The organism is Leifsonia sp. AG29, from assembly GCF_009765225.1.
Taxonomy (GTDB): Bacteria; Actinomycetota; Actinomycetes; order Actinomycetales; family Microbacteriaceae; genus Leifsonia.
In genome coordinates, this window is the sequence record NZ_VMSF01000001.1 from 2,607,181 (window position 1) to 2,717,888 (window position 110,708).

Genomic DNA, 110,708 nt, shown 5'->3' on the forward strand with positions numbered 1-110,708 from the left:
GGTCGGCACCCGCGACGGCGGTCGAGCCGGCAGAGAGGAGGTTCGCGCTGGCCGACGCCTCGATCGGCGCGGCGACGTTGGCGTTCGCCGCGACACCGAGGTCGACCGGGGCGACCAGCCCGAGGCCGAGGTTGAGGTCGGCGTTGAGGTCGAGGATGGAGGCGACCTCCTTGTCGGGGAGCGGCGTCGCGCCTTCGGCCGCCAGCTCGTCGGCGGAGAGGGGTTCGAGGTCGGCGTTGCTCGCGTCGTTCATCTGTTGCTCCGTCTCCGGCGCACGGGGCGCCCGGTCGAATGCAGTCCCGCGATCGGTGGTGATCGCATGATCTGCGCAGTACGCGAAGGACCTTACACGCGTGATCTTCTGCGTCGAGATCGTTCACATTCGGCTTCTCTCGTGCTATGCACAGCCCTTCCGTGTAAGGTGAAGTGTCCGGCCCGGCGAAGAAGACCCCGGGTTCCGGAGTTGATCACGCGCTTCTGATCGTGCGACGCGGCGTTTCCCGCCCGCGTTTCGCGTCCGGGCTCCGCGTGCGGCCCTCCTCATCGGGGCGGAGGGAACCGCAGCCATCGACCCATCCCCCCACGACGAAGCGACCCGGCTCCTCCCGGAGCCCCCCAGACGTCCGTACCGACTCCCGGTGCGGCGACCGGAACCGATCCCTCGGTTCCCAAAAGAAGGAAAGAAGAAACGATGGCCTCAGGCACCGTCAAATGGTTCAACACGGAGAAGGGGTACGGGTTCATCGCCCCGGATGACGGCACTGCCGACGTCTTCGCCCACTTCAGTGAGATCGCGGCCGACAAGGGCGAGTTCCGCAACCTCGCCGAGAACCAGAAGGTCGAGTACGAGATCACCCGCGGACCCAAGGGTCTCCAGGCGGCGAACATCCGCCCGCTCTGACCCCCGAGAAGTGCCCGGCCCGTGCGGCCGGGCACTTCCCTTTTAAGCCGGGAGTCGAGCCCGGATGCGCCGCCCTGACGCGGGCCCTTCGGCCCTGCTCCGGCGGGGCCGCCGTCGCCAGACTCGCAGGCGTGACTCGAGACGGTTCCCGCCCCTCCATGCGCGCCTGGCGCACGACCGGTGCGCCAGGAGGGCTCGAGCTGACCGCGCTCCCCGTCCCCGTGCCGTCCGGCACGGAGCTCCTCGTCCGCGTCGAGGTCTGCGGCATCTGCCGGACGGACCTCCATGTCGTCGACCACGAGATCCCCGTGCATCGCGAGCGCGTCGTCCCAGGTCATCAGGCCGTCGGCGTCGTCGAGGGCATCGGTCCGGCGGTCACGGCCTTCGCGGCCGGGGATCGCGTCGGCGTCGCGTGGCTCCGCCGCACGTGCGGCCAGTGCGACTACTGCCGCCGCGGCGCCGAGAATCTCTGCCCGGCCTCCGAGTACACGGGATGGGACGCCGACGGCGGATTCGCCGAGTACCTGACCGTGCCCGCGGCATACGCGTACCGGCTCGACGGTGCCATCGACCCCGTCGAGACGGCTCCGCTGCTCTGCGCCGGCATCATCGGGTACCGGGCGCTGATGCGCGCCGCCCTCCCTCCCGGCGGCACGCTCGGCATCTACGGGTTCGGGTCGAGCGCGCATGTCACGGCGCAACTGGCGATGGCCTCCGGGGCGACCGTGTACGCCATGACCCGAGGCGAGCAGAACCGGTCGCTCGCGCGAGAGCTCGGCGTGGCGTTCGTCGGGGGTGAAGCGGACGAGCCTCCCTCCCCGCTCGATTCGGCGATCGTGTTCGCGCCCGCCGGGGAGCTGGTCCCGGTGGCCCTCCGGGCGACGCGCAGCGGCGGGACCGTCGCGCTGGCCGGCATCGAGATGACCGACATCCCGTCGCTCGCCTACACCGAGACGCTGTTCCGCGAGCGGGACCTGCGGACGGTGACCGCCAACACGCGCGAAGACGGGGCGCGCTTCCTGAGACTCGCGCAGAGCCTGCGGCTCCGGCCGACGGTGACCCGCGTTCCGTTCGAGGGCCTCGGCGACGCGATCGCCGCGCTGCGCGACGGCACCGCCCGCGGCTCCCTCGTCCTCGGGGTGGGCCCGGGTCGCTGAGTCCCGGGCGGCGCCACGCCGGTGCGGGAGGGGCGAAGGTCCCCGCCTCCAGCGGCGACCGGTTCTAGCGTCGGGCTATGAGCCTCCATGACCCGCGCTGCGCCGCGGCGGACCCCGGGGTCTGACGACGTGAACTTCGGTCTGCTCGCTCTGGTCGTCGCCGTCGGATTCGCCGGGCCGCTTCTCGCGGCTCGCGACTCCTGGCATGTGCCGGTCGTGGTGGGCGAGCTGGCCGCCGGGATCGTCATCGGGGTCTCCGGCCTGCGGCTGGTCGACCCGTCGAGCGATGACTTCACCCTGCTCGCCGACATCGGATTCGGCCTCACCATGGTGGTCGTCGGCTCGCAGATCCCGATCCGCGACACGTCGCTGCGCGGGTCCATCGGTCGCGGCATCCTGGGCGCCCTCGCTGTCGGCGTCGCCGCCGCCGTGCTGGGTGTCGGGATCGCAGCCCTGTTCTCGTCTGGCCACGCGGCTCTCTACGCCGTCCTGCTCGCCTCCTCGTCCGCGGCGCTCGTCTTGCCGATGCTGCGCTCGGTCGGCCTCTCCCGGGGGTCGCTCGGTCAGCTCGTCGCCCAGATCGCCGTGGCCGACATCGCCTGCATCGTCGCGCTGCCGCTCGTCGTGGCTCCCGCCCGCGCCGGAGGGGCGGCGCTCGCGGTGGCCGTCATCGCCATCGCGGCCGCGATCCTCGCCGTGGTGCTCGTCCGCCTGCAGCGGACGGGGGCCAGGCGCCGCCTCCACATGTACTCGGAGCGCCGCCGCTTCGCCCTCGAACTCAGGCTCAGCCTCCTCGTGCTGTTCGCCTTCGCGGCGATCGCCCAGTTCGCCGGGCTCTCGATCATGATCGCGGGCTTCGCGGTCGGGCTGGTGCTGTCGGCGGGGACCGAACCGCACCGGCTCGCCCGCCAGCTGTTCGGCATGACGGAGGGGTTCTTCGGGCCGCTCTTCTTCGTCTGGCTGGGCGCCTCCATCGATCTGCGGGCGCTCGGCGCTCACCCGGCCATGATCGTCCTCGGCGTGGTGCTGGGGGTGGCCGCGGTCGCCGCTCACCTCGTCTCCCGCGCCGCCGGGCTCCCGCTCGGGCAGGGGGTGGCCTCGGCCGGCCAGCTCGGCGTGCCCGTCGCCGCGGTCACGCTGGGCATCCGCACCGGCGCCCTGCTCCCGGGCGAGGACGGCGCGATCCTCCTCGGCGCCCTCGTCAGCGTCGGCTTCGCGACCCTCGCCGTCGCGACGCTGGCGAGACGGCAGAAAGCCGCCGGCGCCCCGACGGCGAGGGACCTTCGTCCCTGACCGGCGCCCCGGTCGTCCTCCGATCCTGAGGGAGGCGACAGGAGGCACGCAGTGGAACACATCGCGAACGGCGCGGGCACCTACCTCGGGTGGGGGCCTTTCGTCATCCAGCTCGGCAACCTGATCGTGATCGTGGCGATGCTCGTGCTCTTCGTGCTCGCGATCACCCTCCCGTTCCCGAAGGCGAGGCGGCGGAGGTGAGCACCCAGCTGAGGACGCCGCCGGCCGCGGGCGACGAGGAAGAGATCCACACCTGGACCGGCCGCCTGCGCCGGTGGCTGGTGCGCCGCCTGCCCCCGAAGAAGCTCCTCCCGCAGGAGCAGCCCAGTTACGTCGCGTCGTGGATCTACGTCTTCGGCATGGGCTCGCTCGCCGCCCTGGCGATGGTGATCCTCTCCGGGCTCGTGCTCAGTCTGAACGGGCCCGCCTGGTACCACGTGTCCGCGCTCGGCCACTACACGAACAGCGTGCACCTGTGGAGCGTCGAGCTGTTCTTCATGCTCATGGTCGTGCACCTGTGGGGGAAGTACTGGATGGCCGCGTGGCGGGGCGGCCGCGCACTGACCTGGATCACGGGGATCCTCGCCTTCGCCGTATCGATCGGCGCCGGCTTCACCGGCTACCTGCTGCAGACCAACTTCGACTCGCAGTGGATCGCGTTCGAGGGGAAGGACGCGCTCAACGCGGTCGGGATCGGCGCGTGGTTCAACGTGGCCGACCTCGGGCAGATGTTCACGTGGCACGTCGTGCTCCTGCCGCTCGGGGTCGCCGCGATCGCTGCCCTGCACGTGCTGCTCGTGCGGGTCCACGGTGTCGTGCCGCCGCTCGACGCCGCAGAGACCGACGACCAGCTCGTCCGGCCCGGCAACGAATCGGAGGGCGCACCGTGAGCCGTTCACCCGACCTGTCCTGGCGCGCCCGCGGCGACCTGTTCAGCAGGCCGTGGGCCGGGCGCATCCGCGACTACGACCTGATCAAGGAGGTCACGGTCGGCTTCATCGTCGTGGCGCTCGTGTCGCTCGGCCTGGCCGCGGTCTTCGGCTCGCCGGACGAGCAGAGCGTGACGTTCCGGTCGTGGTCTACGAGCGACCCGGTCGACTTCGCCACGACCGCCACCGCAGAACTGGCCGGCACCAGCGATACGGCCCAGTACGGGCCTCCTTACAACAGCACGCCCGATGCTACGCAGACCCTCGGACCGCTCGACCTGCAGAGCTTCTCGGGGGTGCGCCTCCCGATCGACACGGCCCAGGCGTTCGTCCTCCAGCCGCTGAAGACGCTGCCCGGTCCCTCTGCGGCGGTCGCTCGCTGGCAGAGCGCGAGCGAGGCGCAGCGCACGAAGTGGACGGCGGCCTACGCCAAGGCCCTCACCGCTGACAAGGGCGGCGGCCTCCCGCGCGCGACCGCGGCCGAAGGGCCGGTCCCCGCCCTCATCGGAGGGCTGACCGCGATGGCGCGGAGCGGCGCGCTCGACGGGGCGCTCTCGAGCCAGAGCGGCTTCTACGGGACGAACTACACCCCGTCGATCCTCTTCCTCGGTGACGGGCAGTACTTCCAGACCCTCGCGTCGGACCGGCATCTGACCGGCGACCAGTGGGGGATGATGAACGAGACCGGCAACTACCCGGGGCAGCCCTGGCTGTGGCTCTTCTCGCTGTTCTACCAGGTCGAGCCCTTCGCCTCCGCCCCCAACGCCGACCTCGTGGTCGTGCTCATCATGGCGCTCCTGACCGCACTCCTCGCGCTCCTGCCGTTCATCCCCGGGCTGCGGACCATCCCGAAGTGGATCCCGCTGCATCGGGCCATCTGGCGCGACTACTACGCCCACCGGGCAGCGCCGGCGGCTCCGGTCGCACCCCCGGCGGAAGGGCTCGCGCCCGACCCTCTGGAGGCGGCGGCCGCACCGCGGAGTGGCGGCTTGTGATCGCTGGCGGCCGGGCGCACACTGTTGACGCGGTTCGCGCCTGCCCGGCGCTCCGCTGACACCGGCGAGGGGAACCATGACCGAGGCACTGCACCACGACGACCCGGCCGTCGGCCACCCCTCCGGGTACACGGACATGTCGGAGATCGTCACCGACTGGTCGCAGCTGTGGCCCAAGCGCGCCTACCTGCTGCGCTCCCCCGACGGGCACGACTACCTGTCGACGTTCGGCGGCCCCGGCGAGCAGGAGGGGTCGGCGACCTTCTTCGTGCACGCTCCGGGCTACGACGGCGAGATGACCCTGAACCCCGGCGACGGGTGGACGGTGCTGCGGGCGGCACCGGAGCAGTAGGTTCCGCCCAGCCCCGGGGGCGCCTACTGCGGGTAGGGGGTCTCGCCCCGGTCCAGCATGCCGACGAGCTTCGTCAGCCGGTTGAGCCGGCTCGTCTCGCTCGGTGCGGTGACGACACGGTGGATGACCGCGTACCGGTTCTGCCGGTTGAGGCGGGCGAAGAGCTCGGCCGCGGCGGGAGAGGCCTCGAGCGCCTCCCGGAGATCGTCGGGGACCTCGGCCGTCGACGAGCCGGCGTAGGCGCGCTCCCATCGCCCGTCGGCCCGGGCGCGCTCGATCTCGGCGTGCCCGCGCGGGCGCATGCGCCCCTCCACGACCAGGGCCTCCACGAGGGAGATGTTGCGCTTCGACCACAGGGAGGCGGCGCGTCTCGGCGTGAACCGCTGGAGGAACGTGGCGCCGTCGCGCCCGCGCTTCTGCCCGTCGATCCAGCCGCTGCAGAGCGCCTCCAGAAGCGCCGCGTCGTAGCCGAGCGAGGTCGGCTCGGTCGTGCCGCGCTTGGCGAGCACGAGCCACACGCCGTCGGAGACCCCTTCGTGGCGCTCGAGCCAGGCGCGCCAGGCGGCCGCATCGGCGAGGATCAGCTCGTCGGTCATGGCACGACCCTAGCGATCACCGCCGACACCGCCCGGTCCGCCGGGCTCGCGCGCTCGCTCGGGCGTCCGACCCGCCCGACCCCACGAGGTGCTCGTAGATGCTGCCGACACGCCGCGCGGTCGCGCACCTGCGAGCACCTCGAAGGGTCGTTCGGCACATGCAGGCCGGGCGCGGACGCCGGGACCTTGGACCCTCCGGTCGGGCCGCCGGGCCTCCTAGCCTCGGATCCAGGTGGTCCGCGCTCAGCCCACCACCTGACCGACAGAGGGAGCGCAGAGCCATGCAAGCCGTAGCCGGAGACTTCATCGTGATCTCGTCGAAGCACGACGACGAACCGAACCGCGTGGGCATGATCCAGGAGGTGCACGGCGAGGACGGCGCGCCGCCTTACGTCGTCAAGTGGGAGGACAACGGCCACACGACCACGCTCTTCCCGGGCCCCGACGCCCACATCGAGCACCGGCCGGAGGACATCACGGGCGTGCACCCGTAGCCTCCGGCGCTTTCACATGAACCAGACGGCCTGATTGGACGAGGCGATGACATTCGCACCCGCCCCCAGCGCGGCGATCACATCCTCCTTATCGCACACCAGGCCGCCGGCGATGAGCGGGAGCGCCGTCTCCTCGCGCACCCATGCGGTCACCCTCGGCATGCAGCCCGGCAGGATCATCACCGCATCCGGTTCCGACACCTTCACCTGTTTGGGGAGGTTGTTGTAGCTCAGTGAATCGACGAGGAAGATCCGGTGCACGGCGAGAAGCCCGTTCTTTCTCGCGGCCTGGACCATCGTGGTCTTCGTGCTCAGGACACCGTCAGCGGCCGTGTGCGCCTTGAGGAAGTCGACGACCACGGGCTTGCTCGCAAAGCCGTCGAGAAGATCCACATCGACGAAGACCGTCTTCCCCGCCTTCTTGAGCGCGGCCACGATTCCCGGGATGGTCATGACGGTCCCGAAGAGAACGAAGACGACCGGGCAGGGCGCAGACGCGGCGGCGCGCAATCCGGCCGCGTCCTTGACGCTGGCGATCACCGGGTGAAGACCGAGCAGTTCGTCGATGCGGGAATCGTCGACTGCGGCCGGCCTGGGTTCGCTTATCGTTCCGTGCACGGTTCCATCCCTCTTTGACCACGACGTCGGCGGGCCAGGGAGGCTCGCGACGACTCTGTCGCGGGAGATTCTACGCGACCCTCCGCGCCGCTGATGCGCGGGGGGACGGCTCCGCGGGCGTAGAAGTCGGCACGCTTGCTCTCTCGTCGTGTCCGTGTTACCGTCGACCGACCTACCACAACTGAACACATGCCCCGGCCAGCGCCGGGGCGGTTGCTTGAGACTCAGAGAACAGCGACTCCTCCCTTTGGGGGATCGCTGTTTTTTTGTGCCCGAAAACAAGACGCAAGGAGAAAGAGACCGTGCTGGAGACGCAGGAACTGGAAATCGACGACAAGAGCGCGCTCGCCGGCAAGCGCCTGACCCGCGAGGAGATCGTCGACGCTTACATCGAGATGCTCGGGAGCGAGCGGGTCATCACCGACGAGCAGACGCTGAAGGACAACAGCGCCGATCGCTACTACAAGGTCGAGAACATCTTCGGGATCTACTCGCTTCCCCTGCCGGCCGCCGTTCTCAAGCCGGCCTCTCCGCAGGACGTGGCTCGAATCCTCAGCTTCGCGAACGACCACGGGATCAACGTCGTTCCCAAGACCGGCGGCTCCGCGACAGAGGGAGGCCTCGAGACCGTCGTCGAGAACTCCATCGTCCTCGACGGTTCCGGCATGAACCGCATCCTCGACATCGACATCGAGAACATGCAGGCGACGGTCCAGTGCGGCGTCCGCCTGGAGGATCTGGAGAACGCGGTGCGGGAACTCGGGTACACCACGGGCCACTCCCCTCAGTCCAAGCCGCTCGCCCAGTACGGCGGACTGCTCGCGACCCGCTCCATCGGCCAGTTCTCGACGCTCTACGGCGGCATCGAGGACATGGTTGTCGGCGTCGAGACGGTCTTCCCGAACGGCGAGATCTGCCGGATCAAGAACGTGCCGCGCCGCGCCGCAGGCCCGGACATCCGGCACCTCGTCATCGGCAACGAGGGAGCGCTCAACTTCATCACCGAGGTGACGGTGAAGATCTTCCGCTACTACCCCGAGAACCACCGGTTCTACGGTTACCTGCTCGATGACATGAAGACCGGATTCGAGATCCTTCGTGAGGTCGTGGCCCAGGGCTACCGGCCATCGGTTGCGCGTCTCTATGACGGCGAGGACGGCCTCTACCACTTCAAGCACTTCTCCGAGGGCCGGTGCGTGCTGATCTTCGTTGCCGAGGGACCCAAGGCGATCGCTGATGCGACCGGCGCGGCCATCGAGGAGATCGTCGCGTCGTACGACTCGGCCGATCGGGTCGATGCTCAATTGATCGAGGACTGGTTCAACCACCTCAATTGGGATGTCTCCAAGATCGAAGAGGAACGGATCGAGATCCGCGAGACGCTCGTCAACGGCTTCACCACCGAAGTGTCCGCCAACTGGAGCGCCATCCACGACATCTACCAGAACGCGCTGGCGCGGATCCGCAAGGAGATCCCCGCAGAGTTCACCCTCCTCGGAGGCCACTCCAGCCACAGCTATCTCAACGGCACGAACATGTACTTCGTCTACTACTACAAGGTCGATGTCGAACCCCAGCTCGAGCGCACGGTGTATCACGACCCGATTCAGAACATCATCGTCGAGGAGACCCTCAAGCTCGGTGGTTCCATGTGCCACCACCACGGGGTCGGGAAGCACCGCACCCACTTCCTTGCCGACGAGTACGGCTCCTCCCTGTCGATGCTCGAGGCGCTCAAGACCGCGTTCGATCCCAACGGCATCATGAACCGCGGGACGATCTTCCCGCTCGCCAAGTAGCCCGAACACTTCCGCGAAGACGAGGAAACATCCATGACTCTCGATATCTCCGACTTCCAGATGGACTTCTTCTCCCTGAAAGGCAAGAACGCCATCGTCACCGGAGGCAACACCGGATTGGGCCGAGCCTTCTCCGTGGCTCTCGCCAAGGCCGGTGCCAACGTCCTGGCGGCGAGCATCATGCCGGACGACGACACAACTCGCGACCTCGTCGAAGCCGCGGGCAGCCGATACGTGTACACGCGATCCGACATCACGGCTCCAGGCGCACCCGCAGACGTCGTCCGGACGTGCGTCGCCGAGTTCGGCTCCGTGGACATCCTGGTGAACTGCGCGGGCCGCAGCATCAACGAACCCGATGTGACGAAATACACGCGCGAGCAGTGGGACCCGATGGTGGCACTCAACCTGACCGCCGCGTTCGAGATGTCGCACGAGTGCGCCAAGCACATGATCCAGCAGCGCAGCGGCAAGATCATCAACATCTGTTCGGTGTTCACGTTCCTGGGCGGCCAGTGGTCGCCCGCGTACGCAGCCACCAAGCACGGCATCGCTGGATTCACGAAGGCGTACTGCGACGAGCTCGCCCAGTTCGGAATCCAGGTCAACGGCATCGCGCCGGGCTACTACGCCACCGAGCTGACGGCGGCGACCCGAGCCAACTCCGAGACAAATCAGCGGGTGCTCGACCACATCCCGGCCGGTCGCTGGGGCGAAGTGCAGGATCTGATGGGCGCCACGGTGTTCCTCGCCAGCCGCGCATCGGACTACGTCAACGGTCACATCCTGACCGTCGACGGCGGGTATCTGGTCCGCTGACTCGCGACCTCGACCGGGACACACCATGACAACGAAGTACATCCTCGGAATCGACGGCGGCTCGCAGAGCTCGAAGGTCGTCATCTTCGACACCGACGGCCGGGTCGTCTGCCAGGCTGTGGAGGACCTACAGCCGATGTACACGCCCGCGCCGGGCGTGGCCGAACACCCCGGCGACGACCTGTACGACTCCATCGTCGCGGCGGCCTCGCGCGCCATGGCGGCCTTCCCCGGTGATCCCGGGGATATCGTCGGGGTCGGATTGTGCACGATCCGCTGCTGCCGGGCGCTGACCCGCGCCGACGGGACCCTGGCCGAACCGGTCCAGAGCTGGATGGATCGGCGTCTTTCGGTCAACTACGTGCACAACAATCCCGAGGTCGCGCACGTGACCACCGCCTCCGGTTACCTCATGGGGCGTCTCACCGGGCAGCTCGTCGACACGGTCGCCAACTACATCGGGCCGTGGCCGGTCGACGTGCGAACGTGGGACTGGTTCAGCGATCCGAGCGTGTTCGACTCCTTCGACATCGACCGGTCGATGCTCTATCGCCTCCAGCTCCCCGGGGAGGTGGGGGGCGTGGTGAGCGAAGCGTTCGCCGCGAGCACCGGCATTCCGGCGGGCATCCCCGTCGTGCACACCGCGAACGACAAGGCCGCGGAGGCGCTCGGTGCGGGATTGCGCGACGAGACCACGGGACTCGTGTCCCTCGGCACCTATATCGCCGGCATGGTCGTCGGGCGCGATTACGTCGAGTCGCCCCGGAGCTTCTTCACGAACTTCGCCTCGGAGCCCTACCGGTACATCTACGAATCCGGTGGCATTCGTCGCGGCATGTGGACCGTGTCGTGGCTGCGAGATCTCCTCGGCTCCGAGGTCTCGGACGGTGCGCGATCGTCAGGAATCAGCGCCGAGGAGCACCTCAATCGACTGGCCGCCAGCGTCCCCCCGGGGAGCGATGGCCTGATGTGCCTCCTCGACTGGCTGGCGCCTCCCGACAAACCGCACCGGAAGGGCGCTTTCATCGGCTTCGACGAACGTCACGGAGTCGCACACATGTACCGGTCCATCCTGGAAGGCATCGCCTACAGCATGAAACGGGCGATGACGGCCATGGAGGACGAGCTCGGGATCCGGGTCGAGCGGCTCGTCCTCTCGGGCGGAGGCTCCGCCAGCGACCTCTGCATGCAGATCTTCGCCGACGTCTTCGCCATCCCGGTGCTGCGCAACGAGGTCCGCGACGCTGCCGGCCTCGGTGCCGCTATCTGCGTCGCCGTCGCTTGCGGGATCGATGCGACGTTCGACGAGGCCGCTCAACGGATGGTCCGGAGAGCGGACACCTTCTATCCCGATCCCAGCACGGCCCGGCTCTACGAGGAGTTGGGCAGCGTCTACGCCGATATCCGCGACCACACCGATCCCCTGCTCGAACGCACTCACCGCATCCTGTCCAACCAAAGGGAGAAATAAGAACATGTCCGCAGCCGTGAAATCAAGGAAGATTTTTCAGCTCGCCCTGCTGATCCTGTCAGCCGGATCGATCTACCCACTCGTCTACCTCCGAGAGAATTTCCAGTCGTCGATCCTGTCGGTCTTCGGGATGAGCAACGCCGAGCTCGCGAACCTGTATTCACTTCTCGGGATCATGTTCGTGGTCGGCTATTTTCCCAGCGGATGGCTGGCCGACAAGTTCCCGACGAAGTGGCTGCTCATCTTCTCGCTCACCCTCACCGCGGCCACGGGCATCTTCTACGCCCAGATTCCCGACAAGTCCCTCCTGGTCTACGTGTTCCTGGTGTGGGGCTTCTCCACGGTCTTCACGTTTTGGAGCGCACTGCTCAAGGCCGTGAACCTTCTCGCCGACAAGAGCGAGGAAGGCCGATTCTTCGGCGCCCTCGACGGCGGACGCGGGGTCGTCGAGGCCACGCTCGGCAGCATCGCGGTCGCGATCTTCGCTGCAATCGTCGGCCACAGCACGAATCTCGCGCAGACCAAGGCCGGACTTCAAGCCGTCGTCTACATGTACAGTGGCGTGCTCATCATCATCGCCATCCTGCTGTTCTTCGTCTTCTCCGGCAATGAGGAGCGATCCGTGCGGCGGACGGACGGCGGCCGCCCGGAGTCGACGTTCCGGGCGCTCCGCGAGATCGTGAAGGTGCGCGAGGTGTGGGTGATGTGCGTCGTGCTGTTCTGCGGGTACTCCCTCTTCTGGAGCTACTACTACTTCAACGGCTTCCTCACCACCAATCACGCGGTGTCCCCGGTCTCCGCCGGCGTGGTCACGGTCATCGTGCTCTGGATGCGGCCCGTCGGGGGCTTCGGAGGCGGCTTCATCGCCGACAAGCTGGGTCAGGGCCGAGTCCTGGCGGTGGCCATGGTCATCGCATCGCTGGGGCTGGTGGCGCTGGCCATGATCCCGAGCAGCGCTGCCGTCTTCTTCGTGTGCGCGCTGGTCGTCTTCGTCGGCCTGTTCCTCTACGTCATCCGCGGCGTGTACTGGTCACTTCTCGCTTACTGCCGGGTCCCTCTCGCCGCGACGGGTATCGCCATCGGACTGATCTCGCTGATCGGCTACCTGCCGGACGTCATCCTGCCGATGATCAGCAGCGCCATCTACACGGCGTATGGCAAGGATGTCGCCGGCGCGAACAGCCTCTACTTCATCATCACAGCAGGGATCGGACTGGTCGGCGCAGTGGCGGCCGGCTACTTCGCCGTCCTGATGAAGCGGCGGAAGGCCGCCGAACCCCTACTGGACGCCGCCGCGGAGGATCGCGCGACCGTTCAGCAGTAGGTTGCGGTCCGACCGGGAACAGCGGGGCGGGTGCTAGCGGCGGATGCCGGCAGCACCCGCCCCCTCTCGGTTCAACGAGGTGCTCGCAGATGCTGCTGACACGCCGTGTCGCGGCGCAGGTGCGAGCACCTCGACCCGACTGAGCCGCCCGCCGGGCCCGCACCCGAGGAGGCGGTAGTCAGGTCTGTCCACTTCTTGGGTCCCCCTTCCCGGCGTACGGTGGGCGAACACTCGCCACCGGGGCGAGGAAGAACGGGCAACAGAACGTGCACACTGCAACCTCCCTGAGCGCCTCATGAGCGGCGGCACCGAGGCGAAGGCGAGCGTCTGGTCGACATGGCACCAGCGGTTCGTCGTGGAGGAGCGCTACCTCTCGGCTGACGCGCGCCGCCGGCTTTACATCACGTCCGCGGTGCTGGCCGCCGTGGGACTCGTCTCCTTCCTCGTCCTGCTGGTCGGCGTGATGACGCACACGGGCTACGAGCGCCTCGATCTGCCGGTCGAGCGGTGGTTCGACGCCCAGCGCTCGGCCCCGGCGACCGGGTTCATGATCGCGCTGGCGATCGTCTTCGGCCCCGTGGCGATGCCGTTCGTCGTGCTCGCCGTCGTGGTGATCTGGACCCTGACCGCGAAGCATTTCTGGAGGCCCCTGCTGCTCGCCGGCGGCATGCTGACGGGAGTGGTGCTCGCGCAGATCCTCGCGCCGATCGTCCGGCACCCGCGGCCGCCGATCGCGGAGATGCTGTTCGGCCCGGACCACACTTTCTCGTTCCCGTCGGGTCACGTCCTCGGGACCTCGGACTTCTTCCTCATCCTCGCGTTCCTCCTCGCGAGCCGCATCCAGAGGCGTTGGTTCACGGTCGTGGTCTTCGTGCTCGCCGCCGCCGGAATCGTCTTGCAGGTGGTGAGCCGCCTGTACCTCGGCTACCACTGGATCAGCGACACCACCGCCTCCGTCGCCCTGTCGCTCGTCGTCCTCGGCGGCGTCATAGCGCTCGACACGCGCCGGACGGTCAGGGTCGAGGGGGAGCCGGTCAAGGGCGAGCTCTCGCAGAAGCAGGTGCACGGGACATGAGCGTCGACGCCGGCGACGTCAAGCGGGAGGCGAAACGCGCCGCCCGGACGGCCGCGGACAGCAAGGTCCTCGAGATCCTGGCACGGGTCGGTTTCGGCGCGAGCGCGCTCCTCCAGGTGCTGCTCGGTGCGCTCGCCATCCAGCTGGGCGTCAACCACTTCGCGGAGGCGGACCAGACGGGCGCGCTCGAGGCCGTGTCGAAGGTGCCGGGCGGCGTGTTCGTGCTCTGGATCAGCGTGGTCGGGCTGTTCGCGCTCGCCCTCTGGCTGATCATCGAGGGCGCCCTCGTCTTCCGGGGATCCAAGGGCAAGAAGTGGGCCGTGCGGCTGAGCTATTTCGCGAAGGCCGGCGTCTACATCGCCATCGGGCTCACGGCGCTGGCCTTCGCCGACGGCCACCCGACGAACGGCCGCACCACCGCCACGTCGATGAGCGCCGGGATCATGGCCCTTCCCGGGGGTCCCCTTCTGCTCGGCCTCGCCGGGCTCCTGACTGTCGCCGTCGGCGGCTACCTGATGGCGAAGGGCGTGCGGCAGACCTTCACCGATGACATCGTCATGCCGACCGGACCCGCGCGGATCGGCATGCTCGTGCTCGGAACGGTCGGCTACCTGGCCAAGGGCGTGGTGGTCGCCATCGCGGGTGTCCTGTTCATCGTCGCCGCGATCAAGGCCCGGCCCGACGAGGCGACGGGCCTCGCCGGGGCGATGGAGTCGATCGGGCAGTTCCCCGTCGGCGCGCCCCTCCTGTTCGTCCTCGGCGCCGGTCTCATCGCGTCGGGCATCTACAACGCGGTGCGGGCCTGGCTCGCCCGGTTCTGAGCGGAGCGCCCGCACAGACTTCGCGACAAGCCACACGGGAACCGGAGCGCATGGAATCCATGCGTTATGGTCGGCCGCGTGAGGCGAAGCGCGGGGGAACCAGGATCGTCGAGGCGGAAGCCCGTGTGGACCGCCGTCGCCGCGTCGTCTCTGCTCCTGGCCGCGCTGACGGGCTGCGTTCCGTCCGCACCGGCTGACTCTCCGACCAGCGGTCGTCCGACCGGTAGCGCCGTGCCGACTGCTTCGTCGACGCCGACCGCCGCGCCCCCGTCATCAGCCTCGCCGACCACCGGCCCTGGCTCGACGTCCGGACCGTCGCCGTCCTCGACGAGCACTCCCCGGCCTCCGGTGGACGCCGCAGGAGCCAAAGCGCTCGCGGTGCAGGCGTGCCAGACGATCGCATCCGGCTTCGCAGCGAACAACGTCGCCGCCGCAGCGCCGCTCGCCGCACAGGCCGCTGCGAAGGACCCGCGCTGGGCGCCGCTCGCCGCCGATCTCGACTTCATCCAGCGGAACCCGATCGACCCGAATACCGGGGAGGGGCCGCAGAAGACCGCAGAGGACGCCGCCGCGGCGGCGCACGACTGCTTCACCCTCGCCGGCGTCCAGGTGAGTCAGGACTGATGGGCGCGATGTCCGGAGGCGATCGACCGCGCCGCGGCGAACGGAAGGCGACGATGAGACCGAAGCGCGCGTGGAGCCGGCTGACCGGGGCGCTCGTCGCCCTCGGACTCGCCGTCACCCTCCTGGTGGCACCGGCGGCTCAGACGGCACCCGCCGCTTCCGCGGCGCCGGCCGAGGTCACCTGCGCCACCAGCTGCACCAACGTGCCGGCGACCGCGCAAGCGGCCGCCGAGTCGCTCCTGAACTCCTGGAGCAGCGGCAGCCTCGTCGTCGAGTCGCCCGAGGCGGCGATCATCCCGAGCGAGCTCCAGCCCATCGCGAACGGCACCATCGGCGCGACCCCGCAGTGCAACGTCGATGCCCGCACGCTGCAGCTGCTGGTCGTCGTCATCCGCAACTACGGCTCGGTGCAGATCAGCGACCTCAACCGGCGCTGCGCCAACGACGGCGTCGCGACCTGCGCGAGCAATCCGACCTCGTACCACTGCCTCCCCTCGACGGGCACCGAGGCCGTCGACATCACCTACGTCGGCGGGCAGCGGACGCGCGGGAACGATGACGCATCCGCGATGCTGCTCCGGTTCCTCGACTCCTTCCTCCCCCAGGGGTCGCGAGCGGGCCAGGCCGCGAACAGCAACGGCTGCGGCAACTACAGCATGCCCGCCCTGCTCAACATCTCGCGGTTCGCCGACTACTGCACGCACCTCCACGTCGACCTCGGCCCGACCACCACGCCGCTCCGCCTGACACGGACCGACAGCCTGGTCCGCCTCAGCGGCACCACCACCGTCTACCTGGTGAGCGGGAACCAGCGGTTCCGATTCGCGTCGGCGGACCTGCTCGCCCAATACACGAACCTCGGGCCCGTCAAGGACGTCTCGGCGGCCACATTCAACTCGTATGTCGACGGGCCGACGGTGCAGCGGACCATCCGGACCTCGGACGGGTCGATCTACCTCATCGACGCCAACAAGCGGTACCGGTTCTCCGGGTGCGCCCAGGCGACCGACTTCGGCCAGCCGTGCGACGGCATCCCGACGATCTCCCTGGGTCAGCTGAGCCTCATCCCCGACGGCGGCTACCTCGCCAGCCTCGTCAAGCTGCCGGACGGCAGCATCTGGCTGATGCAGGGGGGACAGCGCCGGCAGACGCCGAACCCGGCGGTCCTCGCGCCCTACGGCATCCCGGCGACGACCACGAGCCTGTCGAACTTCTCGATCGGCTCGGTCCAGGTCGGTCTCCCCGTGGTGGGAGTGGGGGCCTACACGGACGGTCAAGGCAACGTGACCGCCGTGACCGCAGGAGGGACGTACTCGGTCACCGCTGCAGCAGCGGCCGGCACTCTGCCGTCGCGGTCCGTCCCCCTGCAGGTCGAGTCGTACCAGCGGCTCTACCCGAGCGGCAGCCTCCCCCTCCGCCTCGCCTCCAGCGGGCGCTTCTTCGTGGCGGTCGACGGCGGCTGGCTCGAGGTCGGGGCGACCAACTTCGGCGGCCTGGACTATTTCACAGCCGGGACCGACGGTTCCTGGACGGGCCTCCCCCTCGTCGCGACGACGGCCTCGCCGCTGTTCATCCGGGAGCGCTCGAGCAGCCAGGTGTACCTGATGAGCGGCGGGATCAGGCAGGCGGTGGCCGATCAGTCGGCGCTGAACTGGATCTCGGTGACCTTCGGCGTGCCCGCCACCGTCTGGGTCGCCGCCGACGGCGCACTCCGGGGTCTCGCGCCCGCCGAGGGTCCGATCGTGAACGAGACCGGCACGCAGAACAACTACCTGATCGACGCGGGCAAGAGGTACAAGATCCGGGACTGCGCGCAGCTCGCCGCCTGGGGGCGGACCTGCGGCCAGATCCCTTCGCTGCCCACCGCGACGATCACCCAGTACCCCCTTGTCGGCACCCTGACCGATCTGGTCAAGCAGCCGACCGGGACGATCTGGCTGGTCCAGGGCGGCCAGCGCCGCGAGACCCCGGACCCGTCCGTGCTCGCCATGTACTGGATCCCCGCGACGACGACGACGCTCTCCTCCGGCGTCATCGGCTCGCTCCCGGTTGGTGCGCCCGTCCTGCGCGCCGGGATCTACAGCGACGGCGGGGCCAACGTCGCGAACGTGACCTACGGCGGCACCTTCTCCATGGCGGGCCTGACCGGGCCGCTCGTGACCGCGGCCACCAAGCTCCAGCCTGCGTCGTACCAGCAACTCGGCGCGACGGCAGCGCTTCCGCCCGCCATGGTCAGCGACGGCCGCTACTTCGTGGCGGTCGACAGTGGATGGCTGGAGGTGTCCGCCGCGACGCTCGGGGGACCAGCGGCCTTCACCGCAGCACCGTCGAACGCCTGGACCGGGATGCCCTTCTCTGCCAAGGTGACGGCGCCGTTCTTCCTGCGGGCTCCGGGCTCGAGCAGCATCTTCCTCATCTCCGGGGGCTACAAGCAGCCCGTCGCCGATCAGGGCGCCGCCAACTGGCTGGCCGCCTACTACGGTCTCAGCAACAAGGTGTGGGTCGCGGCCGGGGATGTGCTGAGCCGGTTGAAGTGACCGCGAGGCTCACCCTCCGTACGTCGTGACCGTCTCCGGGCCCTGATGGGTCGGGGTGACCGCACCGCCCGTCTCGTTGACGACGTGGTCGATCGTGCCTGCCCCGTTGAGGGACACCGTGCTGAGATCGTGCAGCGTCACGCCCGGTGTCACCGGCACCTCGAACGCGTGGCTCGCGTGGAGGGTGGGGTCGACGTTGGTATAGATGTAGCTCCCCGCTCCCCACAATTCGTGCCGGAGCACGGTGTCGGCCACCTTGTAAGCCGGGTACCCCAGCACGCCGTCGTGCTGCCACGCCGCCTGGTCCGGGGCGTCGTAGGGCAGCTCGTTCTGGAAGAAGACGGTCCGTCCGTCCTCGCCGTTCCAGATCACATTGTCCTTCTGGAAGTGCTCGACGAAGAGGCCGGTCGCGGTGACGTCGTCGCCGTTCACGATGAGCCCCGTGTCGGAGGTGTTCCGCGTCCACCCGACGCCGGTGCCGTGGTCGGCCCTCCAGAGCCACAGGTCGTCGAGCAGCACGTGGTCGCTGTCGACCTGCACACCCACGGTCGCCTTGCCCTCGTGCGGGCCGCCGATGCGGAGGAAGACGTCCTGGAGCGAGATCGGATCGGCGGCGCTCGAGCCTCCGCGGCCGCGCTGGTGCTCAGTACCGACCTGGACGAGCACCGGCGAGTTCACTGCCCCCGCGTCGACCGTGATGCCGGCGACGTCGACACCGGGAACGTCGTCGATGGCGAGCGGCGTCGAGCCCGTGTCCGCGGTCAGCGTCGCCAGGCCGAGACCGAGGACGACGGTTCCCGCGCGCTTGACACGGATCGACTGGTCGATCGAGTAGACGCCCGGGGTCAGGAGGAGGTTCTTCCCTCCGGCGAGCGCCGCATTGATGCGGCTGACGGAGTCACCCGGCTTCGCCACGAAGAAGGTCGACAGGGGGAGCACGCGGCCCGCAGACCCGCCTGCGGCCCAGGTCGTCCCCGACGAGTTGGTCTTCGCGGGAGGCACGACGACGGACAATCCGTCGCCCCCCTGCACGAGGTACGGCTTCTCCCGCGACGCCGGGGTCGCCATCAGCGTCGTGTAAGGCGGGTTCGGGAAGCTCTGAGCGGGCGCGCCCTGCACTCCGGAGAAGACCTGGTTCCACACGGCGTTCGACCACCCGCCGATCGTGCTGTCACGGGTGTAGAACTGCTGCTGGCTGCCGTTGACCGCGGTCGCGGAGACCTTCGAGTCGGCGACGAAGCCGCCGCTCGCGTACTGCGGCCCGGCGGTGCAGTAATCCATGAAGGAGAGACCGCCACCCGTGACATCGACCCGGCGCATGGGAGCAGCCTGGGACACCGCCCAGAACTCCGTGTTCGTCTGGCAGCCGGAGCCCCCCGCGACGGCGATGTGCAGGTTGGAGACCGACCGCCAGAAGTTGTCGAGGGCGATGCACCCGCTACCGTCGGTGAAGCAGCGGTTGTAGACATCGACCGACCCGTTGATCGTGACATCGTCCGGGGAGGCACCGAGCCCGGCGACCTCCGTGTCGTAGCCGACCTGGAAGCGCAGAGGGTTCGCGGGGGTGCCGTATGTGCCCGGAGCGAAGAGAAGCGCGTAGCGACCGGTGCCCATCTCGCTGTCGACCTGCTGGGCTGCGATGGCGTCGACCTTCGCCTGGATCTGCGCCTGCGGCATGTCCGGGGTGAACACGATCACGTTCGGTCCCAGGTCGCCGCCGAGCGGTGGCGGCGCCGCAGCAGCGGACTGCGCGGAGATCGCGCCGGTGAGCGCGATCGCGAGAACGGCCACGGCCGCCGCGGAGCGACGCGTTCGGGACCCCGATGATGTAAGGCGACTGCGCACGGATGGACCTACTTCCTCGTAGACGAACGCGACGGCCCCCGCACGAGGGACCTGCTGAACTCTAGAACGAGTGGACCGAGTTGTCCACCGGCCGGACGAGGCGCAGTCCCCGCCGCCCGGGTGACGCAGTAGGCTGACCGCGACCGGCACCCGAAGCCGGTTCAGGGGGTCGCCATGATCGCACCCGGAGGACCGGCGCAGCCGCGCGTGCCCTTGTGGGCGCCGCTCTACGGCGCTTCGTTCGGCGAGGCCTTCGTGCGCTACTGGAGGAAGTATGCGCGCTTCGACGGTCGAGCCAGCCGGAGCGAGTACTGGTTGTGGGCGCTCGCCGATGCGCTGATCTTCCTGGCCCTATGGCTGCTCGTGGTGCTCGGCGCGCTGGCCGGGTCGTCCGTCGACGCCGAGGGCAGCTTCACGCCCGGCCCGGGGATCGCCGTCGGCATCATCCTGCTCGTCGCCTGGTGGCTCGCGACGGTCATCCCGGGACTCGCGCTCGGTGCGCGGCGTCTGCACGACGCCGACCTGAGCGGACTGCTTCTGCTCCTCCTGCTCATCCCCAGCCTGGGCGGCTTCGCGATCTTCGTGCTGACGCTCCTGCCGCCCAACCCACGGGGAGCCCGGTTCGACCGCCCTGACACCGGGGTGCCCGGCTAGGCCGGCCCCCGACCGGCGTCAGGCCGACCGCACCAACCGGTAGCCCGCGGCGCGAAGCGTGTCGGCCATGTGCTGCGCGTACCACTCCGGCCATTGCTCGTCGAAGACGCCGCCCAGGTCCTCCTTCTCGTGAACGCCGTGCGCCTCGGCGGCCTGACGGAGGTGGTCCAGGATCACCCCGACCGTGTCGTCCGGCTCGGCGCCGCCTGCTGCCCCGCTCATCGGCCCGGCAGCCGCTTCTTGATCTCCTGGATGATCCACCCGTTGCCGTCCGGGTCCTCGAAGGAGGCGAAGGACGAGTAGTCGGCGCGCTCCGGGTGCGGACCCGGCAGACGGCCCTTCGTGCCGGCCTGGTGGAAGATGCCGGTCTCGTCGTGGAAGAGCTCGGACACGGCGACCCCGGCGGCGACGAGCGCGTCGCGCGCCTCCTCGATGTCGTACACGGTGAGCTGGAGGCCCTGGATGGAACCCGGCGCGGCGGTCGTCACCCCCTCGCCGAAGATGATCGACGCCTCCGACTCCGGCGGGGTGAACTGCACGACGCGGTACCCCTCGTGGATCGTGAAGTCGGCGTCCTGCCGCCAGCCCAGTGACTGGTAGAAGGCCTTAGCCCGGTCCACGTCGGTGACCGGGAGAACCACCACTTCGAGTTTCATGTACATTCTCATTCCGCCTTTCGTCGGGATGCTGCGCGTTGTTCGAGCCGGTAGGTCTCGAGGAGCCGGAGCCAGATCTCGCTCACGGTCGGATAGGAGGGAACGGCATGCCAGAGCCGGTCGATGGGGACCTGACCCACGATCGCCGTCGTCGCCGCGTGGAGCAGGTCGCCCACGTCCGGTCCGACGAGGGTCACGCCGAGGATGACCCGGCGGTCGTCGTCCACGACCATCCGCGCCCTCCCGGCGTAGTCGTCGGCCCGCACCACGGCGCCGGCGACCCACCCGATGTCGTAGGCGGCCACGCTCACGCGATAGCCGGCCCGCCGGGCGGCTGCCTCCGTCAGTCCGACGGAGGCGACCTCAGGCTCGGTGAAGGTCACCTGCGGCACCGCCTCGTGGTCCGCCGTGGCGACGTGGCCGCCCCACGGCTCGTCGAGGACGGTGTCGCCCGCGGCCCTCGCGGCGATGACGTCGCCGGCGATCCGGGCCTGGTACTTGCCCTGGTGCGTCAGGAGCGCCCGGTGGGTGACGTCGCCGACGGCGTAGAGCCAGTCGTGCCCGGGCAGCCGCATCGTGTCGTCGGTCGGCAGCCAGTCCCCCGGGGTCAGCCCGACGGTCTCCAACCCGATCGCCTCGGTGCGCGGACGGCGGCCGGTCGCGACGAGGATCTCCTCGGCGACCACGGGCTCGCCGTCGTCCGTCTCGACCCGGACTCCGTCGTCGCTCCGCGATACCCGCGCGAAGCCCGTCTCGAGCCGCAGGGTCACGCCCATCCTCTGAAGGGAGTCGGCGACCACTTCGCCCGCGAACGGCTCCATCGACGTCAGCAGACCGCCCCGCGAGATCACGGTCACGGCGCAGCCGAATCCCGCGTACGCGGTGGCCATCTCGCACCCGACGACGCCGCCCCCGAGGATGACGAGGCTCTTCGGCACCGTCTTGACGCTCGTGGCATCGCGGCTCGTCCATGGTTCGCTCTCGACGAGGCCCGGAACGTCCGGGACGACCGGGTCCGAGCCCGTCGAGACGACGACCGCCGCGCGGGCGGTGACCTCCGTCTCGGTTCCATCGGATGCGGTGACGATCACCACCCTCTCGCCGGCGATGCGCCCGTGTCCGCGCATCAGCGAGATCCCCGTCGAGTCCACCCAGTCCACCTGGCTCTGATCGGACCAGTCGTGAACGAGACGATCCCGGCGGCGCAGGATCGCCTCCACGTCGAGCTCACCGCTGACCGCCTCGGCGGCACCCTCGACGGCGCGCGCTTCTCGGACGCTCTGCGCGGGACGCAGCAGCGCCTTCGACGGGATGCACGCCCAGAAGGAGCACTCCCCGCCGACCAGCTCGTGCTCGATGAGCACCGCGGTCAGGCCGCCCTGCACCGCCCGTTCGGCGACGTTCTCCGCGACCGCGCCGCCGCCGATGACGACGACATCGAATTCGCTCTTCTCCATGCTGGCCCCCAGGCTGTCCGTGGATGCGGCCCTCGCATCACCGGGGCCGGCGGATTCATGAGCGAGGCTCAGCATAAAACCACCCCACTTACCGGTCAATCGATCGGGCCCGCCGCGCTCGCGGTCGCATCGCGCACGACGTCGAGCACCATGCGGAAGCGCGCCTCGCCGGACATCATCCGTGCGAAGGCAGCGCCCGCGTCGGCCAGCGGCCTGCGCTCGACGATCGGCGCGATCCCGTGCGCGAGCGCGAAAGCGAGGTTGTCCGCGTTGTCGCCGGGCGTCCCGGTGAGGCTGCCCACGACCGAGCGCCCTCCGAAGATGAGCGACGTCGTCGACACCTGGATCGGGTCGGCCGCGACGCCGACGACGACGAGCCGGCCGCGGACGGCCAGCCCGTCGACGAGCCCGGACATGGACGCGCCGTTCGCCGCGGTGGCGATGATCGCGTGCGCTCCACCGAGCTCCTGCAGCGCGGCGGCCGGATCGGCCACGGAGGAGTCGATGTAGTGTTCGGCACCGAGCTGCACCGCGAGTCCGCGTTTGCCCTCGCCCCGCGCGATCGCCGCGACCCGGAAGCCCATCGCCGCGGCGTACTGGAGCGCCAGGTGGCCGAGACCGCCGATCCCTTGGACGGCCACGAGCTGGCCCGGGCGCGCACCCGAGTCGCGCAGCGCGGTGAACACGGTCAGCCCGGCGCACATCAGCGGCGCGAGGACGGCCGCGTCGACACCCTCCGGGACAGCGACGATGCCGGTCGCCCGGACGATGACCGACTCGGCGTAGCCGCCGTCCCAGGTGTCCCCGAGCACGGGCTGGTCGAGGCAGAACGTGAACTCGCCCCGGCGGCAGTTGGCGCACCTCATGCAGGGGCCGCCCAGATAGCCGACGCCGACGCGGTCGCCGATCGCCCAGCCGGTCACCCCCTCCCCGATCGCCTCGATGCGGCCGATCACCTCATGGCCGGGCACGATCGGGAGGCCCCGGTCTCGGTGGCCGATGAGGTTGAGGATGCCCGCGACATCGCTGTGGCACACGCCGCAGGCCTCGACCGCGACGCGCACGGTCCCGGGGCCGGGATCTCTCCGATGAAGGGTGACCGGCTCGAAACCGGACAGGTCTGTCGCCCGGACGGCGGAGTAGTCGGAACTCATGATTCTCCTTGGAGTGCGGTAGGGACAGTGTGCTGCGCCGAGTGGTCGTGCGGGAAGCGGATCCGCAGCAGAGCCGCGCCGACGCAGGCCAGGAGGACGACGGCGGCGCCGACCAGCAGGGCCGGCCGGTAGCCGTCGGTGAGCAGGGGCGTCACGAGCAGCGGGCCCGCCACCTGCCCGGCGCTGTAACCGGCGGTCAGCACCGCCACAGCGCTCATCACGCCGAGGTGGCGCCCGGTGGCCAACGAGAGCGTCGTCACTCCGACGAAGGTCGCGCCGAAGAGGACCGCCCCCGTCACCGCGGCGACCGAGGAGGCGGACAGCGCCGGGAGCGCGATACCCACGGCCTGGATCAGGAGTGCGCCCGTGAGCAGCGTCGGCCGCGACACCCGGAGGCTCAGCCAGGTCCACACCGCGCACGACGGCACCGCCGCAAGCCCCACGATGATCCAGACGCTGTCGGAGAGCGGGCCGGGAGAGCCGGCATGCACCGACGCGACCAGGAAAGTGCCCGCGATGATGTACCCGGCCCCCTCCAGGACATAGGACGCGGCCAGCAGGGAGAACCAGCGGTGGCCGGGGCGCGCGCCGGGGCGGGGCGTTCCGACCCGCGAACCCGGTCCTCGTTCGCCGACGAACCAGCCGCACGCCAGCAGTGCGGCCGCCAGGGCCGCGGAAGCGAACCAGGCCGTGCTCCAGTCGCCGAGGGCGGCGACCACGGCGACGAGGAGACCGGAGACGGCGATGCCCGCGCCGATCCCACCGTAAGCCCAGCCGACGAGGTGCTGGTCGCTGCTCGTGAGCTCGGCGAGGATCGCATTGCCGGCGACCATGAAGACGATCGCGCTGGCGACGCCCGCGACCGTGCGGATCGCCGCCCAGGTGACGAGGTCGTGCGCGAGCGGCATCGCCAGCAGGGACAGCACGAGGACGACGCCACCGATCCGGAGGGCGGACCGTCGGCGGCTCACGACGGGCACCGCGATCCCCAGCAGGGCGCCGATCAGGTAGCCGAGGTAGTTGCCGGTGGCCAGGAGGCCTGCACCTTGCGGCGTGAGACCGGCCCCGGCCTCCATGAGCGGGAGCACCGGGGTGAAGACGAACCTCCCCACTCCCATGGCGGCGGCCAGCACCGCCCCGGTGCTGGCGACGGTGAGCCAGCCGGACCGGCGGCGGGCGCCTTGCTGCGCTGACATGCAGCCTCCTATCGTGGATGCGTGACATCTACGATAACATGGATGCGTGGCGTCTATAATCGGCAGCATGGAATTGCCCCAGAGCACTGAATGGGCCCTGCACTGCTGCTGGCTCCTCGCCCAGACCGACGAGGGCGTCGTCCTCTCGCGTCGTCGCCTCGCCGAGTTCTTCGAACTGCCCGAGCCGTACCTGGCGAAGGTGCTCAAGCAGCTCGTCGACGGCGGCATCCTCACCTCGGTGCCCGGCGCCGGCGGCGGGTACCGACTCGGGCGACCGGCGTCGCAGCTCACGGCCCTCCAGGTCGTCACGGCGATCGACGGAGGCGGCTCGCTGTTCCACTGCACCGAGATCCGCCAGCGCGGACCGGTCGGCCTCACGGCCGAGCAGTGCACGCAGCCCTGCGGCATCGCCCGCGTGATGCACGAGGCGGAACTCGCGTGGCGGCGACAGCTCGCGGCCACGACCGTCGCCGATCTGATCGAGAACGCGGCTTCGGCCTCCCAGGCCAGAGCGGCCCGCTGGCTCGGGCCGCTGGCTCGGCCGGAGATCGCCGGTCGCGCCCACCAGCAACCATCCGGCAACGAACGAAAGAAGGAAAGCCGATGAACGACAGGATGCGGACCACCACCCTCGGGGCGGACGGACCGGAGGTCGGGGTGATCGGGCTCGGCGCGATGGGCATGAGCTTCGCCTACGACATGGCCTCGGAACGGGACGAGGCCACCTCCATCGCCGTCATCCACGAAGCCCTCGATCTCGGGATGACGCTCATCGACACGGCGGACGTCTACGGGCCGTTCACCAACGAGGAGCTCGTCGGCCGGGCGCTGGCCGATCGCCGCGACCGTGCCGTGCTCGCGACGAAGGTGGGCCTGGAGGCGGTGGACCCCACCGGGGGCCCGGGAGGATCACCCGTCACGCGGAAGAACGGACGGCCGGAGCACGTGCGGGCGGCGATCGACGAGAGCCTCCGCCGCCTGCGGACCGACCGTCTCGACCTGTGGCAGCTGCATCGCGTCGACCCGGACGTCCCGATCGAGGAGACCTGGGGCGCCATGGCGGAGGCGGTTCGAGCGGGCAAGGTGCGCCACCTGGGGCTGTCGGAGATCGATCTCACGGTCGAGCTGATCCGCCGCGCTCAGGCCGTGCACCCCGTCGCGGCGGTGCAGGGGGAGTTCTCGCTCTGGACGCGCGACCTCCAGGCCGACGTGCTGCCCTACCTGCAGTCGGAGGGGATCGCCCTCATCCCGTTCTCCCCGCTCGGCCGCGGATTCCTCACCGGGCGGTTCTCCTCATTCGACGAGCTGCCCCGCAACGACCAGCGCCGTCGGCTCCCGCGTTTCCAGGAGGAGAATCTGGCCGTCAACCTGCGGATCGCCCAGACCGTCCGCGAGCTGGCGGATCGGATCGGCGTCACTCCGGCCCAGCTGGCCCTCGCCTGGATTCTCGCCCAGGGCGAGCACATCGTCCCGATTCCGGGAACCAAGACGCCTAAATACCTGCGCGACAACGCCGGTGCCGCTGGCGTTCGGCTCGACGCGGCGGACCTCGGCGTGCTCAACGACCTCCCCGCACCGGTAGGCGCTCGCTACTGAGGCCTCGGCGTCAGGCGTGCGCCTCCTCGGCGAGCCCGAGGAGGCGCATGCTGTTGCGCCACAGACTGTCGAGCTGCCCCGGGTCGTTGTAGAGCTTCGCCAGGAGCACGAGCCCTTCGATCTGGGCGACGATCGCCTTCGCCGCCTCGCGGAGATCGGCGACCTGGAGCTGGCCGGCCGCCTGCGCCTCCCGGAGCGCCGCCTCGACGATGTCGATCTGCTCCTCGAAGATCTGCTGGAGCCGGTCACGGACGGGGTCGTCCTCCGAGCTCAGTTCGAGCGCGAGGTTTCCGAACAGGCAGCCGACCACCGCACCGGTGCCCGCCAGGGCCTCGCTCTGCATCTCGGCGGTCGCCACGAACAGGCCGCGGAGCCGCTCGACGATGGGTTCGGGGGCGGTCAGGATGCTCCTCCACACGCCTCGCTGCCACTCCCAGTGCTCATTCACCACCTCGAGGGCGAGCGCCTGCTTCGACGGGAAGAAGTAGTAGAAGCTCCCCTTCGGCACCCCCGCGGCGGCGCAGATCTCGGCCACGCCGATGCTCGAGTACGACCGGCGGCCGAACAGATCGGCCCCCGCGGCCAGAATGCGCTCCCGCGCGTCCGATTTGCGTCCCATGCTTGCAATTATACGACCAGTCGTCTATAACTGTTCTCGGTCAATAGTTGACCGACCATCTAGTAAGGAACGACACAACATGCACGCACGCAAGGTCGCCGTCATCACCGGCGCATCGCAGGGCATCGGCGCCGGACTCGTCGAGGGCTACCTCGGTCTCGGGTACGCCGTCGTGGCCAACTCCCGATCGATCGCCCCGCGCGACGAGGAGAACCTCGTCACGGTCGCCGGCGACATCTCCGACCCGGAGGTCGCCGAGCGCATCGCCTCCACCGCTGTCTCCCGGTTCGGCCGGATCGACACCCTCGTGAACAACGCCGGCATCTTCATCGCGAAGCCTTTCACCGAGTACACGCAGGAGGACTTCGCCACCGCGCTGGGGATCAACCTGGGCGGCTTCTTCCACATCACGCAGAAGGCCATCGCCGACATGCTCGACCGCGGCTTCGGCCACGTCGTGAACGTCACCACCACCCTGCAGGAGAGCGCGAACTCCAACGTCCCGTCGGGCCTCGCTTCGCTGACCAAGGGAGGCCTCGCCTCCGTGGTGAAGTCGCTCGCCGTCGAGTACGCGGCCCGCGGCATCCGGGTCAACGCGGTCTCCCCCGGCATCATCAAGACGCCGATGCACGCCGAGGAGACGCACGGGTTCTTCGCCGGGCTGCACCCGATGCAGCAGATGGGCACCATCGACGACGTCGTTCGCGGCGTCCTCTACCTCGAGCAGGCGCCGTTCGTGACGGGCGAGTTCCTGCACGTCGACGGTGGACAGAGCGCAGGGAACTGACCATGAGCGAGCAGAGCAGCATCCTCGAGGGCGTGCTCGAGGTGTGGGCGCGGGACGTCCGCGAGCACAACCCCGAGCGGGTGGCCTCGTACTTCACGGAGGACGCCGTCTTCCAGGGCTTCGACCCCCGTCACACGGTCGGGCGACCGGGAATCACGGCCTACTACGACAAGCAGCCGGTCGGCCTGGACCCGGACTACCGGGTGCAGGAGGTGCGCCCTCTCGGCGACGACGCGTTCCTCGCGTTCGTCGACATCGACTTCGCCCGCCCCTCGGGGGAGGTCATCCCGACGCACCTCACGCTCGCTCTCGTCCGAGACGGCGCCGAGTGGCTCATCGAGCAGTACCACGTGTCGAAGATCGGCGCGTAGGCTGCCACCGATCCGGAGGGAGAAGGCGATGGAGTTCTTCGTCGACATGGTGACGACCGTCCCGGACGGCACCACACCGGAGGAGGTCGCCGCGATGCGCGAGCGCGAAGCGGCGCGGGCCGCCGAGCTCGCGCACGAGGGCAGCCTCCGCCGGCTGTGGTGGCCGCCTCTGGCCGAGGGCGAATGGCGCAGCTGGGGCATCTTCTCCGCGTCCGACGCCTCCGCCCTCGAGGAGGCGCTCGCCTCGATGCCGCTGCGGGCGTGGCGACGGGACACGGTCACCCCGCTCACCCCGCACCCCAACGACCCGGGGCTCGGGCGGCCGTAGTACCGCGGGTGGGCCGGCCGCCGACGGCGACCGGCCCACCGCTGCGGCGGCGCGCCTACTCGGTGTCCGGGCGCTGCCCCAGCGGTCTCCGGCCGCGCAGTGCGTAGACCGGAAGCCACACGGCGAGCGCCAGAAGGGCCATCGCGAGGGGGATGTGCACCGCCGTCATCGCATCGTTGCCGTCGTCCGTGATCATGCCGCCGAGGTGCGCCTCGCCCGCGACCAGCGCGACGAGCAGGATGCTCCCGACGACGAGGAGCAGCTGGCGGCGGAGGAACACAAGCGCCCAGACCGCGGTCAGAGCAGCCAGGATCAGCGTCGCCCAAGCGCCGATGTCGTGGATGTGCACCCACGCATCGGGCCGCTTGTCCGACGAGAGGAAGATCCCCGCCCACACGCCCTGCAGCACCACCCCGAGGGCTGTCAGGGCGGCCAGGACGGCGAGGATTCGACGTGCGGTCTTCGAGGTCGTCTGGGTGGTCATCGATCGGTCTCCTTGTTCAGGGGGTCGGTCATCGGTGATCGTTGTGCTGCGCGACGGCGCCGCCTCGCCCACCGTAGGCACGGTTCCTCCGAACGCCCCTCATCCGGGGGTGGACGAACACCTCCGGGCGACCGTCATCACCTCCCGGCGGGGCTTCCCGTTCCCCCGCAGACCGCGCATCACCGGGCCAGCGGCCGTCCGCTTCACCACCCGGAATGCTGAGTGAAGTCTCATCGCCCTCTCAGGTCGGGTCAGAACCTTTCGCCGTCTTCGTCGTTCGCGACCGCTTCGACCCAGTCGATCGCGTGATCCGAGAGGTACAGCCCGTCCGGCCCCCGACCACCGACCCACCACTCCTTCGAGTCGACGACACCGCCCGCGGATTCGATATCGGCCACGACGCCGGCCGGGATCGCCTCACCGTTGTGGTCGATGAGCCACCGCCGCGCGGATTCCGGGAGGCGCGGCCACCACTCCGAGATGTCCATGCCGCCAGTGTGGGCGCCGGTCGGCGACCGCGGCAACGGATCACTTGCGCCGCTGGACCCCCTCCGGAGCGCGGGGGCCTCCGCACCCGACCGCGAGGAAGGCCGTCCCGAAGCAGAGCTCGGTCCAGGAGACGGCGTCGAGCTCCTCATCCAGCGCACGCCGGATCGCCTCCCACGGCCGCCGTGCGACCCATTCGTCGAGGGAGGCGGAGGTCGGCACGACCGCGGAGCCGAGTCTCGACAGCCAACGGGGCATGCCGTCGGGCAGCTTGAGATCGAGCACGGCCCAGCGTCTTCCGGTGTTCAGCGCGGCGGCGCCGTGCGCGATGACAGCAGCACTCCCGGGCACCTGCGTGAGGGCGTAGGTCGAGAGGATCCCGCCGACTCCGCCCGGGAATGCGAACTCGGCGGCGTCCGACTGCACCAGGGTCACGTTGCTCCACCCGTTCGCGTGCACCCGGGCCGCGGCCCGCGCGAGCATCGCGTCGGTCAGGTCGACGCCGATGAGGCGGCCGGAGGACCCGATCGCGCCCTCGACGAGCCCGAAGTTGAGACCCGTCCCGCAGGCGACCTCCACCACCGTGTCTCCCTCTCGCAGCCCCAGCGCGGCGACCGCTCGGAGGCGCTGCGAGTGCTGCGGGTATCCGGGCACCGGGTAGAGCCGGGAGGTCGTGTCGTAATGCGCGGCTTTGCGGCGATAGGTCTCGATGAGGCGCTCTCTCGTGCGGTCCGGCGTGCTCATCGCGATCCCGCATCCTCGCGGGTTGCACCCTCCACCGCGGCCTTGACCCCCGCCATCTCGATCGCACCCACCCGCTCGATGCTGTGTCGCAGAGCACGACCGGGGAAGGCGCGCAGGATCCGTGGCACGTCCACCTCCACCCACATCAGGGCGACGGTGTGCCGGTCGCCCACGGCCGCCAAGCGCATGCCCCATCGGGAAGGCATCGTCCACATCGTGCCCGCGAAGGTCAGGGAGGTCGGAGGCACGATCCCGGTCACGCGCTCGACGCGCCGGTGCCCCAGCCCGGCGTCCTTCGCCCGCTGCTCGATCCAGCCGCCCGGCCGCAGCGCGCCTCCCCCGCGTACCCGGCAGTCGACCACGGTGGGCGCCCACTCCGGCCACCGCCCCACATCGCACAGGTAGTCCCAGACGTCGCCGATGCTCCCGGCGACGATGACGCGGCTCTCGGTTCGGATCATCAGGCGGCCCTCGTAGCGTTACACGAGGTGGAAGTGCGCAGGGTTCACCCGGGGCACGACAGCACTGCTGGGTGCGTCCCCGCTCAGGGCTGCACGATGGGGAACCACAGAGGGAACTCGTCGAACATCGCGAAGAGTCGCGACACGGCGTCGCTGTCGCCGGACACCGCCGCGTCTCCCGATGCGACGGCGTCATCGAACGGGGCTCCACCGAAGAGCAGGGAGGCGAGCCCGCTCTTCGTCGAGCTCACGGATGCCTGCACCGGGCCGGCGGAAGCACCGGCTGTGTAGACGAGCACGCCGTTGCGCAGCTCGAGCAGGTAGGTCGTGGGGCCGCCCGGAGCGTCGGTCAGCGTCCAGGCGATGGCGACCGCGCTGTCGCCCGCCTTGCCGGCGTCGAGCTTGATGCCGGCGAAGTCGAGGATCATCTCGGGCGTCATCGCGGCGAACACGTCGGGCGTGGCCAATTGGATCTCTCCGAGGTCACGGACGCCGTGCCTCAGCTCGAAGGCGCCCATGAGGTACTCGTTGCGCCACGTCGGATTCTCGGACTGATAGCCGAGTTGTTCGAGCGCGTCGGCCTGCAACAGCGCGGCCTCCCGGTTGGCGGGGTCGGCGAAGACGACGTGGGTGAGCACCTCGGCGACCCAGCGGTAGTCGCCCGCGTCGAAGGAGGCGCGCGCCTTGTCGAGCACCGCCTCCGCTCCTCCCATGAACTCGACGTAGCGGGGACCGGCATCGGCGGGCGGCAGTTGATGGAGGTGCGCCGGGTGCGAGTCGTACCAGCCGAGATAGCGCTGGTAGACCCCTTTGGCGTTGTGGCTGAGCGATCCGTAGTAGCCGTGGCTGTACCACTCCCGGTCGAGACCGCCCGGGAGCCGGAGCTCCTCCGCGATCTCGGTCATGGTGAGCCCGCGATTGGCGAGACGGAGGGTCTCGTCGTGGATGAACTTGTAGAGGTCGCGCTGATCCGCGAGGTATGCGCGGATGTCGGCCCCACCCCAGCGCGGCCAGCCGTGCTGGCCCACGACGACATCGGTGGCGTCGCCGAAGAGGCGGATCGACTCGTTGAGGACCTTCCACCACGCTGCCGCGTCGCGCACCTGCGCGCCGCGCAGCGTGTACAGGTTGTGCATGAGGTGGTTGAGGTCCTCGGCCGCGCAGAGGAGGCGCAGCTCCGGGAAATGGATGAGGAACTCCGCCGGGGCTTCGGTGCCGGGCGCCATCTGGAAGACCATCTCGACCCCGTCGACCGTCCGCGTCTCGCCGGTCTCGCGCACGAGGTCGGTGGGAGGCACGAGGGTGGCGCTGCCGAGGTTCGCGAGGGCGTTCGCGAGCCCCGCGTCGACCTGGCCTTGCGGTCCGGGCGGGAGCATCAGGCCGTACATGTAGATCGCCCGGCGCGTCATGGCGGTCCCGGCGAACACGTTCTCGGCGGCCGCCTCGTACAGGAAGCCGTGCGGCGCGATGACGGGGATGTCGGTCGCGTCGCCGACGATCGCGCGCGAGCCGGCGAAGTGGTCGGCATGGCTGTGCGTGTAGACGAGCGCAGTCACCGGCCGGTCGCCGCGGTGGCGCCGGTAGAGCGCCAGGGCCGCTGCCGCCGTCTCGCTGAAGCTCAGCGGGTCGATCACGATGACACCCGCATCGCCCTCCACCAAGGTCATGTTGGCGAGGTCGAGCCCGCGCACCTGGTAAACCCCCTCCATGACCTCGAAGAGGCCGGAGTGGTGGTTCACCTGCGCGTGCCGCCAGAGGCTCGGATGAACGGTGTCGGGTGCGTCGGCGGAGGCGTCGAGGAAGTCGTGAGCAGCGAGGTCGCGCACCGTGGCTCCCCCGGGCCCGATGATGCGCGCATCGTCGAGAGTGCCGATGAAGCCGCGGGCGGCGTCCTCGTAGTCGCGTCTGTCACCCAGCGGCAGACCGCGACGTGCGGCCTCGTTCCGCGCACGGGTGTGCTCCGTCGCCGGCTTCGGCGCCAGGTTCTCGTCGTCGTCCACCATCGCTCCCCTCGTCGGCGTGTGACATCGCGGCCAGGCTAGCGGCGCCGTCGGCCCAGCGGGGAGTCCCGATCTCGGGCTGTGCGATCGGTCGACGGCCCTGCTCACCCGAAGTGCCGCGCCGGCACGTGCACCAGGTTGACGCCGGGAGCGGATTGAGCCTCCCGCAGGACGACCTCGAGGTCCTCGAGCCGCCGCACGGGCCACCCGCGGGCCCCGAACGCGTCGGCGAGCGCCGGCCAGTCCGGCTGCGTCAGGCGCACCCCGATCGGCGCAATGCCCCGGTCGGCCTCGTTCTGCTCGATCTCGCCATAGCCTCCGTTGTCGTAGCAGACCACCGTGAGATCCACCCCCTGCTCGACGGCCGTGGCTAACTCCTGCACCGCGAACATCAGGGCACCGTCGCCGACAACCGCTACGACCGGCCGAGCCTCGCTCCCACGTGCCGACTCGGCGACCGCGGCACCGATGGCCGCGGGCAGCCCGTAGCCGAGCGTCGCGTAAGCCGGGGTGTAGAGGAAGGCGTGAGGTTCGTCCTGCCGGACGGCGCTGGCCATGCCGAGGTAGGTGATCTGGGAGGAATCGCCGGCGACGATCGCATCGCTGGGAAGGACGGCGGCAATGCGGCGGGCCGCCGTGTCCGTGGTCTCGCCGAATGCGCCGGCCTGCTCCGCGCACAACGCGCGGACGGCGTCGACGTCGCACCGCGCACCGGGCCGGCCTGGTCCCGCCGGCGCCTCTCCGATGGCCAGGGACAGTTGGGGCACGACGGCCTCCGCGTGGCCGACGAGCACCACATCGCCCGCGACGTTCTTCTGCCCTTGGCTCTCGAGGATGTCGACTCGGACCACCGGGCCGGTGGGGGCGATCACCCCGCCCCACAGCTCGGCCTCGCCGATCTTGGCGCCCACGATCAGTACGCCGTCCGACCCGTTGACGAGCTCCTGCGCGGCCGCCAGGCGGAGCTCTGCCCCGACCGAGAGCGGGTGCGATTCGGGGACGGTGCCCTTCCCGTTGAGGGTGGTGACCACGGGGGCGCCGAGCCGCTCCGCGAGCGCCGTGAGCGCTGCGCCGGCGCGGGTCGCGCCTCCACCGGCGACGATCACGGGATGCGTCGCGTCGGCGAGGATGCGGGCGGCTCGCGCCACCCCCTCAGGGTCCGCTGTCACGAGAGGCGGCGCCGGGCGCGCCTCGCGGTCGGAAGCGGGCACGTCGGCCGCACCCTCCAGCACGTCGAGCGGCAGCTCGATGTGGACCGGCCGAGGACGCCCTGTGCGGAACAGGCGGAAAGCGTCGTGGACGGCCTCCACCGCCTCGGCCGCCGACCCGACCCGGCGGCTCCACTCCACGATCGCCCCGCTCGCCGCGGTCGCGTCCTTGGTCTCGTGCAGCGTCCCGACATCGGCGAACTCGGCACCCCGGGCGACGCCGGGCGACAGGATGATGAGCGGTCGCGACTCGCAGTACGCGGTCCCCGCGGCCGACAGGGCGTTCAGGAGGCCGGGTCCGGACGTCGTGATCACAACACCCGGCATCCCGGTCCGCTGCGCCCAGCCGTCGGCCGCGTACCCCGCGCCCTGCTCGTGACGGGAGGTCACGGCGCGAATCCCGAGGCGAGGGAGGTGCCGGTAGAACTCGAGGTTGTGGGTCCCGGGAATCCCGAAGACCGTGTCGACCCCATAGGCGCGGATGGTCTGCAGCACCGCGAGCCCGGCGTTGTCGAGCGCCACCCCGGCCGCCTCGGCGGCCCGGAGCTCGCGGTCGTCCGCACCGGCCGGACCCGCGGAGGCGGTGGCAGCGGCGCTCGTCGTCGTCACGAGAGGCTGCCCGCGGCGACGACGGCGAGGCTGTGGCGACGGACCCCGTCGATCCAGGTCTCGAGCACGCGGATGGCGCCGATCTCCTCGGCGGGCACCTCGTCGAGGTCCGCCGAGAGCACCGCGAAGTCGGCGCGCTTGCCGACCTCCAGCGAGCCGAGGTCGTCCTCCCGCCCGATCGACCGCGCGCCCTCGATCGTGTGGCCGCGGAGCGCTGTCGCGACGTCGATCCGCAGATCGTCCGGCCCGAGCTTGTGCCCGCGGCGGGTGACCCGCGTGACCGCGACCTGGATCGCCTCGAGCGGTCGCGGCTGCGCCACGGGAGCGTCCGACGAGAGCGTCACGGGCACACCGGCCCGCACGAACTCTCCGAGCGGGTTGAAGCGCTCGCCGGGCGTGCCGATGGCGTCCTCCACTCCCTCGCCCCAGTTGTAGTAGTGCTGGGGCTGGTTCACCGGGCGGATTCCCGCCACCGCCATGCGCTCGATCTGCTCGGGCGTCGGGAGGCCGCAGTGCTCGATCCGGTGCCGCGCGTCCGGCCGCGGAACGGCCGACTGCGCCTCCTCGATCGCCGAGACGACCATCTCGATGGCGGTGGGCGACTGCGCGTGGGTGGCCGTCTGGAGGCCCGCGGCGTGCGCCCGCGCGATCAGCGCCGCGTACTCGGCCGGCTCGTGATAGAGCTGCCCGGTGCGGCACGGGTCGCCCACGTACCCGTCCGGGAAGTAGGCGGTCCAGCCGCCGAGGGTCCCGTCGGCGTACAGCTTGATGCCCGCGACGCTCAGCTGAGCGTTGCCGAACTGGCCGTGGAGCCCGATCTCCAACGCGTCGTCGAGGAGGTGCGAGAGCAGGTACAGGGAGGCGCGCAGGTGCAGTCCCTTGCGCTCGGCCAGCCGGAGGTAGGTGTCGAACTCGCGGCGGGAGACCTGGGCGTCGCCGATCGTGGTGACGCCTCCCTCCAGGAACTCGCGCTGCGCCGTCGCCAGCTGCCGGACGTGCTCCTCCGGGGCGTCCCCCAGGTGGAAGTTGGGGCCGTGGTGCCCGATCTTCACCCCGTGGACGCCGGTGAGGATGTTGCACGCGGCGTCCGACAGCTCGCCGGTGAGCTCGCCGTCCGCGTCGCGGAAGAACTCGCCGCCCTCGGGGTCGGGGGTGTCGCGCGTGATGCCGAACGTCTCGAACGTGAAGCTGTTGACGACGCCGCCGTGACCGGAGGCGTTCATCAGGTAGACCTGGCGGTCCGTCGCGACCTGGTCGAGTTCGAACCGGGTCGGGTGCCGCTGCTCGGCGAGGTTGCGCTGCTCGTATCCGTAGCCCCGGACCGGGAGATCGCCCGGCGTGGTCTCGGCCGCCTCCCGGAGGAGCGCCACGATCTCCGGGATGCTGCCCGCCTTGGACGGCCCGCAGTCCACCCAGCTCATCATCTGCCCGAGCATCAGCGGGTGCGCGTGCGGGTCGATGAAGCCGGGGACGATCACCGCGTCGCCGAGGTCGTGGAGGCGCGGCGGCGCGGCGGCGTACCGCTTCGCCGCCTCCTGGCACTCCTCCGGGGTTCCGGTGGCGGCGACGAGGCCGTTGACGATGAGCATCGCCGTGGCGACGGTGTCGCCCGGGTCGAGCGTCCGGATGCGGCGGGCGACGACGATGTCGGCGCCCTGCTCCTCGAGGGAGCGGTCGGGCAGGGAGAGCTTGCGCATGCGAGTCCTTCTCGTCAGTGGGCTGCCGGGACGGCGGCCGGACGGTTGACGGGGGTGAGGGGTGCGCCGTCCGTGAACAGCGCGATGACGTTCCGGGCCTGCCCGGTCGCGTACGCGCGTCCCGTGCGGGACGACAGGTAGGCGACGTGCGGCGTCAGCACCACGTGAGGGTGCGACCGGAACGGGTGGTCGAGGGCGGGAGGCTCGGCCGCGACGACGTCGAGACCGGCGCCGGAGAGGTGGCCCGAATCGAGCGCCGCCAGCAGCGCCTCCTCGTCGATCAGTCCGCCGCGGCTGACGTTGACGAGGACCGATCCCGGGCGCATGGCCGCGAGGAAGTCGGCGTCGACGAGCTGCGCCGTCTCATCGCTGAGCGGGAGGTGGAGCGACAGCACATCCGACTCCGCCAGCAGCTCGTCGAGCCCGACCCGGCGGATGCCTGCCGCCGCCAGGCCGCCGCGCGCCTGCTCGTCGTCGGGGAGCATCGGGTCCGTCCCGATGACCTCGCCGAACAGCGGCGCCGCGAACCCGGCGAACCGCCTCCCGATCCGGCCGAGACCCAGCACGCCGACCGTGCTCTCGGTCGTCGCCTTCGGAGCGTGCGGGAGGCCCCAGCCGCCGTCCCGCGTCCCGCGGGCCGCGCGGTCGATCGACCGTGCGGCGAGCGCGAGGCCGAGGGCGTGCGCCGCGACCTCGTCGGTGGCAGCGCCGACGAGGTTGGCGACCCAGACGCCCGCGGCGGTGGCCGCCTCCACGTCGACGTTGTCGTAGCCCATGGAGAGCATCGAGATGATGCGCAACGAGGGGAGGCGGCGGATCAGGTCGGCGTCGACGGCGGCGTAGCCCACCATCAGCGCCTCCGCGCCCTCGGCCGCGGCGACGATGTCGTCGGCGTCGCGCGTCTCGAGGCGCACCACGTCGAAGCCGGCGGCCTCCAGCAGCTCGATGCCGGGGGCCGGATCGATGTCGTCGGTGTCGGTGTAGACGGCGAGGGGTCGGTCAGCGGACATGGCTGAGGAACCTCTTGGTGCGCTCGTGCTGCGGGTTCTCGAAGAACTCCTCCGGCGGGGCCTGCTCGACCAGCACGCCCGAGTCGAACAGCGAGACCTCGTCGGCGGCGCGGCGCGCGAATCGCACCTCGTGCGTGACGACGATCATCGTCATGCCCTCCGCGGCGAGCTGCTCCATGACATCGAGCACCTCGCCGACCAGCTCCGGGTCGAGGGCGGAGGTGGGCTCGTCGAACAGCATGACCTGCGGGTTGAGCACGAGCGCGCGAGCGATGGCGACGCGCTGCTGCTGGCCGCCGGACAGCTCGGACGGGTAGTGGCCATCACGGTCGGCGAGGCCGACCCGCTGGAGCATCGTGTAGGCGCGCTCCTTCGCCTGTGCCTTGTCGACCTTCTGCACGTCGGTGAGCGCGAGGGCGACGTTGTCGAGCGCGTTCATGTGCGGGAAGAGGTTGAAGCGCTGGAAGACCATCCCGATCTGCCGCCGCTCGACCGCGAGCTTGCGCTCGTGGTGGTACTGCGGCCGGTCGACCGGGCCCGTCGCGCCGATGCGCTTGCCGGCGAGGAGGACCTCCCCTTGATCCGCCGCCTCCAGCAGGGCCATGAGGCGGAGCATGGTCGACTTGCCCGAGCCGCTCGGGCCGAGGACCGCCTTCACCTCGCCCCGGTGGATCTCGAACTCGACGCCCTTCAGCACCTCGAGGTCCTCGTACTTCTTGTGGAGGGACCGCACCTGGAGCGCGGGGACCGCCGCCTCGACGGTGTTCATGCGTTCACGCCCTTTCGTTCGCGGCGGACCCGGGTCGCGGCGATGAACTCGGTGTCCGTGGCGATCGGGCGCAGCAGCTTCTTCGCGCCGCGCGACGTCCACAGGAACCGCTTCTCGATCCGGCCCTGGATGAGGGTGATGATCGTGACGATCACGAGGTAGTAGATGATGGCCACCGCGTAGTACTCCGCGTAGCGGAAGGTGACGTTGACCCCGACCTGCGCCGTGGTCAGGAGCTCCTGCAGCGAGATGACCGAGGCCAGCGACGAGTACTTGACGAGTCCGATGAACTCGTTGCCGGTCGGCGGGAGGGCGGTCCGGATGGCCTGCGGGAGGATAACCTTCCGCATGACCGAGGCCGGGGTCATGCCGAGCGCACGGCCCGCGAGGCCCTGGCCCTCGTCGACGCTGCTCAGGGCCGAGCGGATGATCTCGGCCATGAACGCCGCCTCCACGAGTCCCAGCCCCACGGATGCCGCGATGAAGGGCGAGTACCAGTCGGCCTTCAGCAGCGGGATCAGTTGCGGGAGCGCGTTCCACATGATCAGCAGCACGAGAAGGGCGGGGATGGCGCGGAAGAACCAGATGTACGCGCCGGAGACAGCGGTGGCCCACTTGCTGGCGGAGGTGCGCCCCAGCGCGAGCGCGAAGCCCAGCAGGGTGGCGATGATCAGGGAGACCACCGCGACCCCGATGGAGAGGAGCGCCCCCCACAGGTACTGCGGGTTGACGAGTTGCTGCAGGAAGATCTGCGGATCGAAGCCCATGACGGCGTCCTATGCTCTCGGGTTCGCGACGGTCACTTGTAGACGTCGAGCGAGGCGGTGTCGAGCTTGTACTGCTCGGCGATCTTCTTGAGGGTGCCGTCCTGGTAGAGCGCCTTGAGGCCCCTGCCGACGGAGCCGCTCAGCTTGTCGCCCTTGCGGGTGAAGACCCCGAACGTGGTCTCCGCCGGAAAGACGCCCTTCGCTACCGCGAGTTTGCCCTCGTTCTGCGAGGCGATGTAGGCGGCGCCGACGTTCGTCTCGACGAGCACGTCGGCCTTGCCGTTCACGACCGCGAGCACGGTCTGGGCGGTCTGCGGGTAGTCGCTGTGGCTGATCGGCTTCTTGCCGTCGGCCTCGCACTTCTTCGACAGGGCGGTCACATCGGCCGAGTTGGCCGAGGCGGCCTGCGTCACGACGCGGAGGCCGCAGAGGTCCTCCTGCTTGCGGAGCTTGCCGGCGAGGCCCGGCGCCGCGACGGCCGTCGGCCCCGCCTGCATGTAGGGCGAGGAGTCCGAGATCGCCTTGCGCGCATCGCTCTGGTAGAGGCCGCTCCACACGATGTCGCACCGGCCCGCGTTGAGCGCCGGCATGAGCCCGTCGAAGGAGGTGATGTTGAACTTCGGCGTGACGCCCCAGTGCTTGGCCAGCGCACGGACGCCATCGGCGTCGAAGCCCACCACGTCGCCGCTGGAGCCGTTCTTGTACGACTCGAGCGGGGCGTACTCGGGATCGATGCACGCGGTGAGCGTGCTCGCGTCCATGAGACCGGCGGGAGCCTTCGCGGAGGCGCCGGAGGAGGCGGAGCCACCGGCGGCCGGAGAGCTCGAGCAGGCGGTCAGGACGAGGGCGGCGGCAGCGATTCCCGCGAAGCCGAGGACACGCAGTTTCATGGTTCTTCTCCAATGAAGAGGCCGGGAGTGGGTGTGTCGATGATGCAGGAACCGACACCGGCGTGTCAACACCATTTTGCTGTTTTGGTCGCCTCAGAACGAAAAAGTGATCTGTCTGTGACACGCTTTTGCTCTTTTCCATCTCTGGGTGAGCACGGAACTGCAAATATGTGCAGCAACCGCCTCGGTGCGCTACCGTGAACGAGTGGACGAGATCACCGAGGGCGCGATCGCGCTCCTGCGCCGCGACGGCCGCGCCTCCTACAGCGACCTGGCGCGCCGGCTCGGGACCACCCGCGCCAACGTGGCCCGGCGCATCTCCCCCCTGCTCGAAGACGGTTCGCTCCGGGTCATCGCGGCCGTCCACCCGCGCCTGCTCGGGCTCGACGTGCTGGCTCACCTCATGGTGCGGGCGGAGGGCGACATCTACGCGCTGGCCCGTGCTATCGCGCAGATCGAGTCGACGGTCTTCATCTCGGAGATCACAGGCCCGATGCAGCTCGTCCTGGAGGTCCACCTCACGTCGCTGGCGGAGCTGCAGGCGGTCGTGCGGCAGGTCCGCCGGATGGACGGCGTCGACGAGGTGGCCGTCATGCTCTACGAGCGGATGCTGCGCAGCTTCTTCCTCGGGGAGGAGCCCCGGCTCATCCCGCACTCGCTCGACGAGGTCGATCTTCAGATCATGGAGCTCCTCCAGCGGGACGGGCGGCTCGGGTACGCCGAGCTGAGCGACCAGGTCGGCCTCTCGATCAGCGGCTGCCGGACACGCCTCACCCGGCTGATCGAGTCCGGCGCCATGGCGATCGGCGCCGTCGTCCGCCGCGAGCGAGCGGACGCCGAGGGCCTCGCCTTCGGGTTCGGGATCGTGCTGGACGGCGATGACGACGAGGTCCTTCAGCTGCTCCTCGCCGAGCCGATGCTCGAGTTCCTCGCCTCAGGGGTCGGCCGGTTCGATCTGGTGGCGACGATCACGTTCCGGAATCTGGAGGAGTTCACGAGCCTCCTCGCCCGCCTCCGGCACACCCCGGGCGTGAAGGTGGTGGACGAGTGGATGCACGCTCGCGTCCACGAGGAGCGCTACCAGAACAGCCTCAACCGCATCCGGGCGGCGCGGGAGGAATCGGCGAACTCCCGCTGACCGAGGGCCCTACCGATCGGACTCGATGGCGAAGGTGTTGCCGTCGGGGTCGCGGAACCAGGCGATCCGTCCTCCTCCAGCCCGGGCGGTGATACCCCGGTCGTCGTGGTCGAGCCCGTCGTAGCGGGCGAACTCGACGCCCCTCGCGGCGAGCTCGCCGACGACGGCGTCCAGGTCGTCGACGTACCAGGTGGCCACGGTCGCCTGCGAGGTGCCCGCGGTCGTCGACTGGTAGACGTTCAGCGCGTGCCGGCCGCCGGATCCGTAGATCCGGCTGCCCTCCAGGATCGCCGCGCTGGGACCGCGACCCACCACGGGAAGCCCCAGCCTGTCCTCGTAGAACTCGGCAGCGCGGTCGATGTCGGAGACCGCGACGGAGGCGCGCACGTCGAAGTCGCTCAGGCGCATGCCGTCACCCCGCCTCGTGTCGCCTGCGATTCAGCGTGCCCGGTCGAACCGCGCGCCCTCCGCCTTCGAGGGCAGCACGTAGAAGACGAGCAGGATGATCGGGCCGGCGAGCGGGATGAACCCGAGGAACCAGAACGGACCGGCGAGGTTCGCGTCGTGCAAGCGGCGCCACGTCAGCGCCAGGCTCGGCACGAGGATCACGAGGACCCAGACGATGTAGACCACGATCAGCAGCCAGCCGAAGAAGCCGAGACCGCGGCCTCCGTTACCGACTGTTCCGAGGGTGAGCAGCAGGATCTCGTAAACGGCGGCGACGAGGATCGCGAAGAGGAACCACCACCAGAACTCGCTGCGGCTCGCGCGCCCGGTGAAGTCCGAATACTTCTTGAAGAACCGGCGGATGGCCTCGGCGAACGAGGCGCCGTACAACGGCTGCCAGAGCGGAACGCCGGTCGAGTCCTGAGGTGCGGTCATGCGCGGATCCTTCCCCGAGCGACGATTCGCGGTTCCCCTCCCGCATTTCCAGGATACCGGCGGGGTGGGGGCTTGCGGCAAGGGCCTGGTCGGGGCAGAGAATCGTCTACTGTGACTGTCACGGCCGCGCACATCGTGGTCGGCCGTCGATCGGTACGTGTCGATGACTCGGTCGACGCGCGAGCTGGTGCTCCTCGCGCGCTGACCGGCGCCGTCACGGCGCTCGACGCTAGCGACTCAACGCCGTCAGAGCACCCCGGTTCGTCAAATAGACCGACTGATCGGTGAGCAGATCGAGTTGCTTCAGCCGGGCGAGGGTGTTCGGGCGGACGCGGCTGAACGCGACGCTCACGTCGTGCGCCGCCAGCCAGCCCTGCAGCGTCTCGAAGGACTCCGCCCCGGTGACGTCGATGTCGGTGACCGCCTCCATATCGATGACGAGATGCCGCACCTGGTCGCCGGCGCTGGTGACGGCGCTCTTCACCGCCTGCGTGAAGACGTCGCCATTCGCGAAGAACAAGGGTGCGGCAAGACGGATGACGATGACGCCGGGGGCGGTCACGGTACCGCGGGGGGCGTCGGTCAGCAACGACTCGCCGGGATCACCGCTCGATTCGAGGACGTCGATGGCCGGGTTCGCGGCGCGCTTGGCGAGATTGATCAGAGCCAGGACGAAGGCCACGACGATGCCCGCGATCGATCCGACGAGCAGCGTGACCACGAAGCACACCACGCCGATCAGGAACTCGAACTTGTCCTTGCGCCACAGCACCACGAAGTCGGCGAACCCGAGCAACGGGACGATGGCGACGGCGACAATGGCACCGATGGCGGGAGAAGGGATGTCTGCCAGGAGCGCCGTGCCGAACAGCAGCAGAAGCAGTGTCCCCAGGGCGAGGACGAAGGACGGCAGCTGAGTGCGTGAGCCGGCCTGGTCCATCGCCGCCGTGCGCGAGGTGGACGATCCGATGGTGAAGCTGGCGGAGGCGCCGGCCATGATGTTGCCGACACCGAACGCGAACAGGTCCCGGTTGGGGCTCGTGGGGTAGCCGTGCTTCTCACCGTACGCGCGCGAGACCAGCAATCCCTCCGCCGTGGTGATCATGGTGAGGGCGATCGCCGACGGGATGAGCGCCAGCCACATCGACTAGTCGATGATCGGCCAGGTCAGTTTCGGCGGCCCGGCCGGGATCTCCCCGAGGACGGCGACGCCCGCGCTCTGAGCATCCGTGACGACGACGATCACGGTCGCGACGATGAGCACGGCCAGCGCCCACGGAACGACGGGGAGCAGACGACGACCGAGGACGAGCACGACGACGGACCCTACCGAGATGAGCACCGACCAGCCGTTCGTGGTGCCGAGCCCGCTGACGAGGGCGACGACTTTGTCCACGAACTCGGCGCCGGAATCGATCTTGACGCCGAGCATCTTGGCGATCTGACTGACCATGATGTCCAGCGCGAGACCGCCGACGAATCCGACGAGGATCGGCTTGGACAGGAAGTTCGCGAGGAATCCGAGCCGGAACAAGGACAGGGCGAGGAAGAGGACGCCCACGATCACCGCTTGCGCCAGCGCCAGCGTGGCGTAGTCGGCACTCCCGGCGACGGCCAGGCCGCCGATCGAGGAAGCCACCAGCGCGGCCGCCGCAGCGTCCGGCGACGCGACCAACTGACGCGAGGACACCACCAGCGCATAGACGACGGTCGGGAAGACCAGCGCGTACAAGCCGGCCGTCGCCGGGAGGCCGGCGATCTGGGCATAACCGATGTTCAGGGGCACGGCGATCGCCAGGAGGGTCACCCCGGCCAGGAGCTCTCTTCCCAGATTGCGTCGCGTCAGGCCCGCCAGAGGTCTCTCGAACGCCCTTCTCGTCCCCACGGTGGTCAGTGTGACAGTCCCCCTCCCGTCAGGCCAGGGTGCATTACCCGGGACCGCTGACTGACACCGGGGCACCGGCGAGGTTCGTATACTGGGTGTCATGTCCGTCCGATCCTCCCTGCCCTCCGGGCGCCTGGAGGTGGTCGGCGCGCTCAGCGCCGGCGTGAGATGACGCTGCCCCCGGCTCGGGTCCCCCGAGCCGTTCGATGCCGCATGCCCCGACCGGGCACGGCCATTAGACAGCGACTCTCCACAGACAGGACTTTTGACATGATTCCGCTCACCGACGCGCAGCTTCGCGCCTCGTTCGTCAACGCGACCCTCCGCGAACGCACCGCGATCGTCCCTCCACCGGGGCTCGACGCCCTGAACTGGGACGACCTCGACTACCTGGGCTGGCGCGACCGCAAACTGCCCAACGTCGGCTACGTCGTCACCGTCGTCGACGGCGAGCCGGTCGGCATCCTGCTGCGCAAGGCCGACGGCGGCGTGCGGGCCCGCCCCCAGTGCTCCTGGTGCGAAGACGTCCACCTCCCGAACGAGGTCGTCTTCTTCATCGCGAAGCGCGCCGGCAAGGCAGGCCGCGACGGCAACACGATCGGCACGCTCGTGTGCGCCGGGTTCGAGTGCTCGGCCAACGTGCGCAAGCGGCCACCGACCGCCTACATCGGGTTCGACGTGGAGGCGGCACGCCGGCAGCGCATCGAGGTGCTGCGCGAGCGGGTGGGCGCCTTCGCCCGCAACGTCCTCGGCCAGGGCTGAACCGCGGCTCGGGCCGGCGCAGGCGCTAGCGCGCGCCCCACACGGGGCGCGCGCTGGACGCGCATTCGCGCAGCGGTGCGCTGTCGAGCACGACGCGCGACTCGGGCACGCCGAAAGCGGGCCACTGCACGACGAACTCGAGCGGGCCTTCGGGCGGGAGCGGCCACAGCCAGAGATCGTCCTCGAAGCGCCAGATGTCATCGGATCCGCCGCCTCCGCCGCCCGAATAAGTCAGGGATGACGCCTCCGGCGACTCGCCCAACATCCCCGGATGGTCGGCGATCAACTGCTGACCGTCGCCGAGGACGACCCCGAAGCGCAGGCGCTCGGGGTCGGGCCCGAAATGGTTGTGGATCCGCGCCTGCATCTGCCGCCAGTCCGCGCGGCTCGCGCCTCCCCGCCGGATGCGGCGGTCGATGACGAACTCGACACCGTTGCTGTAGACGCGCGCGAATGACAGGACGAGAGCGACGGTGTCGGTCAGAGCGATGGTCTCACCGGTCGGGTAGATGGCGGGAACCTCGTCGTCCGAAGGCTTCCGCCACGGCGTCGGCGGCTGATCGGCGTTTTCGGTCTCGTCTTCGGGCGGGTCCGGCGGGAAGAAGTTCACGATCACCAGCCGACCACATCGGATACCACCCGAGCAAGACCTGCCGCGGCCGGTCTCCCGGAGGAGCAGATCACGGCCTTCCGGAACGCGAGCTCCGGCGTTGCGGGCCCTTCGGCTCTGTCGGGGAGGAGCGGCGTGGGTCGATGATCACGGCATGACATGGAGCGTCGAACGACAGGGCGGGGTCGCCGGTTTGGCGTCGGTGGCGATCGGGCTTCTCGCGGAGGTGTTCGAACGCGGCATCGCCCGCGGTGGCACGGATGCGGCGACGCTCCGGCATTTTCAGGAGCAGGCGGGCGCCGTGCGGATGCAGACGCTGCTCTTCGTCCTCGGCGCAGCGTTCTTCTTCTGGTTCTTGGCGGGGTTGAGATCGCGCGTGGCCGCGGCCGAGGGCGCGGGCGGTTCTCTCGCCGTCCTCGCCTTGGTAGCGGGAGCCGCCTCCAACACTGTTTCGCTCATCGCACTGTCGGTGCAGGAGGCGCTGACACTCGAGACTCCTACGACGTCGCTCGCAGCGCTCGACGACGTGCTCTTCCTGATCGCCGGTCTGCCGCTCGCCGTGATGCTGGCGGCTGTCGCCATCGTGGCGTTCACCCGTCACGCGTTCGCCCCATGGATCGGCTGGCTGTCGATCGGTGCGGCGGTGCTGCAGATCGTGCCCGTGTTCGGCACGGTCGCCGGCGGCGGCCCGCTGGCACCGGGAGGATGGATCTCCGCTTTCCTGCCCTACCCGCTCTACCTCGTCTGGCTGACCGCCGTGTCCGTGCTGATGACGGCTAAGCCGATCTCGGAGGGTGCTCGCACGCGCGAGGCGGTTCCCGCGTCGATGGGGAGCTAGGAGACCGGCGTCCTCGCACGGACACCGTGGAACGCGCGGATCGCTGCGGCTGCCGCGGCGGGCGCCTCGAACCCGGCGAAATGGCCGCCGGCCGGAGCCTGGACGAAGTCCCGGAGATCGGGCGCTGCCCGCTCGGCCAGCGATCGCGGGAAGCCCGCCATCACCGGCTCGTTCGCCAGGTACACACCCACCGGCGCCGCGATCGGCGGCCGTGGCGGGTTGTGCTCGTAGTCGTAGTACTGCTGGAACGACGAGCCGATGCTGTCGGTCACCCAGTAGAGCGTAGCGATCGTGTAGAGGATGCCGGACTCGACAACGCGCTGCCAGGCGCCGTCCTCCCGGGCGTCGATCCAGTCGTGCCACTTGTCGGCGATCCACGCGAGCAGTCCGGCCGGGGAGTCCGCCAGCGCGGCGGCGATCGTGTCCGGACGGGTCTGCATGATCTCGCTGTAGCCGCCGTCGGACCGGTCGTAGACGTCCAGGGCCTCCAGATAGCGACGCTCGGTCTCGTCCTGCGCCTCCACCTCTGCCGGGAACGGGCCGCTCAGCAGCTGGATGCCCACGAGGCTCTCCGGGTGGTCCACCCCGAGCCAGGTGGAGGCTCCGCCACCGATGTCGCCGCCGAACGTCGCGTAGCGCTCGAAGCCCAGCACTCCGGACATGAGCTCGTGCAGCGCGTCGGCGATCGCGCGCCGCGTGAGCGGCGGCTCGAGCCGCTCCGAGTAGGTGAAGCCGGGGAGAGACGGGATGACGACGTCGAAGTCGTCGCGGAGCAGCTCAGCGAGCGGCAGGTATTCGACGAATGCGCTCGGCCAGCCGTGCAGGAGCAGGAGCGGCGTGTGCTCGCCCGGTCCGGTCCCGCGCAGGCGCGCGTAGTGGAGGCGGTGACCCGCGATGTCGACGAGGTGCTGCTCGACCTGGTTCAGCCGCTGCTCTTCGGCTCGCCAGTCGAACGCGAGCCAACCGTCGACGAGCGACCGGAGTTCGTCACCCCCGAGGCCTCCCTCCCAGCCGGATCGCGGAGATCGAAAGTGCCGGGTACGGCGCAGCCTGTCGCGCAGATCGTGGAGCACGTCGTCGGGCACGCGGAGGCGGAAGTCGTCGGTGGCCATTCAGCCACGCTAGCCGCCCGGCCGAGCGCATAGTGTCGAGATCGCGGGATCGGCTCCGACCTTATGGTGACCGAGCACATCGCACCGGTTCCCGAAGCGGGAGGGAGGAGCGCCCATGACGGCGATCGACACGATCTTCGACGCGAACGTGCGGGCCGTGATCCCGCTCGTCACCGCGTCGCTCGTCTCCCGCTACGGCAACTTCGCCGACTGCGAGGACGCGGTCCAGGAGGCGCTGCTCGACGCCTCCATCACGTGGCCGCGGGAGGGGCGCCCGCGCGACGTGCGCGGCTGGCTGCTCACCGCGGCGCGCCGGCGGTACATCGACGCGATCCGTTCGGACGCAGCGCGCCGAGCTCGCGAGGAACGCGACGCCGCGCTCGGCGCGCTCGGTGCGGAGGTCCGCGACAGCGACGACTCGCTCGAGCTGCTCGTGCTGTGCTGCCACCCGGCCCTGCAGCCTGCGGCCCAGGTCGCGTTGGCTCTGCGCGCGGTCTGCGGGCTCAGCACCTCCCAGATCGCCGCCGCCTTCTACGTGAGCGAAGCCACCATGGCTCAGCGCATCACGCGGGCGAAGCGGGCGATCGACGCCGCCGGGCGACGGTTCGGCCTGCCTGGGAGGGCCGAGGTCGTCGAACGATCCGCAGCCGTGCGCACCGCGCTCTACCTGATGTTCAACGAGGGGTATGCGCCCACGCAGGGCAATTCGCCCGTGCACGCGGAGCTCGTGTCGGAGGCGATCCGGCTCGCCAGGCTGCTCCATGCGGCGATCCCCGGTGAGTCGGAGACGATGGCGCTGCTGGCGCTCATGCTGCTGACCGACGCTCGCACCGAAGCCCGCGCCGACGCCGACGGGTCGCTGATCCCGCTGCCCGACCAAGACCGACGACGGTGGAACCAAGCCCGGCTGAAGGAGGGGCGACGCTTCGCCGCGGCCGCGCTCGGCGCCGGCCCCGCCACCCCACTCGTCATCCAGGCGGCGATCGCTGCCGTGCACGCGGCCGCGCCCGATGCCGATTCGACCGACTGGCGGCAGATCCTCGGGCTCTACGACGTGCTCGTCCGCATCGATCCGGGTCCGGCCCCGCGGCTCGGCCGGGCGGTGGCGGTCGGCATGGTGAGCGGACCGCTCGCCGGGCTCGCGGAGCTGGCCGACCTGGAGGCGGATGAGCGCCTCGCCGGGAGCCACCGCCTCCTCTCGGTCAAGGCCGCTCTGCTGGAGCGCGCGGGCGCGGTCGACGCCGCACGCGATGCGTACGCCGAGGCGCGTGAGCGCGCGACGAACGACGCGGAGCGCGCCTGGCTCGCGACGCGGGCCGAACGGCTTGCGGCCGGCCTCCCTCCCACCGCTTCGTCGACCTCGCTCGACGACCCCGTGCCGACCCTCGACCGAGGGCCGGCCTCCCCAGAAGAGAAGGAATCAAGGCAATGACGGACACCGCCCTCAATCAGTACCTGCTGCTCTACGTGACCGCGCCCGACGGCGAGCCGTGGAGCGAAGCCGACGACGACATCGCCGACTGGGTCGCCGCCGGCGAATCGACCGGCGCGCTCATCATCGGCGAGCGCCTGACCGGGAAGTCGGACGCCCGGATGGTGGCGAAGCGCTCCGGCCAGGTCACCGTGAGCGACGGCCCGTTCGCGGAATTCAAGGAGTGGTTCGCCGGCTTCGACCTCATCAACGCCGCCGACCTCGACGCAGCCGTGGAGATCGGCTCGCGCCACCCGGGAGCCCGGTACGGGAAGGTGCTCGTGCTGCCGCTGATGGACGCCGTCCAGTCCAACGAGATGCTGGAGGCGACGGTCCGGGCGCGGAGCGCGGTGGCGTAGCCGCTCACCGGTGCGGGCTCGGCGACCGCGACCTGCTCGCGTTCGCGACCGCCGGCCCGGCATGTCGCAGAGCGACGACGGGCGCGTCCGCTAGGTTCCTCAATGCGGACAATCGGTTGCCGCATATTGGGGGAAAGTCAATGAAGAAGCTTGCTGTCGCTGCCGCCTCGATCGCACTCGTCGCCGCACTCACCGGGTGCTCCGCGTCAGGCGCCGCGGCCCACACCGCGAAACCGACCGCGGCAGCGTCGGCCACGGCCCAGGCGACGCAGACCCACGCTCAAGCGTGCACCGTCGTGATGGACAAGCTGCGCAGTCTCTCGTCGATGCAGAGCGACCTCGCGTCCGCGATGACCGACCCGGCGAAGGCGCAAGCGATGCTCGACACCATGGCGAGCACCTTCACGAGCATGGATTCCAGCGTCACCAACCCCGAAGTGAAGGCCAAGACCTCCGCGGTCGCCTCCGCGTTCACCGACTACGCGACCTACATCAAGAAGGTCCAGGCGACCCCGTCCAGCCTCGACACCAATGAGCTCACCGCCAAGCTCAAGGCCCTGTCGAGCGCGTCGACGGCGGTCGGCCAGGAGTGCGCCGGCGGCAAGTAGCCTCGGCCGCGAGACTAGCGCTCTACCGCGAACCCATCCAGGAGCCGATCCACGAATTGCCGCCGCGCGGATCCTGGGACGGCTGTGGTTCGTCAAAGTGCGGATTCGGGCGCCCGGGCGTGGTCTGCGGCGCCTCTCGGAGGCGCATGGCGGAGACGATGGCGAACACGCTCACGGCAAGCAGGACGACGCCGGGAGCGACAAGGGAGTAGCCGACCGGGTTCCCCCGCAAGACCGTGATCACGCCTACCGGCCCGGTGAGCCAAGCCCCGAAACCAGACAGGCACGCGAGAACGACCAGCCACACGACGCGCCGCCGACGGCGCTGTGACCGTTCGAACTCTTTCATCAATTCGCTCATCGCGTTCCCCCCTTTTCGGAATCATATGCGCCACGGGCAGACCATCGACCTGCGAGGCGCAACCTTCGAGGAAGTGAACCGTCGTCAGCGGTCGGCGCTACCCTCGGGCACATGGACCAGCGCATCAGTCTCGTGACCCTCGGTGTGGCCGACCTGGCGAGGAGCCGGGCGTTCTACGAGGAGGGGCTCGGCTGGACGCCCGCAGAATCGCCGGAGGGCGTGGTCTTCTACCAGCTTCCCGGCATGGCGTTCGCCCTTTTCGGGCGCGACGATCTCGCCGACGATGCGCACCACCCGATAGACGGAACGTTCAGCGGCATCACGCTCGCTTGCAACCAGCGGTCGGAGGAGGATGTCGACCGCGTCTTCGCGGAGGCGGAGGCGGCAGGGGCTCGCATCCTGAAACCTGCCGAGCGTGTGTTCTGGGGCGGATACTCCGGGTACTTCGCCGACCCGGACGGGCACGTGTGGGAGGTCGCGTACAACCCGGGCTGGGCGCTCGCGGAGGACGGGACGCTCACCGTCACCTGAACTAACTCGGAGTCTTCGCTAAACTGGGTGAGTCGGGGGGGACTTGCCTATCGGGGCAATTTGTCTGGTTCGATTTCCAGAGTCCTCCACTGCGATTCCCGCGGCAGCACCCGGAATGAATCATGAGGGTACCCGGTTCACGATTCCCCGATCGCGCCTGCCGGGGGGAGCGTTTTGAGCAGATCCAAGGCGACCTCCGACAGGCTCCCCGGGTCAGCCCGGTACACCACGAGCATCATGCCGTCCGTGCCGTCGATCAGCGTCTTCTCCCGCGTCAGGCGGAGCTGCCCGACGATGGGGTGTCGCCACTCCCCCACGTTCGACTGCTGCGGCGCCGGCGACTCCTCCGCCCACAGCCTCCGGAAGCGGACGCTCCGCACACTCAGTTCACCGACCAGGGCCTGGAGGCTCTGATCGCCGGGCTCGCGCTCCGCTCGATACAGCAGGTAGCGGGTCATCGCGACCGTGACAGGCTCCCAATCGCCGCCCAACTCACGGATGCCGTCATCCAAGAAGGTCGACAGGATCAGATTCGTGCCCGGCTCGAAGAAGGCAGCCAGCGACCGGGCGTGCCGGTTCGACTCGAGGACGTCCATCAACCGCCCCTGAACGTACGCCGGGGTCGCCATTCGCTGAAGCGCGTGGGAAACGGCCGGTGGTACCGGCTCAGGACGGGACGAGGACTCGCCCCACGGCAGCCGGCGCCGCACGGCGTTGGCGCCCAGCGTGCGTCCCGGGCTGGCAGCCAAGAGGCCCGCGAGGGCGTCGCGAGTCTCGTCTTCACTCCGTGCGCGATCGAGCCGCGCCGCCCACTCGCGGACCATCGAGTCCTCCACGTCGCGGGCCCGGATCAGCAGCGTCCGATGGGGCACATCAATCTCATCTCCTCGAGAGCGTCAGGCGGGCCTCCGCGAGCCGCTGGCCCGACCCTAGCGGCCCTGAACGGCCACTCATATCGACCTGCCGGGTCGTTTGCGTAAGGCTCGGGCTGACGCCATCTCCCGGTCCAGAGCGCCGGGCTCCGCGGGTGCAGGATGAGCACATGAAGCTGACGCTCGACCTGCACGACATCTACAACCGGGGCGGCGATATCGATCGCGCCCTGCGCGCAGTCATCGCGGACGCTGTCGCGAAGAAGGCGCCACTGATCGAGATCATCCCGGGCAAGGGATCAGGCGCACTGAAGAAGCGAGTGCTGCGCTTCCTGGATCAGCCGGAGATCAAGGCCCAGTACCACCGAGTCGAGAAGGACTCGAAGAACTTCGGGCGCGTGTTCGTGCACTTCCGGTGGAAGTGAGGGACGAGCCCAAGACGAATTGGACAGCCTCCTGGTAGCGGCCATCGTCGGCCACGGGTCCCGAACGCGGCGAGGACCCCCTGGGAAGGCATCACGAGGCCCCCGGTAGCTCACTGTCGGCAACGAACATCGGCGGCATGTCTTCGGCGAAGGTGCTCTGTTATGACTGCTTGCTGAGAAAGTTCACAGCCGGACGCTCTCAGCTGTGGGGGCGTCCATTCGCTGAAAGGGATGACACGTGAAGCGCCACCCTCTGGTCGTCTTCTTCGTCGCAGCATTCGCATTCCCCTGGTTGCTCTGGGGAACCACACTCGCTCTGCAGGTCGGTCTCATCGGCTGGCACATCCCCGAGTCTCTCGGCTTCTGGATCGGGCTCCCGCTCGCCACCTACGGCACCGCGGCCCTGACCGGCGGGTGGCCGGCAGTCAAGGACCTGCTGCTGCGCCTCATCCGGGTCAAGGTCCGTCCGCTCTGGTATCTCGTCGCGATCGGACTGCCGGTCGGCATCGCCGCGGCGGCGGTCGGCCTCGGGACTCTGAGCCCGACCCCCGCGGCCGTCGGAGCCCTGATTCCGGCCAGCGCGATTCTCGGTGCGCTCCTCCTCAACTGCTGGGAGTGGTTGATCACCGAGGAGACCGCGTGGCGCGGTTACGCCCTCCCCCGGCTGCAAAGACGATTCGACCCGCTCACCGCTTCGCTCGTGCTCGGGGCCCTGTGGGCGCTGTGGCACCTGCCGTTGTTCTTCATCGCCGACAGCTTCCAAGCGCGCATCCCGTTCTTGGGCTTCGCGCTGTCCACAGTGGCGACGTCGGTCTTGATCGGCTGGCTGTTCAACCACGCGCGCGGTAGCGTCCTGCTCGCGGCGCTCTTCCATGGGTTCACGGACGTGTCGATCGCGTTCAGCGGCGTCCTGACCTCCGGGGCGGCGCTGTTCTGGATCACGGTCGGCATCCAGGTTCTCCTCGCCGCAGCGGTCTCCGTCGATCTCCACCGGCGAGACCGCCGCTCGCCCGAGCTCCCGGCGACCACGATCTGATCGACCCGGCAGACCGCTCGTCCCGTCATGCACCGAAGGCGCCCAGCGGCGCCCGGGAACGGGCGCGTCCTAGCCGTGATGATCCGGCCCGCGTCGACCGGGAGGGAGGTCCAATCCAGGACTACCCCAGCCAGGACTATGCCAGGGAGCCGCTGCGGGAAGTCGGCCACCCAGTGCCATCACGGCGCGATTTATGCGCTTAGTGGCGAACCAGCCAGTGGTGGAGCGCGCCCACCTCCCGCGAGACTGGAGCCATGACCCGAACATCTGCTCACGCTGTGTCCCTCACGCCACTGGGCGGCCCGACGGTCCTCATCGGCTTCGCCGGACACCGCTTCCTCGTCGATCCCACCTTCGACCCCGCCGGGGACTACCCGGTCGGCTCCCGGGTCCTGACCAAGACCTCCGACGCGATCGTCTCCGCCGACGAGATCGGGCCGGTCGACGCCGTTCTCCTCTCGCACGACCAGCACCCCGACAACCTCGACCGCGCCGGACGGGTCTTCGCCGAGAACGCCCCTCTGGTGCTCACCACCCGGCTGGCCGCCGGTCGTCTCCGCGGGCGCTGCCGCGGGCTCTTGCCGGGAGAGCGCGCCGACGTGGGCAGCGTGACCGTGACCGCCGTCCCCGCGCAGCACGGTCCCGACGGAACCGAGGACAAGACCGGGCCGGTGATCGGATTCGTCCTCGAGGCGCCCGACGCCCCCACGCTCTACATCTCGGGCGACAACGCGTCCCTGGACGTCGTTCGCGCCGTCGCCGACCGATTCCCCGAGATCGAGATCGCCATCCTCTTCGGCGGGGCGGCCCGGAGCCCGCTCGTCGACGGGTTCCTCACGCTGACCAGCAGCGAAGCGGTCGAGGCCGCGGCGATCCTCGGCCATCCTCGCGTCTTGGCCGCACACACGGATGGCTGGGCCCACTTCACACAGGACGGTTCGTCCTTCCGCGCCGCCTTCGAGGAGGCGGGCATCGGGCCCCTGCTGCTTGACACTAGTCCGGGCGTTCCTGTCCACCTCGACCGTTCCGTTCAGCAGGGGTGAGTGCATCCGCTCAACAGGCAGTCACTCACCCGCGACCGGCGCGGCTGAGAAAATGGAGCGCATGACCGAACCCGTCGTCAGGCGCACCGTCCTCCGTGAGACGCTGACCGACTTCGCGACCGGATCCGTAGAAGTACGGAGGATCACGCTGCAGCCCGGTGTCGTCGGAGGCCCGCATCACCACAACGGTCCCGTCTTCGGCGTCATCGAACGGGGCTCCGTCATGTTCCAAGTGGATGGCGGAGAAGAGCAGCTCCTCCGCCCCGGCGACGTGTTCTACGAGCCCGAGCAAGCCCTGGTCGACCGATTCGACGCCACCGACGAGGGCGTCACCTTCCTCGGTTACTTCCTCAGCCGACCTGGGCAGGACCCGGAGCTCATCGCAGGACCGCCCACCCGTTCACAACACTGAACGGGAGAGCCCGACCGAAGCTGTCACCTCGCTGTTGCCTCTGGGCCGCTGGCGGCCTTACTGTGCCGCGAGAGGATCACGATGAGGGATGCCGATACGCCCGAAGAAGGCTCACCGATGGGCAGCCCGCGCGGCCCCGGGTGCACGTGCGGCGCACCTGAACGCCGTCAATTCCTGCCGATCAGTCAAGCCGAGCCCGCCAGGTCGTCTCAATCGTCCCCCGCTTCGCACACGATCGAACAGGTGACCATCCCGGCGGGTGTCTTCGTGATGGGCGACTCCTCGGGCGACCGGAACCCCGGCGACGGCGAAGCACCGCTCCACGAGGTGACGCTGGACAGCTTCACGATCGACGCGACCAGCGTGACCAACGACGACTTCGGGCGGTTCGTCGACGCGACCGGATATGTGACCGAGGCAGAGAGCTTCGGGTTCTCGGCTGTTTTCCACCTGGCACTCGCCGCTTCCGCCGAGGACGTGGTCGGGCAGCCGCCGGAGACGCCGTGGTGGCTGGGTGTGCGCGGAGCGGACTGGCGCCACCCGGGTGGACCAGCCTCCTCCCTAACCGGTGTCGGGGATCATCCGGTGACCCATGTGAGCTGGAACGACGCCGTCGCATACTGCGCCTGGGCGGGCCGTCGTCTGCCCACGGAAGCGGAATGGGAGTATGCGGCCCGCGGCGGCCTCGCCGGCGCGAAATACCCGTGGGGTGACGCGGAGGTCGACGACAACGGCTGGCTTGCGAACATCTGGCAGGGCGTGTTCCCGATCGTCAACACGGAGGATGACGGGTACCTGACCACCGCTCCGGTCCGCAGTTTCGCCCCGAACGGCTACGGGCTCTGGCAGATGGTCGGAAACGTCTGGGAATGGTGCGCGGACTGGTATTCGCCCGACTACTACCGCCGCTCCCCCGCACAAGACCCGGCAGGTCCGGTGAAGGGGACTTCCCGGGTCATGCGCGGTGGCAGCTACCTGTGCCACATCTCCTACTGCAACCGCTACCGCAACTCTGCCCGGTCCCACAACACCCCCAACTCGTCCACAGGCAATATGGGATTCCGTACCGTCGCGCTCACTGTCGGGCCATAGCGATCCGGAGGCGTTCCTCCGGGTCGATGAAGTGGTCGTTGTCATCGGCTCCGACGTCGAGCTGCACCCAGTTGATCCTTCCGGTGAATCTGCTCGTGGCCGGCGTGTAGTCGGCCGTGACCGCTGTTCCCGATTCGTACCCGATGTCGGTCGTCTCGTCGGCGGAGAAGATGATCGCCTGGGTTTCGCCGACGCGGCCAGTCCCGACCTTCCGTCCGTCGTAGTAGATCGCGACCTCTCCGCCCTTGCCGAGACCCCCGCCGTCGTACGCGAACTCGACGCGGACCTGACTCTGTCCGCGCTCGAGGGGCTCGGAGGCCTCGATCCGGAACTCCTGGATGCCGAGAACGTTGTAGACGAACTTCGCGTGCCCCTCCTTGATGTAGAGACTCCAGCCTCCGAACCGGCCCCCCTGCGCGATGATCACGCCGTTCGCGCCGGCGTCCGGCACCTCCAGCTCCGCAGTCACCGAGAACGATCTGTTCTTGATGCTCAGGACGCTGTTCTCCGACAGCCGGCCCATCCCGGAGACGAGGAGCTGCGAGGTGCCCCGGATGAGCGTCGGCCGGCCGGCCAGCTCGGGGTTCAGTCGCTCGGCGCCGCGGTCGTCGATCGGCAGGACGTTGTACTTGGTCGCCTCGATCAGCCACAGCCGTTGGAGGTGGTGCAGGCGCTCGGGCTGTTCGACCGAGAGATCGTGCGCCTGACTGTAGTCGACATTGCCGTCGTACAGCTCCCAGACGTCGTCGTGGAACGCCGGGATGACCCCGCCGAGCATCACCCAGGGCGTGCGATGCTTCGTCACCGCGCTCCAGCCCTTGTGGTAGATCCCCCGGTTGCCGAACATCTCGAAGTACTGCAGGTCGTGGCGCTCCGGCTCGTCGGGGTGGTCGAACGTGTACAGCATGCTCGTACCCTCGATGCGGGACTGCTGAACGCCGTTGACGACCGTGGGTTCGGGGAGGCCTGCCGCTTCGAGGATGGTGGGGGCGACGTCGATCACGTGGGTGAATTGCGACCGCTTCCCGCCCTTCTCGGAGATCCCCGTCGGCCAGTGCACGATCGTGCCGTTGCGCGTCCCGCCCCAGTGCGAGGCGACCTGCTTCGTCCACTGGAACGGCGCATCCATCGCCCAGGCCCAGCCGACCGCGTAGTGGTTGTAGGAGGTCGGGCTTCCGAATTCGTCGATCTTGGAGGCCATGAACTCGGGGGTTTCCAGCGCGGCCATCCCATTGAAGTTGGCCATCTCGTTGAAGGCCCCGTTCAGCGTGCCCTCCGCGGAGGCTCCGTTGTCGCCGATGATGTAGTAGATGATCGTGTCATCGAGGATGCCGAGGTCCTCGATGGTGTCGATGACCCGGCCGATGTGATGGTCCGTGTGCTCCATGAAGCCCGCGTAGACCTCCATCTCGCGTTCCAGCACGGGCTTGAGCTCCTCCGGCATGTCGTCCCAGGCGGGGATCTCCTCGTGCCGCGGGGTGAGTTCTGCATCGGCGGGGATGACGCCCAGTTCCTTCTGCCGGGCGAACGTCTTCTCCCGCTGCACATCCCATCCGTCGGCGAACGCGCCGGCGTACTTGTCAGCCCATTCCTTGGGCACGTGGTGCGGCGCGTGGGTGGCGCCCGGCGCGAAATAGACGAAGAAGGGCTTGTCGGGCATCAACGCCTTCTGCGTCCGGATCCAATTGCACGCGTGGTCGGCCAGGTCTTCGGTCAGGTGGTAACCCTCCTCCGGGGTCGCCGGCGGCTCGACCGGGGTCGTACCGTCGTACAAGGCGGGATCCCACTGATTGTTCTCGCCGCCGATGAAACCGTAGAACGTCTCGAACCCGCCGCCCGCTGAGGGCCAGGCATCGAACGGTCCCATCGGTGACGACTGCCAGACCGGCACCTCATGGCACTTGCCGAACTGAGCCGTGGAGTAGCCGTTGAGCTTCAGGGTCATCGGCAGCGGTGCCTTCGTGTTGGGCCGCAGCGAGCTGTTGCCCGGAGCTGACGTCGCCGTCTCGGTGATGCTGCCCATCCCCACGGAGTGGTGGTTGCGGCCCGTCAGCAGTGCGGCACGGGTCGGAGCGCACAGAGCCGTCGTGTGAAACCGGTTGTAGGTCAGGCCGCCGGCGGCGAGGCGCTCCGCGTTCGGGGTGTTGCACGGCCCCCCGAACGCGCTCGCGGACCCGAAGCCGGCGTCATCGACGAGGATGATCAGGACATTGGGTGCGCCCGGCGGGGGCGCCAAGGGCTCGATCGGCGGGTAGACGGTATCCGGATCCTTGGCGTCGTAGGTCGTCGGGCCCGGCTGAGCGCGGTCCGGGATGGGCAGCATCGCCCGCGCGTGCCGATCGGGATTCATGACATCCACCTTCTTGCGCGCGCCCCTCGCAGCATGTCAGGCCTCGTGATCCCCATGATTCATCCCCTCGCGCCATTCGGCGCCCACGGCGCCGCGTCACCTCGAGGATGGCAGGACGTGTCGGGTGCGGCATAGGGCCATGAGTCCTGACCACATGCCGCTCCGAGGTCGCACGCGGCCCGCTTCTGCCCATGATCGAAAGGCCCAGAGGACGGGCACCGACTGGAGGGTGCTCTCGCTCGGGCGCTCGCGAGGCCGGATGTCGTACCCGGACGACCTGTCGCAACCGGCGGTTTCCACGCCAACGGGCCCGAGAGCCTCCTGTCGCGAACGGGTCGTTCGACACTGACCTGCGTCTGCCGCTGCCCGGTCGGCCGGCTCGTGCGAGTTTCGACTGACCTCTTGACAAGGCCCTGCCGAGTCGACCAATGTTGCTCGCAGAAATAGTGAACGTTCACTATCATCACGGGACGCCCGCACTTATGGGCATCTGTTCCGGCTAGGCCGGATCGCGCGCACGTTCGACGCCCGCGATGAACACCTGCGATCGACGGCAATGAAGCATTCGAAAGGAGAGCCGATATGCGGAACCTATTCCTGGGCTTGGTGACAGCGGCTGCGGTGACCGCAAGTCTCGTTGTTCCCGCAGCAACGCCGGCTGTAGCCACCACCACCACCGTCTCGTACGTCGACACGACGAAGACGACGTACGACAAGAACGTCATCATGGTGAACGGCAAGCCGTTCTTCCACAGCGGCGTCCAGTTTCGGTACGAGAAGCTGAAGTACACCTACGGGTGGACAGACGCGCAGCTCGAACCCATCATGAAAATGGTCGCTGATGACGGCTTCAAGGTCGTCAACATCCCGATCTGGTGGTCCAAGATCGAGACCTCGAAGGATGTCTTCGACTGGACCGATCTCGACAAATACATCGACTGGGCGAACAAGTACGGGCTCAAGGTCGAATTGCTCTGGTACGGAGCGGACTCGACCGGTATCAGTTACGCTCCGAGGATTCCAAGCTACGTGCTCAACACCTACCAGTACGTCGTGAACTCGAGCGGTACGCGGATTCAGCTCGGCACCAACTACCTGCTCGACAAGACCGACCCGAACCTGCTGGATCGGGAGAAATACGTGCTCGGGCAGGTGATGAGCCACATCGCGACGTACGACACCAACCAGGCGCTCATCGGCGTGCAGGTGGAGAATGAGCCGAACGTCGCCAACATGCAGTGGGGCGCTTCGACCGACCGCAGCTACAGCTCCTATAGCAACACGTTGTGGACGTCCGGTGGGTACACGAATGTCGCCCAGTTCCGCCGCGACGTCCTCATGAAGTACTTGAACGCACTGGGCCAGGTCATCAAGCAATCCGACCACTCGGTGTACACGCGGGTCAATGTCGTCGGCGACGCGATCCCTGTCGCCGAGAACGAAGCGCTGCGGTCAGCGGGCCAGTCGTACATCGACTTCATCGGCGGTGACCCGTACACAACGGACCTCGACACGCTCTACAACTACGGCCTCAGCGGCACCTTCGTTCAGGGCAAGAACCTGCCGATGATCATGGAGACCTACGCCGGGAGTTCGGTCGCGGACATCGCGAAGTTCAACGCTCTCGCCGGAAACGCGCCGATGAACATGTACGCCGCCGTAGACCCGGATTCCACCTCCGGCGTCTCGGACTCGGGTCTCTACAACTTCGACCCGACTACTCACGTTGTGACAAGGAAGACGGTGAGCTACAGCGTCGCTGCCTTGAACCAGGCACTGAACAAGATCAGCACCGACCTCGCGACTCGAGCACCGATCGAGGCTGGTGGGTCGACGCTGCAAACGTTCAATCGCAAGGCGACCACCTCGGTCACCAATCTCAGCAAGGCACTGGGGACGACCAACGTCGTGTTCTCGACGTCGCAGGCCGGTCAGGGGATCGCCGTCAAACGCGGCCCGAAAGAGTACGCGTTCTTGGCGACCAAGGCTTCGACCTTCTCTCTGCCCTCGAGCCTCGGCACCGTCAGTGCGGTTGAAACCGGCTCGTACGACTCGAACAACACGTGGAGCAGCGGAGGCGCCAAGAGCTACGTGAATTCGGGCGGGAACATCACGGTGCAGCTTTCGGCCGGAGAAGTCGTGCGCGTCACCTTCACCTGAGTGCTCTCCATGCTCGATCTAGGGTGTGGCGCTTCCCCGGGAGCGCCACACCCTAGATCGGTGCGGGACCGCTCGATCCGCGGACGACGATCCGCGCGATAGTGTCCAGCCCCTCGTCAGGCTCGTTCTCGCCGTGGATCCGAGCGAGCAGGATCTGCATGAGGCGCCGTCCTTGCCCCTCTTTGTCCACCGCGACGGTGGACAAGGTCGGGTCCGTATATGCTCCGAATTGCTCATCGTCCCATCCGAAGACACTGACGTCTTCCGGGACTCTGATGCCTCGCTCCTGCAGAGCGCGGATCGCTCCGAACGCGACGCAATCATTGGCCGCCAGGATTGCGGTCACCCCGGCTGTCGCAGGAAGGCCGTGAACCGCCTGGTACCCAGACCTGACCGACCAGTCCCCGGGCACCACGTCGTACGACGTCACACCGGACCGTGCGATCGCTTCCAGGTAGGCGTCACGGCGATTCTTGGCCGACGTCCACTCCATCGGACCGGCGATGTGAAGGAACCGGCGGTGTCCCATGTCCGCGAGCATCCTCACGATCTCCAGCGCCGGGTCGCCGTCGGCGAACGCACCACGAGATCGCATGTTCTCGTCGTATTCCTCCGCGACGACAATTCGGCTTCGCTGCGAGAGCACTCCGTCATCGTCGAGGCCTGTGAGCGATGTGAGCGACAAAACGCCTTCCACACGCTCGTTGGCCACGAGGGTGGCCACGCGGGCTCGGTCGGCGCGCTCGTCTCCTGCCAGGCTGACGATGTCGACGAAAAACCCACGCTCGCCCGCGGCAGCGAAGGCGCCTCTCAGGACAGGCGTGGGAACGAATTCTCCGATTCGGGGAAGGATGAGCGCGATACGGTTCGATCGGCGCGTCCGCATCGAACGGGCGATGAGATTCGGCCGGTAGCCGAGCTCCTTCACGGCCTGATGGATGCGCTCGACCGTTGCCGGCTTCATCCCGGTACCTTCGTCTCGAAAGTACCGGGACACGGTCTGATGGGACACGCCGGCCAGCTTCGCGACGTCGATCATGGTCGCCGCTCTTCGCTCGGGCATGGTCGCTTCTTCTTGCACTCGCCTTGATCCGCTGGAATGACTCGAGTCATCATGGCACACTCGCGCGGCGGGCGAGCCCACGGAATTTGGTCCGGCTGTGATGATGGTCTGCGGGCGGGAAGGCCGACGAAGGTCAGCTGGTCGACATGGGCGTAGGCGTGGCCACCGGAGAGGGCGTCCCCGTCGTGCTCGAGGAGTTCGACTGGCACTCCCAGATGCCGAATCGGCATCGTGTTCGTCAAAGGCACAATCCGAGATCGCAGTCCAGCGCCCCCTCCAGCAACTCCGGGACGAACCCAACGGAGCCTTAGGCAGGGTCTTCGCCCTCCGCCATCCGGCGGGCGGTCCACACGCCGACCCGGTCCCGCGTCAGGTCTCGATAGCGGAACCAGCCGTCACTGTGGGCGGCGACGAACAAGCGGCGCGTCACCCACCCCTCTCCTACTTCCAGCCACCACGAGGTCGCGTACTCCGCTGTGACCGAAGCCCCGTGCGCGAACATCGAGGCCGGACCGAACTGCACCGCAGCGTCATCTACGCGCGTCACGTCTTCGAGCCCGCGCCAGAGGTACCGTTGCGGCGCTGCGCCTTGGCCCGTGAGTTCCGTTGCAGCGGTAAGCGCCGAGTTCCCGAGCCCGACCAAGCTCAGCTTTCCGAATCGGCCTTGATGATCGCGTCGAGGAGTCCTGGGAACCGGGCGGCGAGCTCCTCATCGCGGAGCGAGGTCCAGCGACGGTTGCCGTCCTCGCGTTGACGGATTACGCCGGCCTCGCGGAGCACCTTGAAGTGATGGCTCAGCGTCGATGGAGCGACGTCGACATCGAAGGTGCCGCAGGCCCGCTCAGGCGACGCCCACAGCGTGCGGACGATCGTCATCCGCGTCGGGTCGGAGAGCGCGTGCAGCACGTCGAGAACGTCGAAGTTCGCGGGTTCCGGGTGAGCCAGCGCCATGCGGCGCCGTGATCTGGGCATGCATTCCTCCTTGCGCTTGCATCGATCATAGCAAGTTGTACTATATTCGTCATTCGACGTTTATCGAAGGAGTTGCGATGGTCACACCCACCCGATCCACGCGCTGGCTCGCCCTCGCCACCGTGCTGCTGGCGACATTCATGGCGCAATTCGACTTGTACGTGGTCAATGTGGCGCTGCCGGTGCTGCAACGACAACTCCATGCCGAGCACAGCGCGCTCCAGCTGATCGTCGGCGGCTACGCGTTCGTCTATGCTGCCGGCCTCATCACGGCCGGCCGACTCGGCGACAGGTTCGGGCATCGGACGGTGTTCCTGATCGGAATGGCCGCGTTCGGGTTGGCATCGTTGTGGTGCGGCCTCGCTCAGACAGGGAGCGGTCTCGTCGAAGCCAGGCTCGTCCAGGGTCTCGCTGCATCCGTCATGGTCCCTCAGGTCCTCGCGCTGATCAGCAGACTGTTCACACCCGCCGGGAGGCCGCGCGCCCTGTCCGCCTTCGGCGTGGTGATCGGCATCGGCGCGGTCGCCGGCCAGGTCGTCGGCGGTTTGCTCCTGCACGCCGACCTGTTCGGACTCCACTGGCGCCCGATCTTCCTGGTCAACGTCCCGATCGCGCTCATCGGTGTCGTCGCCGGTGCGTTGCTGCTCCCGCGACATGAGACCACGACACATCCCCGCTTCGACGTCCTCGGCGCGATCTCCCTCCCGGTCGGGCTGGCACTCCTTCTTGTCCCGCTGACGCTCGGACAGGATGCCGGCTGGCCGTGGTGGACCTCCGTCGCCATCGTGGCCGGCGCACTCGTCGTGGCCGCGGTGCTGATGTGGGAGCGACGACTCAGCATCCGCGGGGGCGAGCCCGTCCTCGATCCCCGGCTCTTCCGTCAGGCCGCGTTTGCGAACGGCATGGGCCTGAGTGCCGTCATCTTCGCCTCCTTCTTCAGCTTCGTGTTCACCCTCTCCCTGTTGTTCCAAGACGGGATCGGGCTCAGCCCCCTGGACGCCGGACTGGCGTTCGCGCCCCTCAGCATCGCCTTCGCGGTCGCCTCAATCCTTGCCCGGGGCTTCATCGCCCGCTACGGCGCGCGAGTGATCGTCCTGGGCACCGCACTGGCCTGCCTCGGCCTCCTCGCCATCGTGATCATCCTGGCCGCCGACCGGCACCCCACCACACCGCTGTTGATCGTTCCCATGGTCATCGTGGGCCTCGGCAACGGCACCGCAGTCCCCGTGCTCACCGGCGTCGTCCTCCAGGGCGTGAAGTCCGGTGCCGGCATGGTCTCCGGCATCCTCACGACCGCGCAACAGTTCGCCACGGCGGCCGGCATCGCCATCCTCGGTGCGGTCTTCTTCACCGCCCTGGGTACCAGCCGAGACCTCGGCGGCTACACGGGAGCCATGCTCTTCAGCACCACCGGAAGCCTCATCCTCGCCGGACTCGCCGTCCTCATCAGCGTGCGTCTTGTGAACGCCGCCAAGCCCGGCTCCCCGGCGCCACACATCACAGGATCTACTGCCGCGCGCCGCTAACCCCGGACCGCACCGAAAGGACCGCCATGAACCAGACATTCGGCCTCTATCCGGAGGCGTGGCTGCGACTGCACGCAGCCGACGCGACACGCCTGCATTCGAACCCAGCACGCCGACCCGAGGAGCAGGACGACGCCTGCGAGAAAGAACTGGACCGCCATGCCATCGCCCTCATCGTGGCACCCCCGCTCAACGACGGAAAGTGTAACTACTAGTATGTACATCATGAGCGCAGATACGAGGGATCTCCTGATCGAGTCGACCAGAGAGCTGATGTGGGATCGGGGGTACGCGGCGATGAGTCCGCGCGCGATCCTGGTTGCCTCGGGCGTGGGGCAGGGCAGCATGTACCACCACTTCAGCGGCAAGGAGCAGCTGGCGGCGGCAGCGATCGAGCGCAATGCGGAGCAGATGCGGGCGCAGGTGGCCGACGACCTCGCGGGTCCGGGAACCGCCGTCGAGCGCATCGGCCGGTACCTGCATCGCGAGCGGGAGGTGCTGAAGGGCTGCCGGTTCGGCAAGCTGGCTCAGGACCCGGATGTCGATGCCTCAGACGTGCTGCACGGGTCTGTCGATGAGATGTTCGCGTGGCTGCAGGATGCACTGGCGACGGTGGTCCGGGAGGGGCAGGAGGCCGGCGAGCTACCGGCCGGTCTCGACGCGGCACGTATCGCGGCGACGATCGCGGCGACGCTGCAGGGCGGTTACGTCCTGGCTCGAGCCGCACAGGATGGCGGGGCCTTTCACGACGCCGTCGACGGGCTGCTCGACCTGCTGGCCGCCAGTTCGGGCGGCGCCTGACATGCGGGTACTCGGCAGGGGTGGACCGGACGAGTCGGGACCCGCGTCGATCGTGACGGGCGCTGCGTGGGTGCGCGGTCTTGCGCGGCCGCCCGCACCCTCCCGCCTGGTGGTGGAAGAAGTGACGTTCGCGCCCGGCTCCTACACGGTGTGGCACTCGCACCCCTTCGGGCAATTGGTCGTCGTCACCGCCGGGAACGGCTGGCTCCAGAGCCGAGGGCGACCGGCCGTCGCGCTCTCCACCGGCGACGCCGTATGGATCGAACCCGGGGAAGAGCACTGGCATGGATCGACGCCCGAGACCCTCCTGACCCATCTGATCATCCAGGAGCACGACGACGGGGTAGACGCCCATTTCACCTGCGCCCTCGCCGACGGCTCGTATCCGCCCGTGACTGCACGGGCGACTGAGAACGAAGGACCCACCGCATGATCGCCGCCCAGTACGAAATCCTCCTGCCCGCCGACTACGACATGGAAGTCATCCGGCGCCGCGTCCGTGAGCGCGGCGCCGCGCTCGACGCCCGGGCAGGCCTCGGGTTGAAGGCCTACCTCGTCCGGGACATCGCCGAAGGCTCGGCTGTGAACGCGTACGCTCCGTTCTACCTGTGGCGCGATCCCGCGGCCACGGCCGCATTCCATTGGGGCGGTCAGGGTTTCTCCGGAATCGTTCGCGACTTCGGTCGGCCTGTCGTGCGGACGTGGATCGGCGGGGGCTTCGCGCGCGGCCGCGCATTCTCCGCGCAGCCCTCGCATGCGCTCCTGCGCACGAGAGCACTCCCGCCTGACGTCGACCCGGTCGAGGCCGCGGAGTTCCTCTCCAGCGTCGCCGTCGCGAGCCCAGGCGGGAACGTGCACTCCCACGCCTGGGGCATCGACCCGACCAGTTGGCAGTCGGTCGAGTTCACTTTGCTCACCGCCCACCCCGGCCAGACGACGGACGCGGAGACCGTCGTCTACACCGTGCTCCGCCTCTCATCACCCGAAATCGAGGCGCTGCGGTGACAGCCGGTCTCTCGATCTCGTCGTCCCCTGTCGTCGGAGGGACGGCCCGGTCCCGGGGAGCATGGGCGATCTATCTCGGCATGATCGTGGTGACCCTCGACGGGTCAGCTCTGAACCTGGCGCTGCCGACCATCGGCTCCGACCTCGGTGCGACCGCGTCCGGGCTGGAATGGGTCGTCAACGCGTACACCCTCCCGCTGGCCAGCCTGCTGCTGGTAGCGGGGACCATCGGCGACCGGACCGGCGCCCGGACCTTGTTCGTCGCCTCCGCCGGCGGGTTCGGCCTCGCCTCCGTCGCTTGCGCCCTCGCCCCGACGCTGCCGCTCTTGATCACGTTCCGCGCGATCCAGGGCGTCTTCGCGGCCGGGCTCCTGCCGATGGTGCTCGCGCTCGTCGTCAAGACCATCACAGACCCGGCAGAGCAGGCCAAGGCGGTCAACCTCGTCGCCGTCTCCGGTGGGATCGCCATAGCCGCCGGCCCCCTCCTCGGCGGGCTCCTCACCGACAGCATCGGGTGGCGCGCGGCGTTCTGGCTCACCGTCGCCCCGATCGCCGCAGCAGTCCTCCTCATCCTCCGAACGCCCGAGACCTCCCGTGGTGAACGAAGGCGCATCGACCTTCCGGGGCAACTGGCCGGCACCCTGGCGCTGACGGCTCTGATCGCGGGGATGGTCGAGGCCGCATCGGTCGGCTGGACCGCTCCAATCGTGCTGGCGCTCCTGGCGAGCGGCGTGATCGGGATCGCGGTGTTTATCAGGATCGAGCACCGCGCCAGCGAGCCGATGGTGCCCCTCGGGCTGTTCCGGAATCGCGCGTTCAGCGCGGCGAGCTTGGGCGGCTTCGCTTTTCAGTTCAGCGCATACGGGCTGCAGTTCGTGCTCGCGCTGTACCTTCAGCAGCGGTGGGACCTCACCGCGCTACAGGCGGGTCTCGTCCTCATCCCGTTCTCCCTCGGCAGCATCCTTGCGGCGGTGGGGCTCAATCCGCGCCTGCTGCACCGCGGCCCGAGATTCATGCTCCTCGCCGGCACACCCCTCGTCATCGTCGGTGCGCTCATCACCCTCGGCACCGCCGACACCGGAACGTGGAGATGGCTCATCGTCGGCAACGCCCTTGTCGGGATCGGGACGGGCATCTACTCGCCCAGTCTCAATCAGGTCGCCACCGCGAGTGCCGGCACGGCGCGCGCCGGTCTCGCCTCCGGGGTGTACAACACGTCACGTCAGATCGGTCAAGCCACCGGCATCGCCCTCCTGGGCTCACTCATCGCTCTTCCCGATTCGACATCCGGGGTGCGCGTCGGGCTCGCGATCTGCGCGCTCCTCGGCGCTCTCATCCTCGTGCTCACGGTCGTTTACGCACCGCGGGCCCAGAACACGACGAAGCCGTCGTCTCCGGTCTCATGCGAACCCTGATGGCGGCGCCGACGATCGTTGCTCCGGCCGCTGGAAGCGATCGGCGTCGGCTGTTCGCTCTCCACATCGACTATCTCGTCCCGCTCGCGCAGATCGACGCCCTGCTTCCAGCCCATGTGGAGTATCTCGACCGGTTCTACGCCGACGGTACCTTCCTGCTCTCCGGTCGCCGTGTCCCGCGAACCGGAGGATTCATCCTGGCGGCCGGCGCCAGCCGGAGCAGCATCGAGACGATCACGGCGCAAGATCCGTTCGTCCTGCATGAAGCGGCCCGCTACCAGATCATCGAGGTCGCTCCGACGAAGGCGTCGCCTGACATCCGAACCGTGCTCGAGCAACGCGGCGTTTGGTCGTGAACCACCCTTCGGAAGGATTGGGGTCGTGGCCGTGCACCTGGACCGCCGTGTCGGGAGGTGAGCCGCCGGATCACTCGATCGAAGGCACGCTGGCGTTCTCGATCAGGTGCAGCTGCGTCCCATCAGGGTCGACGAGGAATCCCGCTCGCTGGCCCCACGGCTGCAGGCGAACAGGATGGAGCCGTGGGGCCCCGACGGACTTCTCGGGGACGCCCGCCCCCTTGATCTCCCGGTACAGGCCATCGACGTCATCGACCCGGACGCTGCACATGAAGGAGCTCTCCTCGGGCACGAGATCGGGAAACAGGAAGTACTCCAGCTGAAGCTCCCCGCTGCGCAGAATCAGCCAGTCATGATCTCGATATGCCGGCTCGAACCCGAACGCACCGTAGAAAGCGATCGTGTCATCAAAGTCGCGGGACGGCAGATTCGGCACCGCGTGATCGGTCATGCGGGAAGCTTAGCGGCGGACTCGATCACCTGTATGTGGCCGCTGCTCTACCTCGGGAGCTCGCGAGACCGGATGTCGTAGCTGGACGACCTGTCCCAGTTTCCTGGACACCGGTCACCACGCGTCAAGTGATCGTTCGCCCGGGTCAGTCAATCCACAATCTCGCGCAGGAAGACCTGCGCCTCCCATGGCTCGCAGGACCCGTTCACTCGCGGCGGTTGCCCCTCGCGATTGCCGAGCACCGGTTCCGCCTCACGCCACGCGTCGGCGTTCGGAACGTCGTATTCGGCCGGGTCACCCGACAGGTTGGCGATCACCAGAAGTTGTCGGGTGCCCAGAGTCCGCGTATAGGCGAACACGGTCGGATGATCGCACAGAACGAGCTCGAAGCTCCCGTGCGAGACGATCGGTTCGCTGTGCCGCAACGCGATGAGTGCGCGGTAGTACGACAGCACAGAGTGCGGGTCTGCGAGCTGAGCCTCGGCGTTGATCCGGTCGAAGTTCGGATTCACCCCGATCCACGGCGTCCCTGTCGTGAATCCGGCATTCGGAGCGTCCGACCACTGAACGGGTGTGCGCGCGTTGTCCCGACTCATGACCCGCAATCCTGCGAGAACGGCGTCCTCATCCTGACCGCGCAAGCCGACCGCCTCAGCGTAGTGGTTCAGCGACTCGATGTCGCGGAAGTCGTCGACAGCGGCGAACGGCATGTTGGTCATGCCGAGCTCCTCACCCTGGAAGATGTACGGCGTACCTCGCATCAAGTGCAGCACGGTCGCCAGGGCGGTAGCGGATTGCCGCCAGTACTCACTGTCGTCACCGAACCGGCTCACGGCGCGCGGCTGATCATGGTTGTTCCAGTACAGACTGTTCCACCCGACATCGGCGAGGCCCTCCTGCCACCTAGCCAGCGAGGATCGGAGCTCCCGCGCGTTCGATGCGCGCGGGTCGAACTTGCCCGCGGCACCGTGGTCCAGCCCTACATGCTCGAACTGGAACACCATGTCGACCTCGTGACGGGAGGGATCGGTGAACAGCCGCGCCTCCTCGAGCGTCACGCCGGGCATCTCACCCACCGTGAGGAAGTCGCCCGCGCGGCCTGCGAAGACGCGCTCGTGCATCTCTTGAAGGAACTCGTGGATGCGCGGGCCCTGCGCATAGAACGGGAACCCGTCTCCGTGGACAGACCCGGGCGCGACCGCTCCGTCGGGGAGCGAGACCACTTTGGAGATGAGATTGATGACGTCCATCCGGAACCCGTCGACGCCCCGGTCGAGCCACCAGTTCATCATGTCGTAGACGGCCTCGCGCACCTCCGGGTTCTCCCAGTTGAGGTCCGGCTGCTTACGGGAGAACAGGTGGAGGTAGTACTCACCCGATGCCTCGTCGTACTGCCAGGCAGAGCCCGTGAAGAACGAACCCCAGTTGTTCGGCTCCGCGCCCGGCTCGCCGCCCACGAATCCGTCGCGCGGCGGCCGCCACCAGTACCAGTCCCGCTTCGGGCTGTCGAGCGACGCGGCCGACTCGATGAACCACGGGTGCTCGTCGGAGGTGTGGTTCACGACGAGATCCATCACGAGCTTCATCCCGCGCGAGTGGATGTCGTCGAGCAGCCGGTGGAAGTCCTCGAAGGTTCCGTAGACCGGGTCGATCGCACGGTAGTCACTGATGTCGTAGCCGTTGTCGTCGTGGGGCGACGCATAGATCGGCGAAAGCCAGATGACGTCGACGCCGAGTCCCTGAAGATGATCGAGCCGCTTGCGGATTCCCTCGAGGTCGCCGATGCCGTCGCCGTCGCTGTCTGCGAAGCTCCGCGGGTAGATCTGGTAGACGACAGCGGATCGCCACCACGGGTCATCGGACCCCGGGGCGTCGCTCTCCGGGGCATGGCCCGCGCGCTTCGTGGTCAGGTCGGTCATGGCGCTCCGTTCGGTTCGAGGTCGATGAGTACGAGCTGCCATGCACCCGGAGGCGGCAGTAAGACGATGGCGTGGGTCGATTCCATTCGCGCGGGCAGGTCAACGAGCCGAGGCGACCCCTCGGGATCGGCCACTCGCACGCGCGGCGTGCTGCCCGCAACGGCGCGGACACGCAACATTCCGGGCCCGATGTCGGGGACTTCCTCCTTTGGACCGTCCCAGAGGGTGTCCTGCTGACCGGCGAGATTGATCAAATGGATCACCATCCCGTGTGCCGTCTCGACGACCCGTCGCCAGACCGCTCCGGCGACGGGCGCACCCGTCACCTCCGCATCCGCGTACGAGACGTCGAGGTCATCGTTGTACGACCCGGCGTACGAGCCCGTGACATCGACGATCGCGGGGTCGAAAAGCAGTTCGTCGTGCTCAACCATGAAGTCGTACCAGCGACGAAGAAGCCCCGCCGTCGAATCTTCGACGACATGGTTTCGCACATAATACGGATCAACGAGGATCCGATCGGATTCTCCAGCGAGGAGCTGCGTGGCACCGTGCGAGAAGAGCGTGGCCATGGTGAATGCGGTGGCGCGGTCGGCCTCAGGAGCCTGCGCCGAGTCGTAGACGTGCTGATACGCCGCGATCGCGATCGGCTTGTCCCCGCTGGCCGCTCTCGCGCGCGTGACCACGGCGGCGAGCGATCCGAGAGTGAGGTGCGGATCCCAGACCTCGATGTAGACGGCGTCCTGCCGGCTCTTCGCCGTTGTCCAGGTCGGAAAGTCGTTGACGTTGTTGAAGACCAGATGGGCGTCGGGCAGCAGATCGCGCACCCGGCTGACCAGCACATCGAACGATCGGGAGACGTCCACCGCGAGACCGTCTGCTCGCCGTGCGTGCTTCGGGTAGCCGTACTGGTCGAGGTGGAACCCGTCGAACCCCACCGAGTCGACAGCAGCTGCCAGCTCGTCGCGGAAGTGCGACAGCCACGGCACAGCCGCGGGGTCCACGATGAAGAGGAAGTCGCCGAGCGCGTATGGCTCACCTCGGGCGTCGAGGAGCGCCCATTCCTTCCAGGCATCCCATTCGCGCGGACCCACCGCGTAGACGGCCGCATACCCGAGCGCGCGTGCCCCCGCCTCCTGTACGGCACCCACGAGGCGGCGCACGCTGGCCAGCGAGACCGGTTGTCCCAGCGCATCCTCGTAGTCTTCGCCCCCGCCGAGCAGATCGGCGTGGCGATAGGCCCAGTCGTAGAACTGCACATCCGTCAGGTGGAGGCGACGCACGGTGTCGACCAGACCGCGAGGGTCCCGACCCGGGGAGTAGTCGACGGTGAAGCCGTAGCGCAACCGACGGTTGTCCTCTGCCGCGACATGGATGGCGGTGCGGAGTCGGATGGACCCGTCCGTCCACTCGACGCCGTAGCCTCCGGGCGCCAGCGTCCCCAGAGAGACGACCGCGGGGTCATCGACGGTCCAGGAGCCCTGCTGCTCGCCGAGACGCCACAGCGTGAGGTCTCCGGCGCCGGAAACGCCGCGCAACTCCACCTGAACGTCGTGGTCGGGTCCGAACCAGGCACGGGTCGGCAGAAGCTCGCTCATCCCTTCACCGCCCCGGCGGTCAGGCCCTGCACGAAATAGCGCTGGAAGACGAGGAACACCACGATCACCGGGACGACCGCGATCACCGACGCCGCGAAGACGAGCCCCCACTGTGTCGCGTTCTCGCCCTGGAACAGCGCGATGGCGATCGGGAGGGTGCGACGCTCAGGAGTGTTGATGATCGTAAGCGCCCACGCGAATTCGTCCCAGCAAGACAGGAACGTGAAGATCGTCGCAGTCGCCAGCGCCGGCTTCGCCAGGGGCATGGCCAGCCGCCAGTACCGAGTCCACGCGTTGGCGCCATCCACCTGCATCGCCTGATCGAGCTCGGCGGGGATGGAGGCGAAGAACCCGCGGAGGAGGAATGTGTTCAGCGCGAGAGACCCGGCGACGTAGAACACGATCAAACCGCCTAGGGAGTCGATGAGCCCGAACAGCTTCGCGATGATGAATTGCGGGATGATCAGCATCATCGCCGGCACCACGAGCCCGATCAGCAGGATCCGGAACATCGTCTCGCGTCCCGCGAACCGGTACCGCGCGAACCCGTAGGCCATCATCGAGCTGATCAGCACCGACAGAGCGGTTGAGACGACGGCGACCACCGAGGAGTTGAGGAAGTACAGCCCGAAGTCCTGGGTGGTCAGCGCCTGCGTGTAGTTCTCCGTCGTGGCCGGGTTCGGGATGAACTGCGGCGGGACTGTCAGGACGTACGCCTGGCTCTTGAAGCTCGTCGAGAGCATGTAGAGGAACGGGACCACCATGATCGCGGCTCCGATGACAAGCACGGCGATCCTCGCGCCTGCTCCGAGCCTCCGCCTGGTCGTCAGGCGCGGCCGGGTGGGGGAGCGGGCAGCGCGCCGGCTCTCGACGGCGGAGGTCATGAGAGGTCCTCTCCGCCGCGGTCGCGGAAGACGCGCAGCTGGATGACGGCGAGCACGAAGACGATGACGGCGAGGATCACCGCGAGCGCCGAGCCGTAGCCGAAGTCGAGGTACTTGAATGCCTGGTCGTACATGTAAGTGAGGACGACGTCCGTCTGGCCCCCTGGTCCTCCCCCGGTCATGACCAGGACGGAGGTAAAGACGTTGAAGCCGCCGATGACGAGCATGACCGCGACGAACAGGAGCGACGGCCAGATCGCGGGGATCGTGACGACGCGGAAGCGTCGCCAGCGACCGGCGCCGTCCATGGTCGCGGCCTCCTCGAGCGATTGCGGTACCCCCTGGAGGGCCGCCAGGAAGATCATCATGGACCAGCCGACTCCCTTCCAGACGCCGAGGGCGCAGATCGCGACGAGGGCCGTCCAGCGCCCCGACAGCCAGGAGACATCGGAGTCCATCAGGTGCAGGAAGTCGTGGAGCGTGAAGTTGACGAGGCCGCCGTCCGCGAAGAGGTACTTGAACAGCAGCGACACCACGACCCAGCTCGTCACGACGGGCAGATAGAAGAGGACGCGGAAGACGGGCTGAGTGGGGCTCTTACGCTTCAAGAGGACGGCGATGAAGAGCCCGAGGACGATTTGCGGGGGCACCGTGAAGAGCATGTAGATGCCGCTGTTGGTCAGGCTCAGCCAGAAATGCGGATCCTGGAAGGCACGGACATAGTTCGTGAGCCCTAGGAAGCGGCTGACAGCGCCGGCCATGATCTTCCAGTCGAAGAAACTCATCTGCACTGCCTGCAGGATCGGCAGGAGGATCAGGACCGCGAAAAGCACGAAGCCGGGCGCAATGAAGAGGTACGGCGTCGCGCCTGCGCTGAGCCGACCCGCGGAGGCGCGACGCTTGCGCGCCTGCCCGCGCTGTGGCTCCCGCCCCGGGCGCCGAGGCGCGGTGGGGTCGACCCCCACCGCGCGCTCGGTCTGTTCTGCAGTGGTGCTCACGTCATCACTTTCCGGTCAGCAGCGGGTCGATCTGCTGGGCGGCCGCGGTGAGCGCATCCTGGACACTCGTGGTTCCCGTAAAGGCCGGGGTCAGCGCGGCACTGAGGATGCCGTCGACCTTCGCGCCCTGCGGTATAGCCAGCCGCGACTTGGCCGTCTTCAACTGGTCCGCGAAGGTGCTGAAGTACGGGTCGATCGCAGCCTGCTTGGAGGCGAACGCCGGGATGACAGTCATCTGGCCGGTCTTCGCCATCTCGATCTGGAACGTCTCGGACTGCGTGAAGCGGATGAACTTCTCCGCCGCCGCCTGGTTCTTCGACGAAGACGTGAGGACGATGTCCTCGCCGCCGACGACGCTGGTGGACGCGCCGTCACCCTTCGGGACGGGTGCGTAGATGGGCGAGAAGTCCTTGTACTGGCCGGCCCAGATCCCCTTCATCCAGGGGCCGTCGAGGATGGTCGCATACTTCCCGGTGGGCAGGCCATCGGAGGTGGAGGTCGCGCCCTGGTTGCCCGTGATCAGATTCGGGATCTGCCCCTCCTTGTACAGGTCGACCAGCATCTGGACGGCGGCGACGGACTGGGGGCCGTCGAGGTACCCACTCGCCTTCGTGAGCTTCGAGTTCGTGATCTCGCCGCCGTTGGACCAGATCCACGGATAGATGTTCCACCCACCGAGGCCGCTGTCAGCGAAGACGGAGATGCCGGTTCCCTTCAGCTTGGCCGCCATCTGCTTGAGGTCGTCGAACGTCGCGGGCGGTGCACTCATCCCCGCCGCGTCCAGCGCTTTTTGGGATGTGATGAGCACGCGCGTGTTCGTGTCGAGCGGCAGGCCGTAGTACTTGCCGTCGAACTTGTTCGTCGCGAGCGTTCCGGGGTAAGTCGCCTTGGACAGCGTGCCGAAATCGGACATGGAGTCGGACAGCGGAGTGAGGACGCCGAGCTGGGCGAGCTGCGGAACCCAGCCGATGTCGGAGCGGACGAGATCCGGGAGGCTGCCGCCCGCGGCGCTAGTGGTGAGCTTCTGCAGGAGGCTGTCGTAGGGGATGTCCACGTACTTCACGGTGACACCCGGGTTCGCCTTCTCGAAGGCAGGGATCAGGGTGTGGTTCAGCGCGTCCTGCTGGGTGGAGTTGCCGCCGTTACCGTACGAGCCCCAGAAGGTGAGAGTGATCGGGTGGCCGGAGGAGCCATCGGACGAGCCCGTCGAGCTGGCGGAGCACCCGCTCGCGATCAGCGCGACGGATGCCGCGAGGGCCGCCGTCGCGGCCAATGCGGTTGAACGCTTCATTGCAGTTCTCCTGTCGAAAGGGGGCGCTCGGTGCCGAGCCCCGCGTAGGACTTATTTCTATGACAAAAACAAAGGCGGTGTCAATATAGATCTTTTGCCCCGTTTTGCGCCCTTTTGGTTGATTGACGAAACAATCTCGGTATGCCAAAGTGAGTGAACCGACCGAAGGGGGACCAGTGACCGTCACTGCACCGTCATGGGCGCCGGACACGGGCGCCTCACGCTCCGTCGCGCTCGAGGTGCTCCTCCACGGCCCCCTCTCCCGCAGCGAGATCGCGCGTCGGCTTGACCTCTCCCCCGGTTCGCTCACCCGGCTCAGCGCGCCGTTGATCGAAACGGGACTCCTCGTCGAGACGGGCGAGCTGGCCGAGGGCCGGACCGGACGACCCTCCCGCCCCTTGGACATCGTGTCGAGTTCTCGTCACTTCATCGGCATGAAACTCATGGCCGACCGGCTCCAGGGGGTCGCCACCGATCTCCGCGCGAACGTCATCGCCACCGACATGGTCGAGTTCGCATCCCGGGATCCGGAGGCCGTCGCCGATGCGATCGCCGAATTGGCGCGACGCCTCGCCCGCGAGGTGCCGCTGGTCACCGCGCTGGGAGTCGGCCTCGGAGGCCGCATAGCGGGCAACTCGCGCGTCGCGAGCGCCGCGTTCCTCGAATGGGAGGACGTTCCCCTCGTGGAAATGATCGAGCAACGCGTCGGCATCTCCACCGTCATCGAGAACGATGTCGTCGCCTTCACCGAGGCGGAGCATTGGTTCGGGTACGGCCGCGGCCTCGACCGCTTCGCCGTCATCACTCTCGGCGCCGGTGTCGGATACGGTCTCGTCATCCACGACGGCATCGTGACTGACGATGACGCCGGCATCGGCCTCATCGGCCACTGGCCGCTGGATCCGTTCGGCCCGCTGTGCCCCGCCGGCCATCGCGGCTGCGCCCGCAGCGTCCTCACCCAGGCTGCGATCGTGCACGAGGTCGGCACCGCGCTCGGACGCGAGGTGAGCTACGACGAGGCTCTGACACTTGCAGCCGCTGGAGAACCTGCGGCGCGCCGCGTCATCGACGACGCAGGTCGGGGGCTCGGCCGCCTTCTGGCGGCTGTTGCGAACCTGACCATGCCGGAGCGGATCGTCCTCGGCGGCGAAGGCGTCCGACTCGTCGACGTCGCACGCGAGGCCATCGACCAGGGGGTCGCCGCCGACCGGGACCCGCGCGCAAAGCAGCTCGATCTGATCACCACCTCCGGCGACAACCTCGAGTGGTGCCGGGGTGCTGCGGTCATCGCGATCCAGACCTACGTGCTGGGCACGCACCCCGCGTCCGCCTGAGACCGGACTCGTGGAGGCTCGGAGCCAGACCCCCAGGGGAGCCCGCCGAGCCCGCCGGGCTCACTCGAAGTGCGCGAGCCACTCTCGGAGGATTCGCTCCAAGACCCTCCGGTCTCTCGGCGCCACCAGGTCCAGCAATCGCTGTTCGTTGGCGATGTGGTCGGTGAAGGCCGCATCGATGACCTCGAGCCCCCGCGCCGTCAGGGAGACGACCCGGCCGCGGCCGTCCTCCGCGCGGGGACGCCGCGTGATCAGACCGTCCGCCTCCAGCCGGTCGAGCCGCTTCGCCATCCCGCCGGTCGTGATCATCGTCCAGTCGGCGAGTTCGCCGGCGCTCCGCTCGTAGGGCGCTCCGGCACGTCGCAAGGTCGCGAGCACATCGAACTCGCCCTCGGAGAGGCCATGACGCCGGTAGACGTCGACCAGCTCCTCCGTCAGGCGCGCCGCGAGCCGATGCAGCCGCCCGAACACGGCTTGCGGGGCGACGTCCAGGTCGGGCCGCTCGCGCTCCCACTCGGCCGTGATCCGGGCCACCCGATCCGTTTCCCTCATGCAGGGAATATATCTTGCCAGAAAGCTATTTTAGCTTCCATGGAAGATATTCGACGATGGCTCCCCCTCGCCGCGATCGCCCCGATCGCCTGGGGGAGCACGTACTTCGTGACCAGGGAATTCCTGCCCGACGCACCGATCTGGGGCGCCACCATTCGAGCCCTGCCGGCCGGGCTGCTTCTCCTGGCGCTCGTACGAAGGCGGCCCCGCGGTTCCTGGTGGTGGAAATCGGCCGTGCTGGGCACCCTGAACGTGGGGGCGTTCTTCGTGCTGATCTACGCAGCGGCCCAGCTCATGCCCGCCAGCATCGCGTCGACCATCATGGCGTTCTCCCCCATCGCACTCGCGCTCATCGCCTGGCCGCTCGTCCACGAGAAGCCGAACAGAATGCGCCTCGGTGGCGCAGCGGTCGGCGTCGCGGGGGTGATGGTGATGCTGTGGGGCGGCACGACGAGCGTGAGCGGCACGGGGATCGCCGCGTCCGTCACAGCGATGGTCATGTCGGCGGTCGGCTTCCTGCTCGCGAAGCGATGGAACCCCGATGTCGGAGCACTGGCGTCCACCGCATGGCAACTGACCGCCGGCGGACTGCTTCTGCTGCCTGTGGCCGCGGTGATCGAGGGGCCACCTCCCGCCGTGAACGGAGCGACGATCGCCGGCTACGCCTATCTGAGCCTGGTGGCCACGGCACTCGCCTACGTCGCATGGTTCACGGCGCTCGGCCATCTGCGGGCGGACTCGGTCGGACTGGTGGGCCTCCTCAATCCTGCCGCCGGGGTCCTGCTCGGCGTCCTGATCGCGGGCGACACCCTCGAACTCCGCCAATGGGCCGGACTGATCGTCGTGCTCCTCGGCGTCGCGACCCCGTTCGCCGCGAAGCTCGTTCCGCCGCGGGTCACCGCAACTCGGCAAGGCTCATCGCGACCGCTCGCCGGACCCGCGGAATTTCCAGCGCGGCGCTCATGACGCCATTCCGTATCGCGCGCGCGGCAGGATTCCTCAAAGTAGCGACCCGCGTCGTCCGGTCGGTCAACCTGACGACCTCCGCCGCGACCGGACGCCGGCGCAGCTCATAGTCATCAAGCGACGCCTCGGGGGATCCGTTGAAAACGGCTGTCAGCCTCTCGGCGAGGTCCACGGCGTCCTGAATGCCCGTATTCATCCCCTGGCCGCCCGCTGGGCTGTGAACGTGGGCCGCGTCTCCGACGAGGAGCAGCCGACCATTGCGGTAGCGGCTCGCTAGCCGATGGTGCACGCGGAACCGTGATGACCAGACGACGTCCCGCACCGAGCCGGTGCGCGGACCTCGAACGGCGAGCAGAGCCTGGATGAATCCGGCGTCCGGCTGGTCAGGGGCTTCGTCGACGGTGGCGACGATCCGATGCCGACCACCGGGCAGAGGTGCGACGACCGCCAGGCCGGCCGGCGACAAGAACAACTGGACCTCGTTCCGCGGAAGAGCCCAGTCCAGCTGCACGTCGCCAAGGACGAAGCTCTGCGGATACTGAGCGCCCTCGAAAGGGATTCCGGCGGCCTCGCGAACCGTGCTCCGCATTCCGTCGGCCCCGACGACAAATGCGGCATCGACGTCCGTGTCGCCCTCAGCGGAGCTCAGCCGAACCCGAACAGCGGTCTCGGACTGCACGACTGCGCTCGCTCGTGTTCCCCAACGGACCCGCACTCCGAGCTCGTCGAGGCGGCCGCGGAGGATCTCCTCGGTCCGCGATTGAGGCAGCATCAGCGTGTACGGAAACGGGGTCGGCAACCCGGAGAAGTCCACACGGCCGAGGACGCGGTCCCGGTCACGCAGGGTGAACTCCGGGACGATGACCCCTTCCCCGACAAGGGATTCGGTGACCGCTGACTGGCGAAGCACCTCGAGAGTTCGAGCATGGATGACGGCCGCGCGGGACGTGTTGGCTCCCCGAGGGGCGGCGTCGACGACGACCACGGACACGCCCCGACGCGCCAACTCGATGGCCGTGGTGAGCCCAGCGGGCCCGGCTCCGACGACCAGAACCTCGACTCGATCCATGTCCGTTCCCCTCCGGTCAACGCGTGTTGGCCTACAGGCGTTGACTTTATCCATGCGCGCTGTCGAAAGTCAACAAGCGCTGACTATGATGAAGCGATGAGTGAGACCGCGAGACGATCCGACCGCAGCAAGGCCGCGATTCTGGCTGCCGCCCAGAGCCAGTTCCAGCAGCACGGCTACGAGGGCACCACTCTGCGCGCCATCTCCGCGGAGGCCGGGATCGATGTCGCGATGCTCATTCGCTACTTCGGCAGCAAGCAGGGGCTTTTCGATGCGGCAACCGACATCGACCTTGACCTGCCCGACCTGACCTCGGCCGATCCGGCGGAGGTCGGGAGCATCCTCGCCGAGCATTTCCTCACCCAATGGGAGGGGCCGAACGGTCCGGCACTCCGTGCATTGCTGACCGCCGCCCTGCCCGGCACAGCGCCTGCCGCACGCATCGCGGATGTTTTCCGGAGCCAGGTGGCGCCCGCACTTCGGTTGGCTCTCGCGGACGACCCCGAGTACGCCGATCGTGCGGCACTCGTATCCAGTCAGCTCCTGGGCTTCGCACTGGGCCGCTATGTCTTGAGGCTCCCACCGCTCCTCGGACTCAGCCGAGAATCAGCCACCCGCCTGCTGGGCGCGGCGATCCAGTCGACGATGAGCGGAGGATCGGATGATCACTGAAAGGACCGGCGACACCGCCCAGGATCCGCCGTCGAGGACGCGATATTCACAGATTTCTGAAATTTGTGTATTGTCGCTTTCGTGACGCCACCCCTGCGGGCTCGCTATTCCCAGACGAGGCCGGCTACACCATCGCCGCCCTCTGCGTCCTTCCATTGCTTCTACTCAGCACTGTTGTCCTGCTCGCCAGGAGAACGAGAACGACGCCCTGAGAAGATCGGACTGCTCCAATGCCCCGCGCACTCGGACTGCGGTCGGTCGCTAGTATTCTGTGGCGTGCCGAAGCCAGCGAGTCCGCCGCCCGAACCGCCGCAGGCATTGACGGAATTGATCGACGAGGTCTTCCGCACCAATGGGATGTTCCTCGCCGAGGGAGACGAGCTCATGTCGGCTCTCGGGTTGACCGGCCGGAGCTGGCAGGTCCTGGGTTTCCTCGCCGACGGGGCGGTGACCGCTTCAGAACTGGCCCGGCGCCGTGGACTTCGTCGGCAGAGCGTTCAAGAGGCGGTGAACAAGCTGATTGCTTCGGGACATGTCAGTCGTCGCTCGAATCCCGCCGACAAGCGCGCTCCGCTCCTGGAGTTGACCGCGCGGGGCCGCGCCACAATGGTCGAAATCGAGGCGATAAGGATCGAGTGGACGAACCGCCGGGCGGCTGCGGTGCCGGAGGAGGACTTGCGCGCAGCCATCGCCGTACTCAGAAAACTGCGCGAGACTCGATAGACATTCACCCCGTGTCGGAATTTTCCGTAATCAGAACTGGTGCCTCGCGCCGCCTATCCCTGCACCAGGCACACGATGTGGCCGTCCCGATCTCGAACGACGGCCATCGCCTCGCCCCAGGGTTGTAGAGCAGGCGGATCGACCACGACACCGCCCATACGGACCCATCGCGAAACAGCCGCTTCGAGGTGGGCGACGGTGAAGCTGATCGCCACCGCCGTATCGGAGGGAACGGCCGACCGCTGGTGCAGCATGATTTCGATGTCGCCTCCCGTGGACAGCGAAGCGATCTCCGAACTCAGTCGGCTCACTTGAAGCCCGACGATGTCACGATAGAAGATCAAGGACTCCGGCAAGGAGGTCACCGAGACGATGACACGCCTCACACGGGGAAGACTGCTCGCGAACGAGGTCGGGTTCATACCAGTCATCATGCATTTATGACAGGCAACTGTCAAACGCGTTTGGTCGGTCCGCTCTCGTCGTACGCCCCGGCCACGGCGGAGACGGCCGCGTCGATAACCTCGCCGACACGATCCTCCGGCAGTCGACCCGCGGTCACGAGCGCCCCGATCCCCTCCACCGCGGCGGCGGCGACGTAGACAAGCGGCCCGGGCGGGTCGCCCGGCGCTTCACCGAGGACCTGCGCCCCGAGGGCGAAGAACTCGGAGGCCGCGCGCTGCACGGGCGGCCTATCCGGCTTCGAGCCGAACATCAGGGCAACGAGGGGACCGTTGTTGACGGCGAACTCGACGTACGTCGTGAAGTACCGGCGCAGCCGTGCCCGCCGGTCCTCGGCTTCGGCGGCGAATCGCAGGGCGGCCGTGAGCTCCTCGAAGCCTCTTGCAGCGATCGCCGCGAGCAGTTCGTCACGGTCGGCGAAGTGCCGGCGGGGCGCCCCGTGGCTGACGCCGGCACGTCGAGCCAGCTCGCGCAGGGTCACCCCGTCCACCCCCTCCTGCACCAGAAGCCGCCGCCCGTCTGCGATCAGCGCCTCCCGAAGAGACCCGTGGTGGTAGGCCGATTCCATGCGACCAGTCTAGCGGTGATGTAGGCATTGACAACAATGTTGCCACTGACTACTCTCACCTTCATGCCTGATTACGATGCCTCCTCCCTCCCCGATCTCCGCCATCGCACGGTCGTCATCACCGGCGCCTCCAGCGGGATCGGCGAAGCCACAGCCACGTTCCTCGCCGCCGCGGGCGCCCGCACCGTGCTCGCAGTGCGCAACCCGGACAAGGGGGCGGCCGCGGCTCGCCGCATGACCGGCTCCGTCGACGTCCGCGAACTCGACCTGGCGTCCCTCGACTCCATCCGGAGCTTCGCGCGAACCTGGGATTCCCCCATCGACATCCTGATCAACAACGCCGGCGTCTCCGCCCGGACGCTGCGGCGCACAGCCGACGGCTTCGAACTCGACTTCGGCACCAACCACCTGGGCCATTTCGCCCTGACCGCTCTGCTGCTGCCCCAGGTGACGGGCCGCGTGGTCACCGTGGCGTCGCAGGCGGAACGCGCCGCTCGCCTCGACCTCGACGACCCGAACTGGGAGCGACGACCCTACGTGCCGAGCCGCGCCTACAACGACTCCAAGCTCGCGAACCTGCTGTTCACAGCCGAACTGGAACGACGGCTGCGCGCCGGCCGCTCGCCGGTCAGAGCTGTCGCCGCCCACCCGGGCCTGGTGACGACGCCCATCTACGACAAGCCCGCGGATGCGCAGCGAACCTTCTGGGACCGCATCCTGCCGGTGCTCGGTCAGGACGCGGCACATGGGGCACTTCCCCTTTTGTTCGCAGCCACCGAAGACGTTCCCGGCGGAGGCTTCGTCGGTCCACAGCACCTGATGCACATGCGCGGAGGAGCACAGCTCATCCGGCGCTCGAAGGCAGCCGCGGATCCAAAGCTCGCGGGCCGCCTCTGGGACATCTCCGAGGCATTGACGCGCGTGGCATATCCCGGCTGAGGCCGTCTCCCGGGCGTGGACGACCGGGCGGTCAGCTCGTCGACATGGGCGCGGGCGTGGCCGCTGGCGAGGGCGTCCCCGTCGTGCTCGACGTGTTCGCCTTGGCTCCCAGATGAACGATCCGAGTGGCGTTCACCGTGCTCCCGGTGCGGGTCCCGATGATCCCGACCCGCTGCCCGACCGCGAAGGAGGAGGCACTCGCGGGTTTGTTGGCGGTGCCGTATGCGGTCGAAGACCCCACAGTCACTGTGAGTGTCTCGCCGGCTGCGGAGCGGATGGTCCAGCTGGTCGCCGAGATCCCGGTCACGATGCCGAGGAGGCCGTGTCCCTGCTTCCGCGCTCGCGCCGCGGCTTTCGGTTGAGCAGCGACGCGAGCAGCGGTCGGAGCACTGGCGGATGAAGCCACGGCCGTCGAGACTCCCCAGGCCGTGGCACCGGCGACGAGGACAACCCCGAGCGCAGCCGCGGCGACGACAAGAGCCAGAGGCTTACGGCGCAGGTACGATCCGGTGGGCGAGGAGGCCTCCGCCTGCCCCGCGCTCGTTTTCATCGCGTCCGTGACGGCTGTCCCCGCTGGGCGAAGGGGTGAGAAGGAAGGCGCAGGGAGGGGCTGAGTCACTTCGGGAAGCGGCGCGGTCGGGAGGTCGTCCATCCCGTTCTCGCTGTCGTCTGGCTGGTCGGGCCGATTCGTGTCCATGCCGACAACATTCTCGCCAGCAGATCAGACGACCACTCGGGGAATGTAAGCGGAAGGTAAGGCTTGCCGGTCGCGAACCGCCGTCCGCCGACACCTTTACCTCATTCTTACGTAGCCCTGCCGCGATTCGAACACTGAGCGCGCTGAATCGAAGGGTGAAACCCACGCCTCGCCTTTTCGGCACTCCCGGTTCGGCACTGATTCCCTGGCTGCGGACGCCCGTCGGCGTGGCGGTCGCGATCGTGTCCGCCCTGCTCCTCGCGGCCGCGACGGCCGCCTCGACCGCTGCGGCCGTGACCGCGTCCGCCCCGCCGCGCGTGGTGACCACCGGCTTCCCGTCCGGAGGCACAAACCCCGGCATCTTCACCGACACCTGTGCGCGCGCCAAGACCGCACCCGACGACCCGATCATGATGCCGGGAATGACGGGGATGTCCATGCAGCACGACTTCTTCGGCAACCCGGCCGTGAACGCGTCGGCCACAGCTGCGGCACTACGCGGCGGCTCCACCACCTGCTCGACCAGCGCCGACGCCTCCGCCTACTGGACCCCGGTGGTGTACCAACACGGGGAGGCGCTGACGCCGCAGCGCACGCTGCTCTACTGGCGCACACGACCAGGCACGGCGGCAACGACACGGACCATGCCGCAAGGAATCAGCCTCATCGCCGGAAATGAGACGGCGACCGCACCGCAATCCACCTCCGTTGTCAATTGGACGTGCACCACCGGCGCCGACGGCCACCCAGCCGCCGCAGGATCCCTCCCGCACGATTGCCCGGCGGGCACGCAGCTGCGCCTGGTGATCTCCTTCCCCGACTGCTGGGACGGCCACACGATGGACGGCCGCGACCGGTCCGGTGCCGTCTACGCCACAGCGGCCGGCTGCCCCTCCTCGCATCCCGTGCACATCCCCCAGCTCGTGCTCCACGTCACCTACCCGACAAGCCGCGGCGACGGCATAACGCTCTCCACCGGCCCGCATACGCAAGGCCCCCCGGTCACCGGACATGCCGACTTCATCAGCGGATGGCAGCAGAACCGCATGGACGCCGACGTCGCCGCATGCGTCACCGCGCAAGTGCGGTGCGGGCCCGTCGTCGGCGCGGACGCGACCCCCCGTGGCGGACGAGAGCCTCGTGGGAGCGGACGGCGAGTAAGCCCATGAGTGCGGCTTGGTCAAACGCCCGGATGGGGAGAAACCGCTCAAGGCGCAAATGCCCTGTGTTTGGTGACTGTCAGCCTCGATCGTCGGGGTCCTCGCCGGTGCGTCGTCCGTTCTCTAGCCTCGCCATTTCCGCCATGTCTGCGCCGTCGAGGTCGAAAGAGTAGACATCGAGATTGGTTCGGATTCGAGCCGGAGTTGTCGATTTCACGATCGGAACGGTGCCCAGGCGGAGCTGCCACCTGAGAACGATCTGCGCAGGAGTCACCTGGTGCTTGTGCGCCAGTCGTTGCACTGTGTCTTCGGTGAGCATTCGCCCGCGGGCGAGTGGTGACCAGGCCTGCGTGACGATTCCGTGGGTGTCGTGGTAGCGGCGCAGGTCCCGCTGAGGCAGCCAGGGGTGCAACTCGACTTGGTTGACCACCGGTGTCGTCCCGGTCTCGGCCATGAGCCGCTCCAGATGGTGGACGTGGAAGTTGGCAACTCCGATAGAGAGTGCCCGACTTTCCTTCTGAAGCCGCTGGAGTGCGCGCCAGGCCGGGACGTACTGGTCGAGTCTCGGCGCCGGCCAATGGATCATGTACAGGTCCACGTAGTCCAGACCCAGACGCCTGAGACTGGCGTCGAACGCGCGGAGCGTGGAGTCGTACCCGTTATCGGTCCACCATACCTTGGTGGTCACGAAGAGGTCCTGCCGCTGAATGCCGCAGCCGCGAACGGCCTCGCCAACTTCGGTCTCGTTGTCGTAGAAGGCGGCGGTATCGATGTGCCGATAACCGGCCTCGATCGCGACGGCGACCGTCTCCGCTGTCGCGCTCCTTGGGATCTTGTACACGCCGAATCCGAGTTCCGGCATGAGCCGCCCATCCCGCAACGCGATCTCAGGAACCGACGTCGGCGAATTCACGGTGACCATTCCTTGTATCGAAGGCTCCGGCAAGTGGCGCCGCTGAGGGCGACGGCAGGGTCTGGAAGAACGCATCATCACCATCGGGCGGGGCCGCCCGGGGGAATGCGGCCCCGCCCTCGGGTCCTCTCGGGTATCGCGCCGAGCTCCGAGAGAACGATCGGTGCTTGAGATCAGGGGACTTCACCCGCGTGCGCTCACCGGTGCGTGAGCTGACGTTCGGCGCATGATCGGACCGCTGAAGTCCGGATCGTTGCTGGCCGCGCGGTCGATGATGAGCTCACACTGTGGATGGCGGTGGAGTGCACTGATCGGTAGATCGGAGCTCACCTCGCCAGTGAGACACCGCGCTATTGCGGTCGCCTTCGAGGCGCCGGTCGCGACGACGGCGATGCGCCGGGCGCGCAGGATGGTGGCAATGCCTTGTGTGATGGCATGCTCCGGGACTGCGGTCTCGTAAACCAGCGTGGGCGCGTTGTCGAGTCTGGTCATGTCGGCCAGGCGGACGCGCCTGGTACACGAGTCGAACGGGCTTCCCGGTTCGTTGAATCCGATGTGCCCGTTGCGCCCCACTCCGAGAATCTGCAAGTCGACACCGCCAAGTGCGTTCAGGCTCTGCTCGTACTCGGCGGCCTCGGCAACCACGTCGGCTGCGTCGGTTCGAAGCGTCAGCATCTGCTCGTCATCGAGACCCAACGGTCTTATGAAGTTCTCGCGAAGGACGTTCGCGTAGGAGTCGGGCGATGAGGGGTCCAGTCCGAGATATTCGTCCAGCATGACGAACCGCGCTCGGGTGAGGTCGAGGCCGGCTCTGGCCTCCTGTCCGAGCAGCTGATAGGCCAGCATCGGTGTTCGTCCGGTCGCCAGACCGATGACCGCGTCCGGTTTGGTGAGTATGGCATCACGGACTCGCGCGACCAAGGCTTCGGCAACGAGTCCGTGATGGTCTGTGACGTATAGGTTGATGGTCATGGCTGGCCCCTATCGGAAAAGGCGAGGTCGCCACTGACCCACGTGGCGACGACATTGAGGTTCTTGTCGAGGAGGACGAGGTCTGCCGTGGCTCCGGGGCTGATCTCTGGACGCCGTAGGCCCAGGAGCGCCGCCGGGACGCTTGTGACGGAAGCTATGGCCTCGGTGAGGGTGCATCCGGTGATGTCGACCAGGTTTCTCAGAGCTTGGTCGAGGGTGAGGGCGCTTCCAGCAAGTACGCCCTGGGCGTTTCGGACCGCTCCGCCCTCGACGACAACCGGAATGTCTCCGAGAACATATTTACCGCTGTCGAGCCCGGCGGCAGCGGTCGAATCAGTGACCAGGGCAATGCGCCCTGCGGCGAGAGTCCACGCTGCCCGCACGATGGCCGGGTGGAGGTGCCAGCCATCGAGGATCAGCCCGACCGTTATGCGGGCGTCCTGGATCGCTGCGATGACCGCCCCCGGCGCCCGGCCCGTGGTCGGCTCCATCGCATTGAAGGCATGAGTGACCGAGGTGACTCCCAAGTCGAAAGCGGCCAGCGCTTCGTCGTATGTCGCGGTCGAATGCCCGAGCGAGACGACGACGCCGGCATTCCACAATGCGGCGATGACTTCGCTCGCACCTGGGGCCTCTGGCGCGAGGGTCACCATGGCGACCTCTCCAGAATCGGCCCAGTCTTGAGCCTCTCCGAGGTCTGGCCGGGTGATCGAGCTGGGCGAATGCGTGCCGGCGCGATGCTCGCTGATGAAGGGGCCTTCGAAGTGGATCCCATGGACTCGTGCGGAGCCCGGTCGGTGGCTCGATACGCGGACCGCTGATATCGCTGCCTCTCTCGCTTGCGGAGGGCTGGTGATGATCGTTGGTAGGAACCGGGTGACCCCATGCCGCGGGAGCATCTGAGCGACCTGTTCGATCGACGAGGGGTCCGAGGTGAAGTCGTACCCATAGGCGCCGTTCACCTGCATGTCGATGAACCCGCACGCAAGCCAATGGTCAGCTGCCTCGAAGATGCGCAGTCGCTGAACCTGCTCGGGCCCTACGCCGACCTCGGCAATGCGCCCATCCCGAACAATGACCGTCGTCGGGCGACTGGCTGGTCCATGGTCGACAATCCGAGCGCCCCGTATCGCGAAAGTATTGTCCACGGTCTATGCCGTCCCACGGACACGTGACATGAAAGATGAGTGGAGCTGAAGAAGACCGCTAGGTCCGATGCGAGGACACTTCTCGCCGTACCGAGACTCACCGATCGGCGACACGGGGTTCCTCCTTTGATGCGTCACGCTCCGGCGAGAATGCGACCACTCCGGACTCCGCTGCCCTGTCCAGGGCGGCGAGCTTCTCGACCATTGATTCGGTGGTGCGGTGACGCCGTTCCCCCCGACCCGCTTCTTGCCAAGGATGGGGCCCCTCCAGCGGTCGGTACTCGACCCCCATCGCATCGAGCCGCGGCAGGTGCGCCGCAAGCCGGGCCTCGAGTTCGGCAGGAGCGATGGGAGCGCCGGTCCAAGCCACTTCTGCAAGCGCGCAGGCGCGCGGCCACACCATATAGTCGGCGTAGCGTTGAGAACTCACCAGTTCGGTCCATAGCTGGAACTGAGTTCCGAGTATCCGTCCGCTTGCTTCGGAGCCCCACGTTTCGGGCACCGGGTCGAACAGTGCGACATCGGCGAGAGTGACCGGGCCTCCGATTGCGAGAGGCTCACGTTCATCCTCCGCCTGGTAGTAATCGAAGTAGGTCGGCATGACCGGTGCGAGCACCACGTCGTGACCGAGATCGGCGGCTTTCCGAGCGACCTCGGTCCCGCGCCAGGCCATGACGACTCCCGGCGCCGCTTCCGAGGCGTCGCTGGCGAAAGCGTCGTCCCAAGTCACCATCGTCCGGCCTTGTTCTGCCAGCCACGAGCTGAGTCGTTGCATGAACCGTGCGAACAATTCCCGCGGCGTCCCGATGTCGTTCTGTCGCATGAACTCGGTTACCGCTGGATCACGGAGCCACTCCTCGATGAGGCCTTCGTCGCCCCCCAGATGAATCCAAGGGCTGGGGAAGAGATCGAGGATCTCGGAAAGCAATTCCTTGAGCTGTGCCTCCACATGCGGCAACGGTGAAAGAAGGGAGTCGAAGATTCCCCACTGAGTGACCACATCTCGTTCCCGGGGAGGCGACCCCCAGGCGGGATAGGACGCGAGCAGAGCCCCGGTGTGCCCGGGCAGTTCGATCTCCGGGACGACAACCACGCCACGTTCTGCCGCGTATTCGACAATTTCCCGGATGTCATCGTGGCTGTACGTGCCCCCGTGCGGGGTCTCGTCGAGAACCAGGTCCTCGTCGAAGTGCGTGACCTGGGAGCCCGAGCGCACTGCTCCGATCGTATTGAGACGGGGGAACAGGTTGCTGTGGATCCGCCATCCTTGGTCATCGGTCAGGTGCAGCTGAAGCCGGTTGTACTTGTGGGCCGCAAGAACGTCGATGAAGTTCAGGAGGTAGCGCTTCGGGAAGTAGTGCCGGGCGACATCCAGGAGTCCTCCGCGCCAAGCCAGCGCTGGTTCGTCGACGATCACACAGCACGGCAGGCTCGCCTGACTCAGGCCCACGCTCGAGAATGCGGTGACCGGAAAGAGCTGCTTCAGGGTTTGTATGGCGTGCCCGAGACCATCGGTCGTCGATGCGCGCAAGGTGATCGAGTCTTCGGCCACCCGCACTTCGTAACCCTCGGGTGTGAAGCCCGTATCGGTCCGCTCGATGTGAAGCAGAGTCGTTTTTCCGGCGGCTGACTCGCGCGGCCCCAGGATGAAGTCCAGAAGTCGCGTCAGGCGACGGGAACCGGAGTGGTCGAGCCCGACGAACTCGACATCGATCGCTCCGCTCCGGATCCGGCATTCACCCTCAAGCCACTCGAGCGACCGCGGCGAAGGAAGCAGCTCGGGAAGAGTCTTTTCCGTCACGATCACGCCCCCAGCCGGCGAAGCCGGCCCTCGTAGCGTTCCTCGATGGCGATATTGCGGTCATGGCCACCCGGAAGGTTCGCCGAGACGTACACAGGAGGTTCAAGACCGTAAGCAACGAGGGCGCGAATGGTCTCTGCCACCACGCATTGCACCAAGAAGGCAGTGGTGATGGACGACACCGCATTGACTGCCACACCTGGCTGAAGCGGCAGTATTGCGTCTCCCTCGGGGGCGCCGTTGTCCAACACGACCTGGGCCACATCCATCAGTTTCAGGCCGCTCGAGTGTCGCGAGGTGCCCGCGGAGGAGTGTGCGAGCGACGTGATGGCGATCACCGGCACCCCCGCTTCGGCGGCTGCCAGGGACAACTCGACCACGGATCCGTTGATGCCGGAATTGGACATCACAACCAACGCGTCGCCCGCGCGGACATCGCTGACGTCGTAGAGTTCGCGCCCGATGTCTGCACGACGTTCCAGAAGCGGGTCGTCGAGCAGTGATGCGGGGTGCCTTCCCAGAAGCACGAGGTCCGTGATGGAGAGTCGATTGGTCGGAATCAGACCACCCGCCCGGCCCGCCAGTTCGAGTGCGCCGGCCTGGGAGTGACCGGAGCCGAATGAGTGGACGATTCCGCCGTCGCGGATCACGGTGCTCAGCTGTGCGGCGGCGGCCCGGATACCTTCCCCATTTCGACGGAAGACCTCGGGAATGGTGGCCATGGTGGCTTCGTAGAAGCTGCCCATGTTCACTCGTCCCGGCGAGTCCACCGCGTGAATAGATGACATCCCTTATTTCTCGCTTCCTGCTGTGAGTCCAGCAACGATCTGTCTAGTGGCGAAGACGAAAATGACGATGAGGGGCAGAGACACGATGACCAAAGCGGCGAACAGCACCCCGAAGTCCGACTGGTATTGGCCGAAGAACTGCGTGAGGCCCACCGGAAGCGTGTACTTCTCTGAGGACCGGAGGAGTACGAGCGGATAGAAGAAGTCGTTCCAGATGGGCGCTGCTTGGACGATGGCCACGGTCGCAAGGGCAGGACGGATCAAGGGCAACATGATGCTGAAGAACACCCTGATCTCACCAGCGCCGTCGATCCTGGCAGCTTCTTCGATGTTCTCGGGCAGCTGCTTGAAGAAGGTGGTCAGGATGAGGATCGCCAGCGGGAGGCTCAGCGTCGAATAGACCAGGATCAAGCCCAGGTAGGAATCCACCAGCCCGAAGCTGTCAAGCAGCGTGAAGATCGGAACGATCCCGAGCTGAGCAGGGAGCAGCAAGCCCGCTAGGAAGAGCGCAGAAAGCGTCCCCCGCCCTCGGAACCTCCACCGGGCGAGAGGGAACGCTGCAAAGGCAGCCGCCGCTACTCCCAAGAGAATCGATACTGTCGTGACGAGTACCGAATTGAGGGCGAAGGTCCCGAAGGACGCTTGATTCCAAGCTTTGACGTAGTTGTCGAAGTAGAACGAAGTCGGCAAACCGAGAGGTGACTGCGAGATGTCGAGTGTAGTTCGGAACGAATTGATGAGAACGAGGAGCAGCGGACCGACCGCGATCAGCGAGTAGACGCCGAGGAACAGGTAAGTCACCGTCCCCGCACGGTTTTCCAGCCATGTGGCCGGCCTCTTCCGCTTGACTGCGGCTGCATTCACCGTCATGAGAGCCGGTCCTCTACGACGTTCACGATGCGACGGAGCACAAGGGCGCAACCGAAGACGAAGACGAAGATCACCACTGCGAGCGCTGAGGACAACCCTGTGGCGTTCGAGCCCGACCCGAAAGCGAGCCGATAGAACACAAGCCCGAGGACGTCCGTTTGGCCGGCTGGGGCTCCGTTGACCCCGCCGACAGCGTATTGAAGATTGAATGCGTTGAACGAGCCGATGAACGTGAGAATTGTGATCGTTCCGAATGCGGGGGCGAGCAGAGGAAGGGTGACATATCGGAAGATCTGGAAGCGGCTGGCACCATCGACCCTCGCCGCCGAGGTCAACTCTTCGGGGATTCCGGCCAGAGCGGCGCTGAAGATCAGCATCGGGAAGCCGATCCACTGCCAGGCGTTGATCAGAATGACGATCGGCTGCACGAGCACGGGGTCGCCCAGCCAGGGGTGGACGAGATCTGAGCGGCCGATCGCTTTGAGGAATCCGGCGAAGGGCCCATAGAGCGGATCGAGCAACAGCGTCCAGACGTATCCCACGACGAGCGGGTTGACGAGGAACGGCAGCGCGGAGGATGTCTGAAAGAAGCGCTTGCCTCGAACCCGCGAGTTCAGGAGGATCGCCAGAAGCAAGCCGATGCTGTTCTGGATGATCATCGTGCCCACGAAGAAGTACACGTTGTGGAGGAATCCGTTGAAGATCTCCCCGGCCACGGTTCCTTGGCGAAGCAGCGTGGCGAAGTTGTCGAGCCCGGCGAAACCGATGTTCTTCGCACCCGCCCACTTGAAGACGCTGAAGCTCCCAACGGCAACGAGCGGACCGAGCGTGAATAGGCTGTAGAGGATGAGCGCTGGCGCCAGGAAGACGGCGATCGTGGGAAGCCCCGGGCCCGAGCGCCGGCGAGCGCGCCGCAGCTGCTTCGGGGGTGCTTCTGGGGCTGCGGGGACCTCCGGATCCACCGGTCCGCTCGTTCTCCGCGGAACCTTCGGGAGTAGCTTTGACGTTGTCACGATGCTCCTCGGAACGATCTTGTTGTTTCCTGGCGCCAGCGCTCGTAGGCGGCGCTAGCCCTGGGTGAATTGAGTGATGCTCTGGTCGATCGCCGCTCCGACTTGCGTCGGAGACTGCGTCCCTAGCAGGATCCCCTGGGCGCCGTTCATCAGTGCGGCGTAGGGAGCTGGACTGCTCACACCGAAGTAGTCGGTGACCCAGATCATCGGAACGGGTGCGGCCTGGTAGTCGGTGATCATCTGGTTCAAAACCGGGTCGGACACTTTTACGCCCTTGACCGACGAGACCTGCTTGAGCTCGTTGGTGAACGCCTCGCCGAACTCGGCCGTCGTCATCCAGTTCATGAGCTTGATCGCTGCTGCACTGTGAGCCGACTTCGCGCTCAAGCCGATAGAACCGTCCTCGTATCCCCAGGTGGGTGTCTTGCCGTCGGCGGTCGGCATCGAGAAGACACCGATCTTGAGGCTCGGGTTGGCCGATTCGAACCCGGCCAGCTCCCACGATCCGCCGGGGAACAGGGCTGCTTTGCCCGAGCTGAAGAGCGCCTGCGAGTCCGCGTAGTTGACTCCGGTCACGTTCTGCGGGAAATACTTCGAGAGCGCCTTGAACTGGTCGAGTGCTGAGACGAAGGCGGGATCCGAGGCGTGCGCCTTACCGGCACGAGCACCCTCCACCCATTTACGGCCCCCATAGGTGGGACCGTCGAGGGCATCGAAGACATTGACCAGCTGCCACGAGTCCTTACCGGTGACCGAGATCGGCGTGTACCCGGCTGCGGCGAGCTTCTTCAGCATGGGCTCGACCTCGCGCGGCGTTGCCGGCGGCTTCACTCCGACCTTGCTGAAGATGTCCTTGTTGTAGAACACCTGCACCGTCTGCTGAGCGAAGGGGACGCCGTACTGCTTGCCATCGACCTTCGACGCCGCGAGGGAGTCCGGCGTGAACGCGGTCGCTAGCCCCGGCACCTCCTTGGTGGTCAACGGTTGGATTTGTCCCGCGTCCACGTATGGCTTGATCGAGGAGTACGGGTGCAGCATGACGAGATCAGGCCCGTTGCTACCCGATAGGCCCGTCTTGAGGACGGTCGGATACGTTGTGGCGTCGTAGCCCGTGAAGACGACGTGAACGCCCGGATTCTCCTTTTCGTACCTGGCGAAGAGCTTGTTCCAACTACTGCTCATCGGTTTCTGCCACGACCAGACGTTTATCGTCACCGGTCCGGAGCTCTTCGAACTTCCGCTAGCAGCGCAACCGCTGAGAACCAGCAAAGCGGTGGCAGCAAGCGCGATCACAGTGGTGATTCGCTTCATGACTCTCTTCCTTCATAATCGAGCGAATTTCGGTCGAACGACCGAAACGGATCGGGTTCAGCGCAGTGGGGGCGCGCTACTCGTCCGATCTCTTAGTGCGATTGGAGCGCCTTGAACTCCGGTGTGAAGCCAGCGCCCGGGATGTGAGCGTCAGAGCTTCAGTCGATATCTCATAAGTTCGCTGCGCCACGGCCGTGTACACGCAATCGATCATGAGAAGTTGTGCGTAGCGTGCGGCCAGTGACCCGTGTCGCACGGACGTGTCCTCAACCGGGGTCGTCAGCACGATGTCCGCAGCCACACCGAGGGGCGAGTTGGGAAAGCTCGTCAGAGCGATCGTCATCGCGCCGCGATCCTTGGCCTCGGCGAGGGCTTCGATGGCCTCGGTCGTCCGGCCGCTTCTGGATACCGCGAAGAACACATCACCCGGCCGCATCAGGGCTGCCGCCATGAGAGCCGCGTGCGACTCCACATGGCTCCAGACGGCAAGGCCGAGACGTGAGAGACGGAATTGGAGCTCCTGGGCCACCAACGCACTGCCGCCTGCGCCGTAGATGTTCACGCGCCGGGCTGCGACGATCGCGCTGGCAGCGGGCTCGAGGTCGGCGGCCTCGAGGAGCTCGAGGGTCCTCTGGATCGCCCGGATGTCCGTCGATGCCAGAACCGTCGCGATATGGGTCGTGGAGTCATCCGGACCGATGTCTACTCCGAGGTCGAGCTCCCAGCTCAGTTCTGGTGCTCGCCCGCTTTCCGCCGCGAGACGCAGTCGCAGTTCCGGGTATCCCGACAAACCGAGGGCCTGGCAGAACCTGGTGACGCTCGCCTGGGAGGTGCCGCAAAGTTTGGCGAGCTCGGCGATCGAGCTCGTCATCACGGCCGCCGAATCGTCCAGCACCTGGCGTGCGACTTTGAGCGACGCTTCCGGAAGCCGCGGCATCACGCTACGAATTCGCATGAGCAGATCGCCGCCTACCTCCGGGAGTTGCGGTTGATCAGTCATTGAAAAATTCTTTCATCGAGATTGACATTGAATGAATGGTAGATTCAGTCCCACAGGACGTCAAGCAGTTTTTTTGACCGGCGTCGGGCGAAGGAGCGGTAGTGACCACAAACCCCATTTGCATGGGAATCGACGCGGGAGGCTCGACGCTGCGCATCGCAAGCGGACAGCGCGGAGCCCAGTTACGCGTGTCGCGGGTTGCCGTTCCGAGCAACGTCACCACCCTTGGGCCGGAGCCGTTCAGCCACGCCATCGCCGACCAGATCGCGGCACACGTCGTCGACGGAAGGGTTCCGGATTCGATCGCCATCGGCGTTGCCGGGTTAGACCCCGACACTCGCGACGAGGTTCAGCTCCGCCTAGTGCGCGCGCTCTCGGAACGACGGCTGAAGGTGACACTGTCGGTTCACACCGATGCCGAGGTCGCTTTCGCCGTGGCCGGCGCGAAGCAGTCGGGGACGGTCTTGATCGCTGGCACCGGCGCCCTGGCGAGTCGGATCGAGGAAGGACGGGAGGTCGGGTCGGTCGACGGTAACGGGTCTGCATTGGGTGACTTCGGAGGCGGATACTGGATCGGACTCGAAGCCGCGCGAGGCGCGCTACGCGACTGGGAACTGGTCGGCTATCGTTCGCAGCTGATGTCGTCCTTGATCTCAACGTTCGATATCGACCCCGACCGGTTGAGGTGGAGCACCATCGAGAGGTTCCGCTCTCTGTCTGTCTCGGAAATCGCGTCGTTCGCCCAGGCTGTCCTGGTCAGCGCCGCTAGCAATGACGGACGATCGCTCGACGTGGTCCATCGAGCGGCCGATTATCTCGTCGAGTCAGCACTCGCCGTGAGTCGTGGTGGTGAAGTGAGCCGGCGCAAGCTCGTTCTCGCAGGCAGCTTGCTCACGCATGAGAACGCGCTCAGCCGCCGCGTGAGATCACTACTAGCGTCGCACTTCCGCGCGGTCATGCCCGCTCCCGAACCGGTGCTCGGAGCACTCGAGATCGCTTGGTCCGAGACTCGGTGAATTTACGGACCCCAACACACTTGCAGCTTCAGCGGACCGCTGATCAGCCAGTGATGACCGAATGGATCGACCACGCGGCCTTGACGAATCCCGTAGGGCTGATCAGCGACGGCGAACATCTCCTCGGCACCCATCGCGATCGCCCGGGCTGCCACGCCGTCGGGGTCAGCGGCATCCGGGTGAATGCGGACGGTTGTCCCACCAACGGATTCAGCACTGAGTGTCCGAAGTTCGACGTCTTCGGTGGCTACCCCGATCGTGCACCCGTCGATCGTCAGCACAGCGACCTGGGCACCGTCATCCGATCGGATACGTTCCGTCTCCTCAACAGCCCCGAACGCCTCACGATAAAACGCGACAGCCGCATCCACATCCTTCACGGCAAGAAATGGCTAGATCGTCGTCATCCCGACACGCTACTCGGATGCCCACGGATCGTGGGGTCGAGGTCGGACACCTGCTCAATATTCGCCAGATGACCTGTTACCGCGGAGTTACCGCAACCTCGACCAGTGGCATGAGAAAACCCCCGGATCCCTTGTGAACACTGGGATCGCGGGGGCTTGAATGTGGCGGTACCGGTGGGATTTGAACCCTAATTCGGGACCTAAAGTCCCTTGGTATACGGGCTAAATTCCGCGAAATGTCAACGAAGTTGGGCCTCTGTGGTCTCGTAGAACCTCATTCGAGCTCACACGATTGTAGTCAAAATGTAGTAAAACGCGGCTCGGTCTGGAATGTAAAATTAGTACGCTAGCACAGCAGCTCCCTCTGCGGCGAAAGCTTCAGTCCGTCTTGCGTCCCCACTCATAGCAAGCTTCCGGACGCTTTGGGCTGGCGTCGGGTCTCAGCGGCCAATCGCTCACAGGACGTGCGATCGAGCGCTCTGGGGCCACTAGAGTCCGATGTGTGAGCAAGGTGGAGGCGAATGCTTCAGTTGCCTACAGCGCTGACTTGGAGGCTCTCCAGCTGCTGGCGCTCGTGGCGGAGACGGGTAGCTTCTCGATGGCTGCTCGACGGCGGGGCTTGACGCAGCAGGCCGTGTCAGGACGGATGGCAGCCTTAGAGAGGCGGCTCGGGGTTTCGTTGTTGCAGCGGTCGAGCAAAGGCACTGTTCTCACTCCCGATGGGCAGGTGATCGCGGATTGGGCCGCACCGTTGTTGGAGGCGGCCGACCAGTTCGATGTTGCGGTGAGAACGCTTCGCGGAACTCGACAGTCCACATTGCGGCTCGCAGCGAGCATGACCATTGCGGAGGCCCTCGCCCCGCGATGGTTGAGCAGACTGCGTCGCCTCGACCCCGAAATCGCTGTCGGATTGACCGCCATAAACAGTTCGTCTGTTATTGATCTGGTCACCTCGGGGTCTGTGGATATCGGATTCATCGAGACACCGGATTACCCAGTGGACCTGATGCAGAAGCTGATCGCCACCGACGAATTGGTCGTCGTGGTCGGGAAAGGCCACCCGTGGCAACGTCGACGTTCCGGGATCACGCCGGAAGAATTGGCAGCTGCGCCGCTGGTCGCACGAGAGGGTGGCTCAGGAACGCGACGGGCCCTCGAGGAAGCTCTCGAGACTCGTGGCCTTCACCCGGCCCCTCCGTCACTGGAGCTCTCGTCGACCTCGGCCATCCGCGCTACGGTGTCCTCCGGGTCCGACGCGGCCGTTCTGTCCATCCTGGTTGTGAAGGAGCAACTAGGAGCGGGGACGCTTTTCAAAGTGCCTGTGCGCGGCATGCGCATCATCCGGCCCTTGACGGCCGTGTGGCTGTCCGGAGGCGCGGAGAACCCAGCTGTCGAACGCCTGATGAGCATCGTCCGCTCCGAGTGATGGTGCACACGGCGTCCGATCGGACCAGGGGCTGACTAGTTCCGAGAAGCTCTTGCATCGCGCGCGCAGGGGTGTACCAGCACGTCTCGTCACGAGACCCAGGGGTTTGTTTCATCCGGCGGCAATTCGGGACCGTGCTGCTCGAGGGTGTACAGCCGAATGCGATGACCGTCTGGATCCTCGATGACGATAAGCCATGCCTGGATCGCGGTGATGACGGGCGAGTGCTTGATGTGGCGCGCAGTGAGCCGCTCGTGCCACAAGGTCAGGTTCTGTCGGTCCGGCACGGCCAGTGTGATCGGGTCGAAGCCGCTGTGAGCCAGTGCGCGCTTGCTGTCTAGGCGCAGTTCGAGGAGCCCGTCGACCCCGGGAACGCGAAGTAAATAGGCGTAGAGGGCGCCGTCGCTGTGCCGGCGGTGGTCCGCCTCGGGGATTCTCGTCGCGTCGAGGGAACGCTCGTAGAAATCGAGGGAGCGGCTCAGATCGCTCACCGGGATCTTCAGGTGGTGAATGCCGTGAAGTACTGGCGTCTCAGTCATGCTGTGTTCTTTCGGTCCGTCTCGGTTTCGTTCTCAGCCGCGGGTGGGCGAGGCCCGACCCGCGCCGTGGTGGTGCACTCGGCGGCCGATCAGAGCCCGGTGACAACGGAGGTTCCACGGCGCACCGGGCCAAGGTTCTCCCCGAGGGTGCGAGTCGCGACGGTGATCCACGCTGCGACGAGGAGTGCGAACAGAGCGACCGAAAGTGCTGCGATCGCGGCGAGCCCGGTGTGCAGCGCGAGTCCGGCGGTCCCCGTCACACATGTGCCCACTGGGAAGGTGAAAGACCACCATGTCAGCGAGAACGGCAATCCCTGACGGGCGGTGCGAACAGTAATGATCGCTGCGATGCCGAGCCACATCATCGCGAAACCGAGAGTGGCGACACCATAGATGATGGCGAAGTCCATGAGAGCAACCGACAGCGACCGGTCGACGGCTCCACCGGAATTTCCGGCGAGGAGGTTCGCGGCGGTGATGCTCTGACCCAGCGGGCCGAGCACGATCCAGAGCGTCGGAACCATCCCGCGCGGACCCACCTTGTGCACGGCGAGCCGCTGCCAGATCTGAACGATGACGATGACGGAGGCGAGCAGGCTCAGCCCGAACATCGCGTAGCAGGCGAACAGGAGGGTCTCTCGGGGCTGCCCGGCCGGCAAGAACGGCAGAAGAAGGGCTCCCGTGGCCGCGGAGACCATCGGCGGGACCACAGGCATGAGCCATCCACCGAACGCGGAGTCGGCAGAGTTCTCATGCTTTGTGAATGCCAAGTATGGAACCAGCACGGCGCTGAACAGACCGCCCAGCGTTCCGAGAACCCACAGAACGACATCGACGGCTACTGCAGCTTGCAGACCGATGAGATCCTTCCCGACAAGAACCGCACCCGCGCCCACGGTGAGCAAGGCCATGGGAGGTGCGCCGTAGAAGTGCGCCATGACCGGATTCAGGTGGTGCTGCCGCGCCACCGGGGAGTGCCTCCCCCAGTGCACCGCAGTGGCTACGACCAGGAACATCAGCCACGCGGACGCCGCAACCCAGATCAGCAGGGCCGCAGTGCGCAATCCCGGGAACTGAACCGGCAGGGTCACGGCAGCATTCGCGACGATTCCCGTGCCCATGACGGAGGCGAACCAGTTGGGAGTGACATTGGAGAGAGAGAACCGGGCCATGACTCAACGATCGCCCGAGCACCACCTCACCGGTAGCCGCGGACGATTGTGACCCCACAAGGCTCCGTTGTGGGCTGGCTTAATGGGGTTACCCGGAAATCTTCTCCAGCCCGCCCCCCGCCGCAAACGCGGCAAACGCACGACCCTCGACATGAACCGAACGAGGCGAAGGAGCGGCACATGGGCAGCATCACTGTCGACGAGGAGGGGTCCGCACCGATCCAGCTGTCCTACGAGGACCAGGGCAGCGGCGAGCCGGTGGTCCTGCTGTCCGGGTGGCCGTTCGACGCCCGATCGTGGGAGCCCCAGCTCCTCCCTCTGTTGGAGGCGGGCTACCGGGTCATCAGGCCGGACCGGCGTGGCTTCGGCCGTTCCAGCGCGCCGACGACCGGCTTTGACTTCGACACGCTAAGCGGCGACGTCGACGCGCTACTGCGAGCCCTCGATGTGACCGGGGTGAACCTCATCGGCTTCTCGCTAGGCACGGGTGAAGTCGCCCGGTACGTCGGACGCTTCGGGACCACCCGGCTGCGGAGCGTCGCATTCCTGGAGAGCCTGACCCCCTCGTTCGCGAAAAGCGACGACAACCCGAATGGAGTCGACCCGGCTGGGGTGACGGGCGTGCAGGACGCGATCGCCGCAGACCGGTTCGCCTGGCTGACAGGGATGATGAACAACTTCCTCAATCTCGACGACTACGAGGGCACATTGGTCAGCGAGGACACTGTCCGCTGGATGTGGTCCACCGCCGCGGACTCGTCCCCTTACGCGACCTGGGCGTGCCCGAGGTTGTGGCTCGAGGGTTTCCATGCGGACCTTCAGCGAGTCGATGTGCCGGCGCTCATCATGCACGGAACGGCCGACCGCATCCTTTCCCTCGACGGGCAGGGTCGGCGAGCCCACGAAGCCCTCCCGGCCGCCCGATACGTCGAGATCGAAGGCGGCCCGCACATCAACCCGGTCACGCACGCGCCCGAGGTGAACCGAGAACTGCTCCGCTTCCTCTCGGATCCCGCCTGACCGGGGGGACAGCCCATCGGATAGCGGAACATCGAAAGAAGGATCATCATGTCCGACATCGTCCTCGAACCAGGCGCTCAGGCCATTGCCGACGCGTCCGCCAACCCCCCGTTCCTCTACGAACTCGACGTCGAGGCTGCCCGCAAAGTCCTCGACGACCTCCAAGCGCAACCGGTCGACAAGGTCGAGATCGGCGAAGACAAGTGGATCACGGTGCCCGCCGACGTCGGCGACGTTCGGGTCCGCATCATCAAACCCGTCGGCGCGACCGGGCTGCTCCCGGTCATCCTCTACGTGCACGGCGGAGGCTGGATCCTAGGCAACTCCGGCACCCACGATCGGCTCATCCGCGAACTCTGCGCCGGAGCCGACGCAGCCCTCGTCTTCGTCGAGTATGACCGTTCCCCTGAGGCGAAGTACCCGACAGCGATCGAGCAGGCGTACGCGACCGCGCAATGGATCACTCGGGACGGGAGCGCCGAAGGACTCGACGGCACACGGATGGCGGTCGCCGGAGACTCGGTCGGAGGGAACATGACCGCCGCGTTGGCCATACTCGCCAAGCAACGCGGCGACGTCACCTTCGTCCACCAGTCCCTGTACTACCCGGTGACGGACGCCGACCGGAACACAGAGAGCTACAAGACCTTCGCTGACGGCCCGTTCCTCCTCGCCGAGAGCATGGCCTGGTTCTGGGATGCCTATCTTCCCGACGTCAGCCGCCGTTCCGAGATCACCGCCTCCCCACTCAAGGCAACGCTCGAAGATCTTCGCGGACTACCACCGGCACTCGTGATCGTCGATCAGAACGATGTGCTGCGCGACGAAGGTGAAGCTTATGCGGCCAAGCTCGTCCAAGCCGGGGTACCGACGACGAGCGTGCGCTACAACCACGTCACCCACGACTTCATGATGCTCAACCCCGAACGCGTCACGCAGGGGACAACGGCGGCCATCGAGCAAGCCATCGACGTGCTCCGAAAGGCCCTCGGAACTCAGCGAATTTAGCGAATCTTACGGGGCGAGATCATCGATGTCCGGCGCCTGCTCTCCAGGCGCCGGGCATCGCATCGCCGACGAATGGCTCTTCATCCGTCGCCGACGAACGGAAGCTCGCGTCGCTCGACGATCTCGAGCGCCTGTTCGGGTCCGCCGCGTACCACCAGCGCGGCATGGAACTCGGTGAAGACCCGACTGAGGAACAAGGACGCTGGAATTCCCGTGACACGGAATTCGACGGCCGCCTCCGCCGGCATGTCGCCCTCTTGGGCGGTGAGGATGATCTCGCCATCGGAGCCTTGTGCCAACACCAGATCTATCGCGACGATGCGCCATCGGTCAGCATCCAGGCCGACGGCTTCGCTCAGCGATGGGTGACGGATCAAGACGTGCTGATCCGCCCACGCCTCGCCTTCCCAATCTGCGTAAGCTTCGCCGGCGTCGAGCGGACTCCATCGTCTCCTGGTCATGAAGCGTTCTCCAATCCACAGGCGAAGGGGGTTCGGCGTCCTCAAGGACGGCGTCCACGACGACATTCCTGGAGCGCGCTTTTCACTAGTCGGACGTTTCTGTCGCGACCGACGTTCTCCGTGCGACCCGTTGGGCTTTGATCGCTTTCCAGGTCAGCTGAGCGGCGACTCCGATCAGCAGCAGGCCGAACAGCGTGCTCGACAGTTGCGGCGGCAACGCGAGCGCGAGCGCCGCGCCGGGGATCGAGGCGACGGTCGCGGCCACACCGAGCGCCAGGCCGGTGGGAATGTCCACGTTCTTTGCTCGCCAGTTCGAGATCGTGCCGACGACGCTGGTGGGGATCATCACGATCAGCGACGTACCCTTGGCGATGAGGTCGCTGACCCCGAACACGTTGATGAGGGCCGGCACAGCGATGATCCCGCCGCCGATGCCGAAGAGCCCGGAGAGCACCCCCATCACCACCCCGAGGATCACGTAGCCCACGCCGATTGCCGGAGTGAACGCGACCTCGTGTCCGCGCTGCGGGGTGAGGAAGAACAGCCGTGCGGCCACGAGCAGAATGAAGACGATGAATAGCCACCGCAACCAGGTCAGCGGGATGCGCTTGAGCAGGGCGGTCCCGGCGAGAGCGCCCACCACCGCACCCACCGAAACAAGCAACCCGGCGAGAAGGTCCACCTCGCCCGCTATGAGATATGTGACGGACCCGACAATCGAGGTTGGCACTATTGCGGCAAGCGAGGTCGCAGCGGCGACCCGCTGATTGAGCCGCGCGAACATCGTCAGCAGTGGAATCATGACGATGCCACCACCGATGGCGAACAGTCCGGAGAGCACCCCGCCGACCAGCCCGATCACGATGATCGTGAACCAGGGTCGTCGCGTCGCCGGTTCAAGGGTCTCAGTCACTGGGCGTCCTCCTCGACGCCGCCGGACGGGTGGTCGAGCTGCGCGGCTACCTGCGCGACGAGGTGGCGGAGCATCTCCGACATCTTGCGGACTGTGCTCTCGGACCGGCTCAACCCGTACTGATCGATCAGCCATTCGGGATCCCGGTAGCCGACAGCGGAACCGTCGCCGTCCGCCCGGACGAGGATCCTCAGCGGCAGGTCGTACCCGCTGTCCGGATCGTCCTGCATCAGCGACGTGCCGACGGCCGGGGACCCGAACACCAGTACCGTCTCCTCCGGCAAGGTCAGACCGGCGCCGCGCGCATTCTCCGCGTGGTCGTAGACGGCGAACAGACTCACTTGCCCCGCGGCGAGGCGCTCGCGGATCGCGTCGACCACCGCAGCGACGGGCCTGTCGATGTGAGTTGTGCGCCAGTAGTTCATGGCTGCTCCCTTTCGGGCACCGGCAGAGTTGCCGGTGCGGTGTTTGCGGGTTCGGCAGGGGACCCTCGGCGGATGGCGACAGGTCGCGTGACGGTGTCGTCGGCACGACGCAACGTCTGTTCGGCGCGTCGAATTCCACGACGAACTCTCGCAACCAGCGCGACGCTGCCGACCGCCACCGCTACCGTCAGCGCCGTCGATGCCAGCGCCAGCGCGAGGGCCACGGCCTCCCACCCGGGGAAGGCGGCCAGTCGGGTCCACTCAATGGCATAGGAGGCGGCCGCGGCGACGGGAAAAGTGAAGGACCAGAAGCCCAAAGTGAATTCGAGCCTGCGGTAGGTCCCGATCAGGAACAGTTGCAGGACGATCATGACAGCGAGCATCCCCAAGAACGCGGCGGACACAGGGTCGGAACGGACGCCTGCGATCAGGAACCAGGCGGTGCCGCCGAGGGCCGGGGGCGCCATGAGGATGGCGAGGGTCGGTGTCAGCGCGTCGGGTAGCGGTGGGAAGAAGGCCAGCCGCGCAAGCAGGACCGTGAGGAGCACGACCCAGAAGAACAATCCGACGGCGAAGGCGCCCACAGCCACACCGGTGAGGTGCATCCGGCCGGCGATGATCGAGGACACGAAGGAGGCGGCCACCGTGGGGAGCAGGTATGCGCCGTGGAACGCTTCCGGGTTGAGCGACCCGCGGTGCCAGTAGGCGAGGATCCACCCCCCGAAAAAGACCGCGGCCGCGAAGGAGACCGCTGTGAGAACGATGCCTCCGACGGGCCACCATCCGGTGAGTTGGGAGCCCAGCAGCATCCCGACGATGGGGATGACCGCCGCGATCGGGCCTTGGGCCGGGTGGCGCAGTTGGGAACGGAGGGTCTCGGTGCTGTGGCGTCCCCGGTGGAGGTGCGCGACGATGAGCCAAACCCAGCTGACCGCCGTGACGATCCAGAGGGCGGCCGATGTGCTGGCGTCCCACCCGAACGCGGCTGTCAGGGAAGTCCACACGGTGGCGAGCCCGGCGATGCCGAAGCAGATCGCGAACGTGTTCAGCGGGATGCGCGGTGTCGCCTTCCGGCGTGCGGTTGGTGGGTTCATACGGGTTCGCTTCTCGTGGCGCCCTGATGGTCGAGGGACTCACGGCTCGATGGCGGCTCAGCCTCAGTGTGTTCCAGCGGTGACGTCGGCGGCTTCTCGGATGAGCTCCACGACGCGCGCAGCCTCCGGAATGCCGACCGTGTGCGATCCGTTCGGAAGCTCGATGGTCCGACGAGAGCCGGCGCGTTCGGCCATGAAACGATGCGCCTCGGCGGGGATATTGAGGTCGAGGGAGCCGAACAGGAACCACGAGGGCACCGACTTCCACGCTGGTTCGGTTGACCCCTGCCCGAACGCGGACTCCAGGATCGGCCGCTGCGTCGCCGCCATGACACTCGCCACCTCGACGGGCGAGTCGGCCGCGAACTGCTGGTGGTAGCGGTCTTGGCTGATATAGAGATCCACCTCGCCGTCGGCAAGCGTCACCGGAGCGAGGGTCTCGCCGAGGGTCGAGCCCGGGAACTTGTTGGCCAACTGGCCCGCAGTCTCCCCGGCTTCGGGCGCGAAGACTCCAATGAACACGAGCGCTTTCACGTTCGCGTTGCCGGCTCCTCCGCCGCTGATGACCATACCTCCGTACGAATGACCGACCAGGATGATGTCACCATCAAGGCCTTTGAGGGTCGCGCGCAGGTAGTCGCAGTCCGACGGGACGCCGCGAAGGGGGTTCGCGAGAGCCATGACCGGGAACCCCTCGGCAACAAGCTGCGAGATCACACCACTCCAGCTCGAGGACTCCGCGAATGCACCATGAACGAGGACGATGGTCGGCTTGGACGAGGAGGGTCGGGTGTCGGTCATGGGTTCTCCTCGGGGGGCGGTGGCGGCTCGCTTCTGCTCGTCGAGTACGAGTTTGCGCTTCGATCGCTCGAGCGACGCCCCGGCCGCCCGGAGAAGATTTCCGGCAAACCCTACGGCGCCGATCGACGCGCCGACCCAGCATGACCGTGTGGGGCTCTCCGTGATGGTTGTCGACGACGACGAGCAGTTCCCCGGACTAGTACGGCGGATGCTCGCCGGTTGCGGATACGACATCACGGCCGAGGCCTGCTCCGTGGCCGATGCATTGCGGCAAACGTCGGTGCGCATGCCCGATGCGCTCCTCGTTGACGTCGGCTTGCCCGACGGTGACGGCTTGGAACTGGCGCGACAACTGACGGCATCTCAAGCAGTCCGTGTCGTGCTGGTATCCGCGGACCCTGATTCCCTCTCGCAGGATGACGCTCGGGCTGCAGGAGCATTAGGATTTGTCCCGAAGATTGACCTGAGTTGTGCCGTCCTGCACTTGCTTCTAGACACAAACTGAAGCACGAGGGGAAGATCGGTGGTCGAGCCGGTAAGGGTGTCCGTCGGAGAAGACGACCTGCTTCTCCGCCAGGGAATCGTCCGCGTACTGACCGACGGAGGTTTCGACGTCGTCGCCGAATCCGGAACTGCGCCGGAGCTGCTCGCCAAGACACTGGCGTACAGGCCCGACGTCGCGATCGTCGACATCGGCCTGCCGCCTCACCACGGCAACGACGGGTTGCACGTGGCGGTCGAACTGCGGCGCCGGCTGCCATCGATCGGTGTCGTGGTGCTCACCCAACACGACGAACCCGCCTACGCACTCGAGCTGATCGGCGACAGGCCGGACGGTGTCGGCTACCTCCTCAAAGAGCGGGTCGGCGACGTCAAGGACTTCTGCTCCGACGTCATCCGAGTCGCGCACGGCGGAAGCGCTCTCGACCCGACCGTGGTCGCAAAGATGATGCGCCCGCGCGCCATCCCCGAACGGTTATCGCTGCTCACCGAGCGCGAGCGCGCCGTTCTCGCGGCGATGGCGGAAGGCCAGTCGAACGCCGGCATCGGGCGGAGCCTCTTGATCAGCAACGCCGCCGTCGAAAAGCACGTGACGTCCATCTTCCAGAAGCTGGAAATCCCCGCCGACCGGTCGCGCCACCGCAGAGTGCAGGCCGTTCTGCGCTACTTCGACTTGGGCCAGAGCTAGAAAATGGCAGAATACCCGACCGCCCGTGCGGATCGCGGAGACCCTTCCGCCGCGACTACCCCCTCCGCGCTGTCCGTCGCCGAACGATATTACGACGCGTTCAACGCCCGCGATTTCGTGCAGATGCGAGCGCTGATAGCGCACGATATCCGCTACCTGATCGATGGAGGCGAACTCTTCGGTGCCGACGCTGCCGTCTTCTACTCGGAGAGCGTCGTCGAGGAGTTCGCGGGCATCAGCATGAGCGACCAAGTCCTGATCCCTGCCGGCGACGACCGCATCGTCACTGAATACCGGTTCCGCCCGCTCCGCGAGTTCGATCCCGGTCAGGTGGAATGGCAGCTTGACGGACTCGTGATGGAAGTGCTGACCATCCGAGGCGGGCTGATCACCTCGTTGCACAGCTTCTACAACTCCGCCCCGACGGACCGTTTCGGATCCATCCGGATTCCATCCCGATTCGAAGCGGCGCAAATCGCCCAACAGCAAACCTCCCTGCGCCGAGTGGCCACGTCCGTAGCACGCGGCGCACCCCTCGCGGAACTGACGGCAAGGGTGGCAGAAGAAATCAGAGCCCAGTTCGGAGTCGTCGACGTCCGTGTCGTTCCCCGAGGCGACACCGGGGAGGACCCACTCGACCAATCAGACTCGACCGTCTCAGTCCCCATCATGATCGAAGACCGAGTGTGGGGGTCGCTCGTCGTTGCTGCAGACCCGACCAGCCGTGTCAGCTCTGAGTTCCGGCCCGAGATGACCGGGTTCGCCGACTTGCTCGGCTTCGCTCTCGCGAACGAGCACAACAAGTCAGAGCTGCTCGCCTCGCGCGCCCGCATCACCGCCGGCGCCGACAGAGCACGTCGTCAACTCCAACGCGACATCCACGACACAGCCCAGCAACGACTCGTGCACACCGTCATCGCGCTCAAGCTGGCCCGCAACGCACGCGATCATGACCCGGCAAGCGCATGGGAGTTCGTCGAGGAAGCACTTCGACAAGCCGAGAGCGCCAACGATCAACTCCGCGATGTCGTCCACGGGGTCCTCCCAGCAGCGCTCTCCGCAGCCGGGCTGAGAACAGGCATCGAGTCCCTCGTCGCCGAGATCGATCTTCCCGTTGCCCTCGATGTGACGCCGGACCGCCTGCCAGCCGAATTGGAGACGACCGCCTACTTCATCGTCGCAGAAGCCATGACCAACGTGGTCAAGCACGCGCATGCGTCCGAAGCCACCATTACCGTCACGACAACTGGACAGGAGCTGGAGATCACCATCACCGACGACGGCGTGGGCGGCGCCGACATGCGAAAAGGCAGCGGCGTGATCGGGATGCGAGACCGCGTGGAGGTGGCACACGGCACCTTCGAGCTTCAGACCGGACCTGACGGCACAGTCGTTCGCGCTCGACTTCCCATTCCGGACGGCCCAGGCGATCTGTGAAGCCGAAGTCGCGCCGTGCCGCCGGCCTCCTGACGACGGCCATCCATAGCGACCGATTAGGACACGCGGGTCTGCGCCGCGGGAGCCGGACCCTGATTCGAGCGACGCCGCAGAGACGTGGTCAAAATGAAGTCGAACGCGGGTTCCCGAGAAAGCATCCTGCTGATGCTTAGCCTGTACCTGCCCCACGGTAACCACGGACCCAATCCTCGAAAATCCGGCATCATTTCGGACAGCATCGAGCTCAGACTGCACAGGCACTCGCGCATCGTATCCAGCGGAGCTATCCCCCGCTCCTGACATTCACGGCAGGACCCCGTCGGGGTCGGCGCTTGCCCCGCGACGCTCGCGCAGCACCGTTCGATGCGCGAGCTGGCGGTCCTCCCACGAGAGGACATAGGTCGTGAACTCCCCGCGCTGCGCGACGAGCCGGAACCCGAGCCGGACGGCGAGCTTCGCGGACGACTCATTCCACCCCTTGACCACCGCGGTCACCAGCACGGCCTGTACGTGTTCGAAGGCGACGTCGAGCATCGCGTCCGCGGCCTCAGTCGCGAGGCCCCGACCGCCGTACGCCGACCGGAGCAACCAGCCGATTTCCACAGTGCGCGTTGCCGCGGCGACGGTCCTGAGGTGAAGTGACACGTCGCCGACCGTGTGCCCCTCGTGTTCGGCCGCCAGCACTAGCAGATCCCCCGGGCGCCTCAAAACGGTGTGGTGCGTCCGCGCACGGAGGTGTGCCAACGCTTCCACGGTTGTCCGCTGCGGCCAGCCGAGGCCCTGGCGGATGGCCTCGTCATGCTCGATCTCCAGCCAATCATCGGCGTCCGTCATCCGGTACGTCCGCAGAAGCAGCCGTGGCGTGCTGCGCTCGGTGGCCGACACCGGTGGCACCAAACCGGGGTGGCACAGTTTCCGCAGCATGGGCCTCGGCTCCTACTTCAACGCTTGGCGCATGGCGCGAGGCGCCATCGCAAATGTTCGAGGCGTGATGGGGCGGATGTCGTCCATCCCGTTCTAGCTGCCGCAGGCTCGTCGGGCCGCTCCGCTTCCATACGCACAACCTTTTCGGCAGCACATCAGGCGCACGCTCGGGGAATGTAAACGAGAGGTAAAGCTTGCCTGTGGTAGCCATGGCACCCGTTCCACATCCACGGCCGCACCTTCCAACTCGACGGCGGACCACGCAAGGACAACGCGATCGTGCTGCCGCACCGCTCCCTCGCCGTGCTCCTCGACGCCGGCAACCCCCGCCTCTGGATGACGCAGGCTGCACCCTCGGCTAGCTCATCGCCGAATGGGTCGCCTTCCTCATCCCCGTCATCGCCGTCACCTTCGGCTGGGACCCGCTGTTCCAGGACAAAATGTTCGCCGACTGGATCCCCGACGTCATCCTCGTCTTCGGACTGCGCACCATCTTCCACTACTTCGCCATCGCGCCGATGCGCGACCTCGGACTCGGCCAAGGCCTGATCGAAGCTCTCAAGGCCGAGCCGCCTCCATCACCTAGTGGCAGATCGGATGTACGGGGCGATGGCACTGATCCAGTCGCCGCTCTTCCCCGCGCTCTTCGGCGGCCGCGCTCCGGCGACCTCGCCCGAGCTCTGGTTCGCGATGCAGTGGGCGATGCTGCTCGGATTCGCGAACGCCTGTCCGGCCAACTGGCTGCTGATCCGGGTCGGAATCAATGAGCGCAGGGCACGAAAATCGCCCATCAGACCGCGAAGCCTTCCCAAGGCGCACCATCGTCGCACCACGAGGTTGCCCGAAATGCAGAAAACCCCCGGTTTACCAGGGGTTTTCTATGGCGGTACCGGTGGGATTTGAACCCACGGTGGGCTTTCACCCACACAACTTTTCGAGAGTTGCACCTTCGGCCGCTCGGACACGGTACCGCCGACAATGTTACTTGAACCCGCCGGGGGTCGCCAATCGGGAGGTCCGGGTACTGTGCACTGCATGGGCAGCACAGCACGGACTCTCGGAGCGATCACCGTCGCGGGCGCCGCCGTCGGAGCAGCGGCGGCCGCGGGTTGGGCGGCGATCCGCCGCAAGCGGCTCTCGGTCGCCGAGGCCAAGATCCTCCTCAACGAGACCCTTCCCGTGCACTCCAAATGGTGGAGGGACGAAGCCACAGTCGAAGGCGAGATCGTCTACGTCGCGCTGGGCGACAGCGCGGCCCAGGGCATCGGCGCCTCCCGGCCCAAGAACGGCTACGTGGGCATCATCGCCGACCATTTGCGGGCGGTCACCGGCCGCTCGGTCCGGGTCGTCAACCTGTCGGTGTCGGGTGCGACGGTCGCCCTGGCGGCGGCCGATCAGCTCCCCCGTTTCTCCACTCTGAAGCCCGACATCGTGACCGTCTGCATCGGCGCGAACGACATCCCGCGGTTCGACGAGCGCTCGTTCCGCGCCGGCATCAGGGAGGTGCTCGCCGCGGTCCCCGACGACGCGATCATCGCCGACCTCCCCTACTTCTACCTCCCCTGGAACGAGCGGAAGGTCGCGCAGGGCAACCGGATCATCCGCGAGGAGGCGGCCGAGCGCGCTCTGACGGTCGTGTCGCTCAATGCGGCTATGCGGCGGTACGGCATTCGCGGCGCCTTCACACAGTTCGCCGAAGACCTGTTCCACCCCAACGACCACGGTTACCGCGTCTGGGCGTCGGCGTTCCTCCCGGCGGTCACCGAACTCGCGCGAGCGAAGTTCCCGCGCCGGCCCGCCGCGAGCGCCGCCTCCAGCGCAAACAGCTCAGGGGAGGCGCTCAGCGCCTGACACCCGCCGGCGCCAGGTGCGACAGCACCCGTTCCCACGCGGGAACGACCACGAGGTGTCCGACGCCTGGAACCACCTCCATCCGCGCGTCCGGCAGCGCCCGCTGGTACCAGGCGGCGTGGGCGCTTCCGGCGATGGCGTCGCCCTCGCCGCTGATCACCAGCGTGCGCGCGCGGACGTCCGCCAGCTCGAAACCCCATGGGCGCGCCGTGTAGCTGAGGATGTCGCCCGCGACACCTCCCGGACCCTGGCGGAACGCGTCTTTGAGCATCATGGCGAGCCGGTCCCGCACGCCTCGGCCCTCGAGCACCTGGTCGTCGATCGGCCCCGAGGTGAGCGGGCCGAGCGGGACCTCGGACAGGGCTTCGGCATGCCGCACCGCGTCGGCCTGTCCCTGCAGCATGTCGCTGAGCTGGCGCATCGCGTCGGAGGGGGAACGCTTCCCGAGGTCGTCCGAGAGGGCCTGCAGTCCCGGATCGATCCACGGGACGGCTTCGTTCGGTGCCGGCGTGGCGATCACAGCAACCCGGTCCACGAGCTCGGGGTGCCACGCCGCAAGCGCCAGCGCAACACGGCCCCCGGCCGACCAGCCGGCCACCCCGACGGTGCGCGGACGGTCCACGCCGAGCATCGCCTCCGCCTCGATCAGCGACCGGATGTACTCCGCTATGTCGTCGGCCGCGCGCGTGATGCTCGGCCAGGAGGCGGGCGGCCAGGGATCGCTCGACCCGTAACCGGGGCGATCGATCGCGATGATGTGCGCGTCGCGCGTCGCCGAGATGTCCGGGTCGGGATCGAAGGTGGAGGAGCCGGGCGCGCTGTGGCACACCACGACGATGCGGTCGGCGTCCGGGTTCCCGAGCGTCGTCACACCCACTCGCCGGCCGGAGCGCAGTTCGAAGGTCATCGCTGCCATGGCGTCATTGTGACCCTTCCTCAGCGTTGTGGACAGGGACGTTCGGCGCACGGTTCTCCACCGCCTGCGCGCTCCTCCCGCGGGTGACGGTGGCTCGCCGTAGGGTGGTGAACGATCCGAGGAGGTGCCGTGGCCAAGGCGTCCGTCAACTACCGCTGCAGCGAGTGCGGCTGGTCCACCGCCAAGTGGGTGGGTCGCTGCGGCGAGTGCCAGGCGTGGGGCACCGTGGAGGAGTCCGCCGCCCCCACCGGGGTGCTCCGGGCGCTCAAGCCGGTGACCATCGCGGCCGACCGCACGGCGAGAGCGATCACCGACATCCGGTCCGATTCGGTGGCGCGGCGCCCGAGCGGGATCGGCGAGTTCGACCGCGTGCTGGGCGGCGGCATCGTGCCCGGCGCGGCCATCCTCCTGAGCGGCGAGCCGGGCGTGGGCAAGTCCACTCTCCTGCTCGAGGTGGCGTCTCGTGCGGCGCGCGAGCGATCCCGCGTGCTGTACGTCAGCGCCGAAGAGTCCGTCAGCCAGGTCCGCATGCGCGCCGAGCGGACGGGCGCGGTCCACGACGAGCTCTACCTCGCCTCCGAGACCGACCTGGCGACGATCATCGCCCAGATCGACGCGGTCGACCCCTCCCTCGTCATCGTCGACTCGGTGCAGACCGTGTCGAGCGGCTCAAGCGAGGGCATCGCGGGAGGGCCGAGCCAGGTCCGCGAGGTGGCGAGCGCCCTCATCCGCGTCGCCAAGGAGCGCGACCTGCCCGTCCTGATCGTCGGCCACGTCACCAAAGACGGCTCGATCGCCGGCCCCCGGCTGCTCGAGCACCTCGTCGACGTGGTGTGCCAGTTCGAGGGCGACCGGCAGACCGCCCTCCGCTTCATCCGGGCCCTCAAGAACCGTTTCGGGCCGACCGACGAGGTCGGCTGCTTCGAGATGGCCGGCGACGGCATCGCCGAGGTCCCCGACCCCAGCGGCCTCTTCCTCAGCCGCACCACCACGCCGGTGTCCGGCACCTGCGTCACGGTCGCGATGGAGGGGCGTCGCCCGCTGCCCGTCGAGGTGCAGGCTCTCGTCGTCGCCACCACCGCCCCCAACCCGCGGAGGGTCACCAACGGCGTCGACGCCTCGCGTGTCGCCATGCTCCTCGCGGTGCTCGAACGCCGCGCGGGCATCCGCCTGGGCGACAAAGACGTCTACGTGTCGACGGTCGGCGGGGTCCGGCTCACCGAGCCCGGGGCCGATCTCGCGATCGCGCTCGCGGTCGCGTCCGCCGCCAGCGACCGTGCGATCCCGCACACGCTCGCCGCCTTCGGCGAGATCAGCCTCGCCGGCGAGATC

General features: G+C 67.7%; 120 protein-coding genes, 1 tRNA gene and 1 pseudogene (2 of these 122 only partly in view). 58 read left to right on the top strand and 64 right to left on the bottom strand.

Annotated features, from left to right (window positions below):
* Nucleotides 1–253, bottom strand: the 5' portion of a protein-coding gene (locus FPT20_RS12565) for a peptidoglycan-binding protein (RefSeq protein ID WP_158865756.1). It extends 422 nt beyond the left edge of the window; the window shows 253 of its 675 coding nt (coding positions 1–253); the start codon lies at nt 251–253; its stop codon lies off the left edge, out of view.
* Nucleotides 254–691: 438 nt separating this feature from the next.
* On the opposite strand from FPT20_RS12565, the gene FPT20_RS12570 reads away from it, so the two are divergent.
* The 7 genes from FPT20_RS12570 (at nt 692) to FPT20_RS12600 (ending at nt 5,627) form a co-directional block, all read left to right on the top strand.
* Nucleotides 692–901 carry a cold-shock protein gene (locus FPT20_RS12570; RefSeq protein ID WP_158865758.1) on the top strand — a complete coding sequence of 70 codons (210 nt, stop codon included), beginning with the start codon at nt 692–694 and terminating at the stop codon, nt 899–901.
* Between the two features lie 131 nt (nt 902–1,032).
* A complete protein-coding gene (locus FPT20_RS12575; RefSeq protein WP_233265511.1) occupies nt 1,033–2,058 on the top strand; it encodes a zinc-binding alcohol dehydrogenase family protein in 1,026 nt (341 codons plus the stop codon).
* 87 nt (nt 2,059–2,145) lie between these two features.
* On the top strand, nt 2,146–3,351 hold the full coding sequence (locus FPT20_RS12580) for a cation:proton antiporter (RefSeq protein WP_199245756.1): 1,206 nt from the start codon (nt 2,146–2,148) through the stop codon (nt 3,349–3,351).
* 51 nt (nt 3,352–3,402) lie between these two features.
* A complete protein-coding gene (locus tag FPT20_RS12585; RefSeq protein ID WP_158865759.1) occupies nt 3,403–3,552 on the top strand; it encodes a hypothetical protein in 150 nt (49 codons plus the stop codon).
* Complete coding sequence (locus FPT20_RS12590; protein ID WP_199245757.1) at nt 3,549–4,241, top strand: cytochrome b N-terminal domain-containing protein; 693 nt, start codon at nt 3,549–3,551, stop codon at nt 4,239–4,241. The genes FPT20_RS12585 and FPT20_RS12590 overlap by 4 nt, the downstream gene beginning before the upstream one ends.
* Nucleotides 4,238–5,275: a hypothetical protein gene (locus tag FPT20_RS12595; protein WP_199245760.1), complete on the top strand. Its 1,038-nt coding sequence runs from the start codon at nt 4,238–4,240 to the stop codon at nt 5,273–5,275. The genes FPT20_RS12590 and FPT20_RS12595 overlap by 4 nt, the downstream gene beginning before the upstream one ends.
* A gap of 76 nt (nt 5,276–5,351) precedes the next feature.
* The gene (locus tag FPT20_RS12600; protein WP_158865761.1) at nt 5,352–5,627 is read left to right on the top strand and encodes a hypothetical protein; all 276 of its coding nucleotides are present in this window, start codon (nt 5,352–5,354) and stop codon (nt 5,625–5,627) included.
* A gap of 23 nt (nt 5,628–5,650) precedes the next feature.
* Here the strand turns inward: FPT20_RS12600 and FPT20_RS12605 are convergent, their stop codons facing one another.
* On the bottom strand, nt 5,651–6,223 hold the full coding sequence (locus FPT20_RS12605; protein WP_158865763.1) for a YdeI/OmpD-associated family protein: 573 nt from the start codon (nt 6,221–6,223) through the stop codon (nt 5,651–5,653).
* Nucleotides 6,224–6,504: 281 nt separating this feature from the next.
* Between FPT20_RS12605 and FPT20_RS12610 the strand changes: the two genes are divergently transcribed.
* A complete protein-coding gene (locus tag FPT20_RS12610) occupies nt 6,505–6,717 on the top strand; it encodes a DUF1918 domain-containing protein (RefSeq protein WP_158865765.1) in 213 nt (70 codons plus the stop codon).
* A gap of 12 nt (nt 6,718–6,729) precedes the next feature.
* On the opposite strand, the gene FPT20_RS12615 is transcribed toward FPT20_RS12610, so the two are convergent.
* The gene (locus FPT20_RS12615; RefSeq protein ID WP_233265512.1) at nt 6,730–7,335 is read right to left on the bottom strand and encodes a glycerol-3-phosphate responsive antiterminator; all 606 of its coding nucleotides are present in this window, start codon (nt 7,333–7,335) and stop codon (nt 6,730–6,732) included.
* Between the two features lie 302 nt (nt 7,336–7,637).
* On the opposite strand from FPT20_RS12615, the gene FPT20_RS12620 reads away from it, so the two are divergent.
* From FPT20_RS12620 to FPT20_RS12655, 8 genes are all read left to right on the top strand, one after another.
* Nucleotides 7,638–9,134 (top strand): FAD-binding oxidoreductase, encoded by a 1,497-nt coding sequence (locus FPT20_RS12620; protein ID WP_233265513.1) that lies wholly within the window; start codon nt 7,638–7,640, stop codon nt 9,132–9,134.
* A 33-nt stretch (nt 9,135–9,167) separates the two neighbouring features.
* Entirely contained in the window at nt 9,168–9,953 is a 786-nt protein-coding gene (locus FPT20_RS12625; RefSeq protein ID WP_158865767.1) for an SDR family NAD(P)-dependent oxidoreductase, read from the top strand.
* 25 nt (nt 9,954–9,978) lie between these two features.
* Complete coding sequence (locus FPT20_RS12630) at nt 9,979–11,424, top strand: FGGY-family carbohydrate kinase (protein WP_158865769.1); 1,446 nt, start codon at nt 9,979–9,981, stop codon at nt 11,422–11,424.
* A 4-nt stretch (nt 11,425–11,428) separates the two neighbouring features.
* A complete protein-coding gene (locus FPT20_RS12635; protein ID WP_158865771.1) occupies nt 11,429–12,748 on the top strand; it encodes an MFS transporter in 1,320 nt (439 codons plus the stop codon).
* A gap of 295 nt (nt 12,749–13,043) precedes the next feature.
* Nucleotides 13,044–13,823 carry a phosphatase PAP2 family protein gene (locus FPT20_RS12640; RefSeq protein ID WP_158865773.1) on the top strand — a complete coding sequence of 260 codons (780 nt, stop codon included), beginning with the start codon at nt 13,044–13,046 and terminating at the stop codon, nt 13,821–13,823.
* On the top strand, nt 13,820–14,644 hold the full coding sequence (locus FPT20_RS12645; RefSeq protein ID WP_158865775.1) for a DUF1206 domain-containing protein: 825 nt from the start codon (nt 13,820–13,822) through the stop codon (nt 14,642–14,644). Before FPT20_RS12640 ends, FPT20_RS12645 begins: the two co-directional genes overlap by 4 nt.
* Before the next feature lie 348 nt (nt 14,645–14,992).
* Nucleotides 14,993–15,268, top strand: a complete 276-nt coding sequence (locus FPT20_RS18030; protein ID WP_233265514.1) for a hypothetical protein — start codon at nt 14,993–14,995, stop codon at nt 15,266–15,268.
* 53 nt (nt 15,269–15,321) lie between these two features.
* Nucleotides 15,322–17,805 (top strand): hypothetical protein, encoded by a 2,484-nt coding sequence (locus FPT20_RS12655; RefSeq protein ID WP_158865779.1) that lies wholly within the window; start codon nt 15,322–15,324, stop codon nt 17,803–17,805.
* 9 nt (nt 17,806–17,814) lie between these two features.
* On the opposite strand, the gene FPT20_RS12660 is transcribed toward FPT20_RS12655, so the two are convergent.
* Nucleotides 17,815–19,596, bottom strand: a complete 1,782-nt coding sequence (locus tag FPT20_RS12660) for an adenylyl cyclase (protein ID WP_325064792.1) — start codon at nt 19,594–19,596, stop codon at nt 17,815–17,817.
* 228 nt (nt 19,597–19,824) lie between these two features.
* Here FPT20_RS12660 and FPT20_RS12665 point away from each other — a divergent pair, with 228 nt between their 5' ends.
* The gene (locus FPT20_RS12665; protein ID WP_158865781.1) at nt 19,825–20,304 is read left to right on the top strand and encodes a DUF805 domain-containing protein; all 480 of its coding nucleotides are present in this window, start codon (nt 19,825–19,827) and stop codon (nt 20,302–20,304) included.
* An 18-nt stretch (nt 20,305–20,322) separates the two neighbouring features.
* Here FPT20_RS12665 and FPT20_RS17830 read toward each other — a convergent pair whose 3' ends face one another.
* The 5 genes from FPT20_RS17830 to FPT20_RS12685 all read right to left on the bottom strand — a co-directional run bounded on the left by FPT20_RS17830 (nt 20,323) and on the right by FPT20_RS12685 (nt 24,767).
* Complete coding sequence (locus tag FPT20_RS17830) at nt 20,323–20,526, bottom strand: hypothetical protein (protein ID WP_199245762.1); 204 nt, start codon at nt 20,524–20,526, stop codon at nt 20,323–20,325.
* On the bottom strand, nt 20,523–20,960 hold the full coding sequence (locus FPT20_RS12670) for a VOC family protein (RefSeq protein ID WP_325064793.1): 438 nt from the start codon (nt 20,958–20,960) through the stop codon (nt 20,523–20,525). The genes FPT20_RS17830 and FPT20_RS12670 overlap by 4 nt, the downstream gene beginning before the upstream one ends.
* 8 nt (nt 20,961–20,968) lie before the next feature.
* The gene (locus FPT20_RS12675; RefSeq protein ID WP_158865783.1) at nt 20,969–22,417 is read right to left on the bottom strand and encodes a dihydrolipoyl dehydrogenase family protein; all 1,449 of its coding nucleotides are present in this window, start codon (nt 22,415–22,417) and stop codon (nt 20,969–20,971) included.
* Nucleotides 22,418–22,512: 95 nt separating this feature from the next.
* Entirely contained in the window at nt 22,513–23,571 is a 1,059-nt protein-coding gene (locus FPT20_RS12680) for an alcohol dehydrogenase catalytic domain-containing protein (protein ID WP_158865785.1), read from the bottom strand.
* Nucleotides 23,568–24,767 carry a YbfB/YjiJ family MFS transporter gene (locus tag FPT20_RS12685; RefSeq protein WP_158865787.1) on the bottom strand — a complete coding sequence of 400 codons (1,200 nt, stop codon included), beginning with the start codon at nt 24,765–24,767 and terminating at the stop codon, nt 23,568–23,570. Before FPT20_RS12685 ends, FPT20_RS12680 begins: the two co-directional genes overlap by 4 nt.
* Before the next feature lie 67 nt (nt 24,768–24,834).
* On the opposite strand from FPT20_RS12685, the gene FPT20_RS12690 reads away from it, so the two are divergent.
* Both FPT20_RS12690 and FPT20_RS12695 read left to right on the top strand, forming a co-directional pair.
* Nucleotides 24,835–25,374: an RrF2 family transcriptional regulator gene (locus FPT20_RS12690; RefSeq protein ID WP_158865789.1), complete on the top strand. Its 540-nt coding sequence runs from the start codon at nt 24,835–24,837 to the stop codon at nt 25,372–25,374.
* A gap of 8 nt (nt 25,375–25,382) precedes the next feature.
* A complete protein-coding gene (locus FPT20_RS12695) occupies nt 25,383–26,363 on the top strand; it encodes an aldo/keto reductase (protein WP_158868148.1) in 981 nt (326 codons plus the stop codon).
* A gap of 10 nt (nt 26,364–26,373) precedes the next feature.
* On the opposite strand, the gene FPT20_RS12700 is transcribed toward FPT20_RS12695, so the two are convergent.
* Entirely contained in the window at nt 26,374–26,982 is a 609-nt protein-coding gene (locus tag FPT20_RS12700) for a TetR/AcrR family transcriptional regulator (RefSeq protein WP_158865791.1), read from the bottom strand.
* A 79-nt stretch (nt 26,983–27,061) separates the two neighbouring features.
* Here FPT20_RS12700 and FPT20_RS12705 point away from each other — a divergent pair, with 79 nt between their 5' ends.
* From FPT20_RS12705 to FPT20_RS12715, 3 genes are read left to right on the top strand one after another with little or no spacing between them, the layout of a single operon-like run.
* Nucleotides 27,062–27,769, top strand: coding sequence for an SDR family NAD(P)-dependent oxidoreductase (locus tag FPT20_RS12705; RefSeq protein WP_158865793.1), 708 nt, complete (start codon nt 27,062–27,064; stop codon nt 27,767–27,769).
* Nucleotides 27,770–27,771: 2 nt separating this feature from the next.
* The gene (locus tag FPT20_RS12710; protein ID WP_158865795.1) at nt 27,772–28,140 is read left to right on the top strand and encodes an SgcJ/EcaC family oxidoreductase; all 369 of its coding nucleotides are present in this window, start codon (nt 27,772–27,774) and stop codon (nt 28,138–28,140) included.
* Nucleotides 28,141–28,168: 28 nt separating this feature from the next.
* Nucleotides 28,169–28,468: a muconolactone Delta-isomerase family protein gene (locus FPT20_RS12715; RefSeq protein WP_158865797.1), complete on the top strand. Its 300-nt coding sequence runs from the start codon at nt 28,169–28,171 to the stop codon at nt 28,466–28,468.
* 55 nt (nt 28,469–28,523) lie between these two features.
* Here FPT20_RS12715 and FPT20_RS12720 read toward each other — a convergent pair whose 3' ends face one another.
* The 11 genes from FPT20_RS12720 to FPT20_RS12770 form a co-directional block, all read right to left on the bottom strand.
* The gene (locus FPT20_RS12720; protein WP_158865799.1) at nt 28,524–28,952 is read right to left on the bottom strand and encodes a hypothetical protein; all 429 of its coding nucleotides are present in this window, start codon (nt 28,950–28,952) and stop codon (nt 28,524–28,526) included.
* 251 nt (nt 28,953–29,203) lie between these two features.
* Nucleotides 29,204–29,440 carry a hypothetical protein gene (locus FPT20_RS12725; protein ID WP_158865801.1) on the bottom strand — a complete coding sequence of 79 codons (237 nt, stop codon included), beginning with the start codon at nt 29,438–29,440 and terminating at the stop codon, nt 29,204–29,206.
* Between the two features lie 40 nt (nt 29,441–29,480).
* The gene (locus tag FPT20_RS12730) at nt 29,481–30,182 is read right to left on the bottom strand and encodes a class I SAM-dependent methyltransferase (protein WP_158865803.1); all 702 of its coding nucleotides are present in this window, start codon (nt 30,180–30,182) and stop codon (nt 29,481–29,483) included.
* A complete protein-coding gene (locus FPT20_RS12735; RefSeq protein ID WP_158865805.1) occupies nt 30,179–30,643 on the bottom strand; it encodes an SRPBCC family protein in 465 nt (154 codons plus the stop codon). Before FPT20_RS12735 ends, FPT20_RS12730 begins: the two co-directional genes overlap by 4 nt.
* A gap of 83 nt (nt 30,644–30,726) precedes the next feature.
* Nucleotides 30,727–32,646 (bottom strand): alkyl/aryl-sulfatase, encoded by a 1,920-nt coding sequence (locus tag FPT20_RS12740; RefSeq protein WP_158865807.1) that lies wholly within the window; start codon nt 32,644–32,646, stop codon nt 30,727–30,729.
* A gap of 101 nt (nt 32,647–32,747) precedes the next feature.
* A complete protein-coding gene (locus FPT20_RS12745) occupies nt 32,748–34,460 on the bottom strand; it encodes a thiamine pyrophosphate-binding protein (protein ID WP_158865809.1) in 1,713 nt (570 codons plus the stop codon).
* Complete coding sequence (locus FPT20_RS12750; protein WP_158865811.1) at nt 34,457–36,157, bottom strand: amidohydrolase; 1,701 nt, start codon at nt 36,155–36,157, stop codon at nt 34,457–34,459. Before FPT20_RS12750 ends, FPT20_RS12745 begins: the two co-directional genes overlap by 4 nt.
* 14 nt (nt 36,158–36,171) lie before the next feature.
* Nucleotides 36,172–37,167 carry a C-terminal binding protein gene (locus FPT20_RS12755; protein ID WP_158865813.1) on the bottom strand — a complete coding sequence of 332 codons (996 nt, stop codon included), beginning with the start codon at nt 37,165–37,167 and terminating at the stop codon, nt 36,172–36,174.
* Nucleotides 37,157–37,936 carry an amino acid ABC transporter ATP-binding protein gene (locus FPT20_RS12760; protein ID WP_158865815.1) on the bottom strand — a complete coding sequence of 260 codons (780 nt, stop codon included), beginning with the start codon at nt 37,934–37,936 and terminating at the stop codon, nt 37,157–37,159. Before FPT20_RS12760 ends, FPT20_RS12755 begins: the two co-directional genes overlap by 11 nt.
* Nucleotides 37,933–38,703 carry an amino acid ABC transporter permease gene (locus tag FPT20_RS12765; protein ID WP_158865817.1) on the bottom strand — a complete coding sequence of 257 codons (771 nt, stop codon included), beginning with the start codon at nt 38,701–38,703 and terminating at the stop codon, nt 37,933–37,935. Before FPT20_RS12765 ends, FPT20_RS12760 begins: the two co-directional genes overlap by 4 nt.
* Nucleotides 38,704–38,735: 32 nt before the next feature.
* The gene (locus FPT20_RS12770) at nt 38,736–39,593 is read right to left on the bottom strand and encodes a transporter substrate-binding domain-containing protein (protein ID WP_158865819.1); all 858 of its coding nucleotides are present in this window, start codon (nt 39,591–39,593) and stop codon (nt 38,736–38,738) included.
* 148 nt (nt 39,594–39,741) lie between these two features.
* On the opposite strand from FPT20_RS12770, the gene FPT20_RS12775 reads away from it, so the two are divergent.
* Complete coding sequence (locus FPT20_RS12775) at nt 39,742–40,731, top strand: Lrp/AsnC family transcriptional regulator (protein ID WP_233265516.1); 990 nt, start codon at nt 39,742–39,744, stop codon at nt 40,729–40,731.
* A 9-nt stretch (nt 40,732–40,740) separates the two neighbouring features.
* Here the strand turns inward: FPT20_RS12775 and FPT20_RS12780 are convergent, their stop codons facing one another.
* The 4 genes and pseudogenes from FPT20_RS12780 to FPT20_RS12790 form a co-directional block, all read right to left on the bottom strand.
* On the bottom strand, nt 40,741–41,139 hold the full coding sequence (locus FPT20_RS12780; RefSeq protein ID WP_158865821.1) for a VOC family protein: 399 nt from the start codon (nt 41,137–41,139) through the stop codon (nt 40,741–40,743).
* 30 nt (nt 41,140–41,169) lie between these two features.
* The gene (locus FPT20_RS12785) at nt 41,170–41,613 is read right to left on the bottom strand and encodes a DUF805 domain-containing protein (RefSeq protein WP_158865823.1); all 444 of its coding nucleotides are present in this window, start codon (nt 41,611–41,613) and stop codon (nt 41,170–41,172) included.
* Nucleotides 41,614–41,842: 229 nt separating this feature from the next.
* Complete coding sequence (locus FPT20_RS18035; protein WP_267902732.1) at nt 41,843–42,346, bottom strand: sodium-independent anion transporter; 504 nt, start codon at nt 42,344–42,346, stop codon at nt 41,843–41,845.
* 9 nt (nt 42,347–42,355) lie between these two features.
* Nucleotides 42,356–43,600, bottom strand: a pseudogene (locus FPT20_RS12790) (SulP family inorganic anion transporter); the annotation flags it as partial.
* Between the two features lie 168 nt (nt 43,601–43,768).
* On the opposite strand from FPT20_RS12790, the gene FPT20_RS12795 reads away from it, so the two are divergent.
* Complete coding sequence (locus FPT20_RS12795) at nt 43,769–44,260, top strand: FBP domain-containing protein (RefSeq protein WP_158865825.1); 492 nt, start codon at nt 43,769–43,771, stop codon at nt 44,258–44,260.
* Between the two features lie 25 nt (nt 44,261–44,285).
* Here FPT20_RS12795 and FPT20_RS12800 read toward each other — a convergent pair whose 3' ends face one another.
* On the bottom strand, nt 44,286–44,870 hold the full coding sequence (locus FPT20_RS12800) for a hypothetical protein (protein ID WP_158865827.1): 585 nt from the start codon (nt 44,868–44,870) through the stop codon (nt 44,286–44,288).
* 154 nt (nt 44,871–45,024) lie between these two features.
* Here FPT20_RS12800 and FPT20_RS12805 point away from each other — a divergent pair, with 154 nt between their 5' ends.
* A complete protein-coding gene (locus tag FPT20_RS12805) occupies nt 45,025–45,708 on the top strand; it encodes a hypothetical protein (protein ID WP_158865829.1) in 684 nt (227 codons plus the stop codon).
* Here FPT20_RS12805 and FPT20_RS12810 read toward each other — a convergent pair.
* Nucleotides 45,705–46,820, bottom strand: coding sequence for an epoxide hydrolase family protein (locus FPT20_RS12810; RefSeq protein WP_158865831.1), 1,116 nt, complete (start codon nt 46,818–46,820; stop codon nt 45,705–45,707). The two genes, FPT20_RS12805 and FPT20_RS12810, sit on opposite strands and share 4 nt — an antisense overlap.
* Nucleotides 46,821–46,935: 115 nt before the next feature.
* On the opposite strand from FPT20_RS12810, the gene FPT20_RS12815 reads away from it, so the two are divergent.
* From FPT20_RS12815 to FPT20_RS12825, 3 genes are all read left to right on the top strand, one after another.
* Nucleotides 46,936–48,252, top strand: a complete 1,317-nt coding sequence (locus FPT20_RS12815) for an RNA polymerase sigma factor (protein ID WP_158865833.1) — start codon at nt 46,936–46,938, stop codon at nt 48,250–48,252.
* Nucleotides 48,249–48,650, top strand: coding sequence for a YciI family protein (locus tag FPT20_RS12820; RefSeq protein ID WP_158865835.1), 402 nt, complete (start codon nt 48,249–48,251; stop codon nt 48,648–48,650). The genes FPT20_RS12815 and FPT20_RS12820 overlap by 4 nt, the downstream gene beginning before the upstream one ends.
* Before the next feature lie 140 nt (nt 48,651–48,790).
* Nucleotides 48,791–49,258 (top strand): hypothetical protein, encoded by a 468-nt coding sequence (locus tag FPT20_RS12825; RefSeq protein WP_158865837.1) that lies wholly within the window; start codon nt 48,791–48,793, stop codon nt 49,256–49,258.
* A gap of 22 nt (nt 49,259–49,280) precedes the next feature.
* On the opposite strand, the gene FPT20_RS12830 is transcribed toward FPT20_RS12825, so the two are convergent.
* Complete coding sequence (locus tag FPT20_RS12830) at nt 49,281–49,619, bottom strand: hypothetical protein (RefSeq protein WP_158865839.1); 339 nt, start codon at nt 49,617–49,619, stop codon at nt 49,281–49,283.
* 111 nt (nt 49,620–49,730) lie between these two features.
* On the opposite strand from FPT20_RS12830, the gene FPT20_RS12835 reads away from it, so the two are divergent.
* The gene (locus tag FPT20_RS12835) at nt 49,731–50,150 is read left to right on the top strand and encodes a VOC family protein (protein WP_158865841.1); all 420 of its coding nucleotides are present in this window, start codon (nt 49,731–49,733) and stop codon (nt 50,148–50,150) included.
* 137 nt (nt 50,151–50,287) lie between these two features.
* On the opposite strand, the gene FPT20_RS12840 is transcribed toward FPT20_RS12835, so the two are convergent.
* Entirely contained in the window at nt 50,288–51,022 is a 735-nt protein-coding gene (locus tag FPT20_RS12840) for an MmyB family transcriptional regulator (RefSeq protein WP_158865843.1), read from the bottom strand.
* Nucleotides 51,023–51,192: 170 nt separating this feature from the next.
* Between FPT20_RS12840 and FPT20_RS12845 the strand changes: the two genes are divergently transcribed.
* The 5 genes from FPT20_RS12845 (at nt 51,193) to FPT20_RS12865 (ending at nt 55,030) form a co-directional block, all read left to right on the top strand.
* On the top strand, nt 51,193–51,447 hold the full coding sequence (locus FPT20_RS12845; RefSeq protein ID WP_158865845.1) for a Smr/MutS family protein: 255 nt from the start codon (nt 51,193–51,195) through the stop codon (nt 51,445–51,447).
* Nucleotides 51,448–51,685: 238 nt separating this feature from the next.
* Nucleotides 51,686–52,483: a CPBP family intramembrane glutamic endopeptidase gene (locus FPT20_RS12850; RefSeq protein ID WP_158865847.1), complete on the top strand. Its 798-nt coding sequence runs from the start codon at nt 51,686–51,688 to the stop codon at nt 52,481–52,483.
* Nucleotides 52,484–52,737: 254 nt separating this feature from the next.
* On the top strand, nt 52,738–53,526 hold the full coding sequence (locus tag FPT20_RS12855; RefSeq protein ID WP_158865849.1) for an MBL fold metallo-hydrolase: 789 nt from the start codon (nt 52,738–52,740) through the stop codon (nt 53,524–53,526).
* A 61-nt stretch (nt 53,527–53,587) separates the two neighbouring features.
* Nucleotides 53,588–53,938: a cupin domain-containing protein gene (locus FPT20_RS17835; protein ID WP_199245766.1), complete on the top strand. Its 351-nt coding sequence runs from the start codon at nt 53,588–53,590 to the stop codon at nt 53,936–53,938.
* A 117-nt stretch (nt 53,939–54,055) separates the two neighbouring features.
* Complete coding sequence (locus tag FPT20_RS12865; RefSeq protein ID WP_199246030.1) at nt 54,056–55,030, top strand: formylglycine-generating enzyme family protein; 975 nt, start codon at nt 54,056–54,058, stop codon at nt 55,028–55,030.
* On the opposite strand, the gene FPT20_RS12870 is transcribed toward FPT20_RS12865, so the two are convergent.
* Entirely contained in the window at nt 55,014–57,380 is a 2,367-nt protein-coding gene (locus FPT20_RS12870; RefSeq protein ID WP_158865853.1) for an arylsulfatase, read from the bottom strand. The two genes, FPT20_RS12865 and FPT20_RS12870, sit on opposite strands and share 17 nt — an antisense overlap.
* A gap of 621 nt (nt 57,381–58,001) precedes the next feature.
* Between FPT20_RS12870 and FPT20_RS12875 the strand changes: the two genes are divergently transcribed.
* Nucleotides 58,002–59,540 (top strand): DUF4978 domain-containing protein, encoded by a 1,539-nt coding sequence (locus FPT20_RS12875; protein WP_158865855.1) that lies wholly within the window; start codon nt 58,002–58,004, stop codon nt 59,538–59,540.
* A 52-nt stretch (nt 59,541–59,592) separates the two neighbouring features.
* Here FPT20_RS12875 and FPT20_RS12880 read toward each other — a convergent pair whose 3' ends face one another.
* The 3 genes from FPT20_RS12880 to FPT20_RS12890 all read right to left on the bottom strand — a co-directional run bounded on the left by FPT20_RS12880 (nt 59,593) and on the right by FPT20_RS12890 (nt 61,575).
* Nucleotides 59,593–60,579 carry a LacI family DNA-binding transcriptional regulator gene (locus FPT20_RS12880; protein ID WP_158865857.1) on the bottom strand — a complete coding sequence of 329 codons (987 nt, stop codon included), beginning with the start codon at nt 60,577–60,579 and terminating at the stop codon, nt 59,593–59,595.
* 331 nt (nt 60,580–60,910) lie between these two features.
* Nucleotides 60,911–61,150, bottom strand: coding sequence for a hypothetical protein (locus FPT20_RS12885; protein ID WP_158865859.1), 240 nt, complete (start codon nt 61,148–61,150; stop codon nt 60,911–60,913).
* Between the two features lie 98 nt (nt 61,151–61,248).
* Nucleotides 61,249–61,575 carry an ArsR/SmtB family transcription factor gene (locus tag FPT20_RS12890; protein ID WP_158865861.1) on the bottom strand — a complete coding sequence of 109 codons (327 nt, stop codon included), beginning with the start codon at nt 61,573–61,575 and terminating at the stop codon, nt 61,249–61,251.
* A 77-nt stretch (nt 61,576–61,652) separates the two neighbouring features.
* Between FPT20_RS12890 and FPT20_RS12895 the strand changes: the two genes are divergently transcribed.
* The 7 genes from FPT20_RS12895 to FPT20_RS12925 all read left to right on the top strand — a co-directional run bounded on the left by FPT20_RS12895 (nt 61,653) and on the right by FPT20_RS12925 (nt 66,678).
* Nucleotides 61,653–63,101: an MFS transporter gene (locus FPT20_RS12895; protein ID WP_158865863.1), complete on the top strand. Its 1,449-nt coding sequence runs from the start codon at nt 61,653–61,655 to the stop codon at nt 63,099–63,101.
* A gap of 26 nt (nt 63,102–63,127) precedes the next feature.
* Nucleotides 63,128–63,316, top strand: coding sequence for a hypothetical protein (locus tag FPT20_RS12900; RefSeq protein ID WP_158865865.1), 189 nt, complete (start codon nt 63,128–63,130; stop codon nt 63,314–63,316).
* A 10-nt stretch (nt 63,317–63,326) separates the two neighbouring features.
* Entirely contained in the window at nt 63,327–63,902 is a 576-nt protein-coding gene (locus FPT20_RS12905; protein WP_199245768.1) for a TetR/AcrR family transcriptional regulator, read from the top strand.
* A 109-nt stretch (nt 63,903–64,011) separates the two neighbouring features.
* On the top strand, nt 64,012–64,335 hold the full coding sequence (locus tag FPT20_RS12910) for a cupin domain-containing protein (RefSeq protein WP_199245770.1): 324 nt from the start codon (nt 64,012–64,014) through the stop codon (nt 64,333–64,335).
* The gene (locus tag FPT20_RS12915) at nt 64,332–64,907 is read left to right on the top strand and encodes a DUF4865 family protein (RefSeq protein ID WP_158865870.1); all 576 of its coding nucleotides are present in this window, start codon (nt 64,332–64,334) and stop codon (nt 64,905–64,907) included. The genes FPT20_RS12910 and FPT20_RS12915 overlap by 4 nt, the downstream gene beginning before the upstream one ends.
* On the top strand, nt 64,904–66,322 hold the full coding sequence (locus FPT20_RS12920) for an MFS transporter (RefSeq protein ID WP_158865872.1): 1,419 nt from the start codon (nt 64,904–64,906) through the stop codon (nt 66,320–66,322). The genes FPT20_RS12915 and FPT20_RS12920 overlap by 4 nt, the downstream gene beginning before the upstream one ends.
* A complete protein-coding gene (locus FPT20_RS12925; protein WP_199245772.1) occupies nt 66,310–66,678 on the top strand; it encodes a YciI family protein in 369 nt (122 codons plus the stop codon). Before FPT20_RS12920 ends, FPT20_RS12925 begins: the two co-directional genes overlap by 13 nt.
* Nucleotides 66,679–66,748: 70 nt before the next feature.
* Here the strand turns inward: FPT20_RS12925 and FPT20_RS12930 are convergent, their stop codons facing one another.
* From FPT20_RS12930 to FPT20_RS12955, 6 genes are all read right to left on the bottom strand, one after another.
* Complete coding sequence (locus FPT20_RS12930; RefSeq protein ID WP_158865874.1) at nt 66,749–67,129, bottom strand: bleomycin resistance protein; 381 nt, start codon at nt 67,127–67,129, stop codon at nt 66,749–66,751.
* A 149-nt stretch (nt 67,130–67,278) separates the two neighbouring features.
* Nucleotides 67,279–69,048 (bottom strand): glycoside hydrolase family 13 protein, encoded by a 1,770-nt coding sequence (locus tag FPT20_RS12935; RefSeq protein WP_158865876.1) that lies wholly within the window; start codon nt 69,046–69,048, stop codon nt 67,279–67,281.
* Nucleotides 69,045–70,646: a glycoside hydrolase family 66 protein gene (locus tag FPT20_RS12940; RefSeq protein ID WP_158865878.1), complete on the bottom strand. Its 1,602-nt coding sequence runs from the start codon at nt 70,644–70,646 to the stop codon at nt 69,045–69,047. Before FPT20_RS12940 ends, FPT20_RS12935 begins: the two co-directional genes overlap by 4 nt.
* Nucleotides 70,643–71,530 carry a carbohydrate ABC transporter permease gene (locus tag FPT20_RS12945; RefSeq protein WP_158865880.1) on the bottom strand — a complete coding sequence of 296 codons (888 nt, stop codon included), beginning with the start codon at nt 71,528–71,530 and terminating at the stop codon, nt 70,643–70,645. Before FPT20_RS12945 ends, FPT20_RS12940 begins: the two co-directional genes overlap by 4 nt.
* Entirely contained in the window at nt 71,527–72,528 is a 1,002-nt protein-coding gene (locus tag FPT20_RS12950) for a carbohydrate ABC transporter permease (RefSeq protein ID WP_233265517.1), read from the bottom strand. The genes FPT20_RS12945 and FPT20_RS12950 overlap by 4 nt, the downstream gene beginning before the upstream one ends.
* A 4-nt stretch (nt 72,529–72,532) precedes the next feature.
* Entirely contained in the window at nt 72,533–73,819 is a 1,287-nt protein-coding gene (locus tag FPT20_RS12955; RefSeq protein WP_158865882.1) for an extracellular solute-binding protein, read from the bottom strand.
* A gap of 176 nt (nt 73,820–73,995) precedes the next feature.
* Here FPT20_RS12955 and FPT20_RS12960 point away from each other — a divergent pair, with 176 nt between their 5' ends.
* The gene (locus tag FPT20_RS12960; RefSeq protein WP_158865884.1) at nt 73,996–75,153 is read left to right on the top strand and encodes an ROK family transcriptional regulator; all 1,158 of its coding nucleotides are present in this window, start codon (nt 73,996–73,998) and stop codon (nt 75,151–75,153) included.
* 60 nt (nt 75,154–75,213) lie between these two features.
* Here FPT20_RS12960 and FPT20_RS12965 read toward each other — a convergent pair whose 3' ends face one another.
* Nucleotides 75,214–75,705, bottom strand: coding sequence for a MarR family winged helix-turn-helix transcriptional regulator (locus FPT20_RS12965; protein WP_158865886.1), 492 nt, complete (start codon nt 75,703–75,705; stop codon nt 75,214–75,216).
* A 39-nt stretch (nt 75,706–75,744) separates the two neighbouring features.
* Between FPT20_RS12965 and FPT20_RS12970 the strand changes: the two genes are divergently transcribed.
* Nucleotides 75,745–76,671 (top strand): DMT family transporter, encoded by a 927-nt coding sequence (locus FPT20_RS12970; protein ID WP_158865888.1) that lies wholly within the window; start codon nt 75,745–75,747, stop codon nt 76,669–76,671.
* Here FPT20_RS12970 and FPT20_RS12975 read toward each other — a convergent pair.
* Entirely contained in the window at nt 76,601–77,740 is a 1,140-nt protein-coding gene (locus FPT20_RS12975; RefSeq protein WP_158868158.1) for an FAD-dependent oxidoreductase, read from the bottom strand. The genes FPT20_RS12970 and FPT20_RS12975 overlap by 71 nt on opposite strands.
* A 96-nt stretch (nt 77,741–77,836) precedes the next feature.
* Between FPT20_RS12975 and FPT20_RS12980 the strand changes: the two genes are divergently transcribed.
* Together FPT20_RS12980 and FPT20_RS12985 are read left to right on the top strand one after the other, a co-directional pair.
* Nucleotides 77,837–78,412 carry a TetR/AcrR family transcriptional regulator gene (locus FPT20_RS12980; protein WP_158865890.1) on the top strand — a complete coding sequence of 192 codons (576 nt, stop codon included), beginning with the start codon at nt 77,837–77,839 and terminating at the stop codon, nt 78,410–78,412.
* Between the two features lie 276 nt (nt 78,413–78,688).
* Nucleotides 78,689–79,135, top strand: a complete 447-nt coding sequence (locus tag FPT20_RS12985) for a MarR family winged helix-turn-helix transcriptional regulator (protein WP_233265518.1) — start codon at nt 78,689–78,691, stop codon at nt 79,133–79,135.
* A 53-nt stretch (nt 79,136–79,188) separates the two neighbouring features.
* Here the strand turns inward: FPT20_RS12985 and FPT20_RS12990 are convergent, their stop codons facing one another.
* Complete coding sequence (locus FPT20_RS12990) at nt 79,189–79,557, bottom strand: VOC family protein (protein ID WP_158865892.1); 369 nt, start codon at nt 79,555–79,557, stop codon at nt 79,189–79,191.
* A gap of 32 nt (nt 79,558–79,589) precedes the next feature.
* Nucleotides 79,590–80,165, bottom strand: a complete 576-nt coding sequence (locus FPT20_RS12995; protein ID WP_158865894.1) for a TetR/AcrR family transcriptional regulator — start codon at nt 80,163–80,165, stop codon at nt 79,590–79,592.
* Nucleotides 80,166–80,228: 63 nt separating this feature from the next.
* Between FPT20_RS12995 and FPT20_RS13000 the strand changes: the two genes are divergently transcribed.
* Nucleotides 80,229–81,104: an oxidoreductase gene (locus FPT20_RS13000; protein WP_158865896.1), complete on the top strand. Its 876-nt coding sequence runs from the start codon at nt 80,229–80,231 to the stop codon at nt 81,102–81,104.
* A gap of 31 nt (nt 81,105–81,135) precedes the next feature.
* Here the strand turns inward: FPT20_RS13000 and FPT20_RS13005 are convergent, their stop codons facing one another.
* A complete protein-coding gene (locus tag FPT20_RS13005) occupies nt 81,136–81,654 on the bottom strand; it encodes a DUF5666 domain-containing protein (RefSeq protein WP_158865898.1) in 519 nt (172 codons plus the stop codon).
* Between the two features lie 302 nt (nt 81,655–81,956).
* Between FPT20_RS13005 and FPT20_RS13010 the strand changes: the two genes are divergently transcribed.
* Nucleotides 81,957–82,970, top strand: a complete 1,014-nt coding sequence (locus FPT20_RS13010) for a DUF1996 domain-containing protein (protein ID WP_158865900.1) — start codon at nt 81,957–81,959, stop codon at nt 82,968–82,970.
* A gap of 70 nt (nt 82,971–83,040) precedes the next feature.
* On the opposite strand, the gene FPT20_RS13015 is transcribed toward FPT20_RS13010, so the two are convergent.
* The 9 genes from FPT20_RS13015 to FPT20_RS13055 form a co-directional block, all read right to left on the bottom strand.
* Nucleotides 83,041–83,883 carry an aldo/keto reductase gene (locus tag FPT20_RS13015; RefSeq protein ID WP_199245774.1) on the bottom strand — a complete coding sequence of 281 codons (843 nt, stop codon included), beginning with the start codon at nt 83,881–83,883 and terminating at the stop codon, nt 83,041–83,043.
* Nucleotides 83,884–84,057: 174 nt separating this feature from the next.
* Nucleotides 84,058–84,846 carry a glucosamine-6-phosphate deaminase gene (locus tag FPT20_RS13020; RefSeq protein WP_158865902.1) on the bottom strand — a complete coding sequence of 263 codons (789 nt, stop codon included), beginning with the start codon at nt 84,844–84,846 and terminating at the stop codon, nt 84,058–84,060.
* Nucleotides 84,843–85,994: an N-acetylglucosamine-6-phosphate deacetylase gene (nagA, locus tag FPT20_RS13025; protein ID WP_158865904.1), complete on the bottom strand. Its 1,152-nt coding sequence runs from the start codon at nt 85,992–85,994 to the stop codon at nt 84,843–84,845. Before nagA ends, FPT20_RS13020 begins: the two co-directional genes overlap by 4 nt.
* A 97-nt stretch (nt 85,995–86,091) precedes the next feature.
* Nucleotides 86,092–87,801 (bottom strand): beta-N-acetylhexosaminidase, encoded by a 1,710-nt coding sequence (locus FPT20_RS13030; protein WP_158865906.1) that lies wholly within the window; start codon nt 87,799–87,801, stop codon nt 86,092–86,094.
* Nucleotides 87,798–88,541, bottom strand: a complete 744-nt coding sequence (locus FPT20_RS13035) for a sugar isomerase domain-containing protein (protein ID WP_158865908.1) — start codon at nt 88,539–88,541, stop codon at nt 87,798–87,800. Before FPT20_RS13035 ends, FPT20_RS13030 begins: the two co-directional genes overlap by 4 nt.
* A 45-nt stretch (nt 88,542–88,586) precedes the next feature.
* The gene (locus tag FPT20_RS13040; RefSeq protein ID WP_158865911.1) at nt 88,587–89,453 is read right to left on the bottom strand and encodes a carbohydrate ABC transporter permease; all 867 of its coding nucleotides are present in this window, start codon (nt 89,451–89,453) and stop codon (nt 88,587–88,589) included.
* Nucleotides 89,450–90,415 carry a carbohydrate ABC transporter permease gene (locus FPT20_RS13045; RefSeq protein WP_199245776.1) on the bottom strand — a complete coding sequence of 322 codons (966 nt, stop codon included), beginning with the start codon at nt 90,413–90,415 and terminating at the stop codon, nt 89,450–89,452. The genes FPT20_RS13040 and FPT20_RS13045 overlap by 4 nt, the downstream gene beginning before the upstream one ends.
* 105 nt (nt 90,416–90,520) lie before the next feature.
* Nucleotides 90,521–91,648 carry an extracellular solute-binding protein gene (locus FPT20_RS13050; protein WP_158865913.1) on the bottom strand — a complete coding sequence of 376 codons (1,128 nt, stop codon included), beginning with the start codon at nt 91,646–91,648 and terminating at the stop codon, nt 90,521–90,523.
* Nucleotides 91,649–91,853: 205 nt separating this feature from the next.
* A complete protein-coding gene (locus FPT20_RS13055; RefSeq protein ID WP_158865915.1) occupies nt 91,854–92,777 on the bottom strand; it encodes a MurR/RpiR family transcriptional regulator in 924 nt (307 codons plus the stop codon).
* Between the two features lie 101 nt (nt 92,778–92,878).
* On the opposite strand from FPT20_RS13055, the gene FPT20_RS13060 reads away from it, so the two are divergent.
* A complete protein-coding gene (locus FPT20_RS13060; RefSeq protein ID WP_158865917.1) occupies nt 92,879–93,793 on the top strand; it encodes an N-acetylglucosamine kinase in 915 nt (304 codons plus the stop codon).
* A 2-nt stretch (nt 93,794–93,795) separates the two neighbouring features.
* Here FPT20_RS13060 and FPT20_RS13065 read toward each other — a convergent pair whose 3' ends face one another.
* Entirely contained in the window at nt 93,796–94,173 is a 378-nt protein-coding gene (locus FPT20_RS13065; RefSeq protein ID WP_158865919.1) for a VOC family protein, read from the bottom strand.
* Between the two features lie 529 nt (nt 94,174–94,702).
* On the opposite strand from FPT20_RS13065, the gene FPT20_RS13070 reads away from it, so the two are divergent.
* The gene (locus FPT20_RS13070) at nt 94,703–95,626 is read left to right on the top strand and encodes a LysR family transcriptional regulator (RefSeq protein ID WP_199245778.1); all 924 of its coding nucleotides are present in this window, start codon (nt 94,703–94,705) and stop codon (nt 95,624–95,626) included.
* 89 nt (nt 95,627–95,715) lie between these two features.
* Here the strand turns inward: FPT20_RS13070 and FPT20_RS13075 are convergent, their stop codons facing one another.
* Nucleotides 95,716–96,165, bottom strand: a complete 450-nt coding sequence (locus FPT20_RS13075; protein ID WP_158865921.1) for a VOC family protein — start codon at nt 96,163–96,165, stop codon at nt 95,716–95,718.
* Nucleotides 96,166–96,254: 89 nt separating this feature from the next.
* Entirely contained in the window at nt 96,255–97,337 is a 1,083-nt protein-coding gene (locus tag FPT20_RS13080) for a TDT family transporter (protein WP_158865923.1), read from the bottom strand.
* Nucleotides 97,338–97,517: 180 nt separating this feature from the next.
* Between FPT20_RS13080 and FPT20_RS13085 the strand changes: the two genes are divergently transcribed.
* Both FPT20_RS13085 and FPT20_RS13090 read left to right on the top strand, forming a co-directional pair.
* On the top strand, nt 97,518–98,357 hold the full coding sequence (locus tag FPT20_RS13085) for an alpha/beta fold hydrolase (protein ID WP_158865925.1): 840 nt from the start codon (nt 97,518–97,520) through the stop codon (nt 98,355–98,357).
* A 48-nt stretch (nt 98,358–98,405) separates the two neighbouring features.
* The gene (locus FPT20_RS13090) at nt 98,406–99,365 is read left to right on the top strand and encodes an alpha/beta hydrolase (protein ID WP_158865926.1); all 960 of its coding nucleotides are present in this window, start codon (nt 98,406–98,408) and stop codon (nt 99,363–99,365) included.
* A gap of 80 nt (nt 99,366–99,445) precedes the next feature.
* On the opposite strand, the gene FPT20_RS13095 is transcribed toward FPT20_RS13090, so the two are convergent.
* From FPT20_RS13095 to FPT20_RS13115, 5 genes are all read right to left on the bottom strand, one after another.
* The gene (locus FPT20_RS13095; protein ID WP_158865928.1) at nt 99,446–99,826 is read right to left on the bottom strand and encodes a hypothetical protein; all 381 of its coding nucleotides are present in this window, start codon (nt 99,824–99,826) and stop codon (nt 99,446–99,448) included.
* An 85-nt stretch (nt 99,827–99,911) separates the two neighbouring features.
* Nucleotides 99,912–100,739 carry a sulfite exporter TauE/SafE family protein gene (locus FPT20_RS13100; protein WP_158865930.1) on the bottom strand — a complete coding sequence of 276 codons (828 nt, stop codon included), beginning with the start codon at nt 100,737–100,739 and terminating at the stop codon, nt 99,912–99,914.
* On the bottom strand, nt 100,736–101,164 hold the full coding sequence (locus FPT20_RS13105) for a DUF302 domain-containing protein (RefSeq protein ID WP_158865932.1): 429 nt from the start codon (nt 101,162–101,164) through the stop codon (nt 100,736–100,738). The genes FPT20_RS13100 and FPT20_RS13105 overlap by 4 nt, the downstream gene beginning before the upstream one ends.
* A complete protein-coding gene (locus FPT20_RS13110; RefSeq protein WP_158865946.1) occupies nt 101,161–102,258 on the bottom strand; it encodes a hypothetical protein in 1,098 nt (365 codons plus the stop codon). The genes FPT20_RS13105 and FPT20_RS13110 overlap by 4 nt, the downstream gene beginning before the upstream one ends.
* A 63-nt stretch (nt 102,259–102,321) precedes the next feature.
* Nucleotides 102,322–103,347 carry an alpha/beta fold hydrolase gene (locus FPT20_RS13115; RefSeq protein ID WP_233265519.1) on the bottom strand — a complete coding sequence of 342 codons (1,026 nt, stop codon included), beginning with the start codon at nt 103,345–103,347 and terminating at the stop codon, nt 102,322–102,324.
* Here FPT20_RS13115 and FPT20_RS18235 point away from each other — a divergent pair.
* Genes FPT20_RS18235 through FPT20_RS13130 form a run of 3 tightly spaced genes read left to right on the top strand, consistent with a single transcriptional unit; the run spans nt 103,268 to nt 105,685 of the window.
* Nucleotides 103,268–103,564: a response regulator gene (locus tag FPT20_RS18235; protein ID WP_442786492.1), complete on the top strand. Its 297-nt coding sequence runs from the start codon at nt 103,268–103,270 to the stop codon at nt 103,562–103,564. The two genes, FPT20_RS13115 and FPT20_RS18235, sit on opposite strands and share 80 nt — an antisense overlap.
* Before the next feature lie 36 nt (nt 103,565–103,600).
* Nucleotides 103,601–104,248 (top strand): response regulator transcription factor, encoded by a 648-nt coding sequence (locus tag FPT20_RS13125; protein WP_199245780.1) that lies wholly within the window; start codon nt 103,601–103,603, stop codon nt 104,246–104,248.
* A 3-nt stretch (nt 104,249–104,251) separates the two neighbouring features.
* Nucleotides 104,252–105,685: a nuclear transport factor 2 family protein gene (locus FPT20_RS13130; protein ID WP_158865955.1), complete on the top strand. Its 1,434-nt coding sequence runs from the start codon at nt 104,252–104,254 to the stop codon at nt 105,683–105,685.
* Between the two features lie 303 nt (nt 105,686–105,988).
* Here the strand turns inward: FPT20_RS13130 and FPT20_RS13135 are convergent, their stop codons facing one another.
* A complete protein-coding gene (locus FPT20_RS13135; RefSeq protein WP_158865957.1) occupies nt 105,989–106,609 on the bottom strand; it encodes a GNAT family N-acetyltransferase in 621 nt (206 codons plus the stop codon).
* A 609-nt stretch (nt 106,610–107,218) separates the two neighbouring features.
* Here FPT20_RS13135 and FPT20_RS13140 point away from each other — a divergent pair.
* Entirely contained in the window at nt 107,219–107,512 is a 294-nt protein-coding gene (locus FPT20_RS13140; protein ID WP_158865959.1) for a DUF4396 domain-containing protein, read from the top strand.
* On the opposite strand, the gene FPT20_RS13145 is transcribed toward FPT20_RS13140, so the two are convergent.
* A tRNA-Ser gene (locus FPT20_RS13145) sits at nt 107,491–107,580 on the bottom strand. The genes FPT20_RS13140 and FPT20_RS13145 overlap by 22 nt on opposite strands.
* A gap of 64 nt (nt 107,581–107,644) precedes the next feature.
* Here FPT20_RS13145 and FPT20_RS13150 point away from each other — a divergent pair.
* Nucleotides 107,645–108,460, top strand: a complete 816-nt coding sequence (locus FPT20_RS13150) for an SGNH/GDSL hydrolase family protein (RefSeq protein WP_158865961.1) — start codon at nt 107,645–107,647, stop codon at nt 108,458–108,460.
* Here the strand turns inward: FPT20_RS13150 and FPT20_RS13155 are convergent.
* Nucleotides 108,450–109,376: an alpha/beta fold hydrolase gene (locus tag FPT20_RS13155; RefSeq protein ID WP_158865963.1), complete on the bottom strand. Its 927-nt coding sequence runs from the start codon at nt 109,374–109,376 to the stop codon at nt 108,450–108,452. The two genes, FPT20_RS13150 and FPT20_RS13155, sit on opposite strands and share 11 nt — an antisense overlap.
* A gap of 129 nt (nt 109,377–109,505) precedes the next feature.
* Here FPT20_RS13155 and radA point away from each other — a divergent pair, with 129 nt between their 5' ends.
* Nucleotides 109,506–110,708: the 5' portion of a DNA repair protein RadA gene (gene radA, locus FPT20_RS13160; protein ID WP_158865965.1), read on the top strand. 159 nt of this gene lie beyond the right edge of the window; the window shows 1,203 of its 1,362 coding nt (coding positions 1–1,203); the start codon lies at nt 109,506–109,508; its stop codon lies off the right edge, out of view.

Coding starts and splice junctions, on each gene's coding strand:
- FPT20_RS12570 (WP_158865758.1), top strand. CDS start 692: ATGGCCTCAGGCACCGTCAAATGGTTCAACACGGAGAAGGGGTACGGG.
- FPT20_RS12580 (WP_199245756.1), top strand. CDS start 2,146: ATGACCCGCGCTGCGCCGCGGCGGACCCCGGGGTCTGACGACGTGAAC.
- FPT20_RS12600 (WP_158865761.1), top strand. CDS start 5,352: ATGACCGAGGCACTGCACCACGACGACCCGGCCGTCGGCCACCCCTCC.
- FPT20_RS12605 (WP_158865763.1), bottom strand. CDS start 6,223: ATGACCGACGAGCTGATCCTCGCCGATGCGGCCGCCTGGCGCGCCTGG.
- FPT20_RS12610 (WP_158865765.1), top strand. CDS start 6,505: ATGCAAGCCGTAGCCGGAGACTTCATCGTGATCTCGTCGAAGCACGAC.
- FPT20_RS12625 (WP_158865767.1), top strand. CDS start 9,168: ATGACTCTCGATATCTCCGACTTCCAGATGGACTTCTTCTCCCTGAAA.
- FPT20_RS12630 (WP_158865769.1), top strand. CDS start 9,979: ATGACAACGAAGTACATCCTCGGAATCGACGGCGGCTCGCAGAGCTCG.
- FPT20_RS12635 (WP_158865771.1), top strand. CDS start 11,429: ATGTCCGCAGCCGTGAAATCAAGGAAGATTTTTCAGCTCGCCCTGCTG.
- FPT20_RS12640 (WP_158865773.1), top strand. CDS start 13,044: ATGAGCGGCGGCACCGAGGCGAAGGCGAGCGTCTGGTCGACATGGCAC.
- FPT20_RS12645 (WP_158865775.1), top strand. CDS start 13,820: ATGAGCGTCGACGCCGGCGACGTCAAGCGGGAGGCGAAACGCGCCGCC.
- FPT20_RS12655 (WP_158865779.1), top strand. CDS start 15,322: ATGAGACCGAAGCGCGCGTGGAGCCGGCTGACCGGGGCGCTCGTCGCC.
- FPT20_RS12665 (WP_158865781.1), top strand. CDS start 19,825: ATGATCGCACCCGGAGGACCGGCGCAGCCGCGCGTGCCCTTGTGGGCG.
- FPT20_RS17830 (WP_199245762.1), bottom strand. CDS start 20,526: ATGAGCGGGGCAGCAGGCGGCGCCGAGCCGGACGACACGGTCGGGGTG.
- FPT20_RS12670 (WP_325064793.1), bottom strand. CDS start 20,960: ATGAAACTCGAAGTGGTGGTTCTCCCGGTCACCGACGTGGACCGGGCT.
- FPT20_RS12675 (WP_158865783.1), bottom strand. CDS start 22,417: ATGGAGAAGAGCGAATTCGATGTCGTCGTCATCGGCGGCGGCGCGGTC.
- FPT20_RS12680 (WP_158865785.1), bottom strand. CDS start 23,571: ATGAGTTCCGACTACTCCGCCGTCCGGGCGACAGACCTGTCCGGTTTC.
- FPT20_RS12685 (WP_158865787.1), bottom strand. CDS start 24,767: ATGTCAGCGCAGCAAGGCGCCCGCCGCCGGTCCGGCTGGCTCACCGTC.
- FPT20_RS12690 (WP_158865789.1), top strand. CDS start 24,835: ATGGAATTGCCCCAGAGCACTGAATGGGCCCTGCACTGCTGCTGGCTC.
- FPT20_RS12695 (WP_158868148.1), top strand. CDS start 25,383: ATGCGGACCACCACCCTCGGGGCGGACGGACCGGAGGTCGGGGTGATC.
- FPT20_RS12700 (WP_158865791.1), bottom strand. CDS start 26,982: ATGGGACGCAAATCGGACGCGCGGGAGCGCATTCTGGCCGCGGGGGCC.
- FPT20_RS12705 (WP_158865793.1), top strand. CDS start 27,062: ATGCACGCACGCAAGGTCGCCGTCATCACCGGCGCATCGCAGGGCATC.
- FPT20_RS12710 (WP_158865795.1), top strand. CDS start 27,772: ATGAGCGAGCAGAGCAGCATCCTCGAGGGCGTGCTCGAGGTGTGGGCG.
- FPT20_RS12715 (WP_158865797.1), top strand. CDS start 28,169: ATGGAGTTCTTCGTCGACATGGTGACGACCGTCCCGGACGGCACCACA.
- FPT20_RS12720 (WP_158865799.1), bottom strand. CDS start 28,952: ATGACCACCCAGACGACCTCGAAGACCGCACGTCGAATCCTCGCCGTC.
- FPT20_RS12725 (WP_158865801.1), bottom strand. CDS start 29,440: ATGGACATCTCGGAGTGGTGGCCGCGCCTCCCGGAATCCGCGCGGCGG.
- FPT20_RS12730 (WP_158865803.1), bottom strand. CDS start 30,182: ATGAGCACGCCGGACCGCACGAGAGAGCGCCTCATCGAGACCTATCGC.
- FPT20_RS12735 (WP_158865805.1), bottom strand. CDS start 30,643: ATGATCCGAACCGAGAGCCGCGTCATCGTCGCCGGGAGCATCGGCGAC.
- FPT20_RS12740 (WP_158865807.1), bottom strand. CDS start 32,646: ATGGTGGACGACGACGAGAACCTGGCGCCGAAGCCGGCGACGGAGCAC.
- FPT20_RS12750 (WP_158865811.1), bottom strand. CDS start 36,157: ATGCGCAAGCTCTCCCTGCCCGACCGCTCCCTCGAGGAGCAGGGCGCC.
- FPT20_RS12755 (WP_158865813.1), bottom strand. CDS start 37,167: ATGTCCGCTGACCGACCCCTCGCCGTCTACACCGACACCGACGACATC.
- FPT20_RS12760 (WP_158865815.1), bottom strand. CDS start 37,936: ATGAACACCGTCGAGGCGGCGGTCCCCGCGCTCCAGGTGCGGTCCCTC.
- FPT20_RS12765 (WP_158865817.1), bottom strand. CDS start 38,703: ATGGGCTTCGATCCGCAGATCTTCCTGCAGCAACTCGTCAACCCGCAG.
- FPT20_RS12770 (WP_158865819.1), bottom strand. CDS start 39,593: ATGAAACTGCGTGTCCTCGGCTTCGCGGGAATCGCTGCCGCCGCCCTC.
- FPT20_RS12780 (WP_158865821.1), bottom strand. CDS start 41,139: ATGCGCCTGAGCGACTTCGACGTGCGCGCCTCCGTCGCGGTCTCCGAC.
- FPT20_RS12785 (WP_158865823.1), bottom strand. CDS start 41,613: ATGACCGCACCTCAGGACTCGACCGGCGTTCCGCTCTGGCAGCCGTTG.
- FPT20_RS12795 (WP_158865825.1), top strand. CDS start 43,769: ATGATTCCGCTCACCGACGCGCAGCTTCGCGCCTCGTTCGTCAACGCG.
- FPT20_RS12805 (WP_158865829.1), top strand. CDS start 45,025: ATGACATGGAGCGTCGAACGACAGGGCGGGGTCGCCGGTTTGGCGTCG.
- FPT20_RS12810 (WP_158865831.1), bottom strand. CDS start 46,820: ATGGCCACCGACGACTTCCGCCTCCGCGTGCCCGACGACGTGCTCCAC.
- FPT20_RS12815 (WP_158865833.1), top strand. CDS start 46,936: ATGACGGCGATCGACACGATCTTCGACGCGAACGTGCGGGCCGTGATC.
- FPT20_RS12820 (WP_158865835.1), top strand. CDS start 48,249: ATGACGGACACCGCCCTCAATCAGTACCTGCTGCTCTACGTGACCGCG.
- FPT20_RS12825 (WP_158865837.1), top strand. CDS start 48,791: ATGAAGAAGCTTGCTGTCGCTGCCGCCTCGATCGCACTCGTCGCCGCA.
- FPT20_RS12830 (WP_158865839.1), bottom strand. CDS start 49,619: ATGAGCGAATTGATGAAAGAGTTCGAACGGTCACAGCGCCGTCGGCGG.
- FPT20_RS12835 (WP_158865841.1), top strand. CDS start 49,731: ATGGACCAGCGCATCAGTCTCGTGACCCTCGGTGTGGCCGACCTGGCG.
- FPT20_RS12845 (WP_158865845.1), top strand. CDS start 51,193: ATGAAGCTGACGCTCGACCTGCACGACATCTACAACCGGGGCGGCGAT.
- FPT20_RS12855 (WP_158865849.1), top strand. CDS start 52,738: ATGACCCGAACATCTGCTCACGCTGTGTCCCTCACGCCACTGGGCGGC.
- FPT20_RS17835 (WP_199245766.1), top strand. CDS start 53,588: ATGACCGAACCCGTCGTCAGGCGCACCGTCCTCCGTGAGACGCTGACC.
- FPT20_RS12865 (WP_199246030.1), top strand. CDS start 54,056: ATGGGCAGCCCGCGCGGCCCCGGGTGCACGTGCGGCGCACCTGAACGC.
- FPT20_RS12870 (WP_158865853.1), bottom strand. CDS start 57,380: ATGAATCCCGATCGGCACGCGCGGGCGATGCTGCCCATCCCGGACCGC.
- FPT20_RS12880 (WP_158865857.1), bottom strand. CDS start 60,579: ATGATCGACGTCGCGAAGCTGGCCGGCGTGTCCCATCAGACCGTGTCC.
- FPT20_RS12890 (WP_158865861.1), bottom strand. CDS start 61,575: ATGCCCAGATCACGGCGCCGCATGGCGCTGGCTCACCCGGAACCCGCG.
- FPT20_RS12895 (WP_158865863.1), top strand. CDS start 61,653: ATGGTCACACCCACCCGATCCACGCGCTGGCTCGCCCTCGCCACCGTG.
- FPT20_RS12900 (WP_158865865.1), top strand. CDS start 63,128: ATGAACCAGACATTCGGCCTCTATCCGGAGGCGTGGCTGCGACTGCAC.
- FPT20_RS12905 (WP_199245768.1), top strand. CDS start 63,327: ATGAGCGCAGATACGAGGGATCTCCTGATCGAGTCGACCAGAGAGCTG.
- FPT20_RS12915 (WP_158865870.1), top strand. CDS start 64,332: ATGATCGCCGCCCAGTACGAAATCCTCCTGCCCGCCGACTACGACATG.
- FPT20_RS12925 (WP_199245772.1), top strand. CDS start 66,310: ATGCGAACCCTGATGGCGGCGCCGACGATCGTTGCTCCGGCCGCTGGA.
- FPT20_RS12930 (WP_158865874.1), bottom strand. CDS start 67,129: ATGACCGATCACGCGGTGCCGAATCTGCCGTCCCGCGACTTTGATGAC.
- FPT20_RS12935 (WP_158865876.1), bottom strand. CDS start 69,048: ATGACCGACCTGACCACGAAGCGCGCGGGCCATGCCCCGGAGAGCGAC.
- FPT20_RS12940 (WP_158865878.1), bottom strand. CDS start 70,646: ATGAGCGAGCTTCTGCCGACCCGTGCCTGGTTCGGACCCGACCACGAC.
- FPT20_RS12945 (WP_158865880.1), bottom strand. CDS start 71,530: ATGACCTCCGCCGTCGAGAGCCGGCGCGCTGCCCGCTCCCCCACCCGG.
- FPT20_RS12955 (WP_158865882.1), bottom strand. CDS start 73,819: ATGAAGCGTTCAACCGCATTGGCCGCGACGGCGGCCCTCGCGGCATCC.
- FPT20_RS12965 (WP_158865886.1), bottom strand. CDS start 75,705: ATGAGGGAAACGGATCGGGTGGCCCGGATCACGGCCGAGTGGGAGCGC.
- FPT20_RS12970 (WP_158865888.1), top strand. CDS start 75,745: ATGGAAGATATTCGACGATGGCTCCCCCTCGCCGCGATCGCCCCGATC.
- FPT20_RS12975 (WP_158868158.1), bottom strand. CDS start 77,740: ATGGATCGAGTCGAGGTTCTGGTCGTCGGAGCCGGGCCCGCTGGGCTC.
- FPT20_RS12980 (WP_158865890.1), top strand. CDS start 77,837: ATGAGTGAGACCGCGAGACGATCCGACCGCAGCAAGGCCGCGATTCTG.
- FPT20_RS12990 (WP_158865892.1), bottom strand. CDS start 79,557: ATGAACCCGACCTCGTTCGCGAGCAGTCTTCCCCGTGTGAGGCGTGTC.
- FPT20_RS12995 (WP_158865894.1), bottom strand. CDS start 80,165: ATGGAATCGGCCTACCACCACGGGTCTCTTCGGGAGGCGCTGATCGCA.
- FPT20_RS13000 (WP_158865896.1), top strand. CDS start 80,229: ATGCCTGATTACGATGCCTCCTCCCTCCCCGATCTCCGCCATCGCACG.
- FPT20_RS13005 (WP_158865898.1), bottom strand. CDS start 81,654: ATGAAAACGAGCGCGGGGCAGGCGGAGGCCTCCTCGCCCACCGGATCG.
- FPT20_RS13015 (WP_199245774.1), bottom strand. CDS start 83,883: ATGGTCACCGTGAATTCGCCGACGTCGGTTCCTGAGATCGCGTTGCGG.
- FPT20_RS13020 (WP_158865902.1), bottom strand. CDS start 84,846: ATGACCATCAACCTATACGTCACAGACCATCACGGACTCGTTGCCGAA.
- FPT20_RS13035 (WP_158865908.1), bottom strand. CDS start 88,541: ATGGGCAGCTTCTACGAAGCCACCATGGCCACCATTCCCGAGGTCTTC.
- FPT20_RS13040 (WP_158865911.1), bottom strand. CDS start 89,453: ATGACGGTGAATGCAGCCGCAGTCAAGCGGAAGAGGCCGGCCACATGG.
- FPT20_RS13050 (WP_158865913.1), bottom strand. CDS start 91,648: ATGAGCAGTAGTTGGAACAAGCTCTTCGCCAGGTACGAAAAGGAGAAT.
- FPT20_RS13055 (WP_158865915.1), bottom strand. CDS start 92,777: ATGACTGATCAACCGCAACTCCCGGAGGTAGGCGGCGATCTGCTCATG.
- FPT20_RS13075 (WP_158865921.1), bottom strand. CDS start 96,165: ATGACTGAGACGCCAGTACTTCACGGCATTCACCACCTGAAGATCCCG.
- FPT20_RS13080 (WP_158865923.1), bottom strand. CDS start 97,337: ATGGCCCGGTTCTCTCTCTCCAATGTCACTCCCAACTGGTTCGCCTCC.
- FPT20_RS13085 (WP_158865925.1), top strand. CDS start 97,518: ATGGGCAGCATCACTGTCGACGAGGAGGGGTCCGCACCGATCCAGCTG.
- FPT20_RS13090 (WP_158865926.1), top strand. CDS start 98,406: ATGTCCGACATCGTCCTCGAACCAGGCGCTCAGGCCATTGCCGACGCG.
- FPT20_RS13095 (WP_158865928.1), bottom strand. CDS start 99,826: ATGACCAGGAGACGATGGAGTCCGCTCGACGCCGGCGAAGCTTACGCA.
- FPT20_RS13105 (WP_158865932.1), bottom strand. CDS start 101,164: ATGAACTACTGGCGCACAACTCACATCGACAGGCCCGTCGCTGCGGTG.
- FPT20_RS13110 (WP_158865946.1), bottom strand. CDS start 102,258: ATGAACCCACCAACCGCACGCCGGAAGGCGACACCGCGCATCCCGCTG.
- FPT20_RS18235 (WP_442786492.1), top strand. CDS start 103,268: ATGCTCGCCGGTTGCGGATACGACATCACGGCCGAGGCCTGCTCCGTG.
- FPT20_RS13115 (WP_233265519.1), bottom strand. CDS start 103,347: ATGCGCACCGACGTTTGCCGCAATGCATCGGCCACGGAGCAGGCCTCG.
- FPT20_RS13130 (WP_158865955.1), top strand. CDS start 104,252: ATGGCAGAATACCCGACCGCCCGTGCGGATCGCGGAGACCCTTCCGCC.
- FPT20_RS13135 (WP_158865957.1), bottom strand. CDS start 106,609: ATGCTGCGGAAACTGTGCCACCCCGGTTTGGTGCCACCGGTGTCGGCC.
- FPT20_RS13140 (WP_158865959.1), top strand. CDS start 107,219: ATGGCACTGATCCAGTCGCCGCTCTTCCCCGCGCTCTTCGGCGGCCGC.
- FPT20_RS13150 (WP_158865961.1), top strand. CDS start 107,645: ATGGGCAGCACAGCACGGACTCTCGGAGCGATCACCGTCGCGGGCGCC.
- FPT20_RS13155 (WP_158865963.1), bottom strand. CDS start 109,376: ATGGCAGCGATGACCTTCGAACTGCGCTCCGGCCGGCGAGTGGGTGTG.